Below are 115,343 nucleotides of genomic sequence, written 5' to 3'. Positions count from 1 at the left end.
TTAGTAAATCTCCTATTTTGTAAAGGCTTTGTTGCTGCCTTCTGTGGACTCATCCCTGTTTTCATACGAGCACTAAATAGACTTCTACTAATGCTATGAGCTTGTGCGATTTGCTTCCACTCGTCCCAAGCAAGCCCTGCAACTGATTTCTCTCTTGGTTTCACTGGTTCTATGATTGAATCATCGATTTCTTTAATCCGGTTAGCTTTCCGATACTGCCTAGTTACAGTAATGTACTTCTTCCCAATATTCGTTATTTTGCTGAAAATTGGGCAACCTTCACAAACAGTAACATCTTGGCCTTTTTTCGGACACATGTCACAATGTTTCTCAGTTAATTTACGTTCTTGTAAGCCTAACTTTTTACGTTTGGCTTTTGCTTCGTTCCGATCCATTTAACTCCCTTCTTTCTAGCTGTAGATTTCCATTTCCTCAAGCTCATTGTGTATAGCTTTAAGACGGTTTTTACTGCGAATGATTTCAGCGCTGTCACTGTCTTTCATAGCTTGCGACAAACTAGCAAGTTCGTAATCTTGTTCTAGTGATAACAAGTGGCGGTACTGTTTTTCAATATCAACTTTACGGATTATTTTTATAAACTGTTTCATCGGCTCATCCCCTTTACGATTGGTGAAGTTCTTCTATGTCACAAGACTTCTGTTAAGATACGGAATGACTTTGTTTAGTAAAATTTTATTTGCTCGTTTGTATGTCGATGTCAGGTATGATTGTTTCAGGTCTGAACAATACTTTGTAACGGAATGGATCTTCCGTCTTCGCGTCAGTTTGCTCAACGAAGTAGCTAACGTTGTCACTAAGCCCAAGGTAGTGTCGCTTGTACTGATCGATCCCCACTTTACAAGTTACTCGTAGTTTATCAGCGTCGCTAGCATCCAACGAACATAATCCTTCGATTGTAAATAGGTATTTGTCTGTTATTCCGTTGAAGAATATAATTCTTCGTTGTACCTCGAATGAGTCTGCTGATTTTGATAGATTATGGTTCACCGTATCTGCCTCAGATTCACAGCCAACCATAATAATCGCCATTAGACCAATAAGGATAGCTACTAATTTCTTTTTCATTTTTATTCCCCTTTCATATTTCACACTTTTGTTCTAATAAGATCTGCAAGGCATAACGACTACACGTACCCGTTCATCAATTGAGGTGAAGTAGCAAGGTCGCATACTGCTTGAAAACTGCATCTTACATGTTTGTATACCTAAATCCTTAAGCAACTTAAAAGCTTTTGTTAGTAAAGAGACGTCAAAGCGAATGTCTACATCACTCTGATTTGGTTTCTTGTCCATCAGGTGGTAGGTACTAATAAACTCGATTCCTTGATAAAATATTTTGTATTGATCACCTTCTGTTTCAAATCGAAAAGCTCCTAAAGGTGAAGTACCTTCAACCTTTTTCACTGCCTCCAACCCTTGTGTTAAGAGCAGCATTTCCTTCACATCTAATTCGAGTGTTTCTGTTATTTCATAACCAAAGAACTTAGAATAATTAAGCACTGGCACTTTTGAAGGCTTACCGTCTAAAGTAATCGTGCGATTTGGATTGTCAGGACATACGTTCTTTGCTAGTACACCAATGATTGAATCAGTCATAAACAAGTGACCGTTTTCATCAATGTGCACGACATGAGCTGTTTCTTTTAAATGTTCTAAATTCGTGAAGTGCTTTGCATGTTTCATGAGTGTATCGAACATTCTTTGACCTCTCCTTTCTCGAATAATGGGAGCTCAACGGTATCAGATATGACAGCCATAAGATAAACTTTGAAACTACCTTTTGAGCCTGTCCGCGTATTGATATAAGCGATTTGTAGCCCATCTTGGTACTGCGTGTATTCAATTGACCAATACTTACCTGTTAACTTCTTAAGCATTTCATCAACAATTTTGGAGTTAACAACTGCACCAGTTTTCAAGCGTACAGGCTTCATTTTGTTAAGGCTTTTGTATTCAGTAATCTTAGATTTACGAACGCTAATTTTGGATTTATGACTCTCAATACGAGATTTGATAGATGAAATATACTCATCAGCTTGGTCATGTAATTTATTATTGCGGTTATCTTTCTTACCAATCTCTCGCTTGTCGTGCTGGGCTGTTTTAAGTTCTTGTTGAAGTTTTTCATTGGCTTTTTTAATCTCTGTAATTTCACCATCATAACTTCTCACTTCTTGTGCAATCCACTCGTTAAACTTCATCTGCCTCGCCTACTTTCGCTAACAATTCTTTTAATTGACCAGATAAAGCAAGGAAAGTGTAACGATCGCCAGCATCGATAGCTTTATCAATCGCAAATTCAAGGTTTGCAATCTCGGCACCAAGAACTGCCCCATTCAATTCATCCTTAGTTGCATCAAAACTGATTTGGTTATAGGCATTCACCAAGTCTTCAACTTTGTAATTTTCTGTTATATTTGAACATCTGCAATTTACACCACCAAGCCCGTAGTCAAATGACATAATTCGTTTCCTCCTAATCCTTTTTATAAAATGGTGTTTCAAAGCCATCAGCTTCTAAAGGCAGCCCCTCTGCCCAGCTGATAGGTCTGCCCATGATCTCTTCAATGATTGCAATGGTATCAACGTCAGATTCCATCACAGCTTCATCATGAATATGCATAACGATTGGATAACCTTCTTTATCAAGGCGTAACATGGACATTGCTAAGCAGTCACGAGCAATCGCTTGTACTGCATTCTCGGTTAATTTCCCGCCATAAGTAGAAGTTTCACACCATGCTTTTGTTGTGCCATCAACACCCCAAAAGACGATTTCTTGTTTACCTTCAAATGTCTTGTGATCTTGTAATCTCGCTTTGTAATAGCAGAGTCTACGGCCACTTGGTAAGTGCATCATGAGTGAGCCATGAAGCATAAAGAATTTCATACCCTTATTAAATGAAATGACCTCTCCAGGATTCTCGATAGCTCTCATTGCAGCAGCTTCAATGTCCCACCACAGTTTTTTGATTTTCGGATTGGCTTTACGCCAAGCATCAACCAACGGTTTAAGTTCTGTTTGTTCGATACCCATTTCAAGTGCACCCATTGAGATAAGTGCATTTTCCCCACCTTGATAGCCGAGTGCTAGTTCAGCCACCTTACCTTTTTGGCGCAACGGTGAGCCTTTATCAATCGTTTCAATTGGTACTTTAAACATCTGTGCTGCTGATGCCTCGTAAATCTTTCCATGCGTATTAAACACTTCTAAACGCCATCTCTCTCCTGCAAGCCAAGCAATTACTCGTGCTTCAATTGCACTAAAGTCGCTCACTGCAAATGTCTTTTTCACAACAGGTACGAAGGCTGTCCGTATGAGTTGTGACAGAACAAATGGTACTTGGTCGTAAAGCATTTCAAGTGTTTCAATATCTGCATTAGCAACGATTTCCCTTGCAATCTCAATATCCGAAATTTTGTTTTGTGGAAGGTTCTGCACCTGTACCAAACGTCCGGCCCATCTACCAGTACGAGAAGCACCGTAAAACTGTAGTAATCCTCTTACTCGACCATCTGCACAAACAGCTGCTTTCATAGTGACAAACTTGGCTGTACTTGTTTTGGATAGCTCTTGTCTGATTTCAAGCATTGTCCTAATGTCACCATCAGTCTTTTGAATGTAAGTTTTCACAGTGTCTTTCGTAAGGTTTGGAAGTTCTAAGCCTTGTTCTTTGAACCATTCCATAAGCTGTTTAGGGCTGTTTGGATTTTCTAACCATGTGATTTTCTTGCCCCATCCCATCAACTTAGCTTTGTAGGTTTCATCTATTGCTAGTGCACCATCAACCACTGACATATCCAGCAATACGCCTCTGTCGTTAATTTCTTGGTCTAGGTGATATAGCGCCATTTCAAACTTATCTGACTTACTGCCAAGGTTAAGGTAAGGATCTACTGCATAACCTACAGCCTTTTCTGTTTCAACGTCTTGTCGGCAATACTCAACAAATGCATTCCACTTTTCCAAGTCATCTTCAGGCATATTGCGAGTTCGCTTGTCATTCTTGGTCGGCTTACGTGGTTTACTGAAAAAGTTAATCAGATGAGTACCAGCACTGTCTTTTTGTTCATCAAGTTCTAATGCAAGAGCTGCACCTTTTAAGGTTGCTGGTAGTCCGGCTTTCATGGCATCCACCATTGTACAGCGCCATTGCTTTGGGCTTAGAAACCCTTGCTTCGAAAAAGCACTCTCATATTCTTCAACAAAGTAATAGCTGTTTCTAATTAGGTATTGAGTAAGTGCAACACGCTCAAACTGCGCATTAAATGCTTTCTTTAACACTTTTGGACTTACCAAAGCTTCAATGATTTCAGGTGGAATACTTTCTCCTCTTGCAAGCTCAATTGTTACTGTTGGATGCCCATCTACTGAATAAGCAAAGATGAGTATGTCAAAATCAGGTGCTTCACAGTACTTGTAGACACCAACTTTTTTAAGGTCATAGCTTGAATAGGTTTCTATGTCGATATTAAGAGTGTTCATTCTGAACCACCTAGCAATTCAGGATTTTCGTAAATGTTGCCGATTATTTCTAAAGTGCTAGGAATGCACTCTCTTAAATCGTAAACCCAATCTTCTTGATAAGCAGTTAAAACAAATCCTGCTTCCAGCCAAGCTACCGTCATTTTTGCTCTCGACTGAGTTGGATCTTCACCAAAACAGATGATGTCACCCTCAAAAATTTCTTTGTCGTTTTTGTCCATAAACCCTGTGTATTCCAATAACTCATAACGCGGAGCATTAGCATACATCATTTTATGGCCGCCATGAACATTCCACACGTCTTTCTCGTCATGTGTGTACCCTTTTATTGTGATCGGTTCTCCATCAAACCTATTGAATACTAACTCATGTACAGGAAACATCTCTTTTAGTTTCTTGTCCCACGCTCTATATTTGGTCTCTCGCATAATAACCCTCCTCTACAGCTTTCCAGAAGTGCTCAACTTCGGCCCACAGCTTATATTCATATTTACATTTAATTTTTGCCGTATTTGTGAGTGTACGTTTATGGAATTTACGCTCATACATCTGATTAATCGGTCTTGCTGAAATGTACAGCTTGTTAACATTAGTAATCACGTATTCAGTGATAAAAGGCTTTGATTGCTCTAAACGGTTTCGTACTGACACCCATACACGTTGACCAACTTCAAACTTTTGCTCTGTCATTAGCTTTTGCCTCCTTTGCTTCAACTGCAGCCAAGTACGCTTTGACGTATTCTGCTTCAGTGATTTCTTCTAAGAAATCACCTTTAGAGGAAACTAAGCTGGAGTTAGTTTTAATGTACAAAGTGTCTAAACCATTTAAACGTTCCAGTGTCTCATTATGTGACCAACGCATTACCCCATAAGAGAAGTTAATATCGCTTTCAGTTACCAATCCTTCCAATCCTGCTTTACCTATTAACTCCTTATGGAAAGCAATAATTTGAGCCCCTAACTTATTACTTTTCTTAGGACTGCCGTCTTTCTTAAATGCTTTTAACTGATCGTCATTAAGTACTTCAATTTCATGAAAATAATAAGCTGGTGTAATACTCCATGACGGACTGTATGGTAGTTGGAAATGTTCTTGTACTTTTGTTGCAATTTCTCTAAGCACATCTTTTGCTTTTCTTGCTTTTAAAATAGCTTGGTAATACGCGCTTTCAGGTTTTACACGGTAATACTTCATTTAATCAGCTCCTAATTAGATTTAAAGGTATTTCCTTCCCTTCGTTACACCTAAAAACTTGTATTTCTTCCTATTAAATAGGTGTTTTAGGTATAAAGAAAAGAAGGCCCCAAAATAGACCTTCCTTATGCAGTTTTAATTAGTCGAGTAAATCTCCATCTTCACTGAAATCGTTGTCCACTTCATCAGCGAAGTCAGATTCAGCAGAAGCACCGCCAGCTAAGCGTTCACCATCACGTGTTTTGAATAAGTTTTGAAGTCCTGCAGCAATACCGCGATTTCCGTTAGCATTGAATGGGTAGAAGTTAACGGACACTTTACCGAAGCAACCACTGTAGAATTCGTCCTCGTCAGTGATTTCAACCAATGCACCAGTTCCTCTTTTCACAATGCCAGGTTTATTTTTTGAGGTAGCATTGAAGAAGTAGTGTCCTGCATACGTTTCATCATCTGGACGTTCCTCGTCACCATCACGTAAAGGTGTTTTAAGTGACGGTGGAATTTTACCGTTCCATTTTGCTTTACCTTCTTGCTTAGCTGCTTCAACTGCTTCATTAATTTTCTTGATTGTATCCGTATCCGATTTTGGGATAAGAACTGCAACAGAATACTTTGGTTCGTTACCTTCAATTGCTTTTGGCTCCCACACATTTGCATAACTCATACGAGCCTCATTAGTAATTACTTTAGTTCCTTCACGTTTAGCCATTTTAAATTCCTCCAATGTTGGTTTTATTGTTTTTGTTCTATATGAGCCAACTGCCCAACGCCCACTTGTGAACTGCTCGATATGCCAATCTGCAATTTCACCCATCAGTCTGACCCCCTATTGTTTTTCACGTAAATCTAATTTGAAATTACTGTTTAGGTAAGGCTCCAGCTTTGTTGCTTGTGCAGTATCAATGTCAATCTCAATTACTGAAACAAGTTGCTCATCTCCATTGTTTGTGATGCTACTTAGCAGCAGTAACGCTTTGTGCTTGTCTGTTGCTAAACTTGTTTGTTCAGGCTCAGTAAATTCACTAACATCTTTTGTTGTGATTAAATAACGTTTCATGTTTCCACCACCTCTCAAGTAGTCATTAATAATGCCTTTTCGGTTAATCGAATGGTACGAGTTTTAGATTTATCTAACTCGATATAACCTTTTTCAACTAACCCGTTAATATGTGATTGTACGGTTGATGTTGAAGCGAGGTGGACACCAATAGCAATTTCTCGAACTGTAGGCGCGTAAGTATGCTGTTGTTTAAAATCGTGAATAAATTGAATGATTTGTTTCTTACGATCGCCTAAGCCTTTTACTGTTGTGTTCATACTGTCACCTCACTTTTTAATCAACCAACGGTTTCGTTTTTAATCAAGTAAATCTTCAGCAAAATCGCTAGCAGCAGATTCGGCTGACTGGATTGCAGGACGTTTATCATCTTCCGTAACAAGAACTGGTTTACCAGGTGGTTTGACGATAATCCCATCTAATATTTCGGCAAATGCTTTTTTACCGACTTTCTTTTCAAGATTTGTAATGCTTTCTAGTTTACGTGGTGCATACAAGTCCTCTTCTGTTACGCCACCCTTTTCGAGTAGACGCTTCACAGCTTCAGGTTCATTTGTGATAACTCGGTTACTTCGACCTTCTACAAGTTTAAAGCCTTCATATGTTGTGCCACTTAGCGCTTGATCTAGCGCATAAGCTTTAATGTCCTTGCACCACTTTTCGATGTCATCAACAACGAATAACACTTCAGCGATTTCTTCAGGTGTGAGTGTTGCTGGTTCAGGTGTGTTTATATCAATAGTACCGTCATCTGCAAATTCTGCCTTTGCAGTTTCTAGTGCTTCATCAGCTCTTGCTCTACAAGTAGATTTGATCTTACAGAACCTACAATGCTCACCTGAAACGTAATCACCATCACCAGCATCAGCCATTTCAGCTTTCGGCTTAACTTCTTCATTGGCCCATTTATATAAGTCCTCTGCCGACATCTCAAAAGTAGAGATACTGTCTAACCTTGGCTGTACAATTGTCATGTGCACTTCTTGAATGTCGTACAGTACATCATGAGCCGTAATAGCGCCTAATGCATACAACTTCATTTGTGGATTTTCAAAAGCATCTACCGCCACGCCTTTCCCATACTTGAGGTCAATGATTTCAAGTACTCCGTCTCTCACTATGAGGACATCACCTGTACCAAAGCCATTTGGCACCCACTGACTGAAATCTAATCGCTGTTCAATAAGTACGAGTGCATCAGGTGTTTCGAGTCGTGCAGCGTTCACACGTTCCATGACGAAGTCCGTATAAACCTCAACCATCTCTTCCATTTCAGGGCCATAATACTGCTTTTCCTTTTTGAACTTGTTAATGCGTCTAGTTGCAGTAGCTTTGGTGGTAACCCCTAGTTCACGGTCTAAAATAATTTCACTGTACTCATGAGCTTGTGTACCTTCTTCAGCAAATGGGCTTTCAGGCTCTTTAATGCCTTGGGCTTCAAGTTCTTGCATGAAGATTCCTTCTGCACGAGCTGAAGGTGTACACGCTAACCATCGTTTTGAACCGCTAGCGCTAAGTAGCGCATGCGCTCTTTCGCTATGGCCCGTCATTAAGCTTCACCTACTGCTTCTTTAATGGCAGCTAATAGATCTGGATATTTTTCGTTTGGCACATCAGATAGCTTTGGTGCATCAAACGATGTAAGAATTGCTTTGAAATCTGCTTGACGGCCATTCGATGTAAGTTTAGTAGCTTCAGCACGAACCATTTCAATCGTGATTCCGTGGTCTTCTGTTTCAGATGTTTGCTCAGCATCTTCTTGAACTTCATCAACTCCAGATTTACTTTCAGCCTCCTGTTTTGCTTTTTCAATACGAGCTTGTTTTTCAGCTTGAATACGGTCGTACTCAGCTTTTGTAATTTCATCAAGGCCTTGTTCAAAGTGAGATGCTAGCTCTTCACCTTTATTCACAACAATTACCGCACCTGATTCAGCGTGGAAAAGGTATGTGCGCTTTGTTGCTTTTGTTGAATCTTCCTTTTCAGTTGATGCGATATTTGAAGTAAGATTAACCGCATCTGTAATAGATAAGTTTTCTGTTGGTGTGCTAAGCACCGATAGGACTGCACTGAATAAACTAATTAATTGTGGATCTGCTTTAATAACATGAGTAACTTCGATTTTCATTTTTGTTTTCTCTCCCTTTGTGCTACAATAGCACTGATAATCATTGGTGTGATTTGTCATCGCCGTTAACTGTTCCAGCAGTTAGCGGTTTTTTACGTTCATGGACTGTTGCCCCTAATACTTCAATGAAATAATCTTCCATCGAATCAATGTGAACAGCTTTATCGTTAACCACGAAATAAGCATCGCCTTCTTTAATCTCTTTCCCAAACATGTCTTTTGGTGCTGTTGGACTCATCTAATCACCTACTTTCCGAAGATTAATTCAATATCAGATTTTTTAGCTTTGCGTGCTTTGAGTTTCAAATCTGATTCACTATAAGTAGCTGAGCGAATCATATCGCTTGTGAGTCGTTTTTCCTCAACCAGTTCAGCAATGCCTTGAGTGTTCAAATCCTTCTGAGGCACTTCAAGTTCTTCAGCTAGCTCCTTTTTATTCAGAGTTGATTTTGTGACGTTCCCTACAGTCAGAACATAAGGCGTGTTATTCTTGTAAGCTAGTACTTTGCCATTCTTCTGAATGTGGTCAAATAGCTTACCTTCCAGCTTGTCCTGTTGATCTTTCAGATTTGCTCTTTGGCGTTTGATGTCTTCAATCTGTTGATACAAACCGTTTGCTTCAGACTGTTGAATGTGAGTGTTGATTTGTAAATCACTCATTAGCTTGTCCTCCTATTCAGTTTTAAGGTGCAGGTATTTCTTTCAGCTGTCCTGTATAGCGATGCACAAGCTTCCACTTCTCTGTTGCGCACTTCGAGATGAGCCAGTTATCACTATTTAGGTTCAATGACTGTAAATGCAAGCGCTGAGCAACTGTGAGACGTTTACCGTTTTTCACATTTGATGCCCTTTTAATAGTTTGATAGCATCTTCAACTACTCGCTTTTGTTCCTCAGTTGAAAGTTCAGTTAGAAGTTTTTCTAACTCAAGCTGAGTACGAATTTTACCTTCACTTACAGGTTCGTATTTGCGAAGAACGATGTTGTCCCCCTCTGTGAAGATTTCTAGAGAATCCTTCTCTTCGATGCCAAAATTACGACGTAGTTCTTTAGGAATTACTATTCTTCCTAACTCGTCTACTTTTCTAGTTATGCCTGTTGATAGCATTTTATTTCCTCCTCTGCGTTTTCATGGGGCAAGGTATTTCTAGTCCATTTCCTTGCAGGCTGTTGATAGCCTTGCGGTTTCTGTTACCGCTTTGGTACCCCTAATACTTTAATTGTAAGAAAACCAAAGCGAGAACAGAGTCTCGCACTTTAGCAAAAATGTTTAATACTTCTTAGAAACATTACGGTATGCTCGGTGTTTTGAACGTGTTTGTCTAAGCATCATGGCAACTGCATCGTTTTCTTTTCGGTTATTAATGAGATTACGCATCTCAATAGATACTAAACAGACCTCTTTTGCAGTAAGCATTTTTGACATAAATAATGCATATTTTGACATAGCAACACCTTACCTTCTACCAATTTTAGTATTTTTTGTATTTTTATAAATAAAAATTATGAAATCACTTGAATAAAGAGCCTAAAATCTGTTAGAATGTAAACAATTAGTTTACGTTTTATAGACAACAATTTCGCGAATTTTGACTATAAACTTTTACATTTACTTGATGCGCCAACATCAAGTAAATCATTTGTTTCTTTCCAAAGTTTTTCAACATCTTTTTTACCATCCCCCCACGATTGAATGATCTCAATTGCTGCGGACGGATTACACTTTGATAATTGACTAATTCTTTTTGGTAAGTTAGAAATGATAGTTACAACTTCCATATCAATCGGTAACATGGTGGCTCTTGCCTCCTTTTATTTTACAGATGATGTAAACCAGCGGTTTCGAGTTAAAATAAAAAATATATTTAACCGTCGGTTTAAAAAAGTATTAAAAATAAAAGTAACGACCACAGTATTTAGAAATAACTGCTTTTGGTTACATAAACAAAGTAATAATTGAGTTAATTTGATTATATAGTATTTTACAAACTAGGAAACTCCTAAATTTTGTTTGTGTGCTATATAATGTAAAACCTATATTATCAACCGGCGGATTAAAAAGCAAGTCTAATCTATTAAATTTTTAAATAAATTTTTGAAAAGGAGTAATTTCAATGTCAAATATGGAAATTCGTAAAACTATGAGCCCTATTCTTGGAACACACTTAAAACAATTAAGGACTACAAAAGGTTTAAAACTAGCAGAAGTATCTAACCGTTCTGGGTTAACACCTCAAATTATTAGCCTTTATGAAAGAGCGTTACGTATCCCTTCAACAGAAGCTGTTTCTAAACTTGCAAAAGTATATGATGTTGAAGTTAGAGACTTGATTCAAATTCGAGAATTAACAGTAGTTGATACTGTTGAATTATTAGGCGATGATGCCCCACCTAGTTTGAAAAATGAAAGAAATATGATTGTGCATGCTAGAAGTTCATCAGGTTCAATCATAAGAGACGAACAGGCAGATTATGTTTTAAAAGAATCTGACACACCTCAATGGATAGTTGACGGAACTCCTCTTAGCGAAGAAGAACTAAAGGATGCACAAGATTACATTCGCTCAATCCGGATAATGCGTGAAATGAGAAAAGATAAATAAACAAATACAGAACGCTTGTTCTTGTTTTTATGTTACCATAGAGTTGAAATATTTGTAAAGCTATTTTGAACAGAATATTTCAAAATTGATATCTGAAGGGAAAGTTGAAAATGAGTACCAATTTTCGTGCCATTCTCTACTACAGGGTTTCAACAAAATTACAGGAAAAGAAATTCAGTTTAGCTGCACAAGAAACCGAACTAGCTCGTTACGCAAAACAGCAAGGCTGGGAAATTGTAGCTACATTTCAAGATACGGATTCTGGCGGAAAACTTGATAAAGCCGGGTTAAATGCTTTGCTTGATTGTGTAGAAGAAGGAAAAGCTGATGTTGTATTAGTTATAGACCAAGACCGCCTTTCTCGTCTCGATACTATGAGTTGGGAATATCTAAAAGGCATTTTGCGCGAAAATAAAGTGAAAATTGCTGAACCAGGTATGATTACGGATCTTGCCAATGAAGATGACGAGTTTATTAGTGACATTAAAAACTTAATAGCAAAACGTGAAAAAAGAGCAATTGTCCGTAAAATGATGCGTGGTAAGCGTCAATACACTCGTGAAGGTAATGTATGGGGCGTTCAGCCTGAAGAGTACAATTACGATAAAGCCACAAAAGAATTGTCGATTAACGAAGAAAGATCATGGATAATCCCTTTTATTGATCATCTTTATATAACGGAAAAAGCCAGTACGAAAGAAATCGCCCGGCGTTTAAACAACAGAACCTCTACTTCAAAGGGTAAAAAATGGACAGAGACTCAAGTGCTTGTGAAATTAAAAAACCCTTGCTATCACGGAGTTTTACAGAAGACTTTTAGCAACGGCGAAACGATTAGTGTACCTGATGTTTATCCTAAGCTACGAACACAAGAGGACTTTGATACTATCCAAGACATAATTGCTAAAAAACGTAATCGAAGACCTGCTACTCCTCATATCCTTCGTGATATTGATATTAAATGCTCTTCTTGTGGACATACTGTTTCTGTTCATAAGATAGACCATTACAGTGATGATAATAACTATGTCATTAAACACACCTACGACTTAACGAGAGAGCTTTGTAGCACTAAACCTTACATCAATACTAGAAGAGTAGAAAAATCGTTTATAAAGGCTGTAAAGGATATTTTAAAGAGTGAAGAGATTGCCAAACAATACATTGATCCCTCAAATTACGATAATAGCCAGATAAGTGAACTAGAGCTTTCAATCAAGCACTACAAAAAACAAGCTGCTGACATTCATCTTAAAAAGGACAGACTATTAGAGGTTTATCTAAGTGGTCGTTGGTCGATTGAAAAGTTGGATGAAGAAGGTGCAAAGTTAGATAAAGAACTAGCAGAGATTGATAAGGCCCTTGAACGTGACAAGAATAAAATCTCACTTCTTAAAGCAAACAAGTTGAATTATGATTCTGTAGTTAGCTTTTTAAGCGCTGTTGCTAATTTTGATACATGGCTATCAACTGAAAGGCAGCAACAATCAATTGGTATGCTGTTCCCTACAGCAATCCTTGATGTTGAGAATGAAGTACTGATTCTTAACGGCCTTTTACCACAAGGTGTTACAGTACCGATTAACGTGCCAATACAATCTACAGAGGAAATGGTCCAGGAATCGTTATTAGCTAAAGCTAAAGAACGTTATGACGCTTGTCAAAAGTATTTGAATGAAAATCCAGGCACTACTCTAAATAAACTCTCTGAGGTCATGCACTCAAACCATTCAACACTTGAATCAGATCAATTAAGATTCGGGAAGTTTAAAAATTTAGCGCTAGCCAGAGGTAGCAATGATTTACGAGAGGAAAGATTAAAAATCCTCCGATCTGTTATGAAAAAGCATCCTGATGCTTCTGGGCGTGAACTTGAAAAACTAACCGGTATAAACCGTAAAATGATATATAAGCTAACTAAAGAAGAGGGTTTAAAGGTATAGAACTAGTTTACCTTTATCCCCTCTTCTTTTTGTTTAATTTAAAATTTGCAGTAGCTCTCTAACTTTCCGTTTCATGTTCACTAAAGTATTTTGAGGGCCAATACAAGACGGGCATCCTGACTCACAAGGACAATTTGCAATATGCTCAGTTGTCTTGGTTAATAAAACTTCCCATAAGTCATATACCTTTTCGCTTAAGCCAATACCACCCGGATACTTATCGTAAACAAAAAATGTTGGCAATTCATTATGTGTAGCTTTTACCTGTGGCACCACAGCTACATCGCTGGAATCACATTGTATGAACAGTGGAATAAAGGCATTCATGGCGTAAGCAGCACCATCCATCGCCTCTGTTAACTCAGCTTCAGACCATTGTAAGGTGTTGCCAAAGGACAACCAAGATGAACTAGTATGCATTTCATCTGGTGGTAGATGAATTGGGCCCGAACCAATATTATCATGTTTTTCATTTAAGCTTATTTTTTTAAAGATTGTAGCTTGAGCTACTAATCCTACATCACCAAAACTAATCGTTCCACCTCGATAGTTACGGCTTCGATCTTCCTCAAGTACTTTCATTTCCACAGCTAAATTAGCGTCTGTGTAATAATCTACATCTACTTCACGCACAAAAGCTTTCTTCTCTTCCCAATCAAGTTTTTCTACTTGATATTGAATGCCCTGATGCAAATAAATAGCTTCCTCATGCAATAGTGTCATAGCGCTATGGCGATCCATTTCTCCAATTACTTTCGTGCGAGCAGGAATAGTCATATCGATGATAACAACATTTTCTTGTGATGCAGAACGAAGGCTAATATCATGTGCTGGGAAACGATCATTCATCCAATGCCACTTCTCACTCGTTTTAAAAACAACCCCTTCTTCTGCTAAATATTCCAGTAATTCTTGTATTTCAAATTCTCCATATGAATCATTTGTTGTAAATGGTAACTCAAAGGCCGCACATTTTAAATGATCCATTAATATCAACATATTTTCTGGATAAATGCGTGCCTCCTCAGGGTCGCTTCCAAGTAAATAGAGTGGATGATCTACAACGTACTGATCTAATGCTGTCGATTGTGCCACATAAATAATGAGTGCTTCGTCTTGACGGCGCCCAGCACGTCCCGCTTGCTGCCATGCACTTGCAATATTTCCTGGGTAACCAGTCATAATACATGCCTGTAGTTGCCCAATATCTACACCTAGCTCAAGCGCATTCGTACTTACTACCGTTTGAATTGTTCCATCACGAAGTCCACGTTCAATAACACGTCGCTCAGAGGGTAAATAGCCCCCTCGATAGCCACGCACAGACTCATCTTGTAATTTATTGCGAGTCAATTCTTTTAAATAAGTAACAATCATTTCAACACGCACTCGACTTTTTGCAAAAATAATTGTTTGAATTCCTGCTGTATAAAGTCTTTTGGCTAAATCACTTACCTCTAAAACCGCACTGCGACGAACGCCAAACGTTTTATGGATAATCGGTGGATTGTAAAAAAGAAAAGTTTTTTTGCCAACTGGCGCACCTGAATCAGCAATTAACGTTTGTGATTCGTTCGTTAAATTTTCCGCTAGTTCCTTTGGATTTTTAATCGTGGCAGACGTACAAATAAAAACAGGTTTACTGCCATAAAATTCACAAATTCGTTTCAGTCTTCGAATAACATGTGCTACATGTGAACCAAATACACCTTTATATGTATGCAATTCATCAATAACGATATACTGCAAATTTTCAAAGAGTGACACCCATTTTGTATGGTGCGGTAAAATACCTGAATGTAACATATCTGGATTCGTCATTACAATATGTCCTGCTTTTCGAACCTTTTGTCGTATACCAGGAGCTGTATCCCCATCATACGTATAGCTTAAAATATCTTCTCCACTCTGTTCAATCAGTTCATTTAAATCATTTTTCTGATCTTGCGCTAACGCTTTTGTCGGAAATAAATAAATGGCACGTGCATTTCGATCTTCTAAAATCTTTTGTAATACGGGTAAATGATAGCAATATGATTTACCTGATGCAGTCGGTGTAACAGCCGTAAATGATTTGCGGCTTGTCGCCAAATCAAAAGCTTCGCGCTGATGTGTATATAATTGCTCGATGCCACGTGCATGTAATGCTTTAACAAGTGAAGGATGTAAATTTTGTGGAAAAGGGGCAAGCTTAGCATCTCGTCCATCTAATGTTTGCCAATGAATTATTCGCTCTTTTAGTTCCTCATCATATCGCCATTCATTTAATAGCGCACTAATCGTCCGTTTTTTCGATAGCATCACTTTGCGCCTCCTTCACTATGCGATAAAAATTATTTAGCGTGTAGGAAGTGGAATGCGTTGCATCTAAAAAACGCTTTTTACTTGTTTCTTTATAAAAAGATTGCACAACAAATTGCTCCATCGATTCAACCGCTGAAGCAATTTGCCCTGCATGCATATATTTCGGTCTGTTTTTTTGTATCCAAGCATTCGCTTCTTGTTGCCATTCTTTCAATAGTTGATGAATCGTATCAACATGTGGCTTGACCTCTCCAAAAAAGTCTGGCGTACGATCCTCCTCACGCATTTGCCAAAAGCGTGCAACACATTTTTCGCATTCATCTATTAATATGGAAGTTTGCTGTATTAGTAACAATTTCGCACCTCATCTCGTATCAAATGTACCTTTAGCATAATCGTCGCTAGCATGCTTACAACAATTAACAACGTATCAGAATGAAAATACATGCTGACATTCAGGACATTATGTCGCTCTCTTATTAGCGCGACATTTTATTTCGTACAAGCCTGAACGTTTTTCTGTATAATTCCCATCGTCTGCTAAAGACTTTAAATGATGCATCAAATGAATCATTTTTATTTGTATGAGATTAGTGTACCAAAGTCTATCATTTTTCACTACTAATAGGCGAACAAGCATTCTTTACTTGCCAGTTCTTTTCTGCTAAGCTTACTTTCTGGCTAACAGATTTGAGCTGCATAAAAAATTGCAGGCTGTGTGCATTGCTTTCCAATGACACTCTCGTTAAAAGTAATTGATTGACTAGATCCAACTGTGCAACTAATTGTCCTAATTTGTTCAATACAACGCCCCCTTTTATCTTTACTTACAGTATTCCTCGCATGTATAAAATTACCTTCATGCGTGACAAAATAAGCGTAAGTTAGCTGAAAGAAGAAGAATTTCGATAAATTTTTAATAGTTGCTCTTAATGGCCACTTTAATGATATCGCTGTAAAAGAATGATTCCCAACGGTTCTAGGAAAAAAGTGGTGCACTAAATAGACAAATACAATGGCGAATGTAGTTGTTTTATTGGCGAAATTTCTACTTTAAACAGCGAATCATGCAAATCTATCAGCCATCATAAACTATCTTGAACACAACGTTCTTCCTGTGGTGAAGATATACTGAATCATGGTAAACTATTGTGTATAATAGCAGTATTATAGAAGGTGAGCTAAGTGACAATTCGTTATCCAAATGGGAAAGTCTACACCCCTGCTCCAGCTACTCACAAGGCTGAGAAAAAGGGAAAAACAAAGGATTTTTCCTATAGTAATCGAGGGAAGACGCTAGAGGATGAAATTAATGAAGCAAACGACTTTTATTTAGAAAGGCGACTTGCTATTATTCATAAGAAACCTGTTCCCGTACAAATCGTCAAAGTAGAGTATCCATCACGAAGTGCTGCTGTAATTCGTGAAGCTTATTTCCGAACGCCCTCTACAACTGACTACAATGGCGTTTGGGCTGGGCATTACATTGATTTTGATGCTAAGGAAACCGCATCTAAGACGAGCTTTCCATTAAAAAATATACACGAACATCAAATGAAACATATGCAGCAAGTGAAGGAACACAATGGTGTGGCATTCATTATCGTTCGTTTTTCAGCTTTTGAACGCTATTTTTTAGTGCCATACGAAGTTTTACAAAAGGCCTGGCAGGCAATGGACAATGGTGAACGAAAATCGATCCCTTTTGCAACGATAGAAAAGGAAGCTTACGAAATTCCAACAAGCTATTATCCCCGTATCGATTATTTACCCGTTCTACAGCAGTTCATTGAAGCAACAAGTCATGGCTCTGAAAGTGAGGAGATAAAAAAATGAGTGAACGTCGTCAAACACGCGGAGAGCATCAAAAGGCTCTCGCTCAAAAAAATAAAAAGAAAGCGCCGAAAGCATCTAAATCATCGGCCAAAACCTGGCTGAAGCGCATTGTCCTAACAATACTTATCATAGGAGTTGTTGGCTTAGTCGGCGGAGCTGGTGTATTTGCTTATTATGCAAGCACTGCACCAGAGCTTAATGAAGATTTACTAAAGGATCCTGTTTCATCTGAGTTTTATGATAAGAACGGTGAAGTTTTCGCCACAATCGGTGCTGAAAACCGAAAATACGTAACATACGATGAAATTCCTGAAGATATGATTAACGCCATTCTCGCAACAGAAGACGTTCGCTTTTTCAAACATCATGGTATGGACTTTTACCGCCTTGGTGGTGCAATACTTGCAAACTTCCGTGATGGTTTCGGGGCACAAGGTGCTTCCACTTTAACGCAGCAAGTTGTCAAAAACTCATTTTTACAAAATGAGAAAAAATTAAAACGAAAAGCACAAGAAGCTTGGCTTGCTTTCCAACTTGAACGTAAGTATTCAAAAGAAGAAATTTTTGAAATGTACTTTAATAAAATGTTGATGTCTGGCCGTGTATACGGCTTTGGTACAGCAGCTCAATATTTCTATGGCAAAGAGTTAAAAGATTTATCATTGGATGAAGAAGCACTGCTAGCAGGCTTAGTACAACGTCCGAACGCTTACAATCCATTAAAAAATCCAGAGCTGGCAGAAAAACGCCGAAATACAGTTTTAGGCTTAATGTATCAGCATGGAAAAATTACAAAAGCTGAAATGGAAGAAGCGAAAAAAGTGGATGTGCAAGCAGGTCTTGCAGACGATGCTACACGCCAAACATTTGCTGGCTCTAAGTACGATGCCTTCTTAGATATCGTTATTAATGAGCTTGAGGAAAACGGTGATGGTACTGCCATGGCAGAGGGCATTAAAGTTTACACTACACTTGATCCGAATGCTCAGCAAATTGTCGAAAACATCATGAATGATGACAGTAATTTCCCGACAGAAAAAATTGAATCAGGTGTTGCTGTTGTCGATACAAAAACAGGTCAAATTCAAGCAGTCGGCGGTGGACGAAACTATGGCAACCGCGGCTTTAACTATGCAGATGACTTAGTAATGAATCATCCTGGCTCTACAATGAAACCATTACTAGATTACGGTCCTGCAATTGAATATTTAAAATGGTCAACAGGTCAAACACTTGTCGATGATCCAATGAAATATACAGGTACGAATCAAACCATTACAAACTGGGATGGTAAATATTTTGGTGCTATGACAGCACGTAAAGCTTTATATGCTTCTCGAAATGTGCCCGCTGTTAAAACATTTAAAGAAGTTGGCGCCGATAAAGCGAAAGAGTTTATTGGTCGTTTAGGTATTGATACAGAGAATGTTGTCGAGTCAGATGCCATTGGTGGCGGTAACATTACTTTGTCTCCTATTCAAATGGCAGCATCTTATGCAGCATTTGGGAATAATGGTGTTTACACTGACCCTTATTCGATTACAAAAATTGTTTATCGCGATGGTAAATCATCGAAAGACTATACACCAAAGTCAAATGTTGCGATGGAAGAATATACAGCATACATGGTAACTGATATGTTGCGTGATGTTGTCAGCAATAAACCTGATGCATCTGGTACTGTAGCAAATGTTTCTGGATTAGATATTGCTGGTAAAACAGGTACAACAAACTATTCAAACGACGAGTTTAACAAATATAATTTACCAAGTACAAGTGTGCCAGATTCTTGGTTTGCTGGTTACACTACCAATTATTCAATTGCAATTTGGAGTGGTTACGAAAAACGTTCTGACCCAATTACAACATGGGACGAACGTCGTTTACCTCAACATTTATTTAAAGATATAATGCGAGATCTTTCTGCGAACATCGAAACTGAACGTTTCAAAAAACCAAGCTCGGTTGTAGAAGCTACGATTGAAGTAGGCTCTAGTCCACTAAAATTAGCAAGTGACTATACACCAAGTGAATTACGTCAAACAGAGCTATTTGTTCGCGGTACAGAACCTACAGAAGTTTCTAATGAATACCAAGCTCCTGAACTTTCTACACCTTACAATGTAAGTGCAAGTTTAGATTTAGCAGGACAATCCATCAACATTAGCTGGGAGCATGATGCTATTCTTGACCCAGAAACGGATGAGCCAATGCCGACTACCTTTGAAGTATCCGCTACACGCGAAGGTGGAGAAACGGTTGTACTTGGAACAACTGAAAGTAAAGGTTTAACAGTTGGCAACACATTAGAAGATGGTAATTACACGATTTCTGTCGTAGCGATTGTGGATGAGACACGCAGTGAACCAGGAACGACAACCTTCCAAATAACGAGCATGCCTGATGAGGATTTAGAAACTGAGGATCCAGATGAACCAGATATTGACCAACCAACAGATCCTGATCAAGGCAATAACGGTAATAATGGTGACAACGGCAACCACAATGGAAATCATAATGGCAATAACGGAAATGGCAACAATGGCAACAATGGCAACAATGGCAATAATGGGAATGGCGGTAACAACGGCAACAATAACGGTACCCAACCACCTGTTACGCCAACAGATCCTGCTGTGCCAGACGATGAAGATCCTGATGGTGAGTAAATAAAAAGCATACACTAAAATGAACAGGTGAAGAAAACAATGTTTTCTTCACCTGTTTTTTTCATAATAAAAAGGTTGTCCTTATATAGTCTAAAGGACAACCTTTTTATTATGTGATTGTTAAATTGCTTCATCTTTTAAGTGCTACTTAGCTTCCTACGTTTTTGGTTGCCTGTAGGCGTAAGCGTGCTGTGCGTTTTTTTGTTTCTTTAAATAATTCATCTAATTGACGATAACACGCATATTGTCCTGGCTTTGCTTTAATAAAGGTCATACGCTCAATTCCATTAATCGGCATTACCTCTTCACCTGCTTCAATCACTAAACGTTCGAATAACATGATAGCCTTTTCCATGAGACCCTTCGCTTCCCCATTACGTGCATCATGGGCAGCATGTATTTGAGCTTCCAGCATCGTCCATTCTGTATACCATGCATCGACTTTTTCTTTTGATATTGCATCAATATTCACGCGTTTGTCACCAGCCCTTTTTTTAAACGCTTTTGTCCTTCACGGCAATCCTCGAGTAACGGACATGTTTGGCAGCCAGGATTTTGTGCCTTGCAATGATAACGTCCGAAGAAAATTAACTGATGATGGGTTTTTGACCATTTATCCATTGGTGTTTTTTTCATTATTGTTTCTTCCACTTCAAGCACTGAATCCTTCCATCGACATAAACCTAGTCGTTTCGATACGCGTTCTACATGTGTATCAACAGCAAGTGCTGGAATATCAAAAGCTACTGATAAAACAACATTTGCCGTCTTACGCCCAACACCAGGCAATGTCACGAGCTCTTCACGACTTGCAGGAATTTGCCCATCATACTCTGTTAAAAGTCGCTGACAGAGAAGTTGAATATTTTTAGCCTTATTGCGATAAAGACCTATTGATCGAATATCCTGTTGTAGCTCCTCTAAACTCACTGCCAAATAATCTTCTGGCTTTTTATATTTTTGAAACAACGTTTTCGTTACTTTATTGACAAGTACATCCGTACATTGTGCAGATAATAACGTGGCGATTGTCAGCTCGAACGGGTTGTCATGCACAAGTTCACAATGCGCATTAGGAAACATGCGGTCCATTTCAGCTAGACAATGCTCCCACTGTTTTTTTGTTAACATTCCCTAAAAGCCCCCTATTCTCTTTCTTCTAACCAGTTATAAAATGGTACTCTGTTTGTCGACTGCGTTTCTTGCTGTACTGTACGTGCTGGCGATCTATTCAAACTTTGTTTCTCACGGAACTGCTCGCTTTGTTTATGTGCAGCTTGTGGTGTCGTAATATTTTTCTTTTTCCACTCCAATAATATCCGATCAATATAACGAATGCTCAATTTACCAGCAAAAACAGCTTCCTTTAATGCCTCTTTAATAAGCGCAGGACTGTGCTTATCCTCATCTAGCCAAAAACCGATTTTTTCTAGCTCTAAAGGAGATAAAAGACGCCCCATTTCCTCTTCAAATAAACGGAATACTTCACCCTCTTCTTGACGAAGTGTAGCTGCTGTATTTTTTTGTTCTTTCATTTCTATAATCTGCAATATACGTTCCCAAAGGGGGTACACCGAATATTTTTCGTATAGCGTGCCATTTGCATCGACATCACGTGTAATCTCAAGAAAGCCCTTTTGCATGAGACGCTGTAAGCGAGAAGTAATATCATTACTAGGCATTGTGAGACGATTCATCAAATCTGTTGGTGTAGGAAAATCGTTTCCTTCCACATGAAAGGCAAGTAAGTGCATGACAATTAGCGCCTCATCATCCTCAATATTTAACTCCTTATAAAACTGAAAAAAGAGCTGAGGAATTTGTATAGTTCTCTGCTCGGTCCATGTACGGAGTCGATTATTTTTTGTATTCATGTAGACATGACTCCTTTTTCTAGTAAGTAGAAAAGCCGCGTAGAAATTTCACTACGCGACTTTTAAATTGTTTTCGTTTGTTGCTAATCGATTAAGGGTATAAACGATTTAATAAACGTGGGAATGGAATCGTTTCACGAATATGCTCTGTTCCAGAAATCCATGCTACTGTACGTTCTAGTCCTAGACCGAAGCCAGAATGTGGTACTGAACCTTGCTTGCGAAGCTCTAGGTACCATGCGTAAGCATCTAATGATAGATTATGTTCCTCGAGACGAGCTTTTAATAAATCATAGTCATGAATACGCTCTGAACCACCAATAATTTCCCCGTAGCCTTCTGGCGCAATTAAGTCGGCACATAATACGACATCATCACGGTCTGGGTGTGGCTGCATGTAGAATGGTTTGATACCTGTTGGGTAGCACGTAATGAATACAGGTTTGTCAAATGAATTTGCAATGGCTGTTTCATGTGGCGCACCGAAGTCATCACCCCATTCGATGTCATCAAAACCTTGTTCATGTAATAGTTTAATGGCATCATCGTATGAAATACGAGGGAATGGCGCTTTAATATTTTGCAGAGTTGATGTATCACGACCAAGTCGCTCTAATTCTAGAGTACAGTTTGCCAGAACTGACTGCACAATATGTTCTACATACTGTTCTTGTACCTCTAAGTTTTCTTCGAATTCTACAAACGCCATTTCTGGCTCAATCATCCAAAACTCGATTAAGTGACGGCGTGTTTTAGATTTTTCAGCACGGAACGTTGGACCGAAAGAAAACACTTTCCCTAACGCCATCGCAGCCGCTTCCATATAAAGCTGACCAGATTGAGAAAGGTAGGCATCTTCATCAAAATATTTTGTGTGGAATAGCTCTGAAGTACCTTCAGGTGCTGATCCAGTTAAAATTGGTGGGTCCATTTTTGTAAAGCCATTGTTGTTGAAAAATTCATAAGTTGCACGGATGATTTCGTTACGAATTTTCATCACAGCGTGTTGTTTACGAGAACGTAACCATAAGTGACGGTTATCCATTAAAAATTCAGGACCATGCTCTTTTGGCGTAATTGGGAAATCTGTTGCTGCATGTAACACTTCAATTCCTGTTACTGCTAGTTCACAGCCGAAACTTGAACGTTCGTCTGCTTTTACCTCTCCAATAACGTACATCGAAGTTTCTTGTGTCATACCTTTTGCAATTGCAAAAATTTCTTCGCCTACTTCTTCTTTTACAACAACGCCCTGCACAAAACCAGAACCATCACGTAGTTGTAAGAAAGCGATTTTACCACTTGAACGTTTGTTAGCTAACCAAGCACCTAGCTTGACTGTTTCTCCGATATGCTGTGGCATATCTTGAATCATAATTTTTTTCATAGAAATCCTCCAAAGTTGGTTAGAAGGATTAGTCTTGCCATTTTGATTTTACGAATGCATCAATACGACGGACTGCCTCTTCTAATAATTCTAAAGATGTAGCATAAGATAATCGCATAGTAGTTGGTGCACCAAAGCCAGAGCCTGGAATCACTGCTACGTTTGCTTCTGTTAAAATGTCCGCAGCAAAAGCATCTACTGAATCATAGCCAGTATGTGCCATTGCTTCTGCTACATCTGGTAATAAATAAAATGCGCCTTGCGGTTTTAATACTTTGAAGCCAGGAATTGCACTAATTTGTGGATAAATTTTCTCAAGACGAGATTCGAAAGCTTGACGCATTTCTTCGACAGTGTCTTGTGGTCCATTATACGCTTCCACTGTTGCATATTGTGCAGTTGTTGTTGCGTTTGAAGTAGAGTGTGAAGCAAGGTCAGTCATTGGTTTAATAATGTCTGCATCACCTGCTGCATATCCGATACGCCAGCCTGTCATAGAGTGAGATTTTGCTACACCATTTACTACGATTGTACGTGCTTTCAATGCATCTGAAAGTTGTGCAATTGAAAAATGCTCAATACCATTGTATACAAGCTTCTCATAAATTTCATCTGACACGATTAAAATATCCTTTTCTTCTGCAACAGCAGCAAGTTCTGCTAGCTCATTGCGAGAATAAATCATACCAGATGGATTGCTTGGCGAGTTAATGATCACTGCTTTAGTTTTATCGGTAATAGCTGCACGTAATTGATCTGCAGTAATTTTATAGCCTTGTTCACGTGTTCCCTCAACATAAACGGGCACACCGCCTGCTAGTTTCACTTGCTCTGGGTATGATACCCAATAAGGAATAGGGATGATTACTTCATCGCCTTCATTTAAAATTACTTGGAATAACGTGTAAAGAATGTGCTTTGCCCCAACGCCTACGATAACCTCGTTCGGTTTATATGTAAGATTGTTGTCGCGTTGAAGTTTGTCAATAATCGCTTTTTTAAGAACTGGTAGTCCGCCAGCAGGGGTATATTTAGTTAAACCTTTTTCCATAGATTCAATTGCCGCATCTAGAATATTGCGCGGTGTGTTGAAGTCAGGTTCACCAGCTCCTAGACCAATTACATCAATACCTTGCTCTTTTAATTCTTTTGCTTTTGCAGTAATTGCTAATGTTGAAGATGGTGTTAAAGTTTTCACTCGGTTTGCTAATAGTTTTTTCATTCGGGATCTACTCCTCTTATAAATTCTTAATGCGCTTCCACCAGTCGCCGTCCTTAAATAAAATATAGACATAGTTGAGTTTATCTTGATCGTTTAGGTAAGTTATTTCCCAAACAGCCCCTACTTCCTCATAGCCTAATTTCATATGAAGAACCTTTTGGACATTTCCTTCATTTTTAAAAACCGATAATGCTTGCTTTTCCGTAATACCATCTTTCAAAAATACTTCCTGAATGGAATCCTCTTCTAGATTCGTTGGAACAAAGACAGCCTTTTTGTCACCATATTCGTCTACCCCGAACACAGTAACATACGAATGTTTGCCATTATATGTGTATGACTCCGAGACAATTGCTAGGGCTTTGGCATCAAGCGCCAACTGTTCAGCCTGTTCTTCAATTGAACTAAACGGAGCCTCGGCTTTCCAGAGTACTAAAATACTAATGACAAGTGACAAGGAAACCATAAAGACAGAAATGAAAATCAACCAGTTTTTCATATATTCACCTTATGTTTCATACCTAGCTTTTTTTGCGCTAAGAATGCCAGATATTTTTGCGTGTCTATAACTGCGCACACTTTCATTTTGCTTACCATTTTTGTCAACCTGCTTTCTTTCCTCATACCACAACATTATACACCAAAATTCTCTTGTCGTGTTTGCTAATTTCATTTATTGTACGTTGATAAACCAGCGTTTTCAAATGATTCGAGGCGTGATTTTCATTTTTTGCTCTCCCACTAAAAAAGACTGTACGTTATCGTTAAAAGTTCCTATTTTTTTCACACTAAAGAAAGGTGTAGATTTGCGAAAAAATCACTTTTTTACTATACCCAAAAGAGCAAAAGTCCTACACAAATTTATTCCCACTGCCTTTTGTTGACAGTGGGAACGATTCTCTCTTACATATATTATTTTATACTTGATAGACTCATTTATAGTGAGCTAATGACATAGTTTGCACGACCATTATTTTTCGCTTTGTATAAGTTGCGATCCGCCTGCTTAAAAAGCTGAATATAGTCATAATTTTCTTGATCATTCATACAGGCACCTAAGCTAATCTTTAAAGGATAACTATCAAAGTCTTGTTCTACTTTTAATGTTAAGATGTAGGCATGTAGTTCCTTAATAAAGTCATAGAAAAACTGCTTATTGTTATGACGCAGACATACGATAAATTCATCTCCACCATAACGTATAATGACCGCATCCTCATTACGTAAAAAATCTCTTAATCCAGTAGCAAGTAACTGGAGTACCATGTCACCTAACAAGTGACCGTACTTATCATTATATGCCTTAAAATAGTCGATATCGAGGACAATTACGCCAACATACTGATGGCAAGCCTGTGCTCCCTTCAACCAATCATTTAGCTCACTATCTAGAAAATGACGATTAAGGACACCTGTTAAAGGATCATAGAGAGCCCTTTTTTCCAGTTTCTCTTTTTGTCTATTAAAATCTAAGTTCATGACCTGTTGAAGCAAATTGTCAGCACTCATTTTTTCTGTAAGTTCTATATAAGCTCGTTGCACATCAAATATCTCATTTCGGTAATCCAATTGATAAAGAACATTTAACAGCATACGCATGACCCTTTTCGTAATTGGATTATCCCCGTATGATTGCGCCAAATCTATCGCTTGCTTATAATATTTCACGGCCTCATCTAGCTTTTGTTGATGTTCATATAAAAAGCCATAGCCAAATAAAGCGGCTACCTTTTCTCGTTTATGATTTTGAATAATATCTGAATTTAATGTATCGTCCAATAATGCTTGACCAGTAACAAAATCGCCCTCTAGTATATAGACATCAGCCATATTATTATTAATGCGAATTTCTTGTAGCTTTGCCAATTCTGGCTGTGTTTTGGCAAGCTCCTTATTGTAATTTCTTGCGATAAATGCCGCATTAAGAGCGTCCCGATAACAGCCATTTTCGACTTCAAGATAGCACAGATTGCTATAGCAGCGTACAAGCATTTTAGTATCTTTAAGTTGTGTAGCAAATTCAATCGATTTTTTGGTCATTTCCACTGTTTTTTCTCTGACCCCAACTAAATCATATATTAAAGACATAACAAGATAATAATTCATAAAATCCTTTGTCGTGCCGTACTTTTGGCAGCACTCCTCATATTCATGAATGTGGCTCACCATGCTTAATGTATCGCCTAGAGCATGATGAATTAATATTTTTTGGAAGAATAAATCTAGTCCATGCTTATGATTATCATTTTCTATTGCTACTAAAAGTCCCTGTTCAGCAAGATTTAGAGCTTCTGTCAAACGCCCTTTCGTCCGCATTTCCATGATTGTTTTGTTTAATTCTTCTAATGTTAACTCCAAATAATCACCACTTCTCTATGCTCGGAATTTTCCTTATCCATAATACTTTAATGTAGCAGTTAGCCTATACATTAATTATAAGCGAAGTCTATGCCCTCGTCCGTCATTTCAAGCATATCCCATAAATTACTAAACACATTGAATGATATTAGTTGTCTCTAGGGTTATCTTTTCTCCAACAAGCTATTTCTTTTTATGTTTAATTTAAACAGGGCTAGAATAACAGCTTTATTTGCATGAATTTTTGAAATACAATATTTTTTATATATATTAGCACAAATAATTCCATTATTGTCCTCGTTTCTCATTGTTTTTACCCATATGATGTAGTTGATTGAGTATTTATTTGTAAAAACATAAGGGACGTGATGTTGTGAATAAACATATAAATCCATCTGATCCAGCAACAATACCTAAATTTGTAGATGAATTACCCAAGCCTGTTACTGCAAAGCCAAAATACAGTAGCGGGCAGCCGAAGAAAGAATATTATGAGTTGCAAATGATGGAAGCAGAACATGGTTTTCATAAGAACTTTCCGAAATCCACGATTTGGGGATATAACGGACTTTACCCTGGTCCAACTATTGAGGCTTCTAAAGACAAAACGATTTATGTCAAATACAAAAACCAATTACCAGCAAAGCATTTTTTACCTGTAGATTTTACACTCCATGCGGCCAATGATTCTCAAGAGGTTCGAACGGTAACACATCTTCACGGAGCCAATGTTGATTGGGAAAGTGATGGGCATCCTGAAGCATGGTATACAAGAGACTTTATGTATACTGGTCCAAAATTCAATAAAGAAATACATGAATATACCAATCATCAGCCAGGTACAACGTTGTGGTATCACGACCACGCAATGGCATTAACGCGCTTAAATGTATACGCAGGTCTTGCTGGCTTCTATTTGCTGCGGGATTCCATTGAGGAACGCTCAAATCTACCGTGCGGTGATTATGAATATCCTCTATTAATTGCGGATAAAACTTTTAATGAAGATGGCTCCCTCTTCTATCCTGATGAACCGCCTTTCCCCGTGCCAGTATATCCATCGATTACACCTGGCTTTGTGGGAAACACCATCGTTGTGAATGGTAAAGTATGGCCTTATTTAAATGTTGAGCCTCGCAAATATCGTTTTCGTTTGCTAAATGGTTCAAATCGAAGAGGTTACGTCATTAGCCTTTCTAATGAACAGCCTATGATTCAGCTCGGAACAGATGGAGGTTTTCTAACAACCCCGAACGAAATTTACGCTGTGGAATTATTGCCTGCTGAAAGAACGGATGTCATCATTGACTTTTCTAATTGTGAAGGTCAGGAAATAACATTAATTAACGGAGATACAGATTTTATTGACGAGCATACGAGTGTCATTATGCAATTTAAAGTGACTTGCCCGCTTCGCTGTGAAGATACGAGCGAAATTCCTGAAAGGCTTGCCGTCTCAATGGATTTACATCCACATCATGCACATGTCGAGCGCAACTTACCATTAAGTGCATCAACAGATAACTTCGGAAGACCAATGCTATTATTAAATGACCGTATGTACCATGATCCTGCTACTGAAAAGCCAGCTCTTGATAGTATAGAAGTTTGGAATTTCATTAATGCCACGCCATTTATACACCCAATCCATATTCATTTGGTTCAATTTAAAATATTAGAACGACGTCCATTCGACGTAGAGCTCTATCAAAATGAAGGTAGGCTTGAATTTATTGGCCCAGCTGAAGAGCCTCGAGACTTTGAACGAGGCTGGAAAGATACTGTAAAAGCTGATGCAGGAAAGGTTACAAAAATTATTATGCATTGGAAAGACCATATCGGAAATTACATGTGGCATTGTCATTTCCTTGAGCATGAGGATCATGATATGATGCGCCCTATTCTAGTGATGAAAGATGTTCATCCCGTATCAGAGCCACATGTTGAAATAGAGCATGCTACAGAAAACCATAATGCCACAGCAACGACAGTTCTAAATAATAATGACAGCACTGCCCCACTTTTGAATAGTGCGCATAGCATTGCACCGACTACTGATCATACACAGCACACTCCTCTAGTGACCGATAGGCAACATTTATCAGTTACAAAGGAAACTTCGTCAGACGTTGCTACTCATACTCAGAATGTCTCACAGTTCATACCTCAACCCATTTATCCTTCTAACAGAAAACAATTACAACCTAACATGGCAAATAGATGGCGTAGGAGACGTCCGTAGGGATTTACATTATTCCTGTATAATGCCAATTAAAAAATCGAGGTATTTGACGTTAGTGTTGTCGAATACCTCGGTTTTTAGAGTTGCTATATATAGCTATCTTCACTCATCTCTCCTCATTCCGTTCCAATTGAATAACAGGCAATAATAAATCTAATTGCGAAAAATCTTCCCCTCGATACCACTCAAGTATAGATCGGGTTGGTACCCAACTATGTTGCAGGGCATATTGTAGTAATTTTTGATATCCCTTGTTTATTTTGGTTAGAGGCTCTTTGAATGGTAGTGCCAAGCAAATACAAGCAGGCAAATGTTCAATAAAATCAACGCCTGTTAATTCATTTAAACTTGTATGTTCTAATACACCAAAACCAATTTGTACTTTTATTAAATCTTGTCCTTGTCCTGATAAATAATTTACATAATAGCTGTTAATTTGAATATTGTTTTGCTTTAATTCATCGGCTCTTTTCGCAAAATGCTCTCCAAACTTCCCCATTGTGGATTCTTCAATGAACCAAATTATTTTTTCTTCGTTTTTATCAATTAGATAGATATCCTCTCGAATGGAATCACTTTCTAAAAACCTTAAGCTAACATCAATAAGCTCGCGTTTTTTCTTTAAAGTGCGAATCCAATTATCCATCATTGCTTGACGAGCTACTTCGTCGTTATTTTGTAAGTAATGTTGAATGTCCTTAATAGGTACGTCTGCTATACGCAAAGTTGTAATCAATTTCACGATTGCAATTTGGTGAGATGCATATACGCGATATCCATTTCCTCTCCGTTCTACTGGCAACAATAAATTTTTCGTTTCATAAAAACGTAACGTACTTTTTGAAATACCTGTTCTATTAGAAAATTCCTGAATGGTCATATAGTTATACAAAAGCGACACACCTTTCAATTTCCATAATAAACCTTCAAGTTACTTGATGGTCAAGTGTATTTTCTGAATTGTTTGAGTGCCTGTCACCATTTCATATTCAGTTCATAAATGCGTGCTATAGTAAGGACACACAAACAATGATTCTATTGTTTAGCGTAATCAAGGAGGAAATTTATTAATGGATAACACAACTACTAAAGAAGTACCAATAAAAAATTGGCGGCGCTTTGTGGGGCTTGTAAAACAGGCGCAGCCACCGATGCTCTTGTTAATAATCGCTTTATGTATGAGTATAGCGACCACTGGCGTAGGATTTATCGTGCCATTATTCACTAAAAAATTAGTGGACGGCTTTTCATTACAATCTCTTAATTATTGGCAAATTATTTTACTAGGAATAGCTTTTATCGTGCAAGCCATCGCGAGCGGACTTTCCATTTATTTTTTAAATCGCGTTGGTCATCAGGTTGTAGCAAAATTGAGAGATCAATTATGGCGCAAATTGCTCCATTTACCAATCCCTTATTATGATGATAACGATACTGGTGAGACGTTAAGTCGTGTAACAAATGACACAGCTGTAGTAAAAGAGCTAATAACCGAACATCTGGCAAATTGTTTAACAGGCGTTATTTCGATTGTCGGTTCTGTCATCATTCTATTATTTTTAGATTGGAAAATGACCTTAGTCATGCTCATTGCTGTCCCACTCGCGATGATTATTTTAATGTTATTAGGAAAGCGTATGTTTGTCATTTCAAAAGGTATGCAAGATGAAACCGCTAAATTTACCGCTATTCTCAATCAAGTTTTACCTGAAACACGTTTAGTAAAAGCTTCAAATGCTGAGAACATTGAATATGAACGTGGAAAAAAAGGCATTACTAATCTATTTACATTCGGTCTAAAAGAAGCTAAAATCCATGCACTGATTTCACCTTTAATTTCATTCATACTAATGAGTGTCCTAGTAGCAATCATTGGCTATGGCGGAGTTCGTGTTTCATCTGGTGAACTTACAGCTGGTGATATGGTTGCTTTTATTTTATATTTAATTCAAATCATTATGCCTATGACGCAATTAACAATGTTCTTTACCCAGCTACAAAAAGCTATGGGTGCTACAGAACGAATCAGTGCATTACTTGAGCATGAAGAAGAAAACATTTATGAAGGCCAACAATTAAATTCTGTACAAGAACCAATTCATGTCCGAAATGTTGACTTTGCCTATGGTGAAGAGCCTATTTTATCGAACATCAACTTTACAATTGAGCCTGGTAAGGTCACTGCCATTGTTGGGCCGAGTGGCGGAGGGAAAACGACGACTTTTGCGCTGTTAGAACGCTACTATCAACCGACAAATGGCTCAATTACATTAGGCGATACACCTATTGATACATTTTCTCTACATTCATGGAGAAATCAAATTGGCTATGTTGCACAAGAAAGTGCGCTTCTATCAGGAACGATTCGTGAAAATATTTGTTATGGTATTGCGAGAGACGTTTCAGACGAGGAACTTGAACGTGTAGCAAAAATGGCCTACGCTGATCAATTTATCAATGAACTGCCAGATAAATTTAACACCGAGGTCGGCGAACGAGGCATAAAGCTTTCAGGTGGACAACGACAACGCATTTCGATTGCCAGAGCTTTGTTACGTAATCCACAAATTTTAATGCTAGATGAAGCGACTTCTAGCCTTGATAGTAATTCAGAAATTTACGTACAAAAAGCATTGGATAATTTAATGCAAGGACGCACAACACTCGTAATTGCTCACCGACTTTCTACTGTCGTAGATGCAGACCAAATTTTATTTATCGAGAAAGGTCATATTACAGGCTGTGGGACACATGATACATTATTTGAAACACACGATATGTATAGAGAGTTTGCTAAACAACAATTGCGCATTAAAGATTAAAGGCGAAAGGATTTGTTATGATGACAAAACTATTAGTCGTGGATGATGATGACCATATTAGAGAATTAATAAAAGTATTTTTACAAAATGAAGGTTTTGATGTTATTGAAGCATTGGACGGTGTGGATGCACTGTCCAAATTGGATGCAGAAAAAGTCGACATGGTGATTATGGACATTATGATGCCTAATATGGACGGTTGGCAATTATGCAAGGAAATTCGAACATTCAATAGTGATTTACCGATCTTGATGTTAACGGCAAAAGGTGAAACCGCTCAAAAAGTGAAAGGATTTAATTTAGGAACAGACGATTATTTAGTCAAACCTTTTGAGCCTGTTGAATTGATTGTACGCGTTAAATCTATTTTAAAACGGTATCGTATTGCGCTCTCTCAAACGATTGAAATTGGAAATGTTAAAATGAATCGCCATACATATGAAGTATTGTATGACGGTGAAAGCATCACGTTGCGCCTAAAAGAATTCGACCTTTTATTTACATTAGCAAGTTATGCGGGCAAAACATTTTCTCGCGAGCAGCTTATTGAAGAAATTTGGGGATTTGACTATGAGGGTGATGAGCGTACGGTAGATGTTCATATTAAAAGGTTGCGTGAACGATTTCCTGAAGAAAAAAGTGGCTTCACCATTCGTACGATTCGTGGACTTGGCTATCGCTTGGAATTAGCACTATGAAGTATTGGAAATTTTTCTTTAAGCTTCTAATGATTTTTATTATGTTCCTTCTAGCCAATATAGTATTTGCCTTTATTTCCTTCCACGTAACTTCTTGGCTCTTTCAGCGGGTGGACATACATCTGCAAGGATTTTGGCGACAATTAACGACGGTTCTCGGTGTATTTGTACTATTTGCCTGCACCGCAGCTTGCATTTTTTTAATCGGTTTAAAAAGACAGCGAAATTATTGGGATACGATTGTTGATGCTATTGGACGAATGGCTAAAGGGGATTTCAATGTACAGTTAGACAAAATGTCAGATGATGAAAATGATCATTTTGGCCAACTAATTAGTGGGATCAATCATATGGCGGTCGAATTAGGCGAATTAGAGCGTATGCGCCAAGAATTTATTTCAAATGTATCACACGAAATTCAATCTCCCCTGACATCCATAAATGGTTTTGCAAAGGCATTAAAAAATATGGATTTATCTGAAGAGAAGCGTCAGCACTATTTAGCCATTATTGAAATGGAAAGTCACCGTCTATCAAAAATCAGTGATAATTTATTAAAATTAACGTCCTTAGAATCACAGCATCATCCATTTGAACCGAAGTACTATCGACTAGATAAACAGTTACGCAATGTTGTGTTAGCCTTAGAGCCAAATTGGTTAGAAAAACAAATTGATATTGATATTCAATTACAAAACATAACGATTATGGCTGATGAGGACTTAATGAACCAAGTATGGATGAATGTACTCAGTAACAGCATCAAATTTACACACAAAAATGGCCAAATCCGTATTTTGATGACCGCCCACCATGATAAAGTTACGGTAAGCATTTGTGATAACGGTATTGGCTTAACGGATGAACAGCAAAAGCACATTTTTGAACGTTTTTATAAAGCAGACCAATCGAGAATCGCTACAAATGGAGGTAGCGGACTAGGACTATCCATAGTAAAAAAAATTATTGATATACATCATGGTACGATTACTGTCAAAAGCAAACTTGCTGAACAAACGAAATTTTTAATCACACTCCCTTTAGATAAAGTTACGGCAGAGAAGGAAGAGCATAGGATGTGAAAGTAGTTCACACCTATGCTCTTTCGCTTCTTCTAGTAAGCTACTTGTCGAAAATATTGATATACTTTTGCTAACTTTTTTTGTTGTCCTCCCTTTTTACTTTCCATATTTCCAAATTCAAAAAACTTCACTTTCTTAATTCCTACAAAATTAAATAAAGCCTTTCTCATCAATACTTTATGTGCATTATTCAACCATAATAGTGGATAATTTGTCGGGCCTTTCATTGTCGAAACACAAACGACTGACTTCCCTTTTAAAAGTCCATCGGGAAACAAACCCTTCTTATCTCTATAAGCAAAATTGGAGGCAAATAATTGATCAATATAGCCTAACAGCATTGCTGGCGGTCTTCCCCACCAAATCGGATAGACAAACACAATTTTATCTGCCCAAGTTATTTGTTCCCTATATTTCTCTAAGTTTGGATCACGATATATATCACGACGTCGTCTATGTTCATTAAAGTGTAAAATCGGATCAAATTTTTCTTTATATAAATCAACGACTTGTAATTCATTTATGTACGGATTTTCTTTGCATCCTTTCACAACTTCCTGCAAAAAAGAATAATTCAAACTTTGATGATTTGGATACGTATAAATAATTAATGTTTTCATAACTGCCTCCATTACTTATCATTTGATAAGTAAATAATACGCAATACTTATATAGTTGTCAAATGATAATTGTTTTAAGATAAGTTATTTGTTATCTTGTCAGTAAGAGGTGAGCTATTTGGACAAGAATGCATTATTCAATCAATTTGTGACATTTACAGCAAGCGTCCATCAAGTAACAAATGAGTTAACACAAAACGTTAAAACGGAAGCCATAACTCCTGTTCAATATAAAATTCTTGAATATATAAAAGTAAGCCAGCCTGTTACAACTACTGAAATTAGTGATTGTCAGCAAATGTCGTTACCGAATACAAGTCGAGAGCTTAAGAAACTACAAGAGAAAAATTTAATTGAAAAAATTAGTGATACAGAGGATCGTAGAAAACATTATGTGCGCCTCACCGAAGATGGGGAACAAATGATGGATGAGGCATTTCGATGTATTGAAGTCCGTTTTCAACACCTTATTCAAGATGTTTCAGAAGAAGATTTAGAAGAAATTAAGCACGCATTAAATATTTTGCAGCAGAAGGTTTTTAAACAACAAGGTAAGCTTTAAGACGCATGATTTACTTCCGTTAATTGTTAGGACAGACTATAAGTGTGACCTCAAATGCAATTTGATTTGAGGTCACCTTTTTTTCAAGGTTTTTAATTAGTTTAGCTAGTAGATTAATAAAGTTAGAAATTATTCCCTAATAATTCGTCACCGATTAGCCCTCCCTTTAATAGTCTAATGATGTATAAAGGAGATGACTCATGTGGGAGCAGTTGTAGATAAAAAATGGCTTGATCAGCATTTAACTTCCCTACCATTATGGCAACAGAATGCATTTAAAGATTTTTCTACAATGATTGCAGATGAAGCGAATACCTTTCCCTGTATTCCTGCCAGAACAGGTTTCTTATCGAATCAACTTCGCTTCAGCTTTATCGGAGATCCCCGAGAGTTACAATCAGCTAAAGCGTTAGCAGATTGCTTAAAGGAATATGGACAGTGCGCTCGATCTGCTGGCAAATATACTTCACATGCTATTTTCTTTGAAACGCCACAGGATATGCTGGAAAATTATGAGGTAGAGGATTATAGAGCCCTATTTTGGACAGTGTTAAACAACATTACCGCATTTGATGAGAAAGAATGGCCTACAGAAATTCCCTCCGATCCATCTGTTCATACATGGGAATTTTGTTTTAATGGCGAGCCTTATTTTGTATTTTGTGCAACCCCTGCCCACAAACTTCGAAAAAGTCGCCATTTTGCAACATTGCTTATGGCCTTTCAGCCACGCTGGGTATTTGAGGACATTAATGATACAACTGTATTAGGTCAAAAATTAAAAAGGCTAATAAGAAAGCGCATCGATTTGTATGACGAAGTCCCTGGTCATCCAGACTTAAAATGGTACGGGCAAAAGGACAATCATGAATGGAAACAATATTTTTTAAGCGATGATGAGCATAGTCCATCAAAATGTCCCTTTTTACGGGGGCATCTTCCATTAACTTTTTCAAAACAGAGAAATAATTAAACGGAGCTTTTGTTGCTCCGTTTTTTCATAACAATAAATGTCGCAACAGCAATGATGACGATAAAAAGCAGGCTTATGTAAAAACCGAATCTGCTTGTTTTATCACCTAATGTACCCGAAACTGTAACAGCTATAAGTAGCATCCCAACTACATTTTTTACATGTTGCCACTTCGTTAATGTCATAAGCTTTGCATAAGTGACCAAAATAAAAAGCCAATTGTAAATTAACATTAAACCTGCTGCTGTTATTAAATATTCAAAAATCTTTTCAGGAATTAGGAACCCTATCACAATCGTCATTATTAAACCAATTGTTAAAAAAAGAAATGCTGGGAATGGCACTTTCAGTTTTCCTTTTTTCGCTAATAGTGCAGGGGCATCATGATCTTCCGCTAAAGCCGTTAATATCGTAACTACTGCATATAAAGAAGCTACCATGGTCGAAAATCCAGCAATAATTAAAATGCCTGTTATTATATCTGCTACATATGGTAAGTGAAAATCTGCAAGAGCTGTAATGAACGGGCTTTCATCTATTATGAATGTTTCCCACTGTACTAATGCAAGCGCACCTACGAGTGCAATGACGTAGATTGTAGTCAACATCACAATCATCACTTTTCCAGCTTTCGGTGCCTGCTGTGGATCTTTTAAATCAATGACTAAGAGGCCCATCACTTCTATACCGCCAAAAGCAAAAAATGCATACAGTAGACCAAGCCATATCCCCTTTATCCCTTCAGAAAAGAAGCTTTGAAAGTTCGCTATTAAAGCATCTACTTGCTTAGGTTCACTATTTATCCCTTTTATTAGTAGGATGACAGCCACTACGATAAACATCACGACAGCAGCTGCCTTCATCGCCCCAAATATATTTTGAAACTTTTCAAAGCCTTTCATTCCAGTAAGTAATATAAGCAAGCCAAGTGCGCCGAATCCAGCTGCAGTCATCCATAGCGGTAATGCAGGAAACCAAAATTGAGTAAAAATCCCCAATGCCATTAATTGACTTGCCATAATTAATATTTCCGAAATCAAATATACCCACCCATTACTAAAACCAGCCCAATTGCCAAATGCTTGTTTAGCATAAGTACGAAATGATCCTTTATCTGGATTGGCAACAGACATTTTCACAAGTGCATCATAAACAAGGTACGTTCCAATGGCTGCTAATATAAATGGAATTAAAATAGCAGGTCCACTTTTAGCAATTGCCATACTTGTACCTAGAAAAAAACCTGTCCCTAATGTACAACCGACACCTAATAAGGACAACTGCCACCAAGACATTTGGCCTTTGCTAGTTTTAGACTCCATTGCGATCACCTCTCTTACAATTTCCGCACCAATGGTAAGGTCATACAGCGAATACCACCGCCGCCTTTTTCAAGTTCTGTCACTTCGATTTCCACTATATTTTTCTTTTGTAATAGTGGATGGTTTTTAAATTGCTGTTTTGTAGCTTTTTTACTAACTAACAATGTCTCAGGATTTAAATTTAAAAAATTAATATCAGGAATCGTATTATATTTTTCTAACCAATAGACCTCAAAGCCATGACGATTAAAAAATTGCTCTGCCATATCAAAGCGAGTTGAACATGCGGTCATCACATACACAGGAAAATATCGCATAAAGCTTTTGGCTATCACAACATCTTCGTTTGCAACATTACAATTCATATCTAAGTGGAGTGTGTCAGAGCTTCTAGGCAAATCAATAATGCCAATTTCAGTAAAACCAGCTTCAAATAGTTTTTCCTTCACACGATCCACACCTTGTTTCGATGTCCGAACGCCAATATTGATAAGTACTGCATCCTTATTCAACACCATCACATCTCCAAACTCTAATACATCGCCAGTTTCCTTTGATGCCTGAAAGTTTTTAGGAAACCACTTTTCAAGTAATGCATGAGCATGTCCATATTCAGGGCGTCTAATAGAACTACCTGCTTCGCCTGGCAGCATTTCATTGCCAAATACACATGCGAGATCACGCACAAAATAACGATTTAGAAGCTGTTCGCTTAGTTGCTTCGCTTCCCCTTGCAGTTCCGTTGAGTAATCAATTACTTTCACACCCGCATGTTGTAAAGTACCTTTTAGCTCCATAAAGTTCTCCATTGCTCGTGCATTTAAAACAGGTGCGCTCCATTGTACGTTTTCAGCTGTTTTTAAATCTGGCACATCTAAGCAAGAAGGCGCACAAAGCATAACAGCCGTAAGCTCTCCATGCTCTGACCAACAACTCGGTTGTATTGAATACATCGTGTTTTCTCCCCTTTTCTTTACTATTACTGTTAGCCTTACCGTCAACTTTCAGATTATACGAAGCAACGTTAACAAAAAAAACACACCATAAACAATGGTGTGCCAAAGTGTAGACAACACAAAAAAATTAAACAATAACAGTTGATTTTACAGCATGTGGAGGCTTCCTCGGCTATCGTGCCGCCCCACTCTGTGCTGTTTCCGCACAAGGTTGTTTCCGCAAAGTAGTGTGCTTTACGTAAAATATTCTAGCTTCGCATTTGGGAAAAATTTCTTCATGTAACCATAAAGATGTTCTTTAATGTCTTCCTCTTCCTCTTTTTGATAAATATATTTGCCAATTCCATATTTGCCCCACTTGTACCTTCTAGCTGTTTCATCCAATTCTAATTTCGTCATTGGATAATTTTTTTCAATAACTCTTTTCGCGGGCTTTGTAAAACGGTGCTGAATAAATTCAAAGGTAATATCATCCCGTACATCTTGCGGTAATTCAGCATCAAGACGTTCAAACATATGATAGTAGCCTTCCTCCCAGCCTTCATGAAGATAAATTGGAGCGACAATAAAGCCGAGCGGATATCCCGCCCTCGCTACTTTTCCAGCCGCTTCAATACGTAAGTCTAATGGAGATGTACCTGGCTCAAAGTTTTTTATGACATAATCCGCATTTACACTAAAACGAAACCTCGTCCTACCATTATGCTTAGCATCTAACAAATGGTCGACATAATGGAATTTCGTTACAAATCGCAACAACCCATGTTCACTTTGTCCAAAATGCTCAATGGCTCTTTTCAATGTATGTGTTAAATGATCAATCCCTACAATATCTGACGTACAAGATGCTTCAAATCGCGTTATTTCAGGAGCTCGTTCTGCGATATAGTGATCTGCTGCCTCCAGAATTTCATCGACATTCACATAAGTACGAATATATGGTTTACTGCCCATCGTTGTTTGTAAATAACAATAATGACAGTGCCCCATACATCCAGTTGCGAACGGTATAGCATATTCAGCTGACGGTTTAGATGTATCAAATTTGAGTGTCTTTCGTATCCCAACAACGAGCGTTGACTTAGCTATACGATATTTTTGCAAATCATTGTCACCTGGGAGATTCCGCACCTGATTATGAGAAGTCGTATAACGGATTTCCACACCAAGCTTCTCAAATTTCTCTTTTAATTCTTTTCCTAATGGATAATCCAGCGCATCAGGCTCAAAATAAACGAGCTGAGGAGTAAATGGTTTTCTCATTCTCTACCTCCATTAATGAAAATATTGATGATACGCTTGCTCCGCATCCATTTCACTTTTAAAAATGACAAAGTCATTCGTTAATGGATAATACGTCTCAAATAGAAATAACGCTAATTCATTTGGATTTTCTGGATTATTCACGACTGCAGCCTCCTGTATATTCGTTACATCTTGAATATGTGGATTGCGATAAAAAATATAAACAATATCTCCTGCATTATAAGTTTGCATGTACGTTCTCCTCCCAAAACATTTCATTTAGTTTGGCTTAAGTAGGAGGAAATTATGTTAGTCTTTTGCAAGCATCATTTTCAAATCGCAGAGCAGAGTATCCTTCTACATTTCATTCTTTTCTAAGAGCTGCTCCAGTTTACTGTTGGCACGCTCTAATACTTGTTTTATTTGTACAATCTCTTTTTCTTTTTGAACAATTTGTTCATATTTATTTTGAAATAATCTTTTTAATTGTAGAAGATTGTCGATTTCTACTTTGGTCAATTTATTATGTTGATTCGTATTTTCAGTCCATTCGAAGAGCAATTTAATTTCCTGAAGTAAAAAACCAGATTGTTTGAGCTTAAGGATTATACTAATAATCTCGATGTGATGCTCATTATACTTACGATGATTATTTTTTATTTCGGGTTGTAATAGATTTATTTTTTCATAATAACGAATTGTATCCTTACTAATACCAGTACAGATTGCAAATTCACTTATTTTCATGGTTTCCTCCTAGTATTTTATAAATTTAGAAACTAATAATAGAAGTATACAATGGAAGATGAAGCGAATGATATGGTGACTGTATCTAAGCTTATTATTTGTTAATTGACCTTCTATAATAGCTAATAGATGAAACATCATAAATTCAAAAATTAGTATTTTAAGTATCCATTCTTTGTATGGAATCCATATTGTTAAGAGAATACTAGTGGATAATAGGACGAAGAATAATGTTCTCAATTGATATCCTTTCTCTTTCCACTGCATTAAAGCTGCAAGTCCTGTTAATATTGCATATGCCTCAATTAATCCGTACGTAATCATAATCATTGGATCACCCCATTCTTTTTGTCCTTTCACTTTAAAAGGTGGAGTTTACTCCATGTCAACAATTATTATTATTTAAATTCCCGTAAAAGCTGACCACTATGTTTTTTACAAAATTGATACTTTTAAATAGGCCAAGCCTTTGCTAAGGTTATCCTAGCATGCAGCATTGATTTACAAAGTACAGTTTTGCGCAACTATTCTTTGAGATTTATAAAGCAAAATAAGGAAGGTTTACAACTATGCAAAAAACAATAAACTATTCACATGCACGAACTTTTGATCTTATTCTATCCGCAATGTTAATTGCACTTGTGTTCGTGGCAACACTCACATTAAATATTAAACTACCTATTAAAGCGAATGGTGGATTAGTTCATCTTGGGACAGGCATGCTCTTTACGGCATCTATTCTTTTTGGTTCAAAAAAAGGAGCGATTGCAGGTGCAATTGGCATGGGTTTATTTGACGTCGTTTCTGGCTGGATGTTGTGGGCACCTATTACATTTGTGGCTCGTGGCTTGCAGGGCTATATCGTAGGAAAAATCGCTTGGTCGAACGGACGCAATGGACATAGTATTGCCTTCAATCTTTTTGCAATGATTATTTCAGTTCCATTCATGATAGCTGTTTATTATGTTGGTGAAGCTATTTTATATGCCAACTGGGTTGCACCGTTGACATCGATTCCTGGAGACTTAGTACAAAATATTCTCGGGATGATTGTAGCAATACCAGTTTGTATTTTATTGAAAAAAACACCGATTTTTAAATAAAATCTTGATTGTTGTCTATCGACGATTTCTACCGACTTATCAGCGAATCAATTACTACGACAAAAGGGATTAAGAATAGAAATCTTAATCCCTTTTGTTATTTTTATTGTAAAAAAGGGGTTCTTACTTTCTTCTTGCCACACTCTTCGAAACAGCACAAAACGTAAGACGCAACAAACCCCGCGCTAGCGAGGGTTGCGGCTTACGATGTGCCCGCGGAAAGCGCCCGCCCGTAGCGGAAATCAACGGCAGTAGTCATCACCTATATTAGTTTTAAATAAAAAAAACTATAGACAAATTCAAATAACTTCGAGTTTGTCTATAGTCTGAAACACACTCGCTTTCACGAGTGTGTTTTTTATTTTGAAAGATCTATTTTTTTATTTAATAAGTGAATCGTCACACCGCCGACAGTCATTGATAATAACTCACCGACTCCAACGGTAAACCAAGTCGCCCAAAATGGTAAATCATATAGAATGGTTAATTGGCCTGCCACAGTGAACATCGATAAGGCAAAAATCAATGTTGTAATCACCATTTTCCAACTATCACTTTTAATATTTTTCGTTACTGATCGACAAAGAATTAATACTAGAAATGTTGCAATACCACCTATAGGTACATCAAGTATCCAAGTCGGTGACATAAAATTTGCTACGATAACGCCTAGTGTTACTGCTACTACGTAACGTTTATTGTACAGTGCCAAATAGTTGAACATTTCTGATAGACGTAGTTGGACTGCACCAAAGCTAATAACTGACAATACTACAGTTACAGCCACATACAAGGCTGCGACCATTGCTACCTTTGTAAGTTCCCTTACAGAAGTACGCGATGAATCTTTTACAATAGATGTATTCAATTTACATTCTCCTTTGTAAAATAGCAATCTGCTATTTTAGTACTAACTACGACCAAAGGAAGAGAGCAAGTTGCCCTAACTGAAGTGTCGTAGTGTAAGCTATTTTTTGCTTACTTGCGTATTATAGCAAAAGAATGTTAGATTGACCAACACTATTTCGCAATCCATCCGCCATCTATCGGTATCACAGATCCGTGCATATAATCAGCTGAATGACTCGCCAAGAAAAGCGTTAAATTGGCAACTTCACTTGGTTGTGCCCATCGACCTGCAGGTGTTTCATCAGCAACCCATTTTGCCATTGCACCATCGCCTTCAAAATCAGCTTTAGTCATTGGAGTTTGAATAGCACCTGGCGCAATGGCATTGGCACGTATCCCTTCACGGCAATAGTCTAAATCAAGTTGTTTCGTGTAGCCTACAATTGCATGTTTAGATGCTGTATATGCCGCACCTCCCCCACCTGCAATAAGCCCTGCAATTGACGCCATATTAACAATAATGCCAGCTTTTCGTTTTAACATATGGGGTAATATCGTATTTGTCACAAGAAAAGTACCTTTTACATTCGTATTCATAATCTTGTCCCATAGTGCCTCATCCGTATCAAGCGTTTTGGCAAAATCATCTAAGATGCCAGCAGTATTTAGTAAAATATCCACTTCTTTAAAAATCCCTAGTGCTTTTTCAACTGCTAGTTCTACATCATGTTTTTTACATACACTACCTATCATATAAGCAAAACATTGAGGGTATTGCTTGTATAAATTCAATAACCCTTGCTCCTCCATATCAAAACCGAAAACATTAGCCCCATTTTCTAAAAAAGCAATGGCTTGAGCTTGGCCAATACCTGAAGCGGCACCTGTTATAAAAACGGTTTTGCCACTATATTCTTCAAACTTCATAACATCTCTCCTCTATAAAAAGCAATCATTAATAGGCATAACTTCTAAGCTATTAGGAAATTACCTTGACATCAAAAAAATAGCATACTAAGTAACACCTAGCATACTATTTTATCTTTACCCACAGGTAATTTAGTTTACGATTTTCCAGTCTTCCGCTAATAAATCACAGACAGTTGGTGTGAACATCGTGTAGCCTTCACCGCGTACATTGATTAAAAAATAGGGGTTTAAATTTACACCCTCATGCTCGCTTTGTCCAACGAGCTTCACATATAATTCAGCACCGCCCCAACCTTCACGGATTACTTTGTCGCCCGCTTTTAAACGCGGTAATACTTCTTCAAATGTCATATAAATTCATCCTTTTTCACAATCTTTTCAAACTTTCCTTACAAAAAAGTATACTGGATAATTATTTTGTTTACAACTATAGCTAGTTCATTTATACTTTTCATTCTAACTACTTTTTTTACCTTTAATGTGAGTCTCTTGATATAAAAAATAAAATGGTCACTAAAATCGAGGGGCGGCTACCCCTTTTATTTCAAAGCATTTTACTTGCCCTTTCCAACAAAAAAGAACCTTCAATCCAAGATGGATCAAAGGTTCCTATTTTTTAATGACTAGTTTTTGTTTAGACCAAGTGTCTGCGCTGTTGAAGCATGAACTTCTTCAAGTAGCTCAGGGTTTTGTAGTAATGAGATACCGTATGAAGGAATCATTTCCTTTAATTTTGGCTCCCAATCTTTTGCTTGTTGTGGGAAGCATTTTTTGATAACTTCTAGCATAACGTGAACGGCAGTCGATGCACCTGGTGATGCACCTAATAAAGCAGCGATTGAACCGTCTGCAGCACTTACTACTTCAGTACCGAATTGTAATGTTCCTTTACCGCCTGCTTCAGTATCTTTAATAACTTGTACACGTTGACCAGCAACTACAATATCCCAATCCTCACTTTTAGCAGTTGGGATAAACTCACGTAACTCTTCCATACGTTGATCTTTTGATAATAGAAGTTGTTGGATCAGGTATTTTGTTAATGACATTTCTTTAACCCCTGCCGCCAATAATGTTGTAATATTATGCGGTTTTACAGAAGCAATTAAATCCATGTTGGAACCTGTTTTCAAGAACTTTGGTGAGAAACCAGCGAATGGTCCAAATAATAATGATTTTTTATTATCGATAAAGCGAGTGTCTAAATGTGGAACAGACATTGGTGGCGCACCAACAGCAGCTTTACCGTATACTTTTGCATGATGTTGTTCAACAATTTCTTGATTTTTACATACCATAAATAATCCACTGATAGGGAACCCACCAATGTGTTTACCTTCAGGAATGCCTGATTTTTGTAGTAGCTCTAAGCTTCCTCCGCCAGCTCCAAGGAAGACGAATTTTGCTGTATGATACTCCATTTTACAACCATCTTTGTCATGCACTTTTAATTCCCATAAACCGTCTTTTGTACGTTTAATGCTTTCGACACTATGGTTGTAGTTGATATCAACATCTTTTTGTTTTAGGTGGTCAAATAAAATACGTGTTAGAGCACCGAAGTTTACGTCTGTACCAGTGTCAATTTTTGTAGCGGCAATGGCCTCATTTGCTGGACGGTCTTGCATAATAAGAGGAATCCATTCCATTAGTTTTTCTGGGTTATCAGAAAATTCCATTCCTTTGAAAAGAGGATTATTTGACATTGTTTCATAACGTTTTTTCAAATACTCAACATTTTTTTCGCCTCTTACCATACTCATATGTGGTAATGGCATAATAAAGTCTTGCGGATTTTGGATAAGCTTGTTTTTTACAAGATAAGACCAAAACTGCATCGAAACCTGGAACTGTTCATTAACATTAATCGCTTTGCTAATATCGATAGTCCCGTCTGGTTTTTCAGAAGTGTAGTTTAGCTCGCACAGTGCTGCGTGCCCTGTTCCTGCATTATTCCATTCATTAGAGCTTTCCTCACCGGCGTTTGAAAGTTTTTCAAACACAGTAATATTCCAGTCCGGTGCTAATTCTTTGAGCATCGTCCCCAAAGTCGCACTCATAATTCCGGCACCAATTAAGATGACGTCTGATTTAGTTACTCTGTTACTCATTTTTACCATCCTTATATTTTAAGATTTGCAGAAATGATGTAGGTGTAAACTAGTTACACACCTTTTCTGTATCAACTATAAACTTACAATAGTCTATCACAACTAATTAAAGAATAAAATATCTACTACAATATTATAGTAATAAACTAATCAAAAAGTAGTAAAAAGTGCGAAGTCAGCTTTTAAAGTTCTTTGTATAAACTAAAACTAAGCTATTGCCAATGTTTCCAAATGTATCACGATGGGTTGCCAATACATACATTATGTGTGCTAGTAGTCATCTTATTGAAAATAACATTAAATGAAGACATTTTAGTATGCTACTACTAAAATAAATTATCCATCGCTTTATAGATGTTAAACACTTCTTCGCTTCGCTTATTTAAAAAGCCCTAGAACTTTTAGTCTAATAGCTCGTAATCGACTCTATTTTACATCATTCACTAACATTCACAAGGTACCTTTAAACTAATTTTCGACTTTTTCGGCAGAATGTTTCATACGCTAAAATATGTATAGTACGCAGAGGCACTAATTTTTAAGCGGAAAAATTACGTCCATTAATACATAACAAAATAGCAAAAGCTTTTGACATTATTTATTTTGCTAGGCAAGAAATAAGAGGTTTTTCGTCACCTTCCTCCTTAGCTACTGTATACGCTTTCATCAAATCTATCAAGAGTTAAAGCTTCGATTTTATAATTTTCCTCCTTTTCATTCAGCGAATTTTTCACCTTAATACTATTCAATTTATTTTCATGTTGTTATATAACACCATCTGCACGACATAAATTTTACCATATAACAATCGAAATTATTAGAATATTTTATTTTTTAAAAATTAGGCAAAGCTTTTGCTGTATACACGTATTCCTAAATAATTTCTACTTAAGTCAATTTATCTACTTAATTTTTACCATTTGTTCTTCCAATGCCAAAAAGGTAGGTCACCAATATATTAGGTGACTTACCCTTTTAATTTTAGTAAATCTGTTTTATAACGAAATTTTACTTCCTTTTATGTTTTAGTTAACACAAGGTAATACAGACACAATTTCACAGCAAAAGCGAAATGTTATGATTTCTAATTTTTTTATTTTATATAGTAGCTGATTCCATCATTTTTTTCTCAATTGCTTTTTGTTCTGTGGCATTCAGGACTTTTTCAGGTAAATTGTTAGAAATTCGAATAGTATAACGACCATCTAATATAATTTTCTTTAAGTCCGTTATTGTATGGCAGTCTTGCTCTAGTTCGTTGTAGATACAGCCATACTGTAAAAGATGATGTGTATCACTTCCACCTATAACTGGTTTATTGTATGTTTTAGCAAATTGATAAACAAGGTGCGAATTTTCTTCAATGCCCATTGAATATAAATCTTTACCATTTAAATCGAACGCATCCAGCTTATTTAATAAAGTTGGATCAAGATGATACAACGGCGTACTTTTACGATACGGATGTGCGCCAATTATTAATAGCTCGTATTGTGCGACAAGTTCAAGTAACTGCGCAAACTTAATAAAGCTATCTTTGGCTATATATGGTTCTAACTTTGTACGTATTTCGCGAATGATAGCTCGGTCGGCCACAATTAAAATATGCCCCACCTCTTGAATATCTACTTCCATCCCAGGGAAAATTCTCACATTGTCTACTAAGTAGTAATTTTGAATATATGGATAAACCTCATCAAGTGTGTTATAGACATCAAAAAAATTACGTGTATTAAAATGTTCTGTTAAAGCGAAGCCAGAAAGACCATTTTCTTGCGCTGATTTCACCATGTTTCTAAAATAATCTAATGAAAACTCAACTTTTTTTGAAAGCTTACCATGTGTGTGAAAATCGAAATTCATCTAAATGCACATCCTTTTTAGTTTAATAGTAAATTCCTAATGTAAAACTACACCCAATATAAAATATTGAGAAAACAATAAATAGGTAATCATTGCGCTTGAAAGTAAAGTAAGCTGTCTTCAGCTTTTTTACTTCTGTATTATTTGTAGCATGACTAAATCCTTTTGTTTCTAGTGCTTCAATAGTGGTTCTTGAACGCTTTGCCCCATTTAAAATAAGTGGATAAAATGATAAAACTAAGATTTTCATATAGTAGAACCCCATGCGCCAATATAAAAAACCCGTTTTTTCAGGTGCCTTGCCTCGTAATCGATACGACAAAATCACTTTATGAAATTCTTCCATTAAAGTAGGTAAAATGCGATAGCAATAAGACACACTAAACGAGACTTGAACAGGAACCCCTAAACGTATTAATGCATCACTAAACTTTTCAGGATCTAAACTCGTGAACACAGCTACGCTTGCTAATGATATAATTGCAAGCTTAATTGTCAGCCAAAACATTGGTTCGATTGATGCTAATTCTCCACCAAAAAATAAAGAGATAATAAATAATACAGCTATTTCACTAACTAACCCGACAAATAAAATGATTAATATAAGTGGGCTTACGCGTGCTAAAATCGTCATTCCTACCATAAACAATAAAAAGCAAACTAATATCATTTCGTTATGGATAAACCATGGGACAATCGCGAAAAATAAATACCAGAAAACAAGTGTCCTTGGATCCAATCGACCTAAATAAGTGTCACCACTACCATAGGCTGTTTTTAATAGTTCTCCTTTTACATATTCCAATGAAAGCTTTTCAGATATGCTATTAAATATATTCATAAGCTTTATCCTCACTTTCTATTATGGTGAACTGTTGGCAAAAGTCTTCAACCGTATAAACTGGTTCAGGTAAACCCAGTTTCATACTCAGTTCTACTATTTGTGGCATCATTAGCCCAGCTTTTTGTAACACCAATTGATTATGGAAAATATCTTGACGATTCCCATCAGCAATAATTTCACCGTTATGCATTACGATAATTCTCGTCGCCCATTCTGACACTAACTGCATATCATGGGTAGCAATAATAACGGTTTTGACATGTTCTTTTAATGTTTCTAACATATGAACAACATGCTTTTTCGTAGCAATATCTAAATTGGCTGTTGGCTCATCTAGTAAAATAACACTAGGTTGCATAGCGGCACCAATTGCCAAAGATACTCTCCTTTTTTGACCACCACTTAATAGCCTCGCATCCCTTTCCTTTAAATCAGTAAGTGCGAAATCTTTTAAGATTGTTTCAACTAAGACTTCGTAATCTTTCACTTTTCTAGCCTTTAAGAAAAGCTCAATCTCCCTTTTTACTGAATCCTCAATAAACATCTCCTCTGGATTTTGATAAACATATGATACATATTTACCTAATCTTTCAGGAGTCGCATTCGTTGTTGATGTATTTAAAACGGTTACTTGACCTTTATGTGGTTTCACAATACCTGCTATTAGTTTGATTAATGAAGATTTACCAGCACCATTATTGCCAACAATCGCTATCCGCTCTCCCTCAAAAAAAGTAGTATTAATATTATTTAACACTTGTTTTTTCTGCTTTTTTAAATTGCGAAATTGTAAAGAGACGTGTTCCATATTAACGATTGCTTTCTTATCTTGTTTTAAATGGATTTCTGATTTATTGGCTCTTGATGTGTTAGTGATTTTCGAAAATGTATTAAAATGTGCAATTCCTTCTTCTAACGTTATTGGTAGCTCTGGAGCCATTCCTCCCTCGCCTACCATCAACCTCGCAGCTTGTGTAATTTGTGGTGGGTATATGTTATGACTAACTAATTCATCAACTTTGGATAAAGCTATCTTGACAGGCTCTTTCCATAAGATACGGCCCATATCCATTAACACAACTGATTGACAATATTCAACTATCAGTTCTGCATGATGCTCAATTACAATAATTGTCATCCCGAATTGTTCATTTAATTTTTTCAGCACTCGATACACTTCTTCGGCATGCTGTGGATCTAACTGTGCAACTGGTTCATCGACGATTAATATTTTAGGTTTCATAGCGAGAACACCTGCAATCGCTAATAAATGCTTTTGTCCCCCACTCAATTCCCAAATAAATTCATTTGCGATAGCAGTTAACCCTGTTACATCTAGAGCCCATCGTCCTCTTTCTTTATAATCCGCTAAGCCATAATTCAACGGCACAAATGACGCATCATCTAGAACAGTTGGCCGCATAATTTGATTCTCAAAATCTTGGTATACATACCCTATATCTTGTGATAACTCTGCAACTGAAAATTGCGATGTATCACGATTTCCGACAGTTACTTTCCCTTCAAAATCACCAACATAAAATTTAGGAATAAGTCCGTTAAATGTTTTACATAATGTCGTTTTACCTGAGCCATTCCCTCCAATAATTGCTACAAATTCGCCTTCATTTACAGTGAGGTTGGCGTTATTTAAAACTTTATCTTCAGCGCCAGGGTATGTGAAAGACACATCTTCAACTTGAATAATAGGCTTAACCAAGGTTTTCAAGCTCCTTTGTATTACGTTTTGATTTAGAACGCATTATGGCAACGACAAAGAATGTTACAAATATGGACAAAGCAATTGGTACCCAAATAAACCAATTACCGAAAGTAGCTAAAAAGTCAGGCTCCCATTCACCAAATGCCCACTCTGTTTCAGATAAAAATTCGGCAATTATAGCAGTAACAGCAAGAATGACGGAGACAACGACTAATTTAGGTGTCACAATGGCTCCTATTGTATAGGTCATATTTTTGTTACGAGGTTTCATCCCTAGCAACGGTTCAATTTTGCCATACAAGCGCGGTACCAAATATAAAGTTGGTAATAGTGCGAATAAAATCCCTGAGAATAAAAGGTCATTTAAAAGTGAGACACCTTCAATAATGACGATACTTTCTGCTAAACCTGAAACAGCCTCAAATTCATCTACACCAACCCATACTTTCCCAATATCTACAATCGTACCTAATAAGTGATGGACTAGAAGCCCCGCCATGACGGCAAATGTAACTTGTCTACGGTTTAAAGGATTACGCACTAAAACGCCTGCAATATACATACCTAACGAAAAGGTAATAAATTTTTCTACTTCTCCAATACCACCAAATTGTCCGAGCATTAATTCACCAAAAATAATTTCCCCTAGTGAAGCTCCAATCGCAGCATAAAAAGGATGGAACAAAATACACAACGTTAATGGAATAAAAGCAAAATATTCTACAGATAACTCAATAAACCCTAATTGTAGTGAGGGAATTAATTCTGTAAACATGTTTGATAAACCGTAAAGTGACATTGATAACACGAATACCATCATTTTTTGTGATTGCGTTAATTGATACGGGCGCTGAATTGACATTTTTTCTACCTCCTTCTATTAATAATCCCAATATATAGGAGTACTGTTAACGGAATATGGATCCATTGCAAAGGTTATGTAAATATTTTTTCAATTTTATTTATTATGAAAAATAATTTTCATTTCAAAGAAAATATGTTTAAATGGAAGAAAGATTGGAGGCGTAAAATGGAGCAAAAACTTTTTGAGGATCAACATTTAACACCAAATGAAAAGACAATCGCAGATTTTATTGCAAAAATGGGTATGACCGTATTAACGTATACGGAAGATGAAATTGCCAAGTCACTACAAATAAGCAATGCTACTGTTTCACGTTTTTGGCGTAAAATAGGCTTTAAAAACTTTAAAGATTATAAAAACAACTATAAAGAAACGATGGATATTTCACCTGCAAACAAGTTAGGTAATATTATGGAACAAGTTAGTTCAACAACTATACATGCGCAAATGATGACAATGAGTGTAAAGCATTTAGAGCTCACACTAGCTCAATATAATGCTGAAGATTTTCAGAAAGCGGTACAGTCCATCGTCAAGGCGAAAACAATTTATATTTATAGCCCAGGCCCATCAGAAGGTTTAGGAAACTTATTAAATTATCGATTATCTCGCTTTGGATTCAATATTCAGGTGTTGCCAAAAAGCGGACACGAAATATATGAATCTATGTTGCATTTCGGCTATGGGGACGTATTATTCATGTTTGGGTTTGTGAAGCTCCATCCCGAATCTCGTGTTTTACTCGAACATGCAAAAAAACTTAATATGAAATCTATCGTTATAACGGATAGCATAGTATCGGATTTCAATATGCTCGCAGATCTACTACTATTTGCAAGTCGCGGCGAACTTTGGGAGTTCCATTCTATGATGGCACCAACATTTCTTATCGAAAATATTATTATCGCTGTCGGTAAAGAAACGGCTGAACAATCAATGATGAAATTAGAAATGTTGGATTCAATAAGGAAAGAATATAAAGATTTGTTACCACGTTAACTGAACGTTTCAAATGCGAGTACTGACTAAATGCCATTTTAGAAAAATCCTTACAGAAAAAACGTTCATCCGGTTTGTGGATGAACGCTTTTTTATTTATTACTAATTCCCTTTTCATCAAACAGGATTTCAACATTTTCAGCAACTTGCTTTTGATCAGTAGAATTGGGCTTTTCAATTAAATCAAAGGACACTTTTTGCCCTTGTTTAAGAAATCTATAGCCGTCAGGAAATTGTTCTTTATTTGATAAAATCGAGCTAAAGTGAACAAAAACATGATTTCCATCTTCACCATTCAGCATTATACGACCATACCCCTTTTCTTCTTTAAACCATTTAACAATTCCCTCTCGTTTCATATTTTATCAACCACCTATTTTTAAATTCACTTATTTACCTTCATTTTATAAAAAAAGCAAGGAGCTAGTAAAAACCTTTCCAAAAATTCAGGCGTATATATAATCTTTTTACATAAATTTTTCACTACCTATTTATAAAGAGGATTTCCTAAAGTCGCTAAATCGGCTAATGGGATCTGTTTTACAATTTCATAGCCGTTCCCTTCACCTTTAGGCTTTACAATAACCATTCCCATATTCGAAATTTTCCCTAGTCCAATCCCACTTGGAAAGCTATGCGCTATAATAACTTGATTTGTGCCATGGGGCGGTATTTTTTCTAGTTGAGATTGGCTATTCTTCAAAATTTGCTGCTGCTCTATAGAGGATATATTCCCTCCTAGTTTATTAATTTCAAACCAAAAAGGATTAATTTGAATATACATTGCTGGAAATGCAAGCTGCGCTGTCTCAACTGTTCTACACATTGGGCTAGCAATAATGGGCGAATTAATTGGGATTTGCCAATAACGAAGCATTTGTCCAAAGTAAACGGCTTCTCTCCGACCGTAGTCTGATAAATTTCGTTGCGTATAACAGTATTGAAAATTAAAATATGGCTGGTCTTTACCAACTGTTGCTTCTCCATGTCTCACATATAAATTGTAGCCTCCTGCTCTCAGTAAATTAAGAATTGGCTGTTCCAACTTCTTTTCCTCCTATCCTACGTTAAAGATTTACTGCTAATATATGACTTACATAGTTCATTACATGAGAATATTCATAACCTGTAAATTTACTCCAAAACAAAAAGCCCCCTACTTTATATAGGGAGCTAAACCAGATGTTTATGAGGCTCTATTCTTGCAGTACATGCACTTATCTGCACTACTTCATTTTACTTTAAAGGGATAATTACAGTCGCTGTCGTTTCTAATTCTGATGTCGATTGTATAGAGATGTTACCATTATATTTTTTGACAACTTCTTTCACGATAAATAACCCTTGCCCTCTAATTTTACCGAATTCAGGTTTTTTTGTTGTAAAGCCTTGTTTATATATTTGAGCTGGCTCAGATATTGCCGGTCCTGTATTTATAATTTCAAAAACATACTTCAATTCATCGGCGTGACAACAAATGGTCATTTTACGTTCATTCTCTGGCAATTCGGTTGTGGCATCAATGGCGTTATCGATTAAATTCGATAGTAACTTAATTAGATCCGTTGTTTTAATCTTATTAAAAGCATTTTGTGAAACGGATATATCCATCTCAATATTATGATTTTGGGCTGCAAGCTTTTTCGTTTGCAACAAGATGGAAAGCCCAGGATGATTAATATTTAATTTTAGTGATTTAATGGCCTGTACATCTTTAGATAATGATGATAAATATTGCTTTGCTTGCTCTTGCTCCCCTAATTGCAGAAGCCCATGTAAAACTTGTATATGGTTAGTAAAGTCATGTCGCAATGAAGATACAGAGGTAATTAACGCTTTTATTTCAGCTTGATATGTATCTTCAGTTACACCTACTTCTTTTGTTACTTCTTTTTGATACCATCTTTGTAAAAAGAAGAAAGAAGCAATAACGATTAAAATAAACAGTCCATTGTAAATAAACATAAGTAAATTATTTTCTAGAACTTTACCTTTAATGCCATTAACTTTATCAGCACCTATATCAATGCCGAGATAGCCAATAATTTGTCCATTTTCATTCTTAATAGGAGCTCCTACAGAAAGATAATCACCATGATTAGGATCCTCAATTACATTCGTAACATACGTAGATCCTTGATATGCTTGCTTAATTTGCTTTTCAGGCACAGTGCAAATTTGTCCTATTTCAAACCCTTCTGTGTAGTGATCTGGCACACCAGCAATCAACGCTTTAGACACTTTAGGATTATCAATTTCTAATGTATACACAAATAAAGCACCCAGTTTTTCTCTTGCATCATTTAAGTAGCTTCTTAATTCCCAATAATCTTTGCTTTCCACAGGATTATTTAAAAATTGCTCATACTGCTTGATATCGATTGATGATGCAATAGATATTGCCGCTTCCAAACTTTGGTTAGCAATGGACTCTTCTACAGTTTTTTTCATCTTCACATAAGAAGTGACTACATTTAAGCTTGTGAACAGTGATAATAATACTGTCGCTAATACTAATATAAGTTTAATTTTTCGTTTTTTCATACAAACTGGTACTTCCTCATCTACTGTATTAAATAATTAACATATATGAATTTACTACTGTAACAAATAATTATACGATAACTGCAATAATATTATACTATAGTAATTTTCGTTTTTTCATAATTGTTTTTAAAAAAATCCTTAAAAATATAACTTTTATATAAGTCTATTTTTTAATACAATTTTAAATTATTATATTATAAAAAATAATTTTTCTTTCGAAAGTCGAAATAGCAATAAAACGAAGGGAGAATAGCCCAACAAAAGTTATGCCATTCCCCCCTATTATTCTATTAAATTATAAACTAAGCATGGCGAATTAGATAGCCAGAAGTATTTTTCCTTTTATCGTTGTCGGAAGAAGAAGGTTACCCCTAATAAATTGATGTAGTGAAAACGTATGTGGTTCGCTATTTTCGCCAATCCCCACAATGACTTCAAGTTGATTTGGTGAGTATACGACTGTGTGTAATGTACCAAAGTATTGTTTATATTGTTTAAAAAATAGTGGTGAATTTCCATCATTAAAATGATAAAAAGCAGATAAAGCAGTTGGGCATGCATTTGCTATAAAGCGATTGATATCGTGCTTGCGTTGTATCGAATTTTCAATATATGCTTTATTTTTCTCTTTCAATTTTTGCGATTCAAAATGATTTGTACAAGAAAATAAATGTTCTGCACAAACAATTTGCTCCGTTGGGGTAGCCTCTACCACAACCATTTTCCCACTTGTATCTGTCATAGAGTAGTTGTAGCAATAACGATGAGGGATTTTTTTTAGTTGTGAAATAGCTTCCTCAATATTTTTACACTTTTCCAGTAATATTCGAACAATCGTTGAGGCAAGAAAGCCCTCTCCTTCCCATTGATTATTTACAAAGTGAAGTCCTACAACGAGCCCTTTTTCATTCATTCCATCCAGCCTACCAATTATTTGCTGGCTAAATCCAACACTTGCATACCCTTCTGATGGATTAGAAAAAACGATTCTTGCATCATATAAAGAAGGGCTAAAATCATAATTTCTTACATAAAACTCATCATGCGCAAACGACGTACATCCCATTTCTGGAAATGTCATATTATATCCACTATACATTTTGATAATGGATTCATATGGCAGATCTAACCCCGAAGCTAAGCCTTTTATTTCCTGCAAAAGATTTGGCGAAACAACCTGTAATTCCTCTTGAGCCTTTTGTGCATTACAATTAGTTGATAAAGCAAGCAGTAGTTCCTCCTGCGCTAAATGAGCAGATTCTTGTATTTCCTTACTTTGTTGGAGACCTATATCATAAGCATCTCCTATTAATGAAACGACACGCACTTCTAATTCTTCGTATTTTTTCAATTTGCATACCTCCTATACTCCAATCGGATGTTCCTATTATCGTAATCCTTCAAGTAACTGGAAGGTCAAGAGGCATCGCTATCGAAATAAAAAAAAGTTGTCTTCCTTAGAAGAAGACAACTTTCAAAGTGACCAATTCATTAATTATAAGGTAAAGATAAATTATTTAAATATTGCCTTTAATTCTCTATTTACAATAATTTAAACAACCTATACCCATCATCTAGAGCTTTTCTTTTGCTTTAGATTTGAATGTTTTACAACACGTATCTGATGATTGACTTGCCGCCTCTTTAGACATCGACAACTCAAAATCAGAAGCAAACTCTGCATCATGTTTGTTATCGATACGTTTATCCATATCGATCGCTATCTTTTCTGCACCACAAAAATTACCTTTGGCATGGAAAACACAATTTGATACAGCACAGCTTACTTGAACATTCGGCATAACTATCCACCCCTTGTGATTGGTCTAGAAAAATATAGATACGTAAATCTAATCCATACTCTTCATTAAGTATTTTGTCCAATCCAAGCGTTTTTACAAGCAAAGCACGAAAATAACTTCATTTAATTGTTTAGTGTAAATCAAAAATAATGGGAATGTAGCTCAGTTTGATACACGCAACACAAAAGACGCAAAACTTACGTTTGAGCGTAGTTTGCGCCTTTTGTGTTGTGCTAAAAAATTATCGTTAATTTTTCCTCGAAGATGAACGAGTTTTATCTTGTGTTTGTAAAAATGCAGGCCTTTTACTATTTCCAATTGGAGCAAGACGTATTAATGATTTTTTAAAATCAGGCCAACTTAAATTGGCGACAATATTTAAGTATGGAACACTTAATACACGTATATTTGCCACATAAACAAGAATGAAGAACACGGCCATGAAGAAACCAAATAAGCCAAAAAAAGCAGCCATAAAGATAACAAATAAGCGGAAAATACTCATGGCAGTTACAAACGATTGATTAACTAGTGTATATGCCGAAATACTGGAAATGGCAATTACGACAATCATTGATGGACTGGTAATACCTGCCTTGATTGCTGCATCTCCAATAATTAAACCACCCACAACACTCATGGTTCCACTCAATAGAGATGGTAAGCGGAGACTTGCCTCGCGGAATATTTCAAACATAAATAACATAAGTAATATTTCCAATAAAGTAGGAAAAGGCAGTCCTGTTCTTGATTGCACAATGGTTGCTAAAACTAGTATTGGCAATTGCTCCTGATGGTAGGTCGATAAAGCCAACCAAAAACCTGGTGCAAGCATACTTATTAATATACCTACAATTCGCAGGAGGCGCTCAAGAGAGCTTACAAAAACAGGATATTCATTATCCTCCCCCGATTTAAAGAGTAAAAAAATATTAGCTGGGGTAATAATCGCATAGGATACCCCATCAACTAAAATAATAATACGGCCTCTACTTAATGCTTGTATTGCAAAATCAGGCCGACCAGTATAATCATGATGTGGCAAAATCTTTGCTGTATTTTCTACTCTCTCCATCAATATGTCGCCACTAAACACAACATCTGTATCTACTTTACGTAATTGCTTTCTAATTTCATCCACCATAGTTTTATCTGTAATGTCGTCCATATAGAGAACAGCGACTGTTGTTTGAGACCGCTTGCCAATTTCCATCGTCTCCACACAAAATGATTTAGTTGGTAGTCGCTTACGAATTAAAGCAATATTAATAAATACATCTTCTATAAAATTGTCTCTCGGCCCTTTTATAATTACTTCTTCTGCTGTTTCTGAAGGCACTCGATTCGGCTTTTTAGCAATTTTACTTGAAAATAAAATTTTCTCCTCTTCAAAGTAAAGTAATGCATAACCCGAAAACACACGACGAATAGCATCATCTGTATTTGATATTTTTTGGAAATTTGGAATGTGTAATTTATGTTTTAGCTGATCTTCTAGTGATGTTGGTGAGGCATCCTCGAAAAAAGCTTCAACTCGATCTATAATAACCTTATTCAATAAAAACGGATCGAACATCGCATCACATGTAATAAAATGTACGTTATGTTGGTGAAAGGAATATGATTGAAATTTTACGTCAGCAGAGAGTTTAAATAGTTCTTTTAACGTTTTTAATTCGAATTCTTGTTTCAATGATTGAATATTCCTCATCTCCCACTCACTAGATTCATACTAAAATTCCATAAACATATATTTCCCAATGCCCAATAAATTATGCAATATACTCGTGATCTTTCATGGAAATTTTAATACAACGGAATTTCAATCATTTTAACTAATTAGTTTCTGTAAGTTCGCCATTTCAATAGCTGAGATTGCTGCATCATAGCCTTTATTCCCTGATTTTGTTCCAGCTCGTTCCACTGCCTGTTCAATATTTTCGGTTGTGACAACACCAAAAATAACTGGTACATTTGTAGCAAGAGACACATTTGCTATGCCTTTTGCTGATTCGTTACAAACATAATCATAATGTGTTGTAGAGCCACGAATAACTGTACCTAAACCAATAATGGCATCATATTTTTTTGTTTCAGCTAATTGTTTTGCGATAAATGGAATTTCAAATGCACCTGGTACCCACGCAACATCAATTAACTCTTCGTCTACACCGTGACGCTTTAAGCCATCTAATGCGCCACTTAATAATTTACTTGTAATAAATTCATTGAATCGACCAACTACTACCGCTATTTTTAAATCATTGCCGATCAATTGTGCTTCAAATGTTTTTCCCATAATGAATTCTCCTCTTTTACACTGTAAGTGAATTTTTTCCTTGGATTTGTTGACGGCGATATGCTGCTAATGCATCAATCGATATCATTTTTAAGTCGTGTTTTTTTGCATATTTAACTAAATCATCGAAGCGTAACATTTCACCATCATCCCCCATAATTTCACAAATTACGCCCGCTTGTATGCTTTGGCAAAGCTTCGCTAAATCGATAGTAGCCTCAGTATGTCCTCTGCGTTCTAACACACCATTTTCCTTTGCTATCAGGGGAAATACATGACCAGGTCTACGAAAATCAGTCGCTTGCGCTTGTGACGCTAGCATTTTCTGAATCGTCAATGCACGTTCATAGGCGCTAATACCTGTTTTTGTATCTATATAATCAATACTTACGGTAAATGCCGTTTGATGATTGTCTGTATTATTTACGACCATTGGAGGCAATGCTAATTGTTGTGCAAGCTGCTGTGAAATCGGCGTACAAATAAGCCCTCTTCCATATGTAGCCATAAAATTTATCGTTTCTGGTGTCATAAACTCTGCAAGGGCAAGTAAATCCCCTTCATTTTCACGGTCTTCATCGTCCACGACAACAATCATTTTGCCTTGTTTTAAATCTGCAATTGCTTCTTCAATTGAATGTAGCAAAATTGCCACCTCCTAATAAACTTTCATTTATTGTCTGTTCTATACTTTTTAAACAGGCTAAAAGCCATGCTTTGCTAAGTAATCTTTCGTAATGGCCGATGTTTGCTGACCACGGTGGAGCTGATGCATAATGTATTTGCCAATCAAATCGGTTTCTATGTTGACTAATGCCCCAACATTTTTTATTCCTAGTACTGTTTCCTCGTATGTGTGCGGAATAAGAGATACGGTAACACTGTTTTTATCCACATAGAAGAGCGTTAAGCTTGTTCCATCAATTGTGATTGAACCTTTAGGAATACAATAGCTCGTTAATTGTTCTGACAGTGCTATATCGATGTAGACTGCATTGGCCATTGGACGTTTGCGTAAAATTTTCCCCACACCGTCAACATGACCTGAAACAAAATGACCGCCAAAACGCCCGTTTGCAGGCATCGCTCGCTCTAAATTTACAGCATTCCCAACGACCAGTTGCTGCAAATTTGTCGCTTTCACCGTTTCAGGCATTACGTCCATTGTTAATTCCTGCTCATTATATTGTGTGACTGTCAAACATACGCCATTAACAGCTATACTATCTCCTAGCTTCACATCAGATACTATCTTTGGCGAAGTAACAGTTATTTTCATACTTTGCCTATCGTTTTGCAAGGTTTTTACTGTACCAATATCCTCAATAATACCTGTAAACATTTTTCCACCAACTTTCCAATTTTTATTTCGACCTGTAATTGCCTAAACGAGCTAAACAAAAAACCCCTTTTTAACAAAGGGGTTTGGGAGTTCTAATAAATAAGACGTCACGAAATAAACCTAGTGGATATGATATTTTTCCACAGGCTACCATCTCATTGTTCTTCTCCCATCCAGACTATAACTGTCGGTTTTGGATTTGCACCAAATCAGCTTGCGCTCACGGACTTTGAATTGCTTCATCACCGCCGATTGGGAATTTCACCCTACCCCGAAGAACAGATACTTATTAAATTGTTAACTAAATAAAAAACTCCCCAACGAAGTCGATGGGAAGTAGTAATCTATATAAGCGTAGCCAAATAGACCCTTTAAACTCATACGAATTTAAAAAGCTTATACGTTTACCCTTCTCCCATCCAGACTGTAACTGTCGGTTTTGGATTTGCACCAAATCAGCTTGCGCTCACGGACTTTGAATTACTTCATCACCGCCGATTGGGAATTTCACCCTACCCTGAAGGATATGTTCATTTAGTTATTTCTTACGATAACATTATTTCAATAGATTATCCACCTAAAAATATTTTTCGTAACTAAATGTAATTTAGGCGAAAGATGGAAGCTTGATATCACACTACAATGCATCTTTATTTAAAGGAATCATATATGAACGGACGTGTGTTACGTAAAAAACCTAAAGATAACATTGTATAACCATTAAGTTTACTATGCCACTTAATCGGTAAGAAGAAACTTTAATTGGTATAGAGCGTTACTTCCTAGGTGACTACTTTTGATAAGCTTGACATAGAAAAATAGGGATGTTAACGTGAATCATTGTTCCAAGCGTCTTCTGTCTAACGGCAAACTTGATACGAACATAGTCAAATTCCCTCATTGGAGGTTTTTTTATTGTTTACTAGTAATTCTACTAAGAAAATTACTATACGGATTATATTATATTTCCTATTAGCATTGTGCTTTGTGGCTTCCGTTTTTTTCGTTGGTCACAATGAATCCTTGTACGAACGTCCAATTGCTGAAGTTACCAAAACTGTGTTAGAAGATACAACACCTGTCTCGGATATGTACAGCAATGACGATCAATTATTTACACAGCGTATAACGGCAGTGTTGAAAAATGGAGAAGCTAAAGGACAGCTTATTTATTTAACTAATGAATACTCTTCCTCGGCTGCTTTTGATCACGAATATAAGGTCGGAAATAAATTATTTATATCCATTAAGGCAGACACGAAAAACACAGGACAATTAACAGGGACAATTATAGATGTCAAACGTGATTTTTACGTTTTAATGGTAGCGTGGATTTTTATTTTTACTTTATTAATTGTTGGCAAAAGAAAAGGTTTATTTTCGATCATTAGTTTGATTGTAAATGCCCTAATATTATCATTTGCATTGGATTTATATGTTAAGCATTCTAACGTTAATTTGTTAATTGTTAGTGGTGTATGTGTTCTTTTATTTACTGGTGTTTCGTTGATACTTATAAACGGATTAAATGAAAAAACCTATGCTGCAATGCTTGCAACCATTTTAGGAACTTTCATTTCCTTGCTTATAAGCTTTTTCGTAATGTGGATTACATCTGAAAAAGGACTTCGTTATGAGGAAATGCAATTTCTAACTCGACCTTATCACATGGTTTTTATGGCTGGTTTGTTTATTGGAGCCCTAGGAGCTGTTATGGATGTTTCAATTACGATGGCTTCTTCCATGTTTGCACTATATGACCAAGATCCAACTATTTCTGATAAAGCTTTAAAAACTTCAGGACTTGATATTGGCAAAGATATTATGGGAACAATAACGAGTATTTTGTTTTTTGTTTATATTTGTGGTTCCATTCCGATGCTAATTTTATATTTAAAAAATTCTTCTACATTAGGGCTAACACTTTCCATGAATCTTTCATTAGAACTAGCTCGTGCACTGGCAGGCGGGATTGGCGTAGTTTTAACAATTCCCATCAGTCTTTACACTTCTATGATTTTCATTAAACGAAAGAGGGTAAATCGATGAATGTATTAGTGTGGCTAACGGCCATTTTATTTATATTAATGATTGCTATCGGTGGAAAAAAAGGTGTTCGCTCTTTTATTTCTTTATTTTTAAACTTCGCGGTACTCTTTGTAACGATTTTCTTAATGACCAATCCTAATAACAGCCCAATTGTCTTAACGTTTATTGCCTGTACAATCATTAGCTGGATTAGTTTATTTTATATCAATGAAAAGAACAGCAAAACAATTACCGCCTTTATTTCAACAATGATTACTATTGTAATCCTGCTATTTTTTATAGTTTTTGTCACAGAAAAGTCAATGATTCAAGGATTTGGAGAAGAATCAACAGAGGAAATTAGTATCTTTTCACTTTATATTGGTGTTAACTTTGTTCAAGTTGGCGCTGCTGTAATCATCATGAGTACAATAGGTGCCATCTTAGATGTCGCCATATCCATCGCCTCGTCGATGCACGAAATTTTCCACCACAACCCGCTCATTAGCAGAAAAAAACTATTCACTTCAGGTGTAAGCATTGGGAAGGATATTTTAGGAACAGACACAAATACTTTATTTTTCGCTTTCTTTGGTGGCTATTTAGGTCTTTTAATATGGTTTAAAGATTTAAACTACTCAATTGGCGATATTATCAATTCTAAAGTGTTCAGTACGGAGCTGATTACAATTTTTTGTGCAGGCATTGGTATAGCAGCCATTATCCCTATTGCGGCCTCCGTCAATGCCTATTATTTAGTCAAATCACGCGAAAAAGAAAGTGCCAGTCACTCAAAGTGACTGGCACTAGTAATTGTTTTCCCCTACCATTTGACCGCTCGACTCGATTTAATATGCTTATTTAATTTTTATGATATTTCTTTGCAGATATCCAATAGTGTGAAAACATTACGATTATAGTAATCCATATGAAAGTAATGAACATATTGCCATATAAATGCGAATCGATTGAACCCGTTATTAATACCATCACGGCATGTTGACTCATTCCAGCAGGATTTACTAAATCAATTATAGGATGTAAACCACTGATTATTTTAAACATAAGCAAGCAAACAATACTTATTAAAGCGATAACACCCTGCCCATTAAAAATGGTACTAATCATTGAAGTAAACGAAATCATAAAAAGAACCCATAATTGATAGAAAATAATTGCAAGAACCATATCTCGAAATGGAATATTACTAAACAAAAAATTTACATATACATAAGATACAATGTATCCAAGTGTCACACTAATCGCTACAATAGAGAAATTCGAAAAAATTTTACCACCAATATAGGAACCTACTTTTACAGGTCTTGTTAAAATAAAGTCAAGCATCCCATTTGCTTTATCTGACTGAATAATACCCATCATTGCAATCACTATAATCATAATCCCTAACTGATCGAATTGGGATCCAAGTGTTGCAGCCATTACTTGCGCTCCATCCTGCTGAAGCATCGAAGGATCAATCGTAATGCCTTGATTTCCCCCAAGTGCTGCTAAAATGGTTGGTAAATAATATGTGACTACTGGTTGCGTAGCCCCTAAAAACATAAAAGCAAGCGGTAACCATATCACTTTAAAATCACGAAACATTTGTACATATTCTTTTTTTGTTAAAACATATATAGGCGTCATACGCTCACCACCATTTTTAAAAAGATGTCCTCTAACGTCTCACTGCTTCCAACTTCGAATCGAACAATATCTAATTTGTTTTCCAAAGTGTCACGCATTAACATATCTTTATTTTCCTGCACATTTTCGAGCGTTACCTTCATTCTTTTTCCGTTTGCTTCTACATGTTTTACATACGGAAGTTTTTCAATTATTTGGACAGAAAGCATATTTTCCGATGCTATTTCAAGATGTACAACTTCTTCACTATTATGAGTTAATAATTTATCTATTGTCGTATCCATTATTTTCTCACCTTGTTTCATGATGACAAACCGTTCACAAATTTCTTCAGCATCGCCTAAAATATGCGTTGATAATAAAATAGTCGTTTCATGTTTAATTTCTTGAATTAAATTCAAAACCTCTCTCCTTCCTATTGGATCTAATGCCGATACAGGCTCATCCATAACAATAAAAGATGGTTTATGTAAAAGCGTTTGAGCAATACCTAATCTCTGCTTCATTCCGCCAGAAAATGTTTGAACTTTCTCATTCTGTTCGTTTATTAATCCTACTTTTGTTAATATAGCAGGTACTTCCTCAATAAGTTTTTCTTTAGTTATACCTGATAACTGTCCCATAAAAAAGAGTGTCTCTTTGGCAGTCATCCAGTGGAAGAAATCAGGGTATTGAGGAAGATAGCCAACCTCTCTTTTCATGTTTGAAATTTTTTTCCCATCGAGCAGTACCTCGCCTTTATCCGCATATAAGATATCTGCAATAATTTTAATTAGCGTAGACTTTCCAGCACCGTTTGGGCCTATAAGTCCTACACATTGTCCAGTGTCAACTACCATAGAAAAGTTATGAACGGCTGTCTTTGTTTTAAAGTTTTTTGTTACACCTTTAATTTCTAACTTCATTAAGCTTCGCTCCTTTTCGTACAATAGTGAAATATAAAATGGGTCCAATTGTATTGAAAAATATAATAACAATTGTCCATAAAAGAACATTTGCCCTTTCCTTCCGATGCCTATACAAATCAAATAGTGCAATTAGGATAAGAATGAGACCTACCACCATGAACGGTAATGCTATCTGTAATACTGCTAACCAATCTACATCTCCCAATTCATTTAATCCATAGTGAAGTTTCATGTAATTTTCTCCTCTCAACTTACATTATCATTACTGATAATGATAACGATAACACACAATTTTTGGAATTGCACCTGTTTATTGCTTTATTTTTATATACATTATCATTACTGATAATATCATCGGTACTGATAATACGATTTCACTATGTATTTAGTGTTCTAAATTTTTAGTACTTTCCATTCTTCTCAACTATGTATTTTTCAGCGCCATGACTACTTTCAGCAACTAGATGTTCTACAAAAATTGCTTGTTATCTATTTCTTTTTTTCCGTATTCATGTCATCATGAACGAATGATTACACTTACATAAAACATACATCTAAATAACGATGTTAAATCTTAAAGGAGAATAGATACAATGAAACATATCATATTTGATTTTGATGGTACACTTGCAGATTCCACTGCTGTACTCGCCTCTGTATGGAACACCATTGCAAAGGAATACGATTTTAAAGAAGTACAACTAGAGGACATTGATTCACTAAAAAAAATATCAATTACCGAACGCAGTAAATTATTTAACTTTCCACTACACAAGCTACCAATTATACTCCCTCAATTTTATCATTTATACCAACAGTCCATAAAAGATGTTCACCTTTTTCGGGGGATGAAAGATGTATTAAAGGCAATTGAAAACAAGGGTTATACAATCGCAATTATCTCTTCTAATTCGAAGGACAATATTTCAGAGTTTTTAAAGGTAAATGATATTAATCATGTTTCTGAAGTACTGTGCTCTAGCCGTATTTTTGGGAAAGATAAAGTGATTAAAAAATATATAAAAGAAACAAATATCAAAAAATCAGACGTGTTATATGTTGGAGATGAGCAGCGTGATATTGTTGCCTGTAAAAAAGTAGGAATTCCAATTATTTGGGTTGGTTGGGGATATGATGCAATTGAGGTTGTTCAATCAGAGAAGCCCGATTACAAAGTATTTTCTCCAGCAGAAATATTAACTATCATTTAAGCAATGAATACATTTCTCATGTCTTCGGGCTCGAAAAAAAAAGACACTTTCTTCAGTGTCTCAGAGTAAAACAGAAATACAGAGAAGGTTGATTTGCTCCAAAACAACACTTTTGAGTTAGCCTTACATCAACCTCTTTTTTTACTATGGGGCTAGCTTTTTATAAGTTCTTTGTATTTTTCGGATGTTCTTATTTCAATAGTAAGAAAATCTTTACCGTACGTTGCCTTAATTAAAAAAGGCACATCACTTGTGTTTTGAAACCTAAAATCCAATCCGCCATAGGATACAGTTGCATCTCTACCCTTTGGAACGTAGCCAACATCTAATGAATGATGATGTCGCTCGACGAATTTTATAGGTAATTGATCGACTGCATTAAACAACGTTGAGGAAGTTTGGCATATACCTCCACCGATGCCCATAACAAGTTTTTTATTAATAATTTCAGGTGCGGGCTGATAGCCGTTTTTTTCATCTCTCGGTCCAACAACAGTATTAAAAGAAAAAGTATCCCCGCTCCCAACAATGACATTATTGATCGCCTTTGCTGACAGTTCGATATTTTTGTTTCTTCCTACATCTGAGGAGCTGAAGTATGTTGTATACGATGCTACTACAACATCCTCTAAATACGGTATGTCTTCTAGATAATAGCCACTTTTAGTAATATACAGTGGCATTTCTACTTTGCCCCCCGTTACAGATGCAGCTAGTACCCTTTCAACCAATTCACTTTCTTTTAAAATCACCAATGGACTTCCTTTAATAACCTGACCATTGCCATCCAATTTGTCGAGCACCATGCGCTTATCTAAACCAACTACTGTTTCTGTTCCCCTTGCTAATTGTTGTGCTAATTGTTCAATTTTCTTTTTATACGATTCAGGGTCTGTTTCATAGCCTAGTTCCTGTGGTGATATGATGTGGATGATTTCCAAAGATTGCGGATCAACAATTTCAACTACTATAGGTCCAGCTTCCTGCTCCTTGTCCTCCGTGTACGTCACTGGCTGCTTTACATCATCAATGTCAATTTGTTCGTTCTCTAATGTTTCTTGACAGCCAGCCAAAGCAATAGTACTTCCTAAACAAAATACAGCTATCCAGCTCTTCATTAATAAACACCTACCTCTACCTTACTTACAGCAACATCTTATTCGACTAGTAAGGATAGTGTGTTTCTTTTCATGCATTTTTATTGGTAGTTGCTTAAATAATTGTTTTTTAAATATAGATTATTAGTGAATACACAATTAAAAATGTAGTTTTTTCTACAATTTAAGTAAAAGGAAAACACTCCATAAAAGTTTAAATGCTCCCTTTTGTGGAGTGCTTTCTGTTAAAAAATTGAGTTTTCGGCATATAATAAATACTTGTGTATTGCTTATCCTCTTTGAATACACAATTTAAAATAACCTCGCTATGGAAATCAAATTATCTCATCTTTTGTTCCTTTCAAAAAATAAAATGAATAAAGTAAAAGTTGCAAGTAAGAATAATATAATGGTAGTCGCTCTAGGAATATAACCATTTTGGACTTGATGAAAAATTTCTATTAGTGAAAAAGATAATACTCCAAATATGATAAGTATAACTAAAATAAAATGTATCTCTTCTTTATTTTTCATGAAACCCGTACATTGGAAAAATCATCGTATTTTCCAAATCTCCAATTACGTTCTGGTCCAGGGATTTTTTTATAGGAGTTTAACGTTTTATTAGTAAGAATTAAATATTCAACAGATGCAACTATTACTGAAATGCCATGTATGCTTTTTAAATATTTTCTCAAGAAATTGGTGACGTTGGCAACTGTAGGCTTTTTGATTGATTTAAATGCCTGATCTAGTAATCCTACTAATAATAATTCCTTTAGAATACTTGTTTCAAAATTCCTTATCTTATCAACATTTCTTGTGAATTGATCAAAGTGCTTATTGTATGTGTTAACTGTTTTTTCATTGGATAGTTCTCTGGCTTTTCCTCCTCCATTACTGTATTTATAATATGAATAATTAAATCCACTCAATCTTGCTGTCACCCATTTACCTGTTGCACTTGTCGTATATACTAGTTTATCATTCTTAATTTCGTTAACAGGCGAAACATCCACAGGTGTTTTTGAAATAATCTGTTTACTTAATATATTTTTCTGGCTTACAAAACTATCATCGTCATTCATATCAATAATTGTTATGAAATTTTCGACAAGTTCTTTAGCTACATTATCTATTTTATATTTATTTAGTAGTTACAGCTTCATTTTCAATTTGTTCCTCATATAAAAAAAGTTCGCCATTTTCTAATGTGTTATACACTACTTCTTTATCCGTAAATTTAATAATTTCCAATATTACAAAACTATCATCTTCCACATCTTCTTCTGAAAGAGGCATAGCAAATGACTTAACATGTACAAAAGTTAATGTAATTGTAGTGATTAATACAACTATAGTTAGGTAAATTATTAAGTTTCTAGCAAAAAAGTAAAAGGTTTTTTTCATAGGATCCTCTTCCTTCCCTTTCTTAGAAAATATTCAATAAATTACTTTTTAAATAATCAGTATTCTTTTTTATTTATAAAATAATAACCACTCTTTATTTTTTCAACGACTTTGTATGTTTACCTTCAATTCTTTTCAAATCTCTATTTAAAAATCAACCACATTAAAAATTTTTCACTTTTATTATTAGCCATTTCCCTTATTAAACTTCAAATCTATATATATAAAGCCAAAAGTACTCACTTGTTAGTACATTGCTTTAACTTGCATAAAGTCCCATGTTTCTACTATATATATAGAAAAAGTCAACGGACAAAGTTATGGTTAGGACTATTAACATTCGTAATAATGCCGAAGCTTGTAGTAAAATAAATTACATCATTATCCTAAATTTCGAAAAGGAGGTAGAAAAGATGCCTACTACATTATTATCTTCTAAATTAACGATTCCTCTCGAGGCACCTGATTTAATTGAGCGAAGACAATTATTTGATCTTTTACGACTTCATACTTATAAAAAAGTGACGATTTTACGTGCACCAGCAGGCTATGGAAAAACAACTGTTCTAAGTAGCTGGTTCAAAAATAGTAAGGAAACTGTGGCTTGGGTATCACTTGATGCTGCTGAAAATGATCCGATTCGTTTTTGGACTTACGCTGTGCATGCCGTTGCCAAAGCTTATCAGTGCAATATAGATCAAATACTTGCACCACTGTTGCATGCTCAAGACCTAGCAACACTTGAATTTTTTATCAATTCATTTTTAGAAGAGCTTAATGCCTTAGCAAAACCGATACATATTGTATTAGATGATTATCATCTAATTGATAATCCAGCAATTCATCAACTTATGACTCAATTTATAGAGTACTTACCTTCTGAGGCACATGTTTATATTACAACTCGGACAGCCCTTGCACTCCCTACTGCTAAGTGGCGCGTTAAACAATGGCTACAAGAATTTAATGCGGATCATTTACGATTTACGTTGCAAGAAACTAAGCAATTTTTTTCCTACAAACATGCAACACCACTAAATCAACAACATTTACAAAATGTTTTAGACAAAACGGAAGGATGGGTAGCTGGATTATTGTTAACGCGCTTGGCAAATGAACAACAAATAGACCCAATCGATAATATAGCGCAGCCGTTTATTTCTGAGTTTCTATGGCAAGAAATTATTCAAAATCTTCCGCCTACAACACAAAAATTTCTCATACAAACATCTCTACTGCATGAGCTAGAACCTACTATATGTGACCAACTAACAAAGCAATCAAATAGCCTTGAACTGTTAGAAAATTTAGAAGCAAAAGGTCTATTTATCATTCGTCTGCAATCAAAAAAGCCTGTTTTTCGCTACCATCATTTATTTGCTGAAGCTTTACAATTAGAACTAAACAAACAATATTCAGTCCAGCAAGTACAATCAATTGTCCAAGAAGTTGCTCATTCTATTTACAACAATCAGGGAAATTATATTTCTGCCATTGAGCTAGCACTTAAATATGAACAATATGAACAAGCCGCTTCATGGATAACAGAACATCTTGTACAGCTCTATGCTTCCGGGCAAACAACAACATTTATGCGCTGGCTACAACAACTTCGGAGTGCTCACTATGTCGTTTCGTATGAAATGCTTGTTATCGGCTTCCTAACTTCTATTACAACAATGGACACCAAAATAGCTACTTCCCTTATGGAGGAGCTTGAAATGAGACAATATGTAGAACATTGGATGGAGCAAGAAGAACATGGAGCGATGGCATATATTTATGAAAGTGCTAAGGCATATGCAATTGTCGCTTCTGGTGGAAATTTACAGGTAGTTGAAGAAATTATGCGTAATTTGCTTGCGAAAGGTCCTGCGCCCTCACGTTGGGATAACGTTCCGATTCCATATAATATTTTCGAATACAAACTGTCTCGTACTAGTATCGGCTCAAAAGGGAAGCTTCAAATAATGGAAGATGGCGAAGCCGTTGGTAAACTTTTTCGAGAAACATCGTTACAAACTGCAAATGTTACAGCTTTTAGCTATGGGGTTGCTGCTGAATCATTATACGAACGAAGTTTAATAGAATACGCTCAAAAGGAGCTTGAAATCGCCATTGGTTTAGGTCATCATCATCAAGACCCTGGTTTATTTATTCCTATGTATTTATTAAAAGCAAAAATTTACACCCATCAACAACAAGCAACTACAGCACGTGCGATGCTAGCACAAGTATTAGAAGGTGTTTCGGAAAAACATTGGCGAACTTCCATTCAAATTATGCAAGCTTATTGTTTTATAGTTGATGGAGATAGTCAAAATGCAGAGATGCTATTGCAGGCAACAAAAACGAAGCAACCATTTTGGCAGCTCGTTTATGCTCGTTTACTGTTATTAAAGGGCGAGCTAAACGATGCATTATCTATTGTCATTCAAGTGAAAACGAAGGCTCAGCAAGATGAGCAAATCGCAACGATTATAGAAGCAACAGTGTTAGAGGCTATTTGCCAGCATCGTTTAGGAAATACTTCTATCGCATTAGATATTTTACATGAAGTGTTACAATTAGCAGCAAAATATTATTATGTTCGGACGTTATTAGATGAGAAGGAGCTACTCCCTCTTTTAGAGCAATATTTTCAATTAGAGTCGTATGCCTTAAAATGGGATCCTTACCCTGATTATTATTTCAACTATCTTCAAAGTTGCATAACGTATGGAGTTCGTAACGAAATATTAACACCACGTGAAAAGGAATTGCTCAATCTTTTAGCCAATGGTGTTACCAATCGAGAAATTGCAAAGCTGTTGAATTTATCAGATGGAACCGTTCGCGTTTATTTATCTACTATTTATCAAAAACTAGGCGTCAAATCCCGTACACAGGCAATCCTCCACTCAAAAAAGGAAATATGAAAACGACCAATTACAATTATTTGAACCACTTTTTAAACAAGCAATTACTATCTTTTTAGTATTAATCCGAAATGGAGGAATTTAAAAGGAGAGTTGCATTAGTTGCTGATAGTTTAACAGAAGGTCGTCCAGGAGTGTCTTTCTCGAATGTAATAATGGAAAAGTATCCATGCATGAATGCTTACTAATCTCAGCAAATCGGGAACAGCATGCGCGTTTATTGAAAAGACCATTAGCTACTAATTTTGATCTTGCTTTTCTCTGGATTGGGGTCAATAAAGTCTATTCTAAATGGCTAAAAGATACTAAGCGTTATGAAGGTTGTACTATTTTATAAAAAAACTTCTCCCATTAATCAACTTTCAAAAAAGCGAGGTCATCATTTGGATGGAATCATTTTAATAGTGACGTTGCTGGAATTGTTGCAAACTTTATATGCTAATAATAAGCAAACTAGTTAATGTAATTTAATGAAGATAATCTATAAAAAAGAACTGCTCCTTATATGTTGGAACAGTTCTTTTTTATTATTTTTGTATAAACATTTGAGACCAGTAGTTGCCGTCTTGCACAAATCCTACACCGATATGTGTATAGTTTTTGTTTAAGATGTTCGCGCGGTGTCCTTCACTATTCATCCAAGCATTGACAACCTCTGTCGCTGACTTTTGACCTTTGGCAATATTTTCACCAGCTGATTTATACGTAATACCGAAGTTTTTCATCATTGTAAATGGTGTACCATATGTTGGACTTGTATGGTCGAAGTAGTTTTTATCATGCATGTCTTGAGATTTATATTTTGCTACTCTTGAAAGCTCCCAATCTTCTTTTAATGATGGAAGACCCGCTTTTGCACGTTCTGCATTGACAAGTTTAACGACTTCTTGTTCTACAGATGCTTGCTCATTTGTTGGAATATTAATTTTTTGCCCTATGTTTATTTGATCAGGATTTGCTAGTTGAGGATTTGCATCAATTAGCTCCTGTACGCCTGTTTGAGTGTTTACGGCAATTTTCCAAAGAGAATCACCTGCTACTACTGTATATGAATCAGCTGCCATTGCGCTGATTGGTACTAATAATGAAACCGATAATATGGATGCCATTGCGACTTTTTTTACTTTTTTAAACATGTTATTCATTCCTTCCTGTTTTGCTCTATATTCATGGTAAATAGTTTTGCAACATAATTCATCACTAAATATTTGGAAGGATTTTTACAGTTGTATTACATCTGAAATAATTGACGAATAGATTGCCAGATTAACGGTCTTTTTTCTCAACTTTTTAGTAATAAATTTGAAATATAGTTGTAACAGGAATATATTACTACAATATTTTCAGCAGCATCATTCCCTTTTCATTCATTAAAAACCCAATAACTAGAAAATAAATTGTTTGAGTGCCTGGTTTGAGTGCCTGACACTGCAACTATTCAGAATTGTTTGGGTGCCTGTCACTGCATCGGCATGCACATCTATTTCATATCCGCTTCTTACAACGTAAAAATCCACTCCGCTTTCCGTGGGCACGGTGTAAGCTGCAACCCTCGCGTTCGCGCGGTTCGTTGCGTCTACCATTTCGTGCGTTCCCACAGGAGTCTTCGTGGATTTTTACTTGGTTATTCAAAATTGCTTGAGTGCCTGACACCGCAACTATTCAGAATTGTTTGAGTGCCTGCCACTTTATTGATGTATCTTCTACGAAGGTCGCTGTATTAAATAAAAACAAAATATTTGCTATCCCGTTTTCAGCCATATACTTCGATATATTCCCGTTATAGTAGCGCAAGTCAATTACATGAATTTCAGAAATATGATTTGTCAAAAATGGAATGACGCTATGAGCATAGGAGTCTTTGATAACTAACAGTTTCTGTTGTTTAATTTGTTGTGTGTCGAGCTTTGTCGTAAGCTTCATAAGCGCATGGACTCCACCTAGGAAATATGAATATTGATCCTTTTTCTTTAGAAAGCTTGAATCATACATTGATGTAAAGGTTTGATCAGAATCTGCAATATACATCTCTGTCTCTACTTTCTTACGTGGCGTATACACTTGCAATTGATCGGGCGTGACATCATTAAATTGACTGCGAGTATGATAGCTGCCGAGAAATGTGTTGCTAACGGTTTTAATTAAAAAATCACTTTGCGAAAGCGGTTGCCATCCCATTTGCTTCGCATATGCGACATATGCTAAATAGGCTCCATATGTCGTCCAGTGATGGTCTGTACGATAGTAAATTGATTCAGAAGCATGTGGCTCCAAAAAATTAAAACCATTGATAAACGTGACCTTATTGTGCAACTGCCCTTCAATTAATTGATTGACTTTCTTTTGAGGATACGTTGGTGCTAACCACGGTAAGCGCTCAGGATAAAGTCCAACAGATGTTGGGGCAAGCATAAAAGTCATGTTTACTTTTGGATGATTGAGAGCAAATTGCTTCACTGCCTCTACGTTTTGTTGCACTTGCGTATCATCAGGTTTAGTAAACTTGTCGAATAAATAGCCATTTTTTCCGTTATAGATGCCATTATTCTCTTGTTGTAAACGTCCTTTTTCCGTGGCTGATTTCATCCACAACCATTTGTCACGAAATGGGAAATGGTCTGTGACGAAACGCTCCGCTTCCTCTGCATATTTTTTCGATATTACATTATCCCATGTTAAATGGGGTGCTGCTTGTAAATATCTATTTTCCAATTCGGAGAAGCGATGATGAGGCAAAATAAAAAACAGTAGCGTGAAGAACAACATTGTACCGATAAAACTAAAAACTAATAGCCGCTCTGCTTTTTGCTTCATACTGATCTACCTCCTTAAAAGCGAAAATATAAAAATGGATTAAACGTCGCGTCGACTAAATAAGCTACAGAAAGAAAATACAATATGCCATACCAAGCAATATGCGGTAATGATAACTCACTCGTTTTCTTCCATAATTTCATCGGTATTGAAGCCATAATTAGCACTAGAAGGAGCACGATATTCGTATAAAAATAGTACCCAGTGTCATTATTCCAAAGGGATTGTCCATTGAATCCGAACATGGCCGCCAAATATTTTCCTATTAACGACGGTTGCTCAAAGGCAAACAGCACCCATCCAATTAAAATTAGGAAGATGGCATAAAAATGTCTTGTCAACCGTGGTAGGCGAGAAAGTAAAGTTAAACCCCACCATTTTTCAACAATAAGAATAACTCCGAAATACAACCCCCACCATATAAAATTCCAACTGGCCCCATGCCAAAAACCTGTCAGTAGCCAAACGATTAAAATATTGCGCATTTGAATGGCTAACCCTTTACGATTGCCACCGAGTGGAATGTAAACATAATCTCGGAACCAGCTGCTTAATGAGATATGCCACCTTCTCCAAAAGTCCGTAATGCTTTGAGCAATATACGGCTTGTTAAAATTTTCATTGAATCGAAAACCAAACATTAATCCAAGTCCTATGGCCATATCAGAATATCCGCTAAAATCAAAATAAATTTGAAAGGCGAAAGCAATAATGCCTAACCAAGCTGTTAACATTGGCATCGTTTCTACATTTGAGCTAGAAATTGTGTCCCAAAGTAAGCCTATGTTATTAGCTAATAGCACCTTTTTAGCTAAGCCAATAATAAAGCGTCGCACACCTTCTGCAAACATACTAATACTTTCTGCACGATGCTGCAGTTGTTGGGCAATCGTATTATATGTCACGATTGGGCCAGCCACTAATTGGGGAAACAGAGCCACAAATGTACCGAAATCAATCCAGTTCCGCTGTGCTTTTGCTGTTCCCCTGTAGACGTCTATAATATAAGACATGGATTGGAACGTATAAAAGGAGATACCGATTGGCAAAGGAAGTTCCGTTAACGGGATATCCGTACCAAGTATTGTATTGATATTGTGAATAAGAAAATCTGCATATTTAAAATAAGATAACAGCATTAAATTCACAATAATGGAGCATAGAACAATGCCCTTTCTTTTTACTGACGACATGTTTGGCTTATCTAATAACAAACCGAAACAATAATCCGTCAGTGTAGACACTAGCATAATCACGATATAAACTGGTTCGCCCCATGCATAAAAAATTAAACTCATAATAAATAAAATGAAATTTTTAATATTTCTTGGCGAACAATAATAAAGCATTAGCACTATTGGCAAAAATACGAATAGAAAGAGCAGACTACTAAATACCATGTGCTATTTTGATTCAAAGAAGCTATCGTAAACTTTTATAAGCTCGTCAGCACTATCTGAAATTACTAATAATACGTAATTCCCTTTTGTAATAAGTTTGTAGTTTTTAGCATTCTCATATTGGTCTGGTAAATATTGTTCAAATTGTTTTTGAACATTTTCTGCACGTTTTTTTAATGCCGCTTGGATATCCGCAACATCCTTTGCTTCTTTTACTTTGAATATAGCAATTTCATTTGTTTTAATATTCATCATTGGCACACGTACTGAATAATCCTCAAGCTTAGCAGAATCTATATTATAGAGGTCCTTTAATTCTTCCGCTGATAATTCCATTAGTACGGGTTGCTCTACTTTTTCTAACATTTGATCTGCCATTTCTTTAGCAGACAGTTTTACTTCAATTGTCGAATCTTTATCTCCCGCACAAGCAGAGATGATCACAGCTAGCATAGCCGTTAATAAAATCATGATTGTTTTTTTCATGTTAAAAACTCCTTTTAAATGTGTATTTCAATGAGAGTAGACGTAGAGCATCTACGAACGTTACATAAAAAGTTTTTCTTTTATAATTTTTTGCGTTTTTTAGAAGTGATTGTCCTTTTTTAGCAGGAAATACTTACCTTTAACCTCTTTTCTATGAAAAAATATCCATAAAAAAGGGTACACCGATTTCCGATGTACCCTTTTCCCATTTACATTCATTTTCTTGATAAACGATAAACTAAAGCAATATACAGTAAATCATACATAACGGTTGCCATAGAAGTAATTGTAATGAATGGGGTTCTAAAATAAATAAAGAAACCGACAGCTGCAAATAACGTTCCAATCATTTTGCAAAGTGCAATGGACATAGATTGGCCAGCTAAACTCCCCCTACCGAGCAATAAGCCGATAAATAGTCCAGACATCATTAAATTTTGTATAAATGCCGCATATTTTCCTTCCATATCATGTAGCTCATGGGAAAGTGCCATGATGATTAAAAAGCTGACGCTAAGTGTAAATAGGAATGATGTGTAAAAAAGTTTTGAAGAAATCGTTTTTTTATATTCATTACGCCCATATATTAAATATTGCCACATAATGACAAGGTCGAGTACAAACCATATAAACGAGATAACTCTTTGTAAATCATTTTGAGGATAAATAAAAGTAAAGATAAATTCCCATGAAATATTGGCACATATTGCAACCATTGGCATACCATATTTCTCATCTTGAAAGCTCCGTTTAATAATAAGTATGTATGTCAAAATCCAAAAAAGTCCCATGCCTAGTTGGCAAATAAATAAAAAATAATATTGATTCATTAAACACGCTCCTTTTAAACTTGCTTGATAGAAAAGAAACCTCTTCATGTTACTGTATGACTAGTACTGAATCTATTATGTCAGTTGTAAGAGGTACAATTTAAACAAGTAAAAATATAGCGCTCCAGTCAATTAACCTGTAAGTCAAGATGCACGTTGCATAAGCTATACATTGGCAATTCAATTCGATATAGTTAAACGGGGTGAGTATATGAAAACTAAAATTTATTACAACAATGAGCAGTTCATAGCAGGAACTACCTTGAAAGATAGCACGGAACTTGAACAAAACAATATGGCACTACACGTTTGCACAAGCCCAGATGATGTAGTAATTAATCGAAAGAAATTAGCTGCAACCTTACATTGTGATATCAATGATTTTATATGTACGCAGCAAACACACAGTGCTAATTTTCATCGGGCGACGTTAGCCGATAAAGGATTCGGGGCACAGCAACAAGATACAGCCATTGCCAATACCGATGCGCTCTATACTTTTGAAAAAGATTTAATACTTTGTAGTTTTACGGCTGATTGTGTACCTGTCATTTTTTATAATGATCGTCATGGTGTGATTGGTGTGATTCATTCAGGCTGGCAAGGTACAGTCAAGGAAGTGACAGTCAAGCTATTTCAACATCTAATCGAGACAGAGCAATGCAGTCCTCAAGATTTCCACGTACAAATCGGCATGGCACTTAGCCAGCAGAAATTTGAGGTTGATGCCGATGTCTATGAACAATTTAATCGTCTCGGCTATGCGGATGATTTTATGTATTACAATGCACAAACAAATAAGTATCACATTGATAACCAACAAACTGTGAAAAGGCAATGTGAGCTTGCAGGTATTCCTTCACATCAAATTACGATTGATAATACGTGCACGTTTCTTAGTGACCAAGGGTTCTCTTACCGTCAGGATAAACAGTGCGGCAGACATTTGAGCTTTATCATGCGAAAATCATAAGGATTACATCCTACTAACATCAAAAAGGCAATTTATCACAAATATTGATGATAAATTGCCTCACTTCTATATGGTTAATACACATATCCTCATTATTTACTGATTCATTTCTATCAGCATTTTTTAAATTGCATAAAAGCTGGCTATCCTATATAACATGTCCATTGGTTTTCCAATTCATTAGTGTATAGGAGGAATAATAATCCCTATTCCATATATTATTGTACTTAGCTTGCTTATTTCATTATTAAATATATTTGATGGTTTTGCGACACACTTTGGGTTGCTGCACAATAAAATTGAAGAATCAAACCCGATTATGCACTGTTTATGGATGTCAAGCCCTGCCTTGTTTTTAACAGTGAAAATGATGCTGTCTATATCCATTTCCTATCTTTCCTATTTAGTTTATAAGCTGAGTAGCACTCGTTTCCGAAAACTATACACAACCTGTTTGTTGGGAATTTTCATCCTTTACTTAGCAATTTTCAGCATACATTTGTACTGGCTAATTGTACTTTAATCTAATTATTCTTGCTTTATAGAACAATGGTTATTTTAATGTTCCCGTACTAATGATGGATGTTTTTACATGAACATCAATTGCAACTTTACTAACAATTTCTCTCTTCTTTTCAGTTGTCCATTTTCCATAATGGTACATTCGAAAATATTCACTTAGCCCACTTGGATCTACTTGCCATTCATTCAGTTTATCTAAAAACGTCTTAATATCTTGCTCTAACTCCTTATTTACGTCTTTTTCCAATTCGGCTAAGCTTTCTGTTGTAAATAAATCATTCTCTCTTTCACCTTTGTACTCACTTAATGTTCCTTTTATCTCTATAGATATAGTGAGCTTAGGTGAAGTCATACTTTTATTGCTTTTTAAGTGCACATCATTTTCAACTAAGTCAATTAATAGTTTTTCTTTGCCATGTCCCTGTTCCATCGTAATATCCAATGGGGCAAGGTTTTTTCTTCCTTGTATTGCTTGAATAATAAGTGCCTCTTTTGGATTTATTAATTCAATCATTTGGTTACCTTTAAACACCGCAATTCCTTTTATTTCAATTTTATCGCTATTTTTATCAATAAACGGAATAATAGGATCGAACACAGGATTAGTAATCGTATACATAAAATCGTGAATATTTGTATTAGGATTAAATGCTGTATTTATGCTTGGCTGCAATAAATCGTTTAAATAAAAGTTAATATTTGGTTTATCAGGATAATTATATTTTAGCATTTCTTCTCCATTTTCTTTCACAATCGCAATAAGTACTTTATTACCTACTTCTGCATTTCGGTATAAATGTTGAATCACTTTTCGCACATTACCTTGACGTGCAAACTCCTCATTAAACAACACAACACGTAATTGATTAAAAACAATTTTTTTATCTGAAAGCTTTTCTATTTCCACAATGCCATTTGAAACGAGATCCGTGACGACTGTAAAAGTCTGTGTACTCCGTTGTGCTTCAGGTGAATATTGAGGGATTGCGACGGTTAGTTTCATGCTGTCTTTATCTATATAATCAAAAGCGATTATACCTACCATCCCTACATCTTCAAGTGGTACCTTTATTTCCTTTTCTCCGCAAGCAGCTAAAAATAACAGTTGTATAAAAAGCATTAGACAAAGAAGTTTTCTGTTCATAATTGCACCTGCTTCTTTTTTCGAAATGCATAAATCATAATTAATAAAATAGGCCATAAAATTAGCATGTAGCCAACATAACTTGCACCGATAAATAATTTTTCTTGAAAATCTCTTGAAAAAGGCATTTTCACAACAAAGAAAATAATTATTGCTAAAATATATAAATAAGCTTTACTTTTTTTAGATAGTAAAGAATCTACACCTTTTTTCGCACACCATAAATAAGCTGCCACCGTAGATAATATTAAAAATACCCATAATGTAATACCGAAAATATCAATTCTTTCAATAAAAGAAAACTCACCAGCTTTAAATAAATTTAATACTGAGAATTCAACGTTTACCAGCTGCCATTCTGAATAATACATTACGCTTATCGCTGTTGTAATAAAACAAATTAGAATACTAATCCAAATACCTATTAGCGTATGCCGATATGCTTTTTTTTGATCGACAATGTAAGGAAAATAAAACATAATTAATTCATAGCCTAAAATCGATAAATAACCTCTTTTGAATGCCTCATAAAAGTCGTTTACACTAAAAAAATTGTATAGAGGTAGAAAATGGCTCATATCGCCCTTTTCAAATGCCCAATGTGTAAAATAGACCATTCCGATTGTTAGAAAAAAGGTCAAAATACAAAATCTCGCTATAGATTTAATACCTCCACTAACAATGTAAACAAGCAATAATAAAAAACAAAAAACAGGTCCAGTAATTGTTTGCTCTTGAAGTGCAGTACTTTGAATAAGATGCATATAGTTACTAATAATTCCCGCAATAAAAACAATAAATTGAATAACGAAAAAAAGATTAATAAATTTACCTAACCATTTTCCTAGTAGAATTTCATTTATACGAAATAGGTTATCGTTCGGATATTTTGAACTAATCCAAATCATTGGGTAAAGTGTAGCACTCGCAATAACACCAAAAAGCAGTGGCATAAAAGCCTGGCTATATCCTAAAGAACTAAGTTGCTGAGGTAGTGAGAGAATGCCCGTACCGATCATTACGCTTTGTGCCAAAAAAACTACATGATATGCATTTAATAGCTTCCTCTTGCTCTTACCTGTACTCAACTTTAAACACCTCAAATTCTGTAACAGCTTTTATTTTTTTTGCGCTCTAGAAATACCTTTCTTTTCATTTAAATATTTAATTGGAAAACGAATAATACTATCCATTAAATCTTTTGCGTTACGAGGAACGACTGGCGTCATATATGGTGTCCCTAGAGAATTTAAACGTAATAAATGCGCAAATAGCCATGCAAACGCGAGCATTAATCCGTACAATCCAAAAAGCCCTGCCGATAAAATAAAAATATAACGAATAAATCTACTTGTATTACTTAATAAAAAGATCGGTGGGAGGAATGACAGTAAGGCCGATGTGGCAACTAATACAATTAAAATATTACTAAGCAATCCAGCTTCAACGGCCGCAGTACCAATAACGATACCTCCTACGATACCAATTGTTTGACCAACTTTCGCAGGCATTCGTGACCCAGCTTCACGGAGTACTTCAATAATTAATTCAATAAACAATACTTCTATTAGCGGTGGAAACGGTACTTTACTTCTTGATTCCTGCAAGTTTAACAATAGCTCATAAGGTAAAATTTCAGGATGAAAAGTCAATGCAGATATATACATTGGCGTAATCATAATGGTCATAAAAAAACCAAAAAATCGAAGCATCCTTAGCAAAGATGCTGTTGTCCAACGGTTATAATAATCTTCAACAGAAACAAACAGTTCAAAAAATGATGTCGGACAAACAATCGCTGCTTGGCTATTATCCATAAAAATCACGATTCTTCCATCAATAAGATACTGACTGACACTGTCTGGTCGTACGCTCATATAGTGCTGTGGGAAGGGCGATAACGGATTATCTTCAATCAGTTGCTTGAGCTCTGATATATCTGTAAAAAAGGGATATTGTAAATTATCAATGCGCTCTCGTAGCGTGTCTAAATTTTCTTTATTTACGATATTATCCATATATAAAATTGAAATTTTTATATTTGTTTCGGTTCCTATAGTTCGTGTTTCGTTTTTTAACATTGGATTTTGAATTCGTCTTTTTACTAATGAGATATTGGTCTCTAATGATTCTGTAAAAGCATCTTGAGGTCCAATAACGGTTGATTCGGTTTCCGTATTCGTAATTGAACGAGTAGGCGCACTATAGGTATCAATTACCTGTAAAAGAGCAGGTTTGTGGAAAAATAATAACGTTTGACCAGCATTTAATTTTTGTAAAATTACATCAATATCGTCTAAGGCAACCGATTCCGATATTTGGAAAATTTGATTAACATGATTGGCTAACGGAATGAAAACCATTGATTGTATGGTCATTTTCTCGATAAGTGAAGAGAAATAAATAATCGTAACATACCCTGCGTCTGTATCCATCTCTTTAATAACAACATCATCAATTTCTTGTATCTTTTTCTTTATTTTTTCTAGTACTTGCTGTTCTTTTTCTTCCATGTTATGTCTCCCCCCTTAAAAGCGAATTGAAATTGGCACGCCCCAACTAACATTTATATGTACCATGCATACACCATCACCATATTATTCATATAGTTTGTCCTTTTACTGATTAAATATGTATAAAATATTTCTATAAAAAGGACAAAAAAGGATATATCTCAAGCAAGAGATATATCCTTTTTTATTATTTTGTATAATTATTTTCAGATCGATTTTTTCCAATACCGAACAAATAGTAGCTCAGTGTAATAAGAATAAGGAAAACAATGCCTACAATTAATGAAACTCGTGTATCCTCATTGAACCACATACCAACGAGTACCATTATTAAAAACGCAATTGTAGCATAGTTTGTGAAAGGAGCGAATGGCGTTTTAAATGGATGTTTTTCCAATTGTGCTCCTTTTTCCTTTCTAAAGCGAATCTGACTTATTAAGATGACAAACCACGGAATCATCCCTGGCAGTACACTAGCACTATATACATAGACAAATAGGTTTTCTGGAGCAATGTAACTTAAAATAACGCCAACAACTAAACCAACTAGCACACCAGCTGTACCTAGAATTGGTACACCATTATTTGAAAGCTTTGCAAAAAACTTAGGTGCCTGACCATTCATAGCAAGAGTGTAAAGCATGCGCCCAGCACTATAAATCCCACTATTACAGCCACTCATCGCTGCTGTAATGACAACAAAGTTAATGATACCTGCCGCGGCAGTAATACCCACTTTTGCGAAAGTGGCAACAAATGGACTACCAATTGTCCCTAATTCATCCCACGGATAAACGGTTACAATGATAAAAATTGCACCGATATAGAAAATTAAAATGCGCCAAATAATACTTTGTATTGCATTCGTAATTGTTGTTTGGGGATTTTTTGCTTCTCCCGCAGTAATCCCAATAAGCTCTACGCCTTGGTAAGCAGCAACAACTAAAGATAATGCAAAGAAGAACCCTGTCCATCCGCCAGTAAAGAAGCCTCCGTGGGCCCAAAGATTTGATAGACCAATTGCAATGCCTCCATTGCCAATACCAAAGAAGATTAGGCCAAAGCCCGCCACAATCATTAACACAATCGTAACGATTTTTATCATCGCAAACCAAAACTCAAATTCCCCAAATGATTTAACAGAAACAAAGTTGGCAACACCTAGTATTACCATGGCAATCAATCCAGGCATCCACGCAGGCAAATCAGGGAACCAATACTGCATGTACGTTCCGACTGCGATAATTTCGGACATCCCAACGATAACCCACTGAAACCAGTTACTCCATGCCGTTAAATAACCTGCTAATGGATGTATATATTTATAACCGAATGTTGCAAATGACCCCGTACTTGGCTCAACATACAGCATCTCACCCATTGCACGCATAATAAAAAATATAAAAATACCTGATATAGCATAGGCAAGGAGCACGGATGGCCCAGTCCACTGAATAGCGCTGGCAGAACCCATAAATAGACCTACACCTATGGTCCCACCAAGAGCAATCATTTGAATATGTCGCGCCTCCAAGCCTCTATTTAATTCTTTTTTTGCCACTTATATACGCCTCTTTCTACTAATATTGCTTCGTTATTTACTTTATAAATAATAATAAATTCTTTCGATAAATACAAATGTATTTTTAGGAAAAACATATTTTTTCTCACTAGAAGAACTAAAAAAGCAAACGTAAACGCAAGTTACTATGTTGTAATACAAGACATTATATTAGATGTAAATCCCGTTAGAACAAGGAATTTTTGGGTAAACTCCAGATGAAATCAATTTTTCATTTTGAAAATATATAAACGTACTACTTTGTAATTTGAAAATTTTAAGAAACAAAAAAAATTATTTTATGCATCCGCATTATTATTTCAGAATATTCTTAATTATACTTTTGCATTCAATAACCCCATCATTGTTCATTCATTTTAAATATTTCTTAATATTCAACTGATTTAGCAGAAAATTAGCAAAAACAATTGACCTGAAAGTCAAAAAAGTATAATATTTTTACATATTTCTATGAAAAAGAGGCTTATATGTGAGAAATTTATTATTTAGAAGAAAAAATATAAAGGATTTATTAAAAAAAGATAGTTCAATTCAGCTCAAACAATCGCTAGGTGCTTTTGATCTAATATTACTTGGCGTTGGTGCTATTGTTGGAACAGGCATTTTCATCCTACCTGGCACAGTAGCTGCTACCCACGCAGGTCCTGGAATTGTGTTTTCTTTTATTATAGCTGCTATCGTTTGCGCGTTAGCAGGCATGTGCTATTCTGAGTTTGCGTCAAGTGTACCTGTCACGGGAAGTGCCTACACATATAGCTATATTGTATTTGGAGAAATTGTTGCTTGGTTAGTTGGTTGGGCGCTGTTATTAGAGTATGGACTAGCCGTTGCAGCCGTTGCAACAGGATGGTCATCTTATTTAAGTGCTTTACTGGCTGGCTTCCAAATATCGCTTCCAACAGCCGTCTCGGGTTCATTCGATCCATCCGCTGGTACGTACATTAACCTCCCTGCTATTGTCATAATTTTCGCTACTGCATTTTTCTTAACACTCGGGATAAAGGAATCAACAAGATTAAATTCCATTATGGTGTTCTTGAAAGTGGCAGTGATTTTTCTATTTATTGGCGTTGGAATATTTTACGTTGAGCCTACAAACTGGCAGCCATTTCTCCCATTTGGTGTAAGCGGGGTATTGGGCGGCGCAGCACTTGTATTCTTCGCTTACTTAGGATTTGATGCTGTTTCATCCGCAGCTGAGGAAGTAAAAAATCCCCAACGCAATATGCCTATTGGGATAATTGGTTCACTGTTAATATGTACAGTTCTTTATGTCATTGTCTCACTCGTGTTAACAGGCATGGCCCCATACACACAACTGAACGTCAGTGATCCTGTCAGCTATGTCATGCAGCTCGTTCATCAAGATTGGATTGCTGGTATCATTTCATTAGGTGCAGTTGTAGGAATGATGACCGTTATTCTTGTAATGTCCTATGGAGGGACACGCTTATTATATGCACTAGGTCGTGACGGTTTACTACCAAAAAGTATGGCAGAGCTAAGTCCAAAGTTTAAAACGCCAGTGAAAAACACTTGGGTATTTGCAGTACTTGTTGCTTTCTGTGCTGGCTTCGTTCCTTTGTCAAAGTTAACTGAGCTTGTCAATATGGGAACACTCATAGCTTTCACAATCGTCTCACTTGGCGTGATTTATTTAAGAAAAAATAAAAACATTCCTTCAGGCGGCTTTAAAGTACCGTTCTTCCCTGTGTTACCTATTTTGTCATTCTTCATGTGTTTATTTTTAATTTCACAGCTATCCGTACATACTTGGATTGCTTGTGGTCTTTGGTTTATTTTTGGCTTGATAATATACTGTGTATACGGGCTAAAGCATAGCACAATGAATTAAGGTGTCAGGCACTTAAACAATTCTGAATTTTCACTGGGCATGCCCGTGAGAGTGTCAGGCACTCAAACAATTTTTCCGATTACAAAAAACCCGCTGAAAATTCAGCGGGTTTTTACGTTTTCGTTGTCTAATTGATTTATTGCAACATTGTTTGTTCCTGTAGCTTTATCGCAAAATATTTGCGCGCATCCGCTGTCAGAATTTGCAAATGCACAACCTCTTCCTGCCGTGCAAACTCCACAAACATGCCACTTAAGTTTTCATAAACATATTTGATTTTAAAGCCACTATCTAAAAATTCGTCAATTTTTTTTATTTCCTCTGTACTTTGTAAGAAATCAGACATAGCCACACCCCTCTTATACTTTCTACTCAGCACCTTTTATTTCAAGTATTGGTTCTGCCTGATCTACTGTCTCAACGTCCTCTGAACTAGCTGTCGGGTGAGATAGTGAATCTTGACCAAATAGTTCATCCAAGTTGTGACCAGCAGTAATTCCTAAATACTTAACATCACTTGGATCTTCTAGTTCAGCTTGTGGATACTTTTTGAACCACCAAAACTTCGCCAACACATAGTAAACGAGCGCTCCGACAATAAATCCAACTAGGGACGAATATGCAGAAAACACATTAGCTACTGCCCCACCGACAATCCAAGCTATCAAACCAGCTAAATTAAAGCCTTTCATATATTTAAATTGGCCATTTAGCTCATACAAATCTTTTACGTTCACACGTCTTTTACGTATTAAATAATAATCTGCAAATAAAATACCGACAATTGCCGTTAAAATACCACCTATAATTAATAACGCATTCACTAATACATCAAATAAGCTCCACGGCTGTGCAAGAATTCCTATTACCCCTGCAATAACAACGCCTACCCAGAACGGAACTTTTGGACCGCCAATATTTGAGAAAATAGTTGCTGCTGGAATTACATTAGCAGATGTATTTGTTGACCATTGTGCTAGAACGATCATTAATAAAAGTATTCCCAAAATAAAGCCACTAGCACTTTGTTGTAATGCGTTTATTGGATCAGCAGATGCGACAGCCATATAACAAACCGCTCCGATAGTAACGATAAACGTATTCGTAATAGGCATGACAATTAATGAACCGACCAACTGCGTTTTATTACGTTTAAACCAATTGCGCTCATTTTTTGGTGCTTTAAAGAAGCGAGAAAGGGACGGCATGTCGGCTGCTAAAGTAGCCCAGAAGCCCATATTCGCCATAATGACAATCATAAATGCTGTAAATGCCGCTACACCTGTAGTTGGCGTCTCAACCCAAGACCAAATTTCTTTTCCTTGAGCTGTAGCAGCATCAGCTAATGTTATATACATCCAACAGGAAATCAAAATGATAATCGGCGCTGCTAAATCTGCAAACCGCTCGATTGATTTAATGCCTAACGATGTATTGAAAAGTTGAAGTGCTGCAAAGACAAGGAAGCATATGAACCAATTATTAAAGTTAAATAGTAAATTTAAAATCCCATTAATAGCCATTGCACCGAAATATGTGTTTAGACCAAACCAACAGGCCGCTGTCACCCCTCGAACTAACGACGGTATATGTGTTCCAAACGTACCGAAAGGAGCACGCATATAGACAGGAAAAGACAAGCCATGTTCTATTCCGATATCTCCAATTAACGTCATAAATACACCGATTAAACACGAACCTATTAACGTTGCTAAAATTACCATAGGTAACGGTAAACTCATAATAGCAGAACCGCCTATTGCAAAGGCCGCTAATACAATAGCCATTCCTATCCAAATAACTGCAAAACCGAATGTTCCAATATTTCTTTGTTGATGTGTCACTGGAAGTAAATCAGGGGATTTCAAATAATTCCCGTCATGTTCCATACATTTCGCTCCTTTTTAATAAATTATGCATCCGTATCAAGCAATCCGAATAATGAGTAAGGCTGACCTAGCGCATCATTCATCACTTGTACTTGTTGCATGATTTTTCATTCAAATAGTTCCCGAATGAAAGGGCTATAAGAACATTTCTTTCGAGCTCCTTCAACGGTTGATTGCCCTACTGAATGAAATTTTCCGTGACATCTACTTGAGGTTGCCTCCCTTTAACACTAAAGGGAGGTGGAAAAACAGTTACTAACTAACAGTCGAAAATTTTATTTAGATAGACTACTCATAATTAATTGACGCTCATTCCAAGTCATTGGTGCAATAGCAGATTTTCTTTCTACCATTGTAATTGCGCCATCCACTGGGCACACAATGGAGCACAAATTACATCCAACGCAATCTTCCTCACGAACCTTTAACTTTGGCACTCCATTTTCTGTATATAAATCGATACATTGATGTGACGTATCTTCGCATGCAATATGACACTTATTGCAGTTAATACATACATCATTATTAATTTCCGCGACAATTTTATAATTTAAATCTAAATTGCCCCAGTCTGAATAACGAGATACCGAGCGTCCAACTAAATCTTTCACGGACGCAATCCCTTTATCATCTAAATAATTATTTAATCCATCAATCATATCTTCAACAATACTAAATCCATGATGCATTGCTGCTGTGCATACTTGCACACCTGTCGCACCCATTAAAATAAACTCTGCCGCATCTTGCCAATTAGAAATACCTCCGATACCCGAGATAGGCACATTAATAAGAGGATTACGGGCACACTCTGCCACCATATTTAGGGCAATCGGTTTAACAGCTGGACCACAATAGCCACCATGTGCCCCTTTACCAGCAACATGTGGCACAGTATTCCATGTATCTAAATCGACACCTGCCAGGCTATTAATTGTATTAATCATACTAATGGCATCTGCTCCACCTCTTGTCGCCGCTTCAGCCGTTACAGTTATATCCGTTATGTTAGGCGTTAACTTCACAATAACTGGTGTACGTGCTGCTTCTTTCACCCAATACGTTTGCTTTTCCACCAATTCAGGTACTTGACCAGAGGCGGAGCCCATTCCTCGTTCTGCCATCCCATGTGGACAACCAAAATTAAGCTCAAGTCCATCTACCCCCACATCTTCTACTCGTTTTACAATTTCATGCCACTTTTCCTGCTTCGGTTCTACCATAAGGGAAGCAATAATGGCATGATCGGGAAACCTTTTTTTCGTTTCATAAATTTCTTTTAAATTTACTTCCAACGGTCTATCAGTAATTAATTCAATATTATTGAAGCCTGCCACTCGTTGTCCGTTATAACTGACTGCTGCAAATCGTGAAGAAACATTTAAAATTGGTTCACCTAATGTTTTCCACACCGCACCACCCCACCCCGCTTCAAATGCACGTTGCACTTGATAGCCTGAGTTCGTTGGCGGTGCGGATGCAAGCCAAAATGGATTTGGTGATTTTATCCCCGCTAAATCAATTCGTAAATCTGCCATGTCACTTCCCCCCTTATGCAATCTCGCTCGGTTTTCTTAAACGCTCATGAATCTTATAAGCTGCATCTTTACCTTGCTGAACAGCTGTTACTACCATTGCCTCACCTTGTCCGTTTCCAAAAACAACATCACCACAAGCAAACACTTTTTTATTGGATGTTTGCATTGTTGTTTCATCAATATTGACAACGCCATTCGTATGTTGAATGCCAAAAGATTCAATTAATGAAACAAAGCGTGTTTGACCAATTGCTTTGATGACGGCGTCTACATTGATTATAAAATTGGACCCTGCAATTTCTTCTGGTCTTTGACGGCCATCCGCGCCTAGTGCACCGAGCTGCATTTTCACACATTCAATGCCAACAACTTCCCCTGCTTCATTGCCAATAATTTTTTTAGGCGCAGTTAACCAATTGAACTCCACTCCATCTTGCTTAGCAAATTCAAATTCAAATTTGTAGGCAGTCATTTCTTTTTGTGTTCTTCGATAAAGAATTTTCACATTGTCGGCGCCTAATCGAACAGCACAAGTAGCACCATCAATCGCTGTATTTCCAGCACCAATTACCGCTACGCGTTTTCCTACCATATCAGTTGGAAGCGCTCCCACTTTTGTTTGCTTTACAAACTCAATTGCATCATGGACACCGACAAGATCTTCCCCTTCGATGCCAAGGTTCGGTACAGCCCCCATCCCAACGGCTAAAATAACACTGTCATATTGTGCTAAAATTTCATCTGCAGAAATATCGATACCAACTGTAGTATTTGTTTGAATGTTTACACCAAGCTTTTCAATTTGTTCTACTTCCCAATCAGCTACCTCATTAGGTAATCGGAATGACACAATGCCGTAAGTTCCTAAGCCACCCGCTTTCGATTCAGCCTCAAAAATTGTGACACTATAACCAAAACGACTAAGCTCACGTGCCGCTGAAAGACCTGCTGGACCAGCGCCAATTATTGCGACCTTTAGTCCATTACTTTCACCTTTCATAAAGAGCTGTGTATTGGTCTCCATTGCCCAGTCTGTAGCATAACGCTGAAGCTCTCCGATTTTGATTGGCTTTGTTGATGAATTTAATACACAAGCCCCTTCACACAGCTCTTCTGTTGGACAAACCCTTGCACAACTTGCACCAATTGGGTTTGCTTCTAATATAGTAGTAGCAGAGCCCTTCATATTACCCGATGCAATTTTTTTTATGAAATTTGGAATTTGAATACTCGTCGGACAAGCTTTAATACAAGGTGCGTCATAACAATAAAGACAACGATTTGCTTCTTCAATTGCTTCGTTTTTGGTCATTCTGCTAGTTAATTCAACAAAATTACGTTTCAGTTGCTTTGTCATTTCATGTTCTTGAATCGGAACCATTTCCACATCCCCCTCATGTGTTCTTGATGTGACTCGCCATTGTTTAATAGCCGATTGTCTTGTTCTCCAGTCAAAACAATCGGCCATGCATAGCCTTTTATTGATTTATCACTTACTTGATATAGTCTAGGGGTGACCCACTCAGACTATAGGTCCCCTTGTTAGCATGCTTTCTCTACTTATAAAAATAGAGAATGCTGAAGCAAGTTAAATTTTTATCGTTTCTCCAGCAGACGCTTTCAACTCACGTTTTATAAAGCGTCCACTACCTAATACACCGACAAATTCTTTCTCTTTAATAACGTATTCACCACGCACAAGTACTGAAATTGGTTCACCAGTAATTTCCCAGCCTTCATATGGATTGTAATCGACATTCATATGATGTGTTTTAGCTGAAATTTCGCGTTTTACATCAGGATCAAAAATAACAATATCAGCGTCTGAACCAATTGCGATTGTTCCTTTTTGTGGGAATAGACCAAAGATTTTCGCTGCACTCGTCGAAATCATATCGACAAATTCATTAATTGTTAATTTACCCTTTGCAACACCTTCCGAATATAAGATGCTAAAGCGATCTTCAATAAACGGTCCACCATTCGGAATTTTCGAGAAATCATTTAGCCCTAATTGTTTTTTGCCATTAAAACTAAACGAGCATTGATCGGAACCTATTGTTTGTAATTGCTTTGCTTTTAGCGCATTCCACAGGTGCTCCTGATGATATTTAGGACGAAGTGGTGGTGACCAAACGTATTTCGCCCCTTCGAAGCCAGGCTGTGCTAAAGCAGACTGATCTAATGTTAAATAAGGTGGACATGTTTCCCCATACACGTCGTAACCTTTTTCACGCGCGGCGATAATTTCGTCTACCGCCTCTTTACAAGTTACATGGACAACATACAACGTTGCACCTGCTAAATGAGCTAATTCGATGGCACGCTTTGTCGCCTCGCCCTCTAACTCTGCTGGACGAGTTAGTGCGTGGTATATCGGCTCTTTATGTCCCGCTTTTCTCGCCTCTTCCACAAGCTCGTCGATAACAGAGCCATTTTCACAGTGCACCATAACAGTAGCGCCAACCTCTTTTGCAATTTTAAACGCTTTAAAAAGTGTACGGTCTGTTGCTTGGAATTCTTTTGCATAGGCCATAAAGACCTTTACTGAAGTAATTCCTTCTTGTTCTAACAATACTGGTAACTCAGCCTCTGTCTCTGGCGTTAAATCACCAATCATTAAGTGGAATCCGTAATCAATTGCTGATTTCCCTTTTGCCTTTTCATGCCACTTCTCAACTGCTGTAGAAAGCTTCTTTTCTCCAGCCGTTAAGCAGAAGTCTAAAATGGTTGTTGTGCCACCAAATGCCGCCGCAATCGTACCAGACTTCCAATCATCATCTGTCACTGTATTGTTAAAGGGCATATCTAAATGTGTATGTGGGTCAATTCCTCCAGGCATAACATATTTGCCAGTAGCATCAATAATTTCTGCGCCTTCTACAGATAAATTTTTTCCAATTTGGACAATCTTTCCGTTTTCTATAAGAATATCTGCCTCGTATACATCAGAAGCAGTTGCTACTCGTCCACCTTGAATGATTTTTTTCATGCTATCCCTCACCTTTCGTGTCAATTCAAGTCATTATTTGAATTTATTCTAGTAGCCTGATAGTTTGCAAAATCACCATTAAAAAATTAACTGCCTTTATTGTCACAGCTCTGCTAGCTTTTTCTGTGGGGTCATCGAGTCCGTCATTTTCCTACCAACTTGTCTATTAATATTCTAGTAAAACTAATTTACCGAGTACGATGCGCCCATACTATATTTCGTTTGCATCGTTAATACCGTTTCAAGTAGTACGTCTGCTCCCTTTGCACAATCTTCAAACGCTGTTTCCTCCTCCTCGCAATGACTCTTACCTTTAATGCTCGGTACAAATATCATTGCTGAAGGAATTATACTCGCAATATATTGCGCATCATGCCCTGCGCCACTAAACATTCGATGAGCGCTATAACCAAAGCGTTGGCAAGACATTTCGATCTCATCACAAATTTTTGTATCAAACATTACCGTATCTCTACCCCACAGTTTGACTGGCTGTATGCGGCACTCCACATCCTCTGTAGGCAAAGCATTCAAAATTTCTTCAACCCTTTGCATTACCTCAGGCTTTTGATGACGAGAATCAATTGTAAATGTCACTTTATTTGGAATAACGGTATGAATATTAGGAAAAACATTCATTCGGCCAAATGTAAATACGAGTTGGTCGTCAATTTCCTCAAGTTGTTCATGTAAAGATAACATTGTTTTTGCTGCAACAATCATTGGGTCTTTGCGCATTGACATCGGGGTCGTTCCAGCATGATTCGATTCACCTGTAATCGTAATTTCATAACACACCATTCCAAGCACCCCTTGAACAACTCCAATTTCCAATTGCTTCGCTTCAAGTACTGGCCCTTGTTCGATATGAAGTTCGATATAAGCTAGCGCTTCTTTTAATCGATGCTGTGGGTCCCCCTCATAACCACTAGCTTTTAACGCGTCTTGAAAGGACATGCCATTTTTATCGAGCGACAGTAGCATTTTATCCTTTTCAAATTTCGAAGCAATTACGCCTGAGCTCATCATCGCTGGATCAAAGCGAGCACCTTCTTCATTTGTAAAATTAACAATCATTAATGGCACATCTAGCTCAACATCGTTGTCCTTTAATGTTCTAATCGCCTCTAAAGCTGTTAAAACACCTAAAACACCATCAAACTTGCCACCCTTTTCAACAGAATCTAAATGTGAGCCCATGACAATTGGAGGAACTTCCTTTTTCCCTGGTAGAAGGGCATAGATATTAGCCATATCATCCACCTTGATTTCCATCCCTAATTCCTCGCAGCACTTACAAAAATAATCCCTAGCTAAAACATCCTCATTCGAAAGAGACAAACGCGTTACGCCACCGTTTCTAGTAGCCCCAAACTGACTAAATTGTTCAATTGAATCTTGCAATCGTCTACTATTACATTTATACATATGCAAGTCCTCTCTTTCACAGTAGTTAATAAATATTCTAAATTAGATAAAATTTACGAGATATGGATATAAAACTAAAAAAATATGTGCATCTGCACATGATATATGGTAAGTTATGTTCATATTAAGGGGGGAAACTATGGGAACGATTCGCAAAATTGTGGAGGGAGTTCAATTCCCTATGCTGACATTAGTAGCTGGACAAAGTGGGTCACATCGCAGAGTTACTGGTATTAACGTAGTAGAGAGCATTGATTTAATTATGTTTTGTCGACCAAATGAACTTGTCGTCACTACAGGTATTAACTTATCACAGCAAGAAGATTCCTTAGAACAACTCGTTAAGTTAGCTTACGAAAAAAAAGTAGCAGGCTTTATTATTAACATTGGCCCTTATATTTCTGCTATTCCTCAGTCAATCATCACTTTTGCTAACGAGCATGATTTCCCTGTTTTTCAAATGCCCTGGCATTGTCGAATAGCTGATTTATTAAAAACTACTTTTCAATTCATTGCAAACCATCACCAAGAGCTTTCCATTGAAGAAAAGGTCCTGTATCATTTACTTTTTCACTATAAAAAACATAATGAATCGATAAAAGAACAATTGATACAACTTGGATTTCCACTAGGTAGAGAGCTTGCCATCATCACTTGTTCAATGATAGGTAGCCAGTCTAGCATCGACCGCTACGAGGTCATGGTCCAATTTGCATTCCAACATCGCTATAAACGGTTTTTAAAACTTAAACATAAAAATCACCTCATTTTTTTAATTGATAGATCACAAATCAATACACCAAACATCCCCTTCTCGAAAATTGTTGAAGAAATCTATGATAAAATTAAACAAAAAAATGGTTCCCTCGATATGATTATCGGTAAAGGAAACTACCAAAAAGAGCATGAAAATATACGTAAAAGCTATGAAGAATCTTTAACTGTCATACAATTAGCACAGCTTCATAACAACCGATTTTTATATAAATATAAAGATATTGGTGCCTATCAAATTATTATGGCCGTTCAAAACCAACCATTAATGCAATCCTTTAGCCAAGATATATTAGGTCAATTACATCGCTACGATGAGCTACACAATACGGATTATGTAGCATTTTTGCGCATTTTTCTCGAGGAAAATGGCAGCACGAGTAAAATAAGCGAACGACAATTTATTCATCGTAATACCGTCCTATACAAAATGAGAAAAATAGAAATGCTTTTAGATATGGATTTAACAAACCCTTTTACAAAAACAAATCTTTACTTAGCTTTTTTGATAGAAGATGTGTTAACGCATCATTAACTAGGGTTTGTAACATCATCTTACTCCCAAAATATATATCTGAATTTTCAATTAATATATTGTCCTTCTAAAACAATTAAGCTATTCATATAAAGTAATAATGGAGTGATCGCCATCTGTTGCCAATAAGCGCAACAGCTTAACAGCTACTAATAGATTTTCGTAGTAGTGCTGCAAATTGAATTGTTTATTATTGCTATACTTGAAGGAGGAATGTTTAAGTTGGTTACGAATACGGGTGTAAAAGAACTCGGGCACTTTATTAATGGAGAAATTGTAGTAGGAAAAAGTAAAACCTTTTCAAATGTCTACAACCCAAGTACAGGAGCAGTAATTGCACGAGTCCCACTTGCCACAAAGGAAGAAGTGCAAGAAGCAATCGTTAGTGCCCAAAATGCCTTTCCTGCTTGGCGCGGACTTTCAGTTGGAAAGCGGGCTGAAATTGTACTAAAGTTTCGTCAATTACTAACAGCACGCATGGATGAATTAATTGACATGATTTGTACTGAAAGTGGGAAAACGATTGAAGATGCCAAAGGGGAAATTACAAGAGGCTTAGAGTCAGTCGACTTGGCAATTAATGCCCCCCATTTATTAAAGGGCGAGTATTCAGTTAATGTAGGCGGGAACATTAATGCCTATTCAGCAAAAGCACCACTTGGCGTTGTTGCTGCCATTTCTCCCTTTAACTTCCCAGTGATGGTACCCCTCGCTATCACTAGTATGGCCGTTGCAGTTGGGAATGCCGTTATTTTAAAACCATCTGAGCGTGTTCCTTGCTCTGCCCTATTTTTGTCTGAGCTTTGGAAGGAAGCAGGTTTACCAGATGGAATTTGGACTGTTATTAATGGGGATAAGGATACTGTAAATGAACTTTTAACAAATCCCTCTATCGAGGCAATTTCATTTGTCGGTTCGACACCAGTTGCAGAATATATTTACGCAACAGGCTCAAAACATGGCAAACGCGTGACAGCATTAGGTGGTGGTAAAAACAATATGGTTGTTATGCCAGATGCAGATTTAGAGCAAGTGGCAAATGCGTTTTTAGGTGCAGCTTATGGTGCAGCATCCCAACGTTGTATGGCCATTTCTACCATCATTCCAGTTGGTGAAACTACAGCTGATAAGCTTGTAAAAATATTAGCTGAAAAAATAGCAGCTTTAAAAGTAGGACCGTATACGGATCCAGAAGTTGATTTTGGACCTGTTATTACTCAACAATCGAAAGAGGCCATCATTGGCTTTATTGACCGTAGTCTTCAAGAGGGGGCTACTATTGTGTGCGATGGTCGTCAACCAGACATCTCTAAAACGTCTAATGGTTTTTATTTAGGCCCAACATTATTGGATAACGTCAAACCAGGTATGGAAATTTATGAGCAGGAAGTATTTGGACCTGCACGAAATGTCGTACGTGTCCAAACGTTGGAGGAAGCGATTGATTTAATTAACAATCACGAATTAGGGAATGGCGTAACGATTTTCACGAATAATGGAGCTGCCGCTCGAAAATTTACTTCCGAAATTGAAGTCGGTATGGTAGGCGTAAACGTACCAATCCCAATTCCTGTAGGCTACCACAATTTTGGAGGCTGGAAACGGTCAAAATTTGGTGAAGGTCATATGTTTGGACCAGACCAAGTTCGCTTCTTTACAAAAGCAAAAACAATTTCCGAAAAGTGGTTTGAGGATACTACAGAATCTGCATCTTCCTTTGCTTTCCCAAGTAATAACGACTAAAAATATAAGCCGTCTCAGTTGTACATTTGAGACGGCTGTTTGTTACGAAAAATTAATGCACCTAAAGAACAATCTGTTTTAAAGTGCTTACTTTTTCTTGTTTTTGGTATTTGTATTGGTATTGGTATTGTTATTTGTATCTTTTTTATTCGTTTTTGGAACGTCTGTGAAGTCTGCTTCTTCCCCAGCTTCCATACCATAACTCGGGTTGCTGTTAATACGAGTATGCGTCTCGAGGTTCTCTTCCCCATCCAAACGCTTTGCAAGGATTGGAATCGATATAAGTCCAGCAATTCCTACTAGTGCATATACCCACCTAGACAATACAGCTGTTTGTCCACCAAATAAATATGCGACTAAATCAAATCTAAAAAATCCGATTAGACCCCAGTTAATTGCACCAATAATTACGAGAACTAAGGCAATCCTATATAATGTTCCCATTCGTAGTCCCTCCTTTCTTTCTTTAATGGCAAAGCAAGTCAAATGTCTGGCAAGCTAAACCTCACCATTATTCTTTATGACGAATGAGCCATTAGTGAATGTGTCATGTAAGTTATTTACAACACTCATAATGACGGTCTTATTTTTCGCAATAACTGTTTTTTTATACAAGGTGCGCTTTGACTGCAAAAAAGCATACAAAAAGCACTAATAAATCTTAAAATGACCATTTATTAGCGCTTAATATTTCGTTATAGTTAGTTTATTTACCTTTGTGAAATGACTTTTCATGTTGAAGTAACCATTCTTTCCGCCATAAACCGCCAGCATACCCAGTTAAAGTTCCATTCGAACCGATAATCCGATGACAAGGAATAACAATGCTAAGTTTATTTTTGCCATTTGCATTGCCAACAGCTCTTATCGCTTTTTCATTGTTAATTGATAGGGCAATTGTTTTGTATGTCCCTATTTCTGCATAGCCTATTTTAGTCAATGCTTGCCATACTTGTTTCTGAAAGTTCGTGCCTTCAACGCTATAAGGAAAAGTAAAAGTGAAACGTTGACCCTTAAAATATTCATCCAATTGCTTTAGGCAATCAAGTAAAATTTTCGGTGTTGAATCTTTTGGAAAGTTTATTATGTGCGGCCGTTCGGTAAACATAATTGAACAAACGGCTTCAGAACTGCCAATAATTTCTATAATCCCTATAGGAGAATCGTAATCCACTTTATACATTGTCATATAATGACCTCCATAAATAAAAGGTTGCATAAGCTTGCCATCCTTGCCAAAGTACTTCAAACTCTTTTAGCTCATCTATTGTTGGTTTGCGATCTAATGCTAGTTGCACTTTCAAAGCATTATGGAGTCCAACATCGGCAATGGGAAACGAAGTTGGATTATGAAAACATTTCATAAGGACATAATCCGCAGTCCATGCACCAATTCCTCTTATTGCCATAAGAATTTTTTTAATGTTGGCACTATCTTCTTCCTTTAGTAATTTTTCTTTCGTTAATTCACCGCTTGCCATCGCTTGTGCAATTGCAATAATATATTCCGATTTTCGAACAGTAAATTGCAATGCTCTTAAATCTTCTATATTTAGAGAGGCAATTTTTTCACATGTCGGAAATAGCCAATATGTTTTCCCCTCATAAGTCACATGCTCACCAAAATGTTCTACAAATCGTTTTTTGAGCGTATAGGCGAATGTTAAATTTATTTGTTGCCCAATAATTGCCCATACAAGCGCTTCAAATAAATCAGGAATACCTATTATTCGTAATCCATCATATTTTTTTACTAGTTGCTGCAAAATCTTATCTTTTTGTGCCATTTTATAAAATGGCGTCAAGTTTCGATCTAAGTCGAACCATCCCCTTATATAAGCTATCACTTGTACAACAGCAGTTTGGGAAGGTGTTTTAAGCGGAAAGTGAACCTGAATCTTTTGTCCGCTATAGCTAATTTTACATAAAATAAATTCATTATGAATGTTTAGCAATTTGTATAATATTTTATTTTGTATCGTATGCAGTATTTCATGATTTGATCTAGCTAAAAATAATAAGCATTCATCATAGTTAAATAACATTGGCGTACTGATTTCAATGTAGCATTTTTCCTCTGACTGTTTCATAATTCTAGCTCCTTATTTTGCCGATTGCGATATTCAGTAGGAGAGCAGCTTTTTTGGCGCCGAAAAACTTTGTAAAAATTAGAAGAACTAAGAAATCCTGTTTCAAAGCAAATTTCTAAAATCGTTAAATTCGTACTCTTTAATAAATGTGCCGCTTTATCGATTCTTATTTTTTCTAAATAAGTACGTGGAGTTTCAGCAGTTGCTTGTTTAAATAATCGTTCGAGATGGAATGGGCTTATCCCAACATGATTGGCAATTTGCTGCAACGTAAGCGTTTGCTTGTATTCCGTCATTAAAAATGATGTAACTACTTTGATAAGTTGCGCATGTGGGGAGTGCTCAACTTCAGGTTGACACCGTTTACAAGCACGAAAACCTGCTTGTTCAACCTTTGTTCGATCATCATAAAATGCTACGTTTATTTTTTTGGGCTTTCTTGACCTGCACGAGGGACGACAATAAATTTTTGTCGTTTTCACTGCTGTGAAAAATAATCCATCATAAGTTCGATCACAAGCAATGATTATCTCCCACATCTCATCAAACGAAAGATTGACGTTAATATCCATTAAACCCCTCCATTTTCAGCTATTCATATAAAAATGATGTATCTCTTGTCTCCATTAACTGTGTTGCATTTTTTGTTAAATAAGCCATGATTGTATCAGATAATGCATTGCCAAAACTAAAACGTTTAACGCCTAATTGTTGTAGCGTCTGACAATTTGTTAGACCTGGTAACGACATTAAATTTATTGGCGCATCAATCGCTGAAGTCATTTCTCTTATTTCATCATGATCTATCATCCCTGGTATAAAAATTCCACTAGCACCGCTGTCGACATATGCCTTCGCTCTTGTCATTGTTTCTAAAAAGGGCTGCTCCATTTGAAAATATGTATCTGTCCTTGCGTTAATAAAAAAGTCTTTATAACCATGTTGATCTAACATCGTTCTCATTTCTGCTAATAGGGAACAATGTTCATTAATATTTCTTAGTCCTTTTTGTTGTTTTAGTGAATCCTCAATATTAATACCTGCCACGCCAACATCGGCTGTTCTTAATACATTCTCTAATATTGTTTTCGTATCGCTTCCATACCCTGATTCAATATCCGCTGAAACTGGAATATTGACATTCTCGGTAATTGATTTAATTATAGCTAAATGTCTGTTAAAATCGATACATTCACCGTCTGTATATCCAAGCGAATTTGCGATTCCCCAGCTTGTCGTTCCTATAGCTTTAAAACCCGCCTTTTCTAGCGTTAATGCGGATAATAAATCCCAAACATTCCCTAATAATAATAAATCTTGTGTTGTATGTAACGCATTGAATGTTTTTATTGTCGTCATATTTAATCCCCCTATACATGATAGATATCATCTTAACAGGGGTGCATCAGTCATTTCGTCCTCATTCTTGCTCTTATGGTCCATTGCAGACACTTATATAACATTAAAAAGCTACATCATTGCACCAATTATTAAAAGTCCCTCCTAGCATAATGCTAAAAGGGACCTTTATTATTTCTGCCAATTACTTAATTCTTTTAATAGCTCTGGTAATTGTAATTTCCTTACATTTATCGGTGGTAATGCATGAATAAATTCTTTTCCATAGGATTTTGTGCTAATACGGCGATCTAACACAATAAATGCGCCCTTATCTTGCGATGAACGAATTAATCGGCCAAACCCTTGCTTAAAACGCATAATGGCTTCAGGTAAAGAAAGCTCAGTAAATGAGTTGCGCCCTTGCAGTGTGATATGTTTGGCACGGGCTTTGAACACGGGCTCTTCTGGAGAAGAGAACGGTAGTCGTACTACGATAACCGAAGAAAGTGCGTCACCTGGAACGTCTACACCTTCCCAAAAGCTATTTGTTCCAAATAACACTGCTTGGCTAAATTTCTGAAATGACTTGAGAATACGCATTCGACTACCACCTGTCACACCTTGTGCGAAGAGCATATAGTCATCGAGCAGCTCACTATCCTGTATGAGCTCAACCGTTTTGCGCAACATATCTTGTGCAGTGAATAGCACAAAGCAGCGGCCTTCCGTCATACGAACCGTACGTGTAATGGCATGTGCAACCGCCTCTATATATTCCGCCTGTGTAACTTGTTGAATATCTGGCATATCCGTGACGATAAATGCCTTTGCCCCTGCATAGTACGACGGAGGTGCCTGTAACTTTACGACCTCCACACTGTCTGAAATACCTAACTGACGTGTAATAAAACGTTCATTACCTGGCACGGTTAACGTACCAGAAGTCCAGACGATACTTGCTTGGTGACGGAGTGGCGCAAGCACCTTCTCAATGATTGGTGTAACATTTACTGGCTTTTTAAAGACATGTAGACTACCTGGGACACTGCGCAAATCAAACTCAAACCACACTGAATTATCCTCATGGGGTAATAGGAAAATTTCCTCCCATTCGGCAATTCTTAGCTTCATTTCACGAATCCAATAATGCCACTCAGATACAATAAATATTTCATTTTTGTCTAATTGTTCAATATTATTTTCAAATGCTTTGCCCGCTTCCACTGCACGGTCTAGCCATTGCTGTAATAATTTGCTGACTTGTAAGAGTGGCTCTTTTGCAAGAGATACATCCTCTAAAAACAGTGTACACTTGCTACTAGTCTGTTTGCCTTTAATCTGCTGTTGCACTTTTTGTACGACACGCTGAATTGTTTCATCGAACACACGCTGTAGGCGTATAAATTGCTTGTCAAGTTGCTGTAAACTTTGCATCGGAATGCGTTGCTTCTTTTTAGCCGCCTGACTAAATTGCTGAAAGAGGGCTGTTTCTTCCATTGTACCAATTTGTCCAAAAATATATTTCCATTGAGTATACGAAAAGACCGTTTCATCTTGTTGCATAGCTGCTTGAATAACTTGATGTGCTTCATCAATAATCCAACCATCAATTTGTGTAAAAATGGGTGTTTGTCGAACTAAATCACTAATGACCATTGAGTGATTTGTCACGATACAGTCCGCTGTTGCACTATTTTTTAACGCTTGCTCGTAGAAATCAAAGCCCTTTGTCGGTTTGTCATCAGGTATTTTACGGATTTTTTCTAAAAACAGTTGCCCTCCGCCCGAAACATTAAGTTCACTTAACACACCAGTTTGCGTTTTTGTCAGCCATACAAGCAATTGTAAAATTGTAAAGGTATCATCATAGGATTCATCCGCATATGCCATACACTGCTCAAAGCGTGCGAGGTCAATATAATGCTGCATGCCCTTAAGGACAGCTACATTTACTTTTGTACCAAGAATTTTTTCGATTTTCGGTAGTTCCTCTTCGACGAGCTGCTCTTGTAAATGTGCTGTATACGTACTGATCGCTATCTTTTTATTGTGCGCTCGCGCATATAAAATACTAGGTAAAAGATATCCAACTGTTTTTCCGATGCCTGTCGAAGCCTCGATAACGCATTCTTTTTTCGTATTCAATGCTTGCCAAATCGTATCCATCATTGCAAATTGTGCTGGTCTTTGCTCAAAGTTAGGCATAGCCTTTGTCATCATTGCTTCTTTATCTTTAGCAGTTTGAGGGTAAGGTAATAGCTCAGACTGAAAAACCTGTTTTTGACGTCCATCACAAATTGCAAAATTTCGATAGTAGGTAATATTTTCATCAGTTGAACTTTGATGGCGTTTTATTTGTAATGCCTCAAAGAAGAGCTGAGATAAGTTAGATTTTAATCGGAACGAGCGTTTATGCATTTGTTCCAGCGTTAGTTGTGGAAGGTTAAGAAGCTCCTCCCAACAATGTTTAAAAAGCTCAGCTGTTGCAAGCGCATCATCGTCCGCTCTATGTGCATTTTCAAGCTCGATATTTAAATCGGCTGCTAAATCACCTAGCTTAAAACTTAGTGACATAGGAAATAATATTTTTGCTAGCTCTACCGTATCCATTTTCTTACCATGCCATTTTGGTAAACCAGCTCGTTTGAATTCTGCTTGTAAAAAGGATAAGTCAAAATCGGTATTATGCGCGACAAAAACACTATCGGCAATTAATTCATATATGTAGTCCGCATGTGCCTCGAACGGCAATGCATCCTTAACATCCTCGTCCGTAATATGCGTTAAATCTTGAATAAAGGATGGAATAGATTTTCCTGGATGAATAAATTTCGTATAGGTGCGCTCTATTTTCCAATCCTTCATAACTACAATGGCAATTTGGATCATACGGTCACCATTTGCTGGAGAATGACCTGTCGTCTCCAAATCAACAATTGCATACTTTTGACTTTCCATCATACATCTCAACTCACAGTTCACATTAGATAGATGAATTTTATCATAAATTCATCTCGCTGGTCATCCTTCCGCCATCTTGGATGAAAGAAAATGCTTTTTCGCTAATGTTTTTCCATAAAACGCCTCAAAATTGTTTGAAAATTGAGTGAGTGTCTGATACTTTAACATAGACAACTAGCAAAACATAGGCTTCTAAAAGCGGAAAAATCCACTTCGCTTTCCGCGGGCACATTGTAAGCCGCAACCGTCGCTATCGCGCCGCCTGTTGCGTCTTACATTGTGTGCTGTTCCCGCAGGAGTCTTCGTGGATTTTTACTCGACTATACAAAAATGACTTGCATTGAAATTGTGTGAGTGACTGGCACTTTTCACGTAAATTGTGTGAGAATTGTGTGAGTGACTGGCACTATAAGATAGTTGCTTCAGGCTCGTAGGCAATCATTTCTTTAATTGTATTGCCTTCTCCCATAATTGCTACTGTTGGTTTATGTTCTTTTGCCTCTGCATTATCTACATAAACATAAGAGATAATGATAACAATGTCTCCACGTTGGACGAGGCGCGCTGCTGCACCATTTACACAAATAACGCCTGAACCACGCTCACCTGCAATAATATAAGTTTCAAAGCGAGCACCATTATTATTATTTACGATATGCACTTTCTCGTTTGGTAGCATACCGACTGCATCTAGTATATTCTCATCAATTGTGATAGATCCTACATAATTTAAATCCGCTTCCGTAACTGTAGCACGGTGGATTTTACTATTCATCATCATTCGTAACATATTATTTTCCTTCTTTCACATTAAAAATACAATTATCGATTAAACGTGTTTGTCCGATATAAACAGCAGTTGCTAAAAGGACTTGTTCCGTTTGAGCTGTTACAGGGAGTAGGTCTGGGTAAGCTAATAATTCGATATAGTCAATTTTGCCATGTGTGCTTTTAGTAATGTGAGCCTGTGCTTTTGCCAATGCCCCAGTTGCATCACCATTTGCTAAAAAACTGTCTTTTGCAAGCTGTAAAGCCTCATATATAGCTGGTGCTTCACTGCGATCTTTAGCACTCAAGTAGACATTACGCGAAGATTTTGCTAAACCATCTTCCTCACGTACGATAGGCACGACACGCATTTCTAAAGGAAAATGATAATCACGTACCATCGTAGCGATAATAGCCGCTTGCTGCGCATCCTTTTGACCGAAGTACGCACGGGTTGGCTGCGTTAAGTGAAATAAAATAGATACGACCTGTAATACGCCATCAAAATGACCTGGTCGACTTGCCCCACATAAAATGGTTGCCTGTTCGCCTGCATGGATGAAAATTCCACCATTATGCGGATATATCTCGTCAACACTTGGTGCAAAGACAATATCTACACCTACAGATTGTGCTAAAGCCTTGTCACGTTCTAAATCACGAGGATAACTTTCAAAGTCCTCATTTGGACCAAATTGCGTCGGATTAACGAATATACTCATCACAACAAGGTCATTTTCCGCACGAGCTTTTGAGGCTAATGTTAAATGGCCTTCATGCAAATAACCCATCGTTGGCACTAATCCAATGGTTTTTTGTGTTAGCTTAGCTGCTTGTATTTCTGCAGTTAGTGCTTCGATTGTTGTAATGACTTTCATTTATTTAACGCCTCCGTATAGCTGATCTAATGCTTCATCCTTCATCGTGAAGGAGTGTTTTATTGTTGGGAATGTCCCTGCTTTCACTGCATTTACAAAACTTTCAATACCACTACTTGCTTCACTTCCCATATCGGCAAAGCGTTCCACAAATTTTGGCACATGATGTGATCCATAGCTTAGCATGTCATGGAAAACTAACACTTGTCCATCTGCCTCAAGTCCAGCGCCAATGCCAATCGTCGGAATCATTAGTGCAGCGGATACTAACTCTGTTAGCTGATGTGGAATACATTCTAATACAATGGCACAAGCCCCCGCAGCTTCACACTTTTTGGCATCCTCAATAAGTTGTTGTGCCTGTTCAGCTGTCTTCCCCTGTACCTTGTAGCCACCAAGTACGCCTGCTAATTGCGGTTGCAATCCTAAATGGGCAACGACAGGGATACCTGCTGATGTTAATTTACGGATTACTGGCAATACATCCCCTGCTCCCTCTAGCTTAAGAGCATCTGCCCCTGTTTCCTGCATCATGGATACCGCTGTTTTTAAAGTGTCGTTAATCTCACCTTGATAAGACCCAAATGGCATATCCACAATCATAAATGTATTTTTTGCCCCGCGACGTACAGCTTTTGCATGATGGACCATATCCGCAACCGTAACTGGCATCGTTGATGAATAACCAAGCACAACCATTCCAAGCGAATCGCCTACAAGAATCATTTCAACACCTGCTTCCTCAGCAAATGTTGCGGATGGATAATCGTATGCCGTTAACATAACGATTTTCTCTCCTGCTGCTTTCATTTTTAAAAAATCTGATGTTGTCTTCATTGTGTAGTCCTCCTTTTTTAAGGAAAAAAACAAAAAGACCTTTCTATTCCGAAAATGGACAGAAAGGTCATGGGTTCGTTCAGAACTGTTTTACCCCATTGTCAACAGATTAGTAGGCTTTTGTATGCCTATGCAAATAACAATCCGTGACATGACGTTGAGGCTTTCACTTCATTTAACCAACTAGAAACAAGCCAATACAATTTTGTAGGTAGACTGTTTCCACTCAATCAAGTTAAATTTTGAACGCATCGTTTTCTTCCGTCCCTGTCTATAAAGATCAAGGCAGATATTTGTTGTAATTGGTAAATCAATTTTGAAGGTGCCGTTCACAAAGGATACTGCCCTTCAGCACTACTATAACAGATTCCAATTAATCTTCAAATATTTTTTTCTAGTAATTGACTTCCCGCTAAAATTTCCCTCTCCCATTATTTTCACAAAAATTGACAAACACATACTATACGTCATATACTATCAGCATACTATACAGCATATAATATAAAACCTTGTATAGGTAATTGAATGTGAGGTGGAAAGATGACATTTCAGCTAGGCTCCGCATTACTCGACGCTTGTGTACTTGCAATTGTTGATAAGGAGGATGCATACGGCTACTCATTAACACAGCAAGTACAATCTGTGATGGATATATCCGAATCAACACTGTATCCAGTATTGCGCCGTTTACAAAAAGCGAACTACCTAACAACCTATGATCAACCTTACCAAGGGAGAAATAGACGGTATTACCAAATAACCGAGCAAGGGCGGATACGATTGCTAGAGCTTTTACAGGAATGGCAAATGTATAAGCAAAAAGTTGACTGTGTACTTTTAGGAGGGAAATTAGATGGATAGAGCTAGCTATTTAAAAAAGCTACGCAGCAAATTAAGTCGGCTTCCAGCGCACGAGCTAAATGCTGCGCTTGTCTATTATGAAGAGTATTTTGATGAAGCAGGTGTAGAAAACGAACAGCAAGTCATTGCGCAACTAGGGTCTCCCTCTGTTGTTGCCTCACAAATAATGGCTGATTTTGCCATAAAGGATTTAGATGCAACACCCCCATCTACAAAGAAAAATATGACCGCGATTTGGCTCATTATTCTAGCAATATTATCGGCACCACTATCAATACCATTACTTGCAGTTGCAGTAGCACTAATTATATCGGTTGGAGCCGTCATTTTCAGCTTTGTTGTGGCGATTGTAGCAACAGTTTTAAGTATCTTTTTAGGCGGTGTTGTTGCACTTATTGCAGGTTTCTTTGTGTTAACAGAGCACTGGCCAACAGCACTTCTCTTTATAGGAATAGGGCTAATTGTTACTGGATTGGGCGTTCTCCTTTTCCCAGCCGTAGCGCGCTTGATTAAAAAAATTGGTCTTGTTTGTGTAGAAGTTTTGGCAAGTTTATTCCGTAAAATCACAAAAAAGCGTAAAGGGGGATTTTAGATGATTTCGCGATATAAGCTCATTGCGCTTAGTATGATTACTTTAGGTATTTTGCTTGCCGTCATTGGTTTTTCCTCTGGAGGAAAATTGAATATCGTACAAGAGGGTAATGGCTTCACTGTACCTACTAAAAATGGGCTCGAAAATAATTTTTATACACTTGAAGCATTTACAGACCTGCACATAAATAATGACTATGGGGATGTTGAAATACTTCAGTCAGATAATTATTCATTAGAAACAAACGTTATGAAAAATACGGATGTGACTTATAACATTAAAGATGGTACTTTGACAGTTGAAACGAAAAGTAAAAGAAAAAGTGGCATGTCGATTGGCATTGGCTCATGGAAGTCACCCTCCATAAAAATTACGGTTCCAAAAGATACAAAATTAAATTCGCTAGTGATTGACAGTAATTTTGGCGATACAATACTTAAAGGTTTTCACTACAAACAACTCAATGTTAAAGAGGATTATGGCGATATCCTACTGAAAAATATTACTGGAGAAAAAACGGAAATAACACAGGCATTCGGTGATTTAACGCTTGACCAATTTAATGGTAACGGCTTTATTGTTGAGAGCGAGCATGGGGATATCAATATAAATGGGACACTTAACGGTCAATCTAAGATTACCTCTAGCTTTGGAGATACTTCGCTACACTTAGACAATAACAAAAGTGATATAGGATTCGAATTAAAAACAAGCTTTGGCGATATTACAGTGAATGATAGTTCTCAAAATAGTAAAGTTTCACAGCTACATGCAGGAGAAAATCAGCTTAGTATTTCTCTTTCTCATGGAGATATAGAATTATCTTTAAAATAATAGATAGAACAGCCGTTAGTATAACTAAAAGCTGCATGGAAATTAATAACCATGCAGCTTTCTTTTTTATAAAATTTTAATATCTCCCGAATAAATTGTTCGAATTGTACCATCTTCTAATGTTAGCTGTAGCACGCCTTCATCTGTAATGCCGCTTGCAATTCCTTCAAAACGTTCGCGTAAAGTGGTCACCTCAATACGCTGTCCTATTGTGCATGACATTTGCTCCCATAGCTCCTTAATGCTAGAGAAGCCCTCTTTTACGAAAAGCTCAGTAAACTGCTCTAAATATTGTAAAATCGTTGCAACAAGCGCGGCACGATTAATTTCCTCTCCTGCAGCTAATCGTAGCGATGTGGCAATATTGGCGATGTCAGGTGAAAAATCATTTTCTTGCTGGTTGGCATTGATACCGATCCCTACAAGTAATGCTTGTACAAGGTCAGCCTCTGCTTGCATTTCTGTTAAAATTCCTGTACATTTTTTGCCGTTTATTAGTAAATCATTTGGCCATTTTATGGCAGGCTCAACATTTTTGTATAAAGTTTTAATCGCCATTGTCACTGCTACGGCTACGACAAGTGTAAATGAAGACGCTTGCTGTGGTGATACATCTGGTCGTAAAATAATGGTCATCCAAATACCCGTGCCTTTTGCTGATTCCCACGGTCTAGACATGCGACCACGTCCTGCCGTTTGCTCTTCACCAATGACAATCGTTCCATCTGGCGCACCTTCTTGTGCTAGCTTATGCGCAATTGTTTGTGTGGAATCCACCACATCAAAATAGTGAATTTCTCGTCCTAACCACTCTGTTTTTAAAAATAATTCTAATTGTGTTGGACTTAAAGTATTCGGCACACCAGTTAATACATAACCTTTTTTCTTAACGGTTTCAAAAGTATAGCCTTCCTCCTGTAGCGTCTGCATATGCTTCCAAATCGCCGTACGTGATACACCTAGTGAATCTGCCAATTCTTGTCCTGAAACCGCCTCACCGCTCGCTACTAATAATCTTTTTAAAATTTCATCTTTCATGGACATACTCATTCTCAAACCAATCCTTTAGTATTTTTCTTCATTGCAATCTTGAATTACGAACGAACATCAATGGGTTAACACAAAAGGTCATTAAGATTTACCATTCATGCATTAAAATACTGTATAAAAGAGAATCTCGCCAGCCATCTCTTAATAACAAATCTTGTCGTATTCTACCTTCATTGGTCATGCCGACTTTTTCTAACACTTTTGCAGAGCCAACATTTCTTGGGTCACAAGTGGCGAAAATACGGTGTAAATTCAATGTCTTAAATCCAAAATCAATTAGCAGCTTCGATACTTCTGTTGCATATCCGTTCGCCCAATAATCTGGATGAATAATATAACCAATCTCACCTTGTCTATTCGAACTATCTCGAATATTAATCTCTCCAGCACCAATTACCCGTTCCTTTACAATGACGGCAAAAACAAAGCGACTTCTAGGTATGATTGAAGCATCTAACATTACTTGTGTGACAAACTCATATGACTCTTTTTCGGAGTTCGGACCCCAAGGTTGATATTGACAAACAATTGGTTGAGATGCGTATGCATGCACAGCTTCCCAATCCTGACGTTCCATCGCTCTTAGTATAACGCTTTCCCCTTTGAAATGGTCGATCATCATCAACCCCCTTTGATTGAAATTTTATTTATGTATAAATCGTTTTCGTTTCATCCTTAAAAAAATAAGCAAGTGACCTTTTAATGACGTACTTTCAATGGTCACTTATTGTCACTTGCCCTATTTTCATTTTATAATCCACTAGTCATCCTTCAAGGTCATACTCCCGCTCAAACCAATCTTTGATGTCTTTGCGCTCATTAGACAGTTCCCCATTAATAACAGCCGTTAAAATCAATTGCAAGGCTTCTTTTAACCATGGTCCTCGTTCTTGTCCAGACCATTGTAGTAAATCCATTCCATTTACTACAAGCTCTTGGCGATGTCTTATTGGTAAGCGTGCCTGAGCCTCCCGTATACTTTGCTGCGAGTTGGTTGCTAGTTCTTTCAACTGGGCAAAGTATTGTGCTGTTTCGAGCTCCTCTAACGAATACGTAAAATAGTCCATACTTGTCCAGCCTTTTTGTAGCGCATGAAACGCACTTAAAACAGCTTTAACAAATGCCATTTCCTTATTAGACAAACGATAGGCACGCAATACTTCCTGCCATTGCTCTTCTTGTAGAAGAGCAAAATACGCCCAACCACAAGTTGCATTTTTTACAGAAAAACCATGCCAATGCTCTCCTTGAAAGTTACCTTGCAAATAGGATACTAGTCCACTTTCTTCAAGCTTTCGAATGCCATTATAAACATCTTTTCCTACCCAAAGCTTATCAAGTTCAGCCTTAATGCGCTCTTTGGCAACCCATGCGATATCTGAAGCTTTTTCCTGCATTGCTTGAAGTGTCTTGGCCTCGATTGTAAAGCCAAGCTGTGCTGAAAAACGCACAGCCCTTAGCATCCGTAAGGCATCCTCAGCAAAACGTACTTTGGCTTCTCCTACTGCTCGAATCACACCAGTCTCAATATCACGTTGTCCACCATAAAAATCTACAAGCGAGCCATCTCGACGCATAGCTATCGCATTCATCGTAAAGTCACGACGCTGTAAATCTTCTTCTAGAGAGCGAACAAAATGAACCTCCTCTGGTCTTCGATGATCCGAATATTCTCCGTCCGTACGATAGGTTGTTACTTCAACGGGTGCTGTCGGCTCAAGAACAAGCACAGTGCCGTGTTGAATACCAATATCAACCGTACGATTAAAAACAGTTTTAACTTCTTGTGGCAATGCATTTGTCGCTACATCGACATCATGTACAGAACGATTTAATAGGGCGTCTCGCACAGCTCCGCCTACGACAACTGCCTCAAAGCCCGCCTCCTCCAATTGTTCAATAACAGAGAAGGCAGCCTGCCATTCTTTATTGTTTTGCATGGTTTTTTTCAGCAACCTTTTCATACAGTTGTTCATACTGCTCAACAATTTTAGATGAGTGGAATTTTCCACTCACTGCACGCATTGCTGCTTCGCGGAAACGAAGTAATTTATCTTCATCGTTCAGTAACTGTACAGCATAGTCAGCTACAGCATCCGTATCGCCTAATTCCACTAAATAGCCATCTACACCATGATCAATGACTTCTGGTATCCCACCAACGGTCGTACCGATACATGGCACACCACAAGCCATTGCTTCAAGCAAGACAAGTCCAAAAGATTCTTGTTGTGAAAGTAACAGCTTTAAATCACTAATAGCGTATAATTCAGCTAAATTTTCTTGTTTGCCTAAAAATAATACGTCCTTAACATATGGGCTTTCTTTTACTTGATCCATCACACGATGCTTTTCAGGTCCATCCCCTACTAACAGTAGCTTCGCTTTTACATTTTCACGGATTTTCATAAACGCATCGACAATATGAGGGAGGTTTTTAATTTTTCGGAAGTTAGAAACATGAATAATAACTTTTTCATCTTCTTGAATGCCAAACTGCTCTTTTAAGTTACCAGCATTTTGCGGACGATAGACACGCTCATCCACGAAGTTGTATATCGTTTCAATGGGCTTAACAGTATCAATAAGTTCGTAGGTTTGCTCTTTTAGTGACTCTGAAACTGCTGTCACAATGTCAGATTTATCAATACCATATTTAATAGCTTGTGACAGAGTAGAATCCTGTCCAAGAACGGAAATATCCGTACCATGGAGCGTTGTCACAATGCCAATATTTTGCCCACTCATTTCTCGGGCTAGTACCGCACATACGGCATGTGGGATTGCATAATGTACATGTAGCACGTCTAACCCTTCATCTTTAATCACGTCCGCCATTTTACTCGCTAATGCAATATCATATGGCGAATACTGAAATACTGAATAATTGTTCACTTCTACTTCATGGAAAAAGACGGTCGGATAAATTTTATTCAATCGAAATGGTACGCTTGAGGTGATGAAATGAATTTCGTGCCCTCTCTCTGCTAGCATTTTTCCTAATTCTGTTGCAATTACACCAGAGCCTCCAACTGTTGGATAACAGGTAATGCCGATTTTTAGCTTTCTCATTCGATAATCATCCTTTCTGAATTCACGTCTTTTAGTCTCGTCTTTCTTGAATCAGTCTCCAATCCACAAAGCCCTCTTGTAGGCCCTTTAGTAGTATTTCTGCAGTTCCCATATTTGTTGCCAGTGGCACTTGGTAAACATCACAAAGACGGATAAGTGCAGAAACATCTGGCTCATGTGGTTGTGCTGTTAATGGATCACGGAAGAAAATGACCATGTCCATATCATTATTGGCAATCATAGCGCCAATTTGTTGGTCCCCTCCAAGCGGACCCGAGCGGAAACGTGTAACCTCTAAGCTTGTTGCATCGATAACACGTTGCCCTGTTGTACCTGTTGCGTAAAGTGTATGTTCATTTAAAATATCACGATACGCGATAGCAAACTGTACTAGATTATCTTTTTTACGATCATGTGCAATTAATGCGATTTTCATAAGTTTTCCATCCGTTCTTTAGATGATGTTTTCTAAACCATAAACTAGCTGATCCATTTTCATAACTTCTTCTACACAAAATGCAACGCCAGACATAAAGGAATTACGATTTAATGAGTCATGACGGATTGTTAATAATTGACCGTCTCCTCCAAACAATACTTGCTGATGTGCCACTAAACCAGGTAAGCGAACAGAATGAATTCGCATACCATCAAAATCAGCCCCTCTTGCGCCTTCAATCGTTTCTTTTTCCTGTGGATGACCTTGCGTTTTTTGTGCTCGCACCTCTTGGATCAGTTGTGCTGTTTTGACACCAGTACCAGATGGTGCATCCAACTTTTGGTCATGGTGCATTTCAATGATTTCTACATCGGGTAAGTATTTTGCTGCTTCTTTAGCGAATTTCATCATCAGGATTGCCCCAATCGCAAAGTTCGGTGCAATAATGCATCCTAACTCCTTCTCATTAGCAAGTGCTGATAATTCTTCAAGTTGCGCATCTGTAAAACCAGTTGTGCCAATAACTGGTCGTACATTTAAATTTAAAGCTTCTTTTGTATGATTATATACTGCATGTGGATTCGTTAAATCTACTAATACGTCAGGTGCAGTTACTTCTACTAGCTCATTCATATCTGTAAAGATTGGTGCTGTATAACTTGCTGGAAACATCTCTAAATCAGCTAATGTCTGGCCAACCTCTTTATAATCAAGTACAGCTACTAACTCCATTTTGGCATGTTTCATAACTGTATGTACAGCTTCAGCTCCCATTTTTCCTCTTGGCCCTGCAATTGCTACACGAATCGACATTATTCCTCTTCCTTTCTTGTCCAGCGATCCTTATCTCTCGTTTCAAATTTATGTATGACGCGTAAAAGTGCCTCATCTAATTTTATACCTTGAGCATTAGCAAAGCATACTAAAACAAAGAAAAAGTCACCTAATTCTTCTTCAATACTATTCGTTGCTTCAGAGCTCTTTTTCTTTTTCTGCCCGTATACGTCCTGTACTTCGCGTGACAATTCTCCAAGCTCTTCCGTTAAACGTGCGAGTAGTTCAAAAGGAGGGAAATAACCTTCCTTAAATTGCCCAATATAGTCATCCACACGTTTTTGCAAGGCTTGCATCGTTATCTGTTCTGTCATCCCATATCACACTCCTAATTACCATCGTATAAAATTTACACCATTGTTGTCAAAAACAATAAAATGACAGATAATAAAACCACTACTTCATAGTTAGGAATTACAGGAGGTCTTATGTTCAAACAGATCAGAATTCGTAATATTATCGCAATAATGCTCGGAGCAGCCATTTATAGCTTTGGTTTTGTACACTTTAATATGCAAAATCAGCTAGGTGAAGGTGGTTTTAGTGGGATTACCCTTGTTCTCTATTTTACACTAGGTTGGGATCCCGCATTACTTAATTTAATCTTGAATATTCCAATGTTTATTTTAGGTTGGCGCCTACTTGGAAAAAAATCTTTTATCTACACATTAATAGGTACAATTTCAGTATCCATTTTCCTGAAAATATTTCAGAAATACCAGTTCACGATTCATTTAGAGGATGATTTATTCCTCGTGGCACTGTTTGCTGGTGTTTTCGTTGGACTAGGGCTCGGTATTGTTTTCCGCTTCGGTGGCACTACTGGCGGTGTGGATATATTAGCACGTCTCGGCCATAAATATCTAGGCTGGAGCATGGGGAAAACAATGTTTATTTTCGATGCTATTGTTATTATAATATCGTGGCTAACATTTTTAGATGCACGTTCTATGATGTATACGCTAGTTGCTGTCTTTGTAGGTGCACGCGTTATTGATTTTGTTCAGGATGGTGCCTATGCAGGACGTGGAGCACTCATTATTTCTGAGAAATCGAGTGCAATTGCGGATATGATTGCATTACGTATGGAACGAGGCGTTACGATTTTAGAAGGGCATGGTCACTTTACAAAGCAAGCCAAAGAAGTGATTTACTGCGTTGTTGGACGCAATGAAGTTGTACGTTTAAAATCGATTATCCATGAAGTTGATCCTCATGCGTTCGTCTCCATTTCGGAAGTTCGTGATGTGGCGGGAGAAGGCTTCACGCTCGACGATCAAAAACAACCATTACATTAAAATGAAAAAAGTGTTAGATTGAGTAACTCAATCTAACGCTTTTTCTTGCTAAAGGACGATGTGATCCGCTACAGGGATTGCTTTTGTTTTATCGGCGATTGCCCGTGTCTTATCGGCGATTCTTCGACTTTTATCGGCGATTACTCATGTCATATCGGCGATTTTCCCCTACATACAAATAAAAAACTTGTTATAGTGGTCATCCCACTATAACAAGTTTTTCTTAGTCATCACTACGCATATTTGTAAAGATTAAAATTAATCGTAATAATTCTAAAACAGCTACTGCTGCAGCAGCTACATAAGTTAACGCAGCGGCACTTAACACTTTACGCGCTGGACGTTCTTCTTCGTTCGTAATAATACCAAGTGAATTCATTTGCACGAGTGCACGCTTTGAAGCGTCAAACTCAACTGGTAATGTTACTAATTGGAACACTACGCCTGCTGCTAATAATACGATACCTAGCAATAACATATTAGATAAACCAGAAAAAATTCCGATCATCACGAAAATCCAAGATGCGTTTGATGAAATATTAGCAACTGGAACAAGCTTACTACGTAAAGTAAGCATTGAATATGCCTCTTTATGTTGAATGGCATGGCCTACTTCGTGGGCAGCAACCGCTGCACCTGCTACACTTGCCTCATAAAAGTTACTTTCTGATAATGCGACTGTTTTTGTCGCAGGGTTGTAGTGATCAGATAACACACCTTGTGTTGGTACAACTCGCACATCGTACAAGCCGTTCGCATCTAAGATCGCCCTTGCTACCTCAGCACCAGTTTGTCCCTTCATGGTACGTTCCTTTGCAAACTTATTATACGTACCTTTTACCTTCATTTGAGCGTACAATGGCAGTAGCATAATAATCGCAAAATAAACAATATACATGCCTGTTGACAATTTCCTAACCCCTTTCTACCTCGATACTATAATTCTATAGAGATTTCCCTAATTGGGCAAATATTTGCGCCACCTAATTGAGAAAATAGCGATGAAAATACAAGCAATTGATAACCAAAAAGTAAAATATCCAATAGCACTTGTATATTCCGCTAAATCACGATACATTGGCATTTGCCCAAACACATAGTCTATGACATCATTATGCAAAGTCCAAACGGCTGCAACCGCAACATGCCAATACGAAAATACATATTTACCGATGTAAAGGATTCCTTGAAATGCCATCGCAAAATGGGATCCGATAAGCATCCAACCTTGCCAGCCAATGTAGCCTGTTTCTACTAAAGTCCAAAGATTCATTACATCTGCCCAAATACCATATTTAACTAATGTGACAAGTGCTAACACTTCCATCAATGGCCATCTTTTTCCTACTATCCATGCCAACAGCACAAAACAAAAAAACAAACTAGCAGTCGGACTATCTGGTACAAAAATATAAAAAATCGGCTTCGTAATCGCTAATTGCCAGCCATACCAATAATAGCCGTAAATCGTTCCTAACAAGTTGATAAGTAGTAATATGATTAAAAATGTTTTATGCGTAAGGAGGTACCAAATATTTGCACGTGTCATTTGCATGATTAAAACTCCTTTACTATCCGTCCATACTAAGATGTCTTTTTCTTTAATATTTATGTATTTTT

At 36.9% G+C, this 115,343-nt stretch carries 117 protein-coding genes, 1 pseudogene and 2 riboswitches (1 of these 120 cut by a window edge); of the genes and pseudogenes, 25 read left to right on the top strand and 93 right to left on the bottom strand.

The genetic code is table 11. The features are described from left to right. The 19 genes from FH508_RS08545 to FH508_RS08455 form a co-directional block, all read right to left on the bottom strand. Positions 1-395, bottom strand: partial view of a hypothetical protein gene (locus FH508_RS08545; RefSeq protein WP_139859426.1) — the 5' portion only. The gene continues 121 nt to the left of window position 1, outside the view; the window shows 395 of its 516 coding nt (coding positions 1-395); it begins with the start codon at positions 393-395; its stop codon lies off the left edge, out of view. Positions 396-410: 15 nt separating this feature from the next. Continuing rightward, on the bottom strand, positions 411-608 hold the full coding sequence (locus tag FH508_RS08540; RefSeq protein ID WP_228134445.1) for a hypothetical protein: 198 nt from the start codon (positions 606-608) through the stop codon (positions 411-413). Between the two features lie 85 nt (positions 609-693). Beyond that, complete coding sequence (locus FH508_RS08535) at positions 694-1,086, bottom strand: beta-sandwich lipoprotein (protein WP_139859633.1); 393 nt, start codon at positions 1,084-1,086, stop codon at positions 694-696. 33 nt (positions 1,087-1,119) lie between these two features. Then, complete coding sequence (locus tag FH508_RS08530) at positions 1,120-1,719, bottom strand: hypothetical protein (protein ID WP_139859614.1); 600 nt, start codon at positions 1,717-1,719, stop codon at positions 1,120-1,122. After that, positions 1,701-2,222, bottom strand: coding sequence for a hypothetical protein (locus tag FH508_RS08525; protein ID WP_139859617.1), 522 nt, complete (start codon positions 2,220-2,222; stop codon positions 1,701-1,703). Before FH508_RS08525 ends, FH508_RS08530 begins: the two co-directional genes overlap by 19 nt. Further along, on the bottom strand, positions 2,212-2,484 hold the full coding sequence (locus tag FH508_RS08520; protein WP_139859620.1) for a hypothetical protein: 273 nt from the start codon (positions 2,482-2,484) through the stop codon (positions 2,212-2,214). Before FH508_RS08520 ends, FH508_RS08525 begins: the two co-directional genes overlap by 11 nt. 13 nt (positions 2,485-2,497) lie before the next feature. Further along, the gene (locus tag FH508_RS08515; protein ID WP_139859623.1) at positions 2,498-4,507 is read right to left on the bottom strand and encodes a DNA polymerase; all 2,010 of its coding nucleotides are present in this window, start codon (positions 4,505-4,507) and stop codon (positions 2,498-2,500) included. After that, positions 4,504-4,935, bottom strand: a complete 432-nt coding sequence (locus FH508_RS08510) for a YopX family protein (RefSeq protein ID WP_139859624.1) — start codon at positions 4,933-4,935, stop codon at positions 4,504-4,506. The genes FH508_RS08515 and FH508_RS08510 overlap by 4 nt, the downstream gene beginning before the upstream one ends. Continuing rightward, positions 4,916-5,197 (bottom strand): beta barrel domain-containing protein, encoded by a 282-nt coding sequence (locus tag FH508_RS08505; protein ID WP_139859626.1) that lies wholly within the window; start codon positions 5,195-5,197, stop codon positions 4,916-4,918. Before FH508_RS08505 ends, FH508_RS08510 begins: the two co-directional genes overlap by 20 nt. After that, positions 5,178-5,702 (bottom strand): hypothetical protein, encoded by a 525-nt coding sequence (locus tag FH508_RS08500; protein WP_139859628.1) that lies wholly within the window; start codon positions 5,700-5,702, stop codon positions 5,178-5,180. The genes FH508_RS08505 and FH508_RS08500 overlap by 20 nt, the downstream gene beginning before the upstream one ends. Positions 5,703-5,841: 139 nt before the next feature. Next, positions 5,842-6,411 carry a DUF2815 family protein gene (locus tag FH508_RS08495; RefSeq protein ID WP_139859635.1) on the bottom strand — a complete coding sequence of 190 codons (570 nt, stop codon included), beginning with the start codon at positions 6,409-6,411 and terminating at the stop codon, positions 5,842-5,844. Positions 6,412-6,528: 117 nt separating this feature from the next. Further along, positions 6,529-6,759: a hypothetical protein gene (locus tag FH508_RS08490; RefSeq protein WP_139859630.1), complete on the bottom strand. Its 231-nt coding sequence runs from the start codon at positions 6,757-6,759 to the stop codon at positions 6,529-6,531. A gap of 14 nt (positions 6,760-6,773) precedes the next feature. After that, entirely contained in the window at positions 6,774-7,019 is a 246-nt protein-coding gene (locus tag FH508_RS08485; protein ID WP_139859632.1) for a LexA family protein, read from the bottom strand. A 39-nt stretch (positions 7,020-7,058) separates the two neighbouring features. Then, complete coding sequence (locus FH508_RS08480; RefSeq protein WP_228134444.1) at positions 7,059-8,309, bottom strand: DUF2800 domain-containing protein; 1,251 nt, start codon at positions 8,307-8,309, stop codon at positions 7,059-7,061. Next, complete coding sequence (locus FH508_RS08475) at positions 8,309-8,887, bottom strand: hypothetical protein (protein ID WP_228134443.1); 579 nt, start codon at positions 8,885-8,887, stop codon at positions 8,309-8,311. The genes FH508_RS08480 and FH508_RS08475 overlap by 1 nt, the downstream gene beginning before the upstream one ends. Positions 8,888-8,927: 40 nt before the next feature. Further along, the gene (locus FH508_RS08470; RefSeq protein WP_139859763.1) at positions 8,928-9,125 is read right to left on the bottom strand and encodes a YqaI family protein; all 198 of its coding nucleotides are present in this window, start codon (positions 9,123-9,125) and stop codon (positions 8,928-8,930) included. An 8-nt stretch (positions 9,126-9,133) separates the two neighbouring features. Then, complete coding sequence (locus tag FH508_RS08465; RefSeq protein WP_139859762.1) at positions 9,134-9,547, bottom strand: hypothetical protein; 414 nt, start codon at positions 9,545-9,547, stop codon at positions 9,134-9,136. Positions 9,548-9,721: 174 nt separating this feature from the next. Next, a complete protein-coding gene (locus FH508_RS08460; protein ID WP_139859760.1) occupies positions 9,722-9,994 on the bottom strand; it encodes an AbrB/MazE/SpoVT family DNA-binding domain-containing protein in 273 nt (90 codons plus the stop codon). Between the two features lie 485 nt (positions 9,995-10,479). Continuing rightward, entirely contained in the window at positions 10,480-10,680 is a 201-nt protein-coding gene (locus FH508_RS08455) for a hypothetical protein (protein ID WP_139859758.1), read from the bottom strand. Between the two features lie 320 nt (positions 10,681-11,000). Between FH508_RS08455 and FH508_RS08450 the strand changes: the two genes are divergently transcribed. Then, positions 11,001-11,489: a helix-turn-helix domain-containing protein gene (locus FH508_RS08450; protein WP_139859757.1), complete on the top strand. Its 489-nt coding sequence runs from the start codon at positions 11,001-11,003 to the stop codon at positions 11,487-11,489. A gap of 110 nt (positions 11,490-11,599) precedes the next feature. Next, positions 11,600-13,432: a recombinase family protein gene (locus tag FH508_RS08445; RefSeq protein ID WP_139859755.1), complete on the top strand. Its 1,833-nt coding sequence runs from the start codon at positions 11,600-11,602 to the stop codon at positions 13,430-13,432. A 33-nt stretch (positions 13,433-13,465) separates the two neighbouring features. On the opposite strand, the gene FH508_RS08440 is transcribed toward FH508_RS08445, so the two are convergent. The 3 genes from FH508_RS08440 to FH508_RS08430 form a co-directional block, all read right to left on the bottom strand. After that, positions 13,466-15,733, bottom strand: coding sequence for a DEAD/DEAH box helicase (locus FH508_RS08440; protein ID WP_228134442.1), 2,268 nt, complete (start codon positions 15,731-15,733; stop codon positions 13,466-13,468). After that, a complete protein-coding gene (locus FH508_RS08435; protein ID WP_173478559.1) occupies positions 15,708-16,091 on the bottom strand; it encodes a YppE family protein in 384 nt (127 codons plus the stop codon). Before FH508_RS08435 ends, FH508_RS08440 begins: the two co-directional genes overlap by 26 nt. A 253-nt stretch (positions 16,092-16,344) precedes the next feature. After that, the gene (locus FH508_RS08430) at positions 16,345-16,539 is read right to left on the bottom strand and encodes an endonuclease (protein ID WP_173478558.1); all 195 of its coding nucleotides are present in this window, start codon (positions 16,537-16,539) and stop codon (positions 16,345-16,347) included. Positions 16,540-16,921: 382 nt separating this feature from the next. Between FH508_RS08430 and recU the strand changes: the two genes are divergently transcribed. Both recU and FH508_RS08420 read left to right on the top strand, forming a co-directional pair. Beyond that, positions 16,922-17,572: a Holliday junction resolvase RecU gene (gene recU / locus FH508_RS08425; RefSeq protein ID WP_173478557.1), complete on the top strand. Its 651-nt coding sequence runs from the start codon at positions 16,922-16,924 to the stop codon at positions 17,570-17,572. Next, positions 17,569-20,241 carry a penicillin-binding protein 1A gene (locus tag FH508_RS08420; RefSeq protein ID WP_173478556.1) on the top strand — a complete coding sequence of 891 codons (2,673 nt, stop codon included), beginning with the start codon at positions 17,569-17,571 and terminating at the stop codon, positions 20,239-20,241. Before recU ends, FH508_RS08420 begins: the two co-directional genes overlap by 4 nt. Before the next feature lie 148 nt (positions 20,242-20,389). Here FH508_RS08420 and FH508_RS08415 read toward each other — a convergent pair whose 3' ends face one another. The 7 genes from FH508_RS08415 to FH508_RS08385 all read right to left on the bottom strand — a co-directional run bounded on the left by FH508_RS08415 (position 20,390) and on the right by FH508_RS08385 (position 27,082). Beyond that, positions 20,390-20,713, bottom strand: coding sequence for a YpoC family protein (locus tag FH508_RS08415; RefSeq protein WP_173478555.1), 324 nt, complete (start codon positions 20,711-20,713; stop codon positions 20,390-20,392). Continuing rightward, positions 20,710-21,372: an endonuclease III gene (nth, locus tag FH508_RS08410; RefSeq protein WP_173478554.1), complete on the bottom strand. Its 663-nt coding sequence runs from the start codon at positions 21,370-21,372 to the stop codon at positions 20,710-20,712. The genes FH508_RS08415 and nth overlap by 4 nt, the downstream gene beginning before the upstream one ends. A 14-nt stretch (positions 21,373-21,386) precedes the next feature. Then, entirely contained in the window at positions 21,387-22,115 is a 729-nt protein-coding gene (locus tag FH508_RS08405; protein WP_139860074.1) for a DnaD domain-containing protein, read from the bottom strand. 91 nt (positions 22,116-22,206) lie between these two features. After that, complete coding sequence (asnS, locus tag FH508_RS08400) at positions 22,207-23,502, bottom strand: asparagine--tRNA ligase (protein ID WP_173478553.1); 1,296 nt, start codon at positions 23,500-23,502, stop codon at positions 22,207-22,209. Positions 23,503-23,530: 28 nt separating this feature from the next. Then, positions 23,531-24,724, bottom strand: a complete 1,194-nt coding sequence (locus tag FH508_RS08395; protein ID WP_173478552.1) for a pyridoxal phosphate-dependent aminotransferase — start codon at positions 24,722-24,724, stop codon at positions 23,531-23,533. A 16-nt stretch (positions 24,725-24,740) separates the two neighbouring features. Beyond that, the gene (locus tag FH508_RS08390) at positions 24,741-25,223 is read right to left on the bottom strand and encodes a cell wall elongation regulator TseB-like domain-containing protein (protein WP_173478551.1); all 483 of its coding nucleotides are present in this window, start codon (positions 25,221-25,223) and stop codon (positions 24,741-24,743) included. A gap of 437 nt (positions 25,224-25,660) precedes the next feature. Then, positions 25,661-27,082 carry a tetratricopeptide repeat-containing diguanylate cyclase gene (locus FH508_RS08385; RefSeq protein WP_173478550.1) on the bottom strand — a complete coding sequence of 474 codons (1,422 nt, stop codon included), beginning with the start codon at positions 27,080-27,082 and terminating at the stop codon, positions 25,661-25,663. A 373-nt stretch (positions 27,083-27,455) separates the two neighbouring features. On the opposite strand from FH508_RS08385, the gene FH508_RS08380 reads away from it, so the two are divergent. Beyond that, a complete protein-coding gene (locus FH508_RS08380; protein ID WP_228134441.1) occupies positions 27,456-29,324 on the top strand; it encodes a multicopper oxidase family protein in 1,869 nt (622 codons plus the stop codon). A 106-nt stretch (positions 29,325-29,430) separates the two neighbouring features. Here FH508_RS08380 and FH508_RS08375 read toward each other — a convergent pair whose 3' ends face one another. Then, on the bottom strand, positions 29,431-30,225 hold the full coding sequence (locus FH508_RS08375; RefSeq protein ID WP_370635712.1) for a MerR family transcriptional regulator: 795 nt from the start codon (positions 30,223-30,225) through the stop codon (positions 29,431-29,433). A gap of 169 nt (positions 30,226-30,394) precedes the next feature. On the opposite strand from FH508_RS08375, the gene FH508_RS08370 reads away from it, so the two are divergent. From FH508_RS08370 to FH508_RS08360, 3 genes are read left to right on the top strand one after another with little or no spacing between them, the layout of a single operon-like run. Continuing rightward, positions 30,395-32,146, top strand: coding sequence for an ABC transporter ATP-binding protein (locus FH508_RS08370; protein WP_173478548.1), 1,752 nt, complete (start codon positions 30,395-30,397; stop codon positions 32,144-32,146). 17 nt (positions 32,147-32,163) lie between these two features. Beyond that, entirely contained in the window at positions 32,164-32,844 is a 681-nt protein-coding gene (locus FH508_RS08365; protein WP_217270262.1) for a response regulator transcription factor, read from the top strand. Further along, positions 32,841-33,926 (top strand): HAMP domain-containing sensor histidine kinase, encoded by a 1,086-nt coding sequence (locus FH508_RS08360; RefSeq protein ID WP_173478546.1) that lies wholly within the window; start codon positions 32,841-32,843, stop codon positions 33,924-33,926. The genes FH508_RS08365 and FH508_RS08360 overlap by 4 nt, the downstream gene beginning before the upstream one ends. 32 nt (positions 33,927-33,958) lie before the next feature. Here FH508_RS08360 and FH508_RS08355 read toward each other — a convergent pair whose 3' ends face one another. Then, positions 33,959-34,546: an NAD(P)H-dependent oxidoreductase gene (locus FH508_RS08355; protein WP_173478545.1), complete on the bottom strand. Its 588-nt coding sequence runs from the start codon at positions 34,544-34,546 to the stop codon at positions 33,959-33,961. 118 nt (positions 34,547-34,664) lie between these two features. On the opposite strand from FH508_RS08355, the gene FH508_RS08350 reads away from it, so the two are divergent. Both FH508_RS08350 and FH508_RS08345 read left to right on the top strand, forming a co-directional pair. After that, a complete protein-coding gene (locus FH508_RS08350) occupies positions 34,665-35,108 on the top strand; it encodes a MarR family winged helix-turn-helix transcriptional regulator (RefSeq protein WP_173478544.1) in 444 nt (147 codons plus the stop codon). 202 nt (positions 35,109-35,310) lie between these two features. Beyond that, entirely contained in the window at positions 35,311-36,081 is a 771-nt protein-coding gene (locus FH508_RS08345; RefSeq protein ID WP_228134440.1) for a YqcI/YcgG family protein, read from the top strand. Here FH508_RS08345 and FH508_RS08340 read toward each other — a convergent pair. From FH508_RS08340 to FH508_RS08315, 6 genes are all read right to left on the bottom strand, one after another. Further along, positions 36,078-37,403, bottom strand: a complete 1,326-nt coding sequence (locus tag FH508_RS08340; RefSeq protein ID WP_173478542.1) for an amino acid permease — start codon at positions 37,401-37,403, stop codon at positions 36,078-36,080. The two genes, FH508_RS08345 and FH508_RS08340, sit on opposite strands and share 4 nt — an antisense overlap. 14 nt (positions 37,404-37,417) lie before the next feature. After that, positions 37,418-38,356, bottom strand: coding sequence for an arginine deiminase family protein (locus FH508_RS08335; protein WP_173478541.1), 939 nt, complete (start codon positions 38,354-38,356; stop codon positions 37,418-37,420). A gap of 237 nt (positions 38,357-38,593) precedes the next feature. Further along, a complete protein-coding gene (gene splB / locus FH508_RS08330; RefSeq protein WP_173478540.1) occupies positions 38,594-39,622 on the bottom strand; it encodes a spore photoproduct lyase in 1,029 nt (342 codons plus the stop codon). 12 nt (positions 39,623-39,634) lie between these two features. Then, the gene (locus FH508_RS08325; protein WP_173478539.1) at positions 39,635-39,856 is read right to left on the bottom strand and encodes a transcriptional regulator SplA domain-containing protein; all 222 of its coding nucleotides are present in this window, start codon (positions 39,854-39,856) and stop codon (positions 39,635-39,637) included. Between the two features lie 105 nt (positions 39,857-39,961). Continuing rightward, a complete protein-coding gene (locus FH508_RS08320; RefSeq protein ID WP_173478538.1) occupies positions 39,962-40,351 on the bottom strand; it encodes a helix-turn-helix domain-containing protein in 390 nt (129 codons plus the stop codon). 9 nt (positions 40,352-40,360) lie between these two features. After that, positions 40,361-40,681, bottom strand: coding sequence for a hypothetical protein (locus FH508_RS08315; protein ID WP_228134439.1), 321 nt, complete (start codon positions 40,679-40,681; stop codon positions 40,361-40,363). Between the two features lie 239 nt (positions 40,682-40,920). Between FH508_RS08315 and FH508_RS08310 the strand changes: the two genes are divergently transcribed. After that, positions 40,921-41,454, top strand: a complete 534-nt coding sequence (locus tag FH508_RS08310; protein ID WP_173478536.1) for an ECF transporter S component — start codon at positions 40,921-40,923, stop codon at positions 41,452-41,454. 358 nt (positions 41,455-41,812) lie between these two features. On the opposite strand, the gene FH508_RS08305 is transcribed toward FH508_RS08310, so the two are convergent. The 8 genes from FH508_RS08305 to FH508_RS08270 form a co-directional block, all read right to left on the bottom strand. Beyond that, positions 41,813-42,322: a QueT transporter family protein gene (locus FH508_RS08305; protein WP_228134438.1), complete on the bottom strand. Its 510-nt coding sequence runs from the start codon at positions 42,320-42,322 to the stop codon at positions 41,813-41,815. 152 nt (positions 42,323-42,474) lie between these two features. Beyond that, entirely contained in the window at positions 42,475-43,230 is a 756-nt protein-coding gene (locus FH508_RS08300; protein ID WP_173478535.1) for a 3-oxoacyl-ACP reductase, read from the bottom strand. A gap of 132 nt (positions 43,231-43,362) precedes the next feature. Continuing rightward, positions 43,363-43,584 carry a DUF2829 domain-containing protein gene (locus FH508_RS08295; protein WP_173478534.1) on the bottom strand — a complete coding sequence of 74 codons (222 nt, stop codon included), beginning with the start codon at positions 43,582-43,584 and terminating at the stop codon, positions 43,363-43,365. Positions 43,585-43,856: 272 nt separating this feature from the next. Then, positions 43,857-45,344, bottom strand: coding sequence for a malate:quinone oxidoreductase (locus tag FH508_RS08290; RefSeq protein ID WP_173478533.1), 1,488 nt, complete (start codon positions 45,342-45,344; stop codon positions 43,857-43,859). Positions 45,345-46,442: 1,098 nt separating this feature from the next. Continuing rightward, positions 46,443-47,207: a PHP domain-containing protein gene (locus tag FH508_RS08285; protein WP_173478532.1), complete on the bottom strand. Its 765-nt coding sequence runs from the start codon at positions 47,205-47,207 to the stop codon at positions 46,443-46,445. A gap of 22 nt (positions 47,208-47,229) precedes the next feature. Continuing rightward, positions 47,230-48,048, bottom strand: a complete 819-nt coding sequence (locus tag FH508_RS08280) for an energy-coupling factor transporter transmembrane component T family protein (protein ID WP_173478531.1) — start codon at positions 48,046-48,048, stop codon at positions 47,230-47,232. After that, positions 48,035-49,771, bottom strand: a complete 1,737-nt coding sequence (locus tag FH508_RS08275; protein WP_173478530.1) for an ABC transporter ATP-binding protein — start codon at positions 49,769-49,771, stop codon at positions 48,035-48,037. Before FH508_RS08275 ends, FH508_RS08280 begins: the two co-directional genes overlap by 14 nt. Further along, a complete protein-coding gene (locus tag FH508_RS08270) occupies positions 49,764-50,636 on the bottom strand; it encodes a DUF8171 family membrane protein (RefSeq protein ID WP_173478529.1) in 873 nt (290 codons plus the stop codon). Before FH508_RS08270 ends, FH508_RS08275 begins: the two co-directional genes overlap by 8 nt. A gap of 168 nt (positions 50,637-50,804) precedes the next feature. Between FH508_RS08270 and FH508_RS08265 the strand changes: the two genes are divergently transcribed. After that, positions 50,805-51,638 (top strand): MurR/RpiR family transcriptional regulator, encoded by an 834-nt coding sequence (locus tag FH508_RS08265; protein WP_173478528.1) that lies wholly within the window; start codon positions 50,805-50,807, stop codon positions 51,636-51,638. A gap of 92 nt (positions 51,639-51,730) precedes the next feature. Here FH508_RS08265 and FH508_RS08260 read toward each other — a convergent pair whose 3' ends face one another. From FH508_RS08260 to ribE (FH508_RS08220), 9 genes and pseudogenes are all read right to left on the bottom strand, one after another. Next, complete coding sequence (locus FH508_RS08260; protein ID WP_173478527.1) at positions 51,731-51,997, bottom strand: cold-shock protein; 267 nt, start codon at positions 51,995-51,997, stop codon at positions 51,731-51,733. Positions 51,998-52,125: 128 nt separating this feature from the next. Continuing rightward, complete coding sequence (locus FH508_RS08255; protein ID WP_173478526.1) at positions 52,126-52,683, bottom strand: histidine phosphatase family protein; 558 nt, start codon at positions 52,681-52,683, stop codon at positions 52,126-52,128. Positions 52,684-52,874: 191 nt separating this feature from the next. Continuing rightward, positions 52,875-54,182, bottom strand: coding sequence for a Spo0B domain-containing protein (locus FH508_RS08250; protein WP_173478525.1), 1,308 nt, complete (start codon positions 54,180-54,182; stop codon positions 52,875-52,877). A gap of 319 nt (positions 54,183-54,501) precedes the next feature. Further along, positions 54,502-55,536 (bottom strand): C45 family autoproteolytic acyltransferase/hydrolase, encoded by a 1,035-nt coding sequence (locus tag FH508_RS08245; RefSeq protein WP_173478524.1) that lies wholly within the window; start codon positions 55,534-55,536, stop codon positions 54,502-54,504. 223 nt (positions 55,537-55,759) lie between these two features. Continuing rightward, a complete protein-coding gene (locus tag FH508_RS08240) occupies positions 55,760-55,987 on the bottom strand; it encodes a DUF1540 domain-containing protein (RefSeq protein WP_173478523.1) in 228 nt (75 codons plus the stop codon). Between the two features lie 247 nt (positions 55,988-56,234). Then, the gene (locus FH508_RS08235; RefSeq protein ID WP_228134508.1) at positions 56,235-57,689 is read right to left on the bottom strand and encodes a spore germination protein; all 1,455 of its coding nucleotides are present in this window, start codon (positions 57,687-57,689) and stop codon (positions 56,235-56,237) included. A gap of 129 nt (positions 57,690-57,818) precedes the next feature. Beyond that, positions 57,819-58,286, bottom strand: a complete 468-nt coding sequence (gene ribE, locus FH508_RS08230; RefSeq protein ID WP_173478521.1) for a 6,7-dimethyl-8-ribityllumazine synthase — start codon at positions 58,284-58,286, stop codon at positions 57,819-57,821. 52 nt (positions 58,287-58,338) lie between these two features. Further along, positions 58,339-58,932 (bottom strand): annotated as a pseudogene (gene ribB / locus FH508_RS08225) (3,4-dihydroxy-2-butanone-4-phosphate synthase); the annotation flags it as partial. Positions 58,933-58,989: 57 nt separating this feature from the next. Beyond that, a complete protein-coding gene (ribE, locus tag FH508_RS08220; protein ID WP_173478519.1) occupies positions 58,990-59,628 on the bottom strand; it encodes a riboflavin synthase in 639 nt (212 codons plus the stop codon). A 157-nt stretch (positions 59,629-59,785) separates the two neighbouring features. After that, positions 59,786-59,911: riboswitch (FMN riboswitch) on the bottom strand. Positions 59,912-60,031: 120 nt separating this feature from the next. Continuing rightward, positions 60,032-60,157: riboswitch (FMN riboswitch) on the bottom strand. A gap of 386 nt (positions 60,158-60,543) precedes the next feature. Between ribE (FH508_RS08220) and FH508_RS08215 the strand changes: the two genes are divergently transcribed. After that, positions 60,544-61,677, top strand: a complete 1,134-nt coding sequence (locus tag FH508_RS08215) for a YibE/F family protein (RefSeq protein WP_173478518.1) — start codon at positions 60,544-60,546, stop codon at positions 61,675-61,677. After that, the gene (locus FH508_RS08210) at positions 61,674-62,456 is read left to right on the top strand and encodes a YibE/F family protein (protein ID WP_173478517.1); all 783 of its coding nucleotides are present in this window, start codon (positions 61,674-61,676) and stop codon (positions 62,454-62,456) included. The genes FH508_RS08215 and FH508_RS08210 overlap by 4 nt, the downstream gene beginning before the upstream one ends. A gap of 61 nt (positions 62,457-62,517) precedes the next feature. Here the strand turns inward: FH508_RS08210 and FH508_RS08205 are convergent, their stop codons facing one another. Genes FH508_RS08205 through FH508_RS08195 form a run of 3 tightly spaced genes read right to left on the bottom strand, consistent with a single transcriptional unit; the run spans position 62,518 to position 64,446 of the window. Then, positions 62,518-63,306, bottom strand: coding sequence for an ABC transporter permease (locus tag FH508_RS08205; protein ID WP_173478516.1), 789 nt, complete (start codon positions 63,304-63,306; stop codon positions 62,518-62,520). Further along, a complete protein-coding gene (locus FH508_RS08200; RefSeq protein ID WP_173478515.1) occupies positions 63,303-64,211 on the bottom strand; it encodes an ABC transporter ATP-binding protein in 909 nt (302 codons plus the stop codon). The genes FH508_RS08205 and FH508_RS08200 overlap by 4 nt, the downstream gene beginning before the upstream one ends. Next, entirely contained in the window at positions 64,195-64,446 is a 252-nt protein-coding gene (locus tag FH508_RS08195; protein WP_173478514.1) for a PLD nuclease N-terminal domain-containing protein, read from the bottom strand. The genes FH508_RS08200 and FH508_RS08195 overlap by 17 nt, the downstream gene beginning before the upstream one ends. 361 nt (positions 64,447-64,807) lie before the next feature. Between FH508_RS08195 and FH508_RS08190 the strand changes: the two genes are divergently transcribed. Further along, positions 64,808-65,425 carry an HAD-IA family hydrolase gene (locus FH508_RS08190; RefSeq protein WP_173478513.1) on the top strand — a complete coding sequence of 206 codons (618 nt, stop codon included), beginning with the start codon at positions 64,808-64,810 and terminating at the stop codon, positions 65,423-65,425. A 152-nt stretch (positions 65,426-65,577) separates the two neighbouring features. On the opposite strand, the gene FH508_RS08185 is transcribed toward FH508_RS08190, so the two are convergent. The 3 genes from FH508_RS08185 to FH508_RS08175 form a co-directional block, all read right to left on the bottom strand. After that, positions 65,578-66,543 carry a VanW family protein gene (locus FH508_RS08185; protein WP_173478512.1) on the bottom strand — a complete coding sequence of 322 codons (966 nt, stop codon included), beginning with the start codon at positions 66,541-66,543 and terminating at the stop codon, positions 65,578-65,580. Positions 66,544-67,052: 509 nt separating this feature from the next. Then, positions 67,053-67,610, bottom strand: a complete 558-nt coding sequence (locus FH508_RS08180; protein WP_173478511.1) for a hypothetical protein — start codon at positions 67,608-67,610, stop codon at positions 67,053-67,055. 58 nt (positions 67,611-67,668) lie between these two features. Continuing rightward, positions 67,669-67,932: a hypothetical protein gene (locus tag FH508_RS08175; RefSeq protein ID WP_173478510.1), complete on the bottom strand. Its 264-nt coding sequence runs from the start codon at positions 67,930-67,932 to the stop codon at positions 67,669-67,671. A gap of 413 nt (positions 67,933-68,345) precedes the next feature. Here FH508_RS08175 and FH508_RS08170 point away from each other — a divergent pair, with 413 nt between their 5' ends. Beyond that, complete coding sequence (locus tag FH508_RS08170; RefSeq protein WP_173478509.1) at positions 68,346-70,850, top strand: winged helix-turn-helix domain-containing protein; 2,505 nt, start codon at positions 68,346-68,348, stop codon at positions 70,848-70,850. A gap of 527 nt (positions 70,851-71,377) precedes the next feature. On the opposite strand, the gene FH508_RS08165 is transcribed toward FH508_RS08170, so the two are convergent. From FH508_RS08165 to FH508_RS08145, 5 genes are all read right to left on the bottom strand, one after another. Then, on the bottom strand, positions 71,378-71,986 hold the full coding sequence (locus FH508_RS08165; protein ID WP_173478508.1) for a CAP domain-containing protein: 609 nt from the start codon (positions 71,984-71,986) through the stop codon (positions 71,378-71,380). Between the two features lie 526 nt (positions 71,987-72,512). Beyond that, positions 72,513-73,664 (bottom strand): DHHW family protein, encoded by a 1,152-nt coding sequence (locus FH508_RS08160; RefSeq protein ID WP_173478507.1) that lies wholly within the window; start codon positions 73,662-73,664, stop codon positions 72,513-72,515. A 14-nt stretch (positions 73,665-73,678) separates the two neighbouring features. Beyond that, positions 73,679-75,064 (bottom strand): MBOAT family O-acyltransferase, encoded by a 1,386-nt coding sequence (locus FH508_RS08155; protein WP_173478506.1) that lies wholly within the window; start codon positions 75,062-75,064, stop codon positions 73,679-73,681. 3 nt (positions 75,065-75,067) lie between these two features. Beyond that, complete coding sequence (locus tag FH508_RS08150) at positions 75,068-75,550, bottom strand: DUF4358 domain-containing protein (RefSeq protein WP_139860567.1); 483 nt, start codon at positions 75,548-75,550, stop codon at positions 75,068-75,070. Positions 75,551-75,765: 215 nt separating this feature from the next. After that, on the bottom strand, positions 75,766-76,380 hold the full coding sequence (locus tag FH508_RS08145) for a transmembrane-type terpene cyclase (RefSeq protein ID WP_139860565.1): 615 nt from the start codon (positions 76,378-76,380) through the stop codon (positions 75,766-75,768). Positions 76,381-76,591: 211 nt separating this feature from the next. Between FH508_RS08145 and pgeF the strand changes: the two genes are divergently transcribed. Both pgeF and FH508_RS24095 read left to right on the top strand, forming a co-directional pair. Continuing rightward, the gene (gene pgeF, locus FH508_RS08140; RefSeq protein WP_173478505.1) at positions 76,592-77,353 is read left to right on the top strand and encodes a peptidoglycan editing factor PgeF; all 762 of its coding nucleotides are present in this window, start codon (positions 76,592-76,594) and stop codon (positions 77,351-77,353) included. Positions 77,354-77,585: 232 nt separating this feature from the next. Further along, positions 77,586-77,876: a DUF5658 family protein gene (locus tag FH508_RS24095; RefSeq protein WP_370635711.1), complete on the top strand. Its 291-nt coding sequence runs from the start codon at positions 77,586-77,588 to the stop codon at positions 77,874-77,876. Positions 77,877-77,906: 30 nt separating this feature from the next. On the opposite strand, the gene FH508_RS08135 is transcribed toward FH508_RS24095, so the two are convergent. From FH508_RS08135 to FH508_RS08120, 4 genes are all read right to left on the bottom strand, one after another. Next, positions 77,907-79,019 (bottom strand): Ger(x)C family spore germination protein, encoded by a 1,113-nt coding sequence (locus tag FH508_RS08135; protein ID WP_173478504.1) that lies wholly within the window; start codon positions 79,017-79,019, stop codon positions 77,907-77,909. Next, entirely contained in the window at positions 79,016-80,107 is a 1,092-nt protein-coding gene (locus FH508_RS08130; RefSeq protein WP_228134437.1) for a GerAB/ArcD/ProY family transporter, read from the bottom strand. The genes FH508_RS08135 and FH508_RS08130 overlap by 4 nt, the downstream gene beginning before the upstream one ends. A gap of 30 nt (positions 80,108-80,137) precedes the next feature. Then, complete coding sequence (locus FH508_RS08125) at positions 80,138-81,532, bottom strand: spore germination protein (protein WP_173478503.1); 1,395 nt, start codon at positions 81,530-81,532, stop codon at positions 80,138-80,140. A 187-nt stretch (positions 81,533-81,719) separates the two neighbouring features. Then, positions 81,720-83,093: an amino acid permease gene (locus FH508_RS08120; protein WP_173478502.1), complete on the bottom strand. Its 1,374-nt coding sequence runs from the start codon at positions 83,091-83,093 to the stop codon at positions 81,720-81,722. A 490-nt stretch (positions 83,094-83,583) separates the two neighbouring features. Between FH508_RS08120 and FH508_RS08115 the strand changes: the two genes are divergently transcribed. Continuing rightward, a complete protein-coding gene (locus FH508_RS08115; RefSeq protein WP_173478501.1) occupies positions 83,584-84,969 on the top strand; it encodes a branched-chain amino acid transporter BcaP in 1,386 nt (461 codons plus the stop codon). 136 nt (positions 84,970-85,105) lie between these two features. Here the strand turns inward: FH508_RS08115 and FH508_RS08110 are convergent, their stop codons facing one another. The 6 genes from FH508_RS08110 to FH508_RS08085 all read right to left on the bottom strand — a co-directional run bounded on the left by FH508_RS08110 (position 85,106) and on the right by FH508_RS08085 (position 92,816). Then, the gene (locus FH508_RS08110) at positions 85,106-85,315 is read right to left on the bottom strand and encodes a hypothetical protein (protein ID WP_173478500.1); all 210 of its coding nucleotides are present in this window, start codon (positions 85,313-85,315) and stop codon (positions 85,106-85,108) included. A 22-nt stretch (positions 85,316-85,337) separates the two neighbouring features. Then, entirely contained in the window at positions 85,338-86,858 is a 1,521-nt protein-coding gene (locus FH508_RS08105) for an NCS1 family transporter (RefSeq protein ID WP_173478499.1), read from the bottom strand. Between the two features lie 275 nt (positions 86,859-87,133). Beyond that, entirely contained in the window at positions 87,134-88,396 is a 1,263-nt protein-coding gene (gene preA / locus FH508_RS08100) for an NAD-dependent dihydropyrimidine dehydrogenase subunit PreA (protein WP_173478498.1), read from the bottom strand. A gap of 13 nt (positions 88,397-88,409) precedes the next feature. Then, positions 88,410-89,777: an NAD(P)-dependent oxidoreductase gene (locus FH508_RS08095; RefSeq protein ID WP_173478497.1), complete on the bottom strand. Its 1,368-nt coding sequence runs from the start codon at positions 89,775-89,777 to the stop codon at positions 88,410-88,412. 207 nt (positions 89,778-89,984) lie between these two features. Continuing rightward, positions 89,985-91,388 (bottom strand): dihydropyrimidinase, encoded by a 1,404-nt coding sequence (gene hydA / locus FH508_RS08090; protein ID WP_173478496.1) that lies wholly within the window; start codon positions 91,386-91,388, stop codon positions 89,985-89,987. A 183-nt stretch (positions 91,389-91,571) separates the two neighbouring features. Beyond that, complete coding sequence (locus FH508_RS08085) at positions 91,572-92,816, bottom strand: Zn-dependent hydrolase (RefSeq protein WP_173478495.1); 1,245 nt, start codon at positions 92,814-92,816, stop codon at positions 91,572-91,574. 139 nt (positions 92,817-92,955) lie between these two features. Between FH508_RS08085 and FH508_RS08080 the strand changes: the two genes are divergently transcribed. Both FH508_RS08080 and FH508_RS08075 read left to right on the top strand, forming a co-directional pair. Continuing rightward, positions 92,956-94,125, top strand: a complete 1,170-nt coding sequence (locus FH508_RS08080) for a PucR family transcriptional regulator (RefSeq protein WP_173478494.1) — start codon at positions 92,956-92,958, stop codon at positions 94,123-94,125. Between the two features lie 213 nt (positions 94,126-94,338). Beyond that, positions 94,339-95,868: a CoA-acylating methylmalonate-semialdehyde dehydrogenase gene (locus tag FH508_RS08075; protein WP_173478493.1), complete on the top strand. Its 1,530-nt coding sequence runs from the start codon at positions 94,339-94,341 to the stop codon at positions 95,866-95,868. 87 nt (positions 95,869-95,955) lie between these two features. Here FH508_RS08075 and FH508_RS08070 read toward each other — a convergent pair whose 3' ends face one another. The 9 genes from FH508_RS08070 to panB all read right to left on the bottom strand — a co-directional run bounded on the left by FH508_RS08070 (position 95,956) and on the right by panB (position 104,743). Continuing rightward, on the bottom strand, positions 95,956-96,312 hold the full coding sequence (locus FH508_RS08070) for a DUF378 domain-containing protein (RefSeq protein WP_173478492.1): 357 nt from the start codon (positions 96,310-96,312) through the stop codon (positions 95,956-95,958). Positions 96,313-96,574: 262 nt separating this feature from the next. Continuing rightward, positions 96,575-97,057, bottom strand: a complete 483-nt coding sequence (locus tag FH508_RS08065) for a methylated-DNA--[protein]-cysteine S-methyltransferase (RefSeq protein WP_173478491.1) — start codon at positions 97,055-97,057, stop codon at positions 96,575-96,577. Continuing rightward, positions 97,044-97,958, bottom strand: coding sequence for a DNA-3-methyladenine glycosylase family protein (locus FH508_RS08060; protein ID WP_173478490.1), 915 nt, complete (start codon positions 97,956-97,958; stop codon positions 97,044-97,046). Before FH508_RS08060 ends, FH508_RS08065 begins: the two co-directional genes overlap by 14 nt. Next, positions 97,955-98,530, bottom strand: coding sequence for a bifunctional transcriptional activator/DNA repair enzyme AdaA (locus FH508_RS08055; protein ID WP_173478489.1), 576 nt, complete (start codon positions 98,528-98,530; stop codon positions 97,955-97,957). Before FH508_RS08055 ends, FH508_RS08060 begins: the two co-directional genes overlap by 4 nt. A gap of 19 nt (positions 98,531-98,549) precedes the next feature. Next, a complete protein-coding gene (locus tag FH508_RS08050) occupies positions 98,550-99,317 on the bottom strand; it encodes an isocitrate lyase/PEP mutase family protein (RefSeq protein WP_173478488.1) in 768 nt (255 codons plus the stop codon). A gap of 171 nt (positions 99,318-99,488) precedes the next feature. Further along, positions 99,489-102,260, bottom strand: a complete 2,772-nt coding sequence (dinG, locus tag FH508_RS08045) for an ATP-dependent DNA helicase DinG (protein WP_173478487.1) — start codon at positions 102,258-102,260, stop codon at positions 99,489-99,491. Between the two features lie 406 nt (positions 102,261-102,666). Next, positions 102,667-103,050, bottom strand: coding sequence for an aspartate 1-decarboxylase (panD, locus tag FH508_RS08040; protein WP_173478486.1), 384 nt, complete (start codon positions 103,048-103,050; stop codon positions 102,667-102,669). 1 nt (position 103,051) lies between these two features. Then, complete coding sequence (gene panC, locus FH508_RS08035; protein ID WP_173478485.1) at positions 103,052-103,906, bottom strand: pantoate--beta-alanine ligase; 855 nt, start codon at positions 103,904-103,906, stop codon at positions 103,052-103,054. Next, a complete protein-coding gene (panB, locus tag FH508_RS08030) occupies positions 103,907-104,743 on the bottom strand; it encodes a 3-methyl-2-oxobutanoate hydroxymethyltransferase (protein ID WP_173478484.1) in 837 nt (278 codons plus the stop codon). A gap of 540 nt (positions 104,744-105,283) precedes the next feature. Here panB and FH508_RS08025 point away from each other — a divergent pair. Genes FH508_RS08025 through FH508_RS08015 form a run of 3 tightly spaced genes read left to right on the top strand, consistent with a single transcriptional unit; the run spans position 105,284 to position 107,030 of the window. Beyond that, positions 105,284-105,604: a PadR family transcriptional regulator gene (locus FH508_RS08025; protein ID WP_173478483.1), complete on the top strand. Its 321-nt coding sequence runs from the start codon at positions 105,284-105,286 to the stop codon at positions 105,602-105,604. Continuing rightward, the gene (locus FH508_RS08020) at positions 105,597-106,196 is read left to right on the top strand and encodes a DUF1700 domain-containing protein (RefSeq protein WP_173478482.1); all 600 of its coding nucleotides are present in this window, start codon (positions 105,597-105,599) and stop codon (positions 106,194-106,196) included. The genes FH508_RS08025 and FH508_RS08020 overlap by 8 nt, the downstream gene beginning before the upstream one ends. After that, positions 106,197-107,030: a DUF4097 family beta strand repeat-containing protein gene (locus FH508_RS08015; protein ID WP_173478481.1), complete on the top strand. Its 834-nt coding sequence runs from the start codon at positions 106,197-106,199 to the stop codon at positions 107,028-107,030. It abuts the gene before it with no gap. A gap of 66 nt (positions 107,031-107,096) precedes the next feature. On the opposite strand, the gene FH508_RS08010 is transcribed toward FH508_RS08015, so the two are convergent. From FH508_RS08010 to FH508_RS07980, 7 genes are all read right to left on the bottom strand, one after another. Further along, on the bottom strand, positions 107,097-108,080 hold the full coding sequence (locus FH508_RS08010; RefSeq protein WP_173478480.1) for a biotin--[acetyl-CoA-carboxylase] ligase: 984 nt from the start codon (positions 108,078-108,080) through the stop codon (positions 107,097-107,099). 88 nt (positions 108,081-108,168) lie between these two features. Further along, positions 108,169-108,699 carry a GNAT family N-acetyltransferase gene (locus tag FH508_RS08005; protein ID WP_173478479.1) on the bottom strand — a complete coding sequence of 177 codons (531 nt, stop codon included), beginning with the start codon at positions 108,697-108,699 and terminating at the stop codon, positions 108,169-108,171. A 145-nt stretch (positions 108,700-108,844) separates the two neighbouring features. Then, positions 108,845-110,020 carry a CCA tRNA nucleotidyltransferase gene (locus FH508_RS08000; RefSeq protein ID WP_173478478.1) on the bottom strand — a complete coding sequence of 392 codons (1,176 nt, stop codon included), beginning with the start codon at positions 110,018-110,020 and terminating at the stop codon, positions 108,845-108,847. After that, positions 110,007-111,152, bottom strand: a complete 1,146-nt coding sequence (gene bshA, locus FH508_RS07995) for an N-acetyl-alpha-D-glucosaminyl L-malate synthase BshA (protein WP_173478477.1) — start codon at positions 111,150-111,152, stop codon at positions 110,007-110,009. Before bshA ends, FH508_RS08000 begins: the two co-directional genes overlap by 14 nt. A 31-nt stretch (positions 111,153-111,183) precedes the next feature. Beyond that, positions 111,184-111,588 (bottom strand): methylglyoxal synthase, encoded by a 405-nt coding sequence (mgsA, locus tag FH508_RS07990; RefSeq protein ID WP_173478476.1) that lies wholly within the window; start codon positions 111,586-111,588, stop codon positions 111,184-111,186. 18 nt (positions 111,589-111,606) lie between these two features. Further along, on the bottom strand, positions 111,607-112,404 hold the full coding sequence (gene dapB, locus FH508_RS07985; RefSeq protein ID WP_173478475.1) for a 4-hydroxy-tetrahydrodipicolinate reductase: 798 nt from the start codon (positions 112,402-112,404) through the stop codon (positions 111,607-111,609). Continuing rightward, entirely contained in the window at positions 112,404-112,739 is a 336-nt protein-coding gene (locus FH508_RS07980) for a nucleotide pyrophosphohydrolase (RefSeq protein ID WP_173478474.1), read from the bottom strand. The genes dapB and FH508_RS07980 overlap by 1 nt, the downstream gene beginning before the upstream one ends. Positions 112,740-112,853: 114 nt before the next feature. Here FH508_RS07980 and FH508_RS07975 point away from each other — a divergent pair, with 114 nt between their 5' ends. Then, the gene (locus tag FH508_RS07975) at positions 112,854-113,723 is read left to right on the top strand and encodes a YitT family protein (RefSeq protein ID WP_173478473.1); all 870 of its coding nucleotides are present in this window, start codon (positions 112,854-112,856) and stop codon (positions 113,721-113,723) included. A gap of 223 nt (positions 113,724-113,946) precedes the next feature. Here the strand turns inward: FH508_RS07975 and FH508_RS07970 are convergent, their stop codons facing one another. Together FH508_RS07970 and FH508_RS07965 are read right to left on the bottom strand one after the other, a co-directional pair. Next, complete coding sequence (locus FH508_RS07970; RefSeq protein WP_370635710.1) at positions 113,947-114,633, bottom strand: zinc metallopeptidase; 687 nt, start codon at positions 114,631-114,633, stop codon at positions 113,947-113,949. A gap of 48 nt (positions 114,634-114,681) precedes the next feature. Further along, positions 114,682-115,278, bottom strand: a complete 597-nt coding sequence (locus tag FH508_RS07965) for a lipoprotein heptaprenylglyceryl N-acetyltransferase LhaT (protein WP_173478472.1) — start codon at positions 115,276-115,278, stop codon at positions 114,682-114,684. Between the last annotated feature and the right edge of the window lie 65 nt (positions 115,279-115,343).

The sequence above is a fragment of the Lysinibacillus sp. CD3-6 genome, from assembly GCF_006351725.2.
In the GTDB taxonomy this organism is placed as follows: domain Bacteria; phylum Bacillota; class Bacilli; order Bacillales_A; family Planococcaceae; genus Lysinibacillus.
The sequence above is the reverse complement of the archived record's forward strand: the minus strand, read 5'-3'. Positions and strand labels throughout refer to the sequence as shown.

Excerpts from the sequence above, each read along its gene's own strand:
- FH508_RS08540 (WP_228134445.1), bottom strand. The coding sequence starts at position 608 with ATGAAACAGTTTATAAAAATAATCCGTAAAGTTGATATTGAAAAACAG.
- FH508_RS08535 (WP_139859633.1), bottom strand. The coding sequence starts at position 1,086 with ATGAAAAAGAAATTAGTAGCTATCCTTATTGGTCTAATGGCGATTATT.
- FH508_RS08530 (WP_139859614.1), bottom strand. The coding sequence starts at position 1,719 with ATGTTCGATACACTCATGAAACATGCAAAGCACTTCACGAATTTAGAA.
- FH508_RS08525 (WP_139859617.1), bottom strand. The coding sequence starts at position 2,222 with ATGAAGTTTAACGAGTGGATTGCACAAGAAGTGAGAAGTTATGATGGT.
- FH508_RS08520 (WP_139859620.1), bottom strand. The coding sequence starts at position 2,484 with ATGTCATTTGACTACGGGCTTGGTGGTGTAAATTGCAGATGTTCAAAT.
- FH508_RS08515 (WP_139859623.1), bottom strand. The coding sequence starts at position 4,507 with ATGAACACTCTTAATATCGACATAGAAACCTATTCAAGCTATGACCTT.
- FH508_RS08510 (WP_139859624.1), bottom strand. The coding sequence starts at position 4,935 with ATGCGAGAGACCAAATATAGAGCGTGGGACAAGAAACTAAAAGAGATG.
- FH508_RS08505 (WP_139859626.1), bottom strand. The coding sequence starts at position 5,197 with ATGACAGAGCAAAAGTTTGAAGTTGGTCAACGTGTATGGGTGTCAGTA.
- FH508_RS08500 (WP_139859628.1), bottom strand. The coding sequence starts at position 5,702 with ATGAAGTATTACCGTGTAAAACCTGAAAGCGCGTATTACCAAGCTATT.
- FH508_RS08495 (WP_139859635.1), bottom strand. The coding sequence starts at position 6,411 with ATGGCTAAACGTGAAGGAACTAAAGTAATTACTAATGAGGCTCGTATG.
- FH508_RS08490 (WP_139859630.1), bottom strand. The coding sequence starts at position 6,759 with ATGAAACGTTATTTAATCACAACAAAAGATGTTAGTGAATTTACTGAG.
- FH508_RS08485 (WP_139859632.1), bottom strand. The coding sequence starts at position 7,019 with ATGAACACAACAGTAAAAGGCTTAGGCGATCGTAAGAAACAAATCATT.
- FH508_RS08480 (WP_228134444.1), bottom strand. The coding sequence starts at position 8,309 with ATGACGGGCCATAGCGAAAGAGCGCATGCGCTACTTAGCGCTAGCGGT.
- FH508_RS08475 (WP_228134443.1), bottom strand. The coding sequence starts at position 8,887 with ATGAAAATCGAAGTTACTCATGTTATTAAAGCAGATCCACAATTAATT.
- FH508_RS08470 (WP_139859763.1), bottom strand. The coding sequence starts at position 9,125 with ATGAGTCCAACAGCACCAAAAGACATGTTTGGGAAAGAGATTAAAGAA.
- FH508_RS08465 (WP_139859762.1), bottom strand. The coding sequence starts at position 9,547 with ATGAGTGATTTACAAATCAACACTCACATTCAACAGTCTGAAGCAAAC.
- FH508_RS08460 (WP_139859760.1), bottom strand. The coding sequence starts at position 9,994 with ATGCTATCAACAGGCATAACTAGAAAAGTAGACGAGTTAGGAAGAATA.
- FH508_RS08455 (WP_139859758.1), bottom strand. The coding sequence starts at position 10,680 with ATGTTACCGATTGATATGGAAGTTGTAACTATCATTTCTAACTTACCA.
- FH508_RS08450 (WP_139859757.1), top strand. The coding sequence starts at position 11,001 with ATGTCAAATATGGAAATTCGTAAAACTATGAGCCCTATTCTTGGAACA.
- FH508_RS08445 (WP_139859755.1), top strand. The coding sequence starts at position 11,600 with ATGAGTACCAATTTTCGTGCCATTCTCTACTACAGGGTTTCAACAAAA.
- FH508_RS08440 (WP_228134442.1), bottom strand. The coding sequence starts at position 15,733 with ATGCTATCGAAAAAACGGACGATTAGTGCGCTATTAAATGAATGGCGA.
- FH508_RS08420 (WP_173478556.1), top strand. The coding sequence starts at position 17,569 with ATGAGTGAACGTCGTCAAACACGCGGAGAGCATCAAAAGGCTCTCGCT.
- nth (WP_173478554.1), bottom strand. The coding sequence starts at position 21,372 with ATGTTAACAAAAAAACAGTGGGAGCATTGTCTAGCTGAAATGGACCGC.
- FH508_RS08405 (WP_139860074.1), bottom strand. The coding sequence starts at position 22,115 with ATGAATACAAAAAATAATCGACTCCGTACATGGACCGAGCAGAGAACT.
- asnS (WP_173478553.1), bottom strand. The coding sequence starts at position 23,502 with ATGAAAAAAATTATGATTCAAGATATGCCACAGCATATCGGAGAAACA.
- FH508_RS08395 (WP_173478552.1), bottom strand. The coding sequence starts at position 24,724 with ATGAAAAAACTATTAGCAAACCGAGTGAAAACTTTAACACCATCTTCA.
- FH508_RS08390 (WP_173478551.1), bottom strand. The coding sequence starts at position 25,223 with ATGAAAAACTGGTTGATTTTCATTTCTGTCTTTATGGTTTCCTTGTCA.
- FH508_RS08370 (WP_173478548.1), top strand. The coding sequence starts at position 30,395 with ATGGATAACACAACTACTAAAGAAGTACCAATAAAAAATTGGCGGCGC.
- FH508_RS08365 (WP_217270262.1), top strand. The coding sequence starts at position 32,164 with ATGATGACAAAACTATTAGTCGTGGATGATGATGACCATATTAGAGAA.
- FH508_RS08360 (WP_173478546.1), top strand. The coding sequence starts at position 32,841 with ATGAAGTATTGGAAATTTTTCTTTAAGCTTCTAATGATTTTTATTATG.
- FH508_RS08355 (WP_173478545.1), bottom strand. The coding sequence starts at position 34,546 with ATGAAAACATTAATTATTTATACGTATCCAAATCATCAAAGTTTGAAT.
- FH508_RS08340 (WP_173478542.1), bottom strand. The coding sequence starts at position 37,403 with ATGGAGTCTAAAACTAGCAAAGGCCAAATGTCTTGGTGGCAGTTGTCC.
- FH508_RS08335 (WP_173478541.1), bottom strand. The coding sequence starts at position 38,356 with ATGTATTCAATACAACCGAGTTGTTGGTCAGAGCATGGAGAGCTTACG.
- splB (WP_173478540.1), bottom strand. The coding sequence starts at position 39,622 with ATGAGAAAACCATTTACTCCTCAGCTCGTTTATTTTGAGCCTGATGCG.
- FH508_RS08325 (WP_173478539.1), bottom strand. The coding sequence starts at position 39,856 with ATGCAAACTTATAATGCAGGAGATATTGTTTATATTTTTTATCGCAAT.
- FH508_RS08320 (WP_173478538.1), bottom strand. The coding sequence starts at position 40,351 with ATGAAAATAAGTGAATTTGCAATCTGTACTGGTATTAGTAAGGATACA.
- FH508_RS08315 (WP_228134439.1), bottom strand. The coding sequence starts at position 40,681 with ATGATTATGATTACGTACGGATTAATTGAGGCATATGCAATATTAACA.
- FH508_RS08310 (WP_173478536.1), top strand. The coding sequence starts at position 40,921 with ATGCAAAAAACAATAAACTATTCACATGCACGAACTTTTGATCTTATT.
- FH508_RS08300 (WP_173478535.1), bottom strand. The coding sequence starts at position 43,230 with ATGAAGTTTGAAGAATATAGTGGCAAAACCGTTTTTATAACAGGTGCC.
- FH508_RS08295 (WP_173478534.1), bottom strand. The coding sequence starts at position 43,584 with ATGACATTTGAAGAAGTATTACCGCGTTTAAAAGCGGGCGACAAAGTA.
- FH508_RS08290 (WP_173478533.1), bottom strand. The coding sequence starts at position 45,344 with ATGAGTAACAGAGTAACTAAATCAGACGTCATCTTAATTGGTGCCGGA.
- FH508_RS08285 (WP_173478532.1), bottom strand. The coding sequence starts at position 47,207 with ATGAATTTCGATTTTCACACACATGGTAAGCTTTCAAAAAAAGTTGAG.
- FH508_RS08280 (WP_173478531.1), bottom strand. The coding sequence starts at position 48,048 with ATGAATATATTTAATAGCATATCTGAAAAGCTTTCATTGGAATATGTA.
- FH508_RS08270 (WP_173478529.1), bottom strand. The coding sequence starts at position 50,636 with ATGTCAATTCAGCGCCCGTATCAATTAACGCAATCACAAAAAATGATG.
- FH508_RS08265 (WP_173478528.1), top strand. The coding sequence starts at position 50,805 with ATGGAGCAAAAACTTTTTGAGGATCAACATTTAACACCAAATGAAAAG.
- FH508_RS08260 (WP_173478527.1), bottom strand. The coding sequence starts at position 51,997 with ATGAAACGAGAGGGAATTGTTAAATGGTTTAAAGAAGAAAAGGGGTAT.
- FH508_RS08250 (WP_173478525.1), bottom strand. The coding sequence starts at position 54,182 with ATGAAAAAACGAAAAATTAAACTTATATTAGTATTAGCGACAGTATTA.
- FH508_RS08240 (WP_173478523.1), bottom strand. The coding sequence starts at position 55,987 with ATGCCGAATGTTCAAGTAAGCTGTGCTGTATCAAATTGTGTTTTCCAT.
- ribE (WP_173478521.1), bottom strand. The coding sequence starts at position 58,286 with ATGGGAAAAACATTTGAAGCACAATTGATCGGCAATGATTTAAAAATA.
- ribE (WP_173478519.1), bottom strand. The coding sequence starts at position 59,628 with ATGTTTACAGGTATTATTGAGGATATTGGTACAGTAAAAACCTTGCAA.
- FH508_RS08210 (WP_173478517.1), top strand. The coding sequence starts at position 61,674 with ATGAATGTATTAGTGTGGCTAACGGCCATTTTATTTATATTAATGATT.
- FH508_RS08205 (WP_173478516.1), bottom strand. The coding sequence starts at position 63,306 with ATGACGCCTATATATGTTTTAACAAAAAAAGAATATGTACAAATGTTT.
- FH508_RS08200 (WP_173478515.1), bottom strand. The coding sequence starts at position 64,211 with ATGAAGTTAGAAATTAAAGGTGTAACAAAAAACTTTAAAACAAAGACA.
- FH508_RS08195 (WP_173478514.1), bottom strand. The coding sequence starts at position 64,446 with ATGAAACTTCACTATGGATTAAATGAATTGGGAGATGTAGATTGGTTA.
- FH508_RS08190 (WP_173478513.1), top strand. The coding sequence starts at position 64,808 with ATGAAACATATCATATTTGATTTTGATGGTACACTTGCAGATTCCACT.
- FH508_RS08185 (WP_173478512.1), bottom strand. The coding sequence starts at position 66,543 with ATGAAGAGCTGGATAGCTGTATTTTGTTTAGGAAGTACTATTGCTTTG.
- FH508_RS08180 (WP_173478511.1), bottom strand. The coding sequence starts at position 67,610 with ATGAATGACGATGATAGTTTTGTAAGCCAGAAAAATATATTAAGTAAA.
- FH508_RS08175 (WP_173478510.1), bottom strand. The coding sequence starts at position 67,932 with ATGAAAAAAACCTTTTACTTTTTTGCTAGAAACTTAATAATTTACCTA.
- FH508_RS08170 (WP_173478509.1), top strand. The coding sequence starts at position 68,346 with ATGCCTACTACATTATTATCTTCTAAATTAACGATTCCTCTCGAGGCA.
- FH508_RS08165 (WP_173478508.1), bottom strand. The coding sequence starts at position 71,986 with ATGTTTAAAAAAGTAAAAAAAGTCGCAATGGCATCCATATTATCGGTT.
- FH508_RS08160 (WP_173478507.1), bottom strand. The coding sequence starts at position 73,664 with ATGAAGCAAAAAGCAGAGCGGCTATTAGTTTTTAGTTTTATCGGTACA.
- FH508_RS08155 (WP_173478506.1), bottom strand. The coding sequence starts at position 75,064 with ATGGTATTTAGTAGTCTGCTCTTTCTATTCGTATTTTTGCCAATAGTG.
- FH508_RS08150 (WP_139860567.1), bottom strand. The coding sequence starts at position 75,550 with ATGAAAAAAACAATCATGATTTTATTAACGGCTATGCTAGCTGTGATC.
- FH508_RS08145 (WP_139860565.1), bottom strand. The coding sequence starts at position 76,380 with ATGAATCAATATTATTTTTTATTTATTTGCCAACTAGGCATGGGACTT.
- pgeF (WP_173478505.1), top strand. The coding sequence starts at position 76,592 with ATGAAAACTAAAATTTATTACAACAATGAGCAGTTCATAGCAGGAACT.
- FH508_RS08135 (WP_173478504.1), bottom strand. The coding sequence starts at position 79,019 with ATGAACAGAAAACTTCTTTGTCTAATGCTTTTTATACAACTGTTATTT.
- FH508_RS08125 (WP_173478503.1), bottom strand. The coding sequence starts at position 81,532 with ATGGAAGAAAAAGAACAGCAAGTACTAGAAAAAATAAAGAAAAAGATA.
- FH508_RS08110 (WP_173478500.1), bottom strand. The coding sequence starts at position 85,315 with ATGTCTGATTTCTTACAAAGTACAGAGGAAATAAAAAAAATTGACGAA.
- FH508_RS08105 (WP_173478499.1), bottom strand. The coding sequence starts at position 86,858 with ATGGAACATGACGGGAATTATTTGAAATCCCCTGATTTACTTCCAGTG.
- preA (WP_173478498.1), bottom strand. The coding sequence starts at position 88,396 with ATGGCAGATTTACGAATTGATTTAGCGGGGATAAAATCACCAAATCCA.
- FH508_RS08095 (WP_173478497.1), bottom strand. The coding sequence starts at position 89,777 with ATGGTTCCGATTCAAGAACATGAAATGACAAAGCAACTGAAACGTAAT.
- hydA (WP_173478496.1), bottom strand. The coding sequence starts at position 91,388 with ATGAAAAAAATCATTCAAGGTGGACGAGTAGCAACTGCTTCTGATGTA.
- FH508_RS08085 (WP_173478495.1), bottom strand. The coding sequence starts at position 92,816 with ATGTATAAATGTAATAGTAGACGATTGCAAGATTCAATTGAACAATTT.
- FH508_RS08080 (WP_173478494.1), top strand. The coding sequence starts at position 92,956 with ATGGGAACGATTCGCAAAATTGTGGAGGGAGTTCAATTCCCTATGCTG.
- FH508_RS08075 (WP_173478493.1), top strand. The coding sequence starts at position 94,339 with ATGTTTAAGTTGGTTACGAATACGGGTGTAAAAGAACTCGGGCACTTT.
- FH508_RS08070 (WP_173478492.1), bottom strand. The coding sequence starts at position 96,312 with ATGGGAACATTATATAGGATTGCCTTAGTTCTCGTAATTATTGGTGCA.
- FH508_RS08065 (WP_173478491.1), bottom strand. The coding sequence starts at position 97,057 with ATGACAATGTATAAAGTGGATTACGATTCTCCTATAGGGATTATAGAA.
- FH508_RS08060 (WP_173478490.1), bottom strand. The coding sequence starts at position 97,958 with ATGAAACAGTCAGAGGAAAAATGCTACATTGAAATCAGTACGCCAATG.
- FH508_RS08055 (WP_173478489.1), bottom strand. The coding sequence starts at position 98,530 with ATGGATATTAACGTCAATCTTTCGTTTGATGAGATGTGGGAGATAATC.
- FH508_RS08050 (WP_173478488.1), bottom strand. The coding sequence starts at position 99,317 with ATGACGACAATAAAAACATTCAATGCGTTACATACAACACAAGATTTA.
- dinG (WP_173478487.1), bottom strand. The coding sequence starts at position 102,260 with ATGATGGAAAGTCAAAAGTATGCAATTGTTGATTTGGAGACGACAGGT.
- panD (WP_173478486.1), bottom strand. The coding sequence starts at position 103,050 with ATGTTACGAATGATGATGAATAGTAAAATCCACCGTGCTACAGTTACG.
- panC (WP_173478485.1), bottom strand. The coding sequence starts at position 103,906 with ATGAAAGTCATTACAACAATCGAAGCACTAACTGCAGAAATACAAGCA.
- panB (WP_173478484.1), bottom strand. The coding sequence starts at position 104,743 with ATGAAGACAACATCAGATTTTTTAAAAATGAAAGCAGCAGGAGAGAAA.
- FH508_RS08025 (WP_173478483.1), top strand. The coding sequence starts at position 105,284 with ATGACATTTCAGCTAGGCTCCGCATTACTCGACGCTTGTGTACTTGCA.
- FH508_RS08020 (WP_173478482.1), top strand. The coding sequence starts at position 105,597 with ATGGATAGAGCTAGCTATTTAAAAAAGCTACGCAGCAAATTAAGTCGG.
- FH508_RS08015 (WP_173478481.1), top strand. The coding sequence starts at position 106,197 with ATGATTTCGCGATATAAGCTCATTGCGCTTAGTATGATTACTTTAGGT.
- FH508_RS08010 (WP_173478480.1), bottom strand. The coding sequence starts at position 108,080 with ATGAGTATGTCCATGAAAGATGAAATTTTAAAAAGATTATTAGTAGCG.
- FH508_RS08005 (WP_173478479.1), bottom strand. The coding sequence starts at position 108,699 with ATGATCGACCATTTCAAAGGGGAAAGCGTTATACTAAGAGCGATGGAA.
- FH508_RS08000 (WP_173478478.1), bottom strand. The coding sequence starts at position 110,020 with ATGCAAAACAATAAAGAATGGCAGGCTGCCTTCTCTGTTATTGAACAA.
- bshA (WP_173478477.1), bottom strand. The coding sequence starts at position 111,152 with ATGAGAAAGCTAAAAATCGGCATTACCTGTTATCCAACAGTTGGAGGC.
- mgsA (WP_173478476.1), bottom strand. The coding sequence starts at position 111,588 with ATGAAAATCGCATTAATTGCACATGATCGTAAAAAAGATAATCTAGTA.
- dapB (WP_173478475.1), bottom strand. The coding sequence starts at position 112,404 with ATGTCGATTCGTGTAGCAATTGCAGGGCCAAGAGGAAAAATGGGAGCT.
- FH508_RS07980 (WP_173478474.1), bottom strand. The coding sequence starts at position 112,739 with ATGACAGAACAGATAACGATGCAAGCCTTGCAAAAACGTGTGGATGAC.
- FH508_RS07975 (WP_173478473.1), top strand. The coding sequence starts at position 112,854 with ATGTTCAAACAGATCAGAATTCGTAATATTATCGCAATAATGCTCGGA.
- FH508_RS07965 (WP_173478472.1), bottom strand. The coding sequence starts at position 115,278 with ATGCAAATGACACGTGCAAATATTTGGTACCTCCTTACGCATAAAACA.